This is a genomic window from Halomonas sp. KG2, assembly GCA_030440445.1.
Classification (GTDB): Bacteria; Pseudomonadota; Gammaproteobacteria; order Pseudomonadales; family Halomonadaceae; genus Vreelandella.
This window is the reverse complement of sequence record CP098528.1, coordinates 1,666,602-1,781,944: the sequence shown is the minus strand read 5'-3', so window position 1 is coordinate 1,781,944 and position 115,343 is coordinate 1,666,602. Positions and strand designations below refer to the sequence as shown.

At 54.7% G+C, this 115,343-nt stretch carries 95 protein-coding genes, 2 pseudogenes and 2 riboswitches (1 of these 99 only partly in view); of the genes and pseudogenes, 38 read left to right on the top strand and 59 right to left on the bottom strand.

Annotated elements, in window-relative coordinates; translation table 11 throughout:
* Positions 1-66 precede the first annotated feature (66 nt).
* The 5 genes from NDQ72_08185 to cbiE all read right to left on the bottom strand — a co-directional run bounded on the left by NDQ72_08185 (position 67) and on the right by cbiE (position 3,744).
* Positions 67-507 carry a YtoQ family protein gene (locus NDQ72_08185; GenBank protein ID WKD29907.1) on the bottom strand — a complete coding sequence of 147 codons (441 nt, stop codon included), beginning with the start codon at positions 505-507 and terminating at the stop codon, positions 67-69.
* A 75-nt stretch (positions 508-582) separates the two neighbouring features.
* Positions 583-1,347, bottom strand: coding sequence for a precorrin-6A synthase (deacetylating) (gene cobF, locus NDQ72_08180; protein WKD29906.1), 765 nt, complete (start codon positions 1,345-1,347; stop codon positions 583-585).
* Positions 1,344-2,147, bottom strand: a complete 804-nt coding sequence (gene cobM / locus NDQ72_08175; GenBank protein WKD29905.1) for a precorrin-4 C(11)-methyltransferase — start codon at positions 2,145-2,147, stop codon at positions 1,344-1,346. Before cobM ends, cobF begins: the two co-directional genes overlap by 4 nt.
* The gene (locus NDQ72_08170) at positions 2,144-2,539 is read right to left on the bottom strand and encodes a cobalamin biosynthesis protein (GenBank protein ID WKD29904.1); all 396 of its coding nucleotides are present in this window, start codon (positions 2,537-2,539) and stop codon (positions 2,144-2,146) included. The genes cobM and NDQ72_08170 overlap by 4 nt, the downstream gene beginning before the upstream one ends.
* Positions 2,536-3,744, bottom strand: coding sequence for a precorrin-6y C5,15-methyltransferase (decarboxylating) subunit CbiE (gene cbiE, locus NDQ72_08165; GenBank protein ID WKD29903.1), 1,209 nt, complete (start codon positions 3,742-3,744; stop codon positions 2,536-2,538). Before cbiE ends, NDQ72_08170 begins: the two co-directional genes overlap by 4 nt.
* On the opposite strand from cbiE, the gene NDQ72_08160 reads away from it, so the two are divergent.
* The gene (locus NDQ72_08160) at positions 3,743-4,480 is read left to right on the top strand and encodes a cobalt-precorrin-6A reductase (protein WKD30363.1); all 738 of its coding nucleotides are present in this window, start codon (positions 3,743-3,745) and stop codon (positions 4,478-4,480) included. The genes cbiE and NDQ72_08160 overlap by 2 nt on opposite strands.
* Before the next feature lie 12 nt (positions 4,481-4,492).
* Here NDQ72_08160 and cobJ read toward each other — a convergent pair whose 3' ends face one another.
* From cobJ to NDQ72_08115, 9 genes are all read right to left on the bottom strand, one after another.
* Positions 4,493-5,242 carry a precorrin-3B C(17)-methyltransferase gene (gene cobJ, locus NDQ72_08155; GenBank protein WKD29902.1) on the bottom strand — a complete coding sequence of 250 codons (750 nt, stop codon included), beginning with the start codon at positions 5,240-5,242 and terminating at the stop codon, positions 4,493-4,495.
* A complete protein-coding gene (gene cobI / locus NDQ72_08150) occupies positions 5,239-5,964 on the bottom strand; it encodes a precorrin-2 C(20)-methyltransferase (protein WKD29901.1) in 726 nt (241 codons plus the stop codon). Before cobI ends, cobJ begins: the two co-directional genes overlap by 4 nt.
* Positions 5,961-6,590 (bottom strand): precorrin-8X methylmutase, encoded by a 630-nt coding sequence (locus NDQ72_08145; protein WKD29900.1) that lies wholly within the window; start codon positions 6,588-6,590, stop codon positions 5,961-5,963. Before NDQ72_08145 ends, cobI begins: the two co-directional genes overlap by 4 nt.
* Positions 6,591-6,784: 194 nt before the next feature.
* Positions 6,785-7,951 (bottom strand): cobalamin biosynthesis protein CobG, encoded by a 1,167-nt coding sequence (locus tag NDQ72_08140; protein WKD29899.1) that lies wholly within the window; start codon positions 7,949-7,951, stop codon positions 6,785-6,787.
* Positions 7,929-11,768, bottom strand: coding sequence for a cobaltochelatase subunit CobN (gene cobN / locus NDQ72_08135; protein ID WKD29898.1), 3,840 nt, complete (start codon positions 11,766-11,768; stop codon positions 7,929-7,931). The genes NDQ72_08140 and cobN overlap by 23 nt, the downstream gene beginning before the upstream one ends.
* Positions 11,768-12,874 carry a cobalamin biosynthesis protein CobW gene (gene cobW / locus NDQ72_08130; GenBank protein ID WKD29897.1) on the bottom strand — a complete coding sequence of 369 codons (1,107 nt, stop codon included), beginning with the start codon at positions 12,872-12,874 and terminating at the stop codon, positions 11,768-11,770. The genes cobN and cobW overlap by 1 nt, the downstream gene beginning before the upstream one ends.
* Positions 12,861-14,231: a cobyrinate a,c-diamide synthase gene (locus NDQ72_08125; protein ID WKD29896.1), complete on the bottom strand. Its 1,371-nt coding sequence runs from the start codon at positions 14,229-14,231 to the stop codon at positions 12,861-12,863. Before NDQ72_08125 ends, cobW begins: the two co-directional genes overlap by 14 nt.
* On the bottom strand, positions 14,231-14,824 hold the full coding sequence (gene cobO / locus NDQ72_08120; GenBank protein WKD29895.1) for a cob(I)yrinic acid a,c-diamide adenosyltransferase: 594 nt from the start codon (positions 14,822-14,824) through the stop codon (positions 14,231-14,233). The genes NDQ72_08125 and cobO overlap by 1 nt, the downstream gene beginning before the upstream one ends.
* Positions 14,821-16,593, bottom strand: a complete 1,773-nt coding sequence (locus tag NDQ72_08115; GenBank protein WKD29894.1) for an AAA family ATPase — start codon at positions 16,591-16,593, stop codon at positions 14,821-14,823. The genes cobO and NDQ72_08115 overlap by 4 nt, the downstream gene beginning before the upstream one ends.
* 341 nt (positions 16,594-16,934) lie before the next feature.
* Positions 16,935-17,127, top strand: a riboswitch (cobalamin riboswitch).
* Positions 17,128-17,191: 64 nt separating this feature from the next.
* Here NDQ72_08115 and NDQ72_08110 point away from each other — a divergent pair.
* From NDQ72_08110 to NDQ72_08090, 5 genes are all read left to right on the top strand, one after another.
* Complete coding sequence (locus NDQ72_08110; GenBank protein ID WKD29893.1) at positions 17,192-18,205, top strand: ABC transporter substrate-binding protein; 1,014 nt, start codon at positions 17,192-17,194, stop codon at positions 18,203-18,205.
* 15 nt (positions 18,206-18,220) lie between these two features.
* A complete protein-coding gene (locus NDQ72_08105; GenBank protein WKD29892.1) occupies positions 18,221-19,285 on the top strand; it encodes an iron ABC transporter permease in 1,065 nt (354 codons plus the stop codon).
* Positions 19,285-20,049 (top strand): ABC transporter ATP-binding protein, encoded by a 765-nt coding sequence (locus tag NDQ72_08100; protein ID WKD29891.1) that lies wholly within the window; start codon positions 19,285-19,287, stop codon positions 20,047-20,049. The genes NDQ72_08105 and NDQ72_08100 overlap by 1 nt, the downstream gene beginning before the upstream one ends.
* 131 nt (positions 20,050-20,180) lie before the next feature.
* Entirely contained in the window at positions 20,181-21,005 is an 825-nt protein-coding gene (locus NDQ72_08095; protein ID WKD29890.1) for a helix-turn-helix transcriptional regulator, read from the top strand.
* A 56-nt stretch (positions 21,006-21,061) separates the two neighbouring features.
* Entirely contained in the window at positions 21,062-22,000 is a 939-nt protein-coding gene (locus NDQ72_08090) for a DMT family transporter (protein ID WKD29889.1), read from the top strand.
* 42 nt (positions 22,001-22,042) lie between these two features.
* On the opposite strand, the gene NDQ72_08085 is transcribed toward NDQ72_08090, so the two are convergent.
* From NDQ72_08085 to cobT, 11 genes are all read right to left on the bottom strand, one after another.
* Entirely contained in the window at positions 22,043-22,813 is a 771-nt protein-coding gene (locus NDQ72_08085; protein ID WKD29888.1) for an ABC transporter ATP-binding protein, read from the bottom strand.
* Positions 22,813-23,808, bottom strand: coding sequence for an iron ABC transporter permease (locus NDQ72_08080; protein ID WKD29887.1), 996 nt, complete (start codon positions 23,806-23,808; stop codon positions 22,813-22,815). Before NDQ72_08080 ends, NDQ72_08085 begins: the two co-directional genes overlap by 1 nt.
* Positions 23,809-24,681 (bottom strand): cobalamin-binding protein, encoded by an 873-nt coding sequence (locus NDQ72_08075; protein WKD30362.1) that lies wholly within the window; start codon positions 24,679-24,681, stop codon positions 23,809-23,811.
* A gap of 82 nt (positions 24,682-24,763) precedes the next feature.
* On the bottom strand, positions 24,764-26,566 hold the full coding sequence (locus tag NDQ72_08070) for a TonB-dependent receptor (GenBank protein WKD29886.1): 1,803 nt from the start codon (positions 26,564-26,566) through the stop codon (positions 24,764-24,766).
* Between the two features lie 138 nt (positions 26,567-26,704).
* A riboswitch (cobalamin riboswitch) is annotated at positions 26,705-26,934 on the bottom strand.
* 33 nt (positions 26,935-26,967) lie between these two features.
* A complete protein-coding gene (locus NDQ72_08065) occupies positions 26,968-27,399 on the bottom strand; it encodes a bifunctional adenosylcobinamide kinase/adenosylcobinamide-phosphate guanylyltransferase (GenBank protein WKD29885.1) in 432 nt (143 codons plus the stop codon).
* Positions 27,351-28,004, bottom strand: coding sequence for a histidine phosphatase family protein (locus NDQ72_08060; protein ID WKD29884.1), 654 nt, complete (start codon positions 28,002-28,004; stop codon positions 27,351-27,353). The genes NDQ72_08065 and NDQ72_08060 overlap by 49 nt, the downstream gene beginning before the upstream one ends.
* Positions 27,941-28,717 carry an adenosylcobinamide-GDP ribazoletransferase gene (gene cobS, locus NDQ72_08055; protein WKD29883.1) on the bottom strand — a complete coding sequence of 259 codons (777 nt, stop codon included), beginning with the start codon at positions 28,715-28,717 and terminating at the stop codon, positions 27,941-27,943. Before cobS ends, NDQ72_08060 begins: the two co-directional genes overlap by 64 nt.
* Entirely contained in the window at positions 28,714-29,247 is a 534-nt protein-coding gene (locus NDQ72_08050) for a bifunctional adenosylcobinamide kinase/adenosylcobinamide-phosphate guanylyltransferase (GenBank protein WKD29882.1), read from the bottom strand. The genes cobS and NDQ72_08050 overlap by 4 nt, the downstream gene beginning before the upstream one ends.
* Positions 29,231-30,346, bottom strand: a complete 1,116-nt coding sequence (gene cobD, locus NDQ72_08045) for a threonine-phosphate decarboxylase CobD (protein WKD29881.1) — start codon at positions 30,344-30,346, stop codon at positions 29,231-29,233. The genes NDQ72_08050 and cobD overlap by 17 nt, the downstream gene beginning before the upstream one ends.
* On the bottom strand, positions 30,343-31,350 hold the full coding sequence (cbiB, locus tag NDQ72_08040; GenBank protein ID WKD29880.1) for an adenosylcobinamide-phosphate synthase CbiB: 1,008 nt from the start codon (positions 31,348-31,350) through the stop codon (positions 30,343-30,345). Before cbiB ends, cobD begins: the two co-directional genes overlap by 4 nt.
* A gap of 11 nt (positions 31,351-31,361) precedes the next feature.
* Entirely contained in the window at positions 31,362-32,411 is a 1,050-nt protein-coding gene (cobT, locus tag NDQ72_08035; GenBank protein WKD29879.1) for a nicotinate-nucleotide--dimethylbenzimidazole phosphoribosyltransferase, read from the bottom strand.
* Between the two features lie 293 nt (positions 32,412-32,704).
* Here cobT and edd point away from each other — a divergent pair, with 293 nt between their 5' ends.
* The 4 genes from edd to NDQ72_08015 are packed head-to-tail and all read left to right on the top strand — an operon-like array spanning position 32,705 to position 37,454.
* Entirely contained in the window at positions 32,705-34,594 is a 1,890-nt protein-coding gene (gene edd, locus NDQ72_08030; protein ID WKD29878.1) for a phosphogluconate dehydratase, read from the top strand.
* On the top strand, positions 34,594-35,559 hold the full coding sequence (gene glk, locus NDQ72_08025) for a glucokinase (GenBank protein ID WKD29877.1): 966 nt from the start codon (positions 34,594-34,596) through the stop codon (positions 35,557-35,559). Before edd ends, glk begins: the two co-directional genes overlap by 1 nt.
* Positions 35,560-35,575: 16 nt before the next feature.
* The gene (locus NDQ72_08020) at positions 35,576-36,445 is read left to right on the top strand and encodes an aldo/keto reductase (GenBank protein WKD29876.1); all 870 of its coding nucleotides are present in this window, start codon (positions 35,576-35,578) and stop codon (positions 36,443-36,445) included.
* 40 nt (positions 36,446-36,485) lie between these two features.
* The gene (locus tag NDQ72_08015; protein ID WKD29875.1) at positions 36,486-37,454 is read left to right on the top strand and encodes a carbohydrate kinase; all 969 of its coding nucleotides are present in this window, start codon (positions 36,486-36,488) and stop codon (positions 37,452-37,454) included.
* A gap of 87 nt (positions 37,455-37,541) precedes the next feature.
* On the opposite strand, the gene NDQ72_08010 is transcribed toward NDQ72_08015, so the two are convergent.
* Both NDQ72_08010 and NDQ72_08005 read right to left on the bottom strand, forming a co-directional pair.
* The gene (locus NDQ72_08010; GenBank protein ID WKD29874.1) at positions 37,542-39,065 is read right to left on the bottom strand and encodes a glycoside hydrolase family 32 protein; all 1,524 of its coding nucleotides are present in this window, start codon (positions 39,063-39,065) and stop codon (positions 37,542-37,544) included.
* 235 nt (positions 39,066-39,300) lie between these two features.
* Positions 39,301-40,113: a helix-turn-helix transcriptional regulator gene (locus tag NDQ72_08005; GenBank protein ID WKD29873.1), complete on the bottom strand. Its 813-nt coding sequence runs from the start codon at positions 40,111-40,113 to the stop codon at positions 39,301-39,303.
* Positions 40,114-40,211: 98 nt separating this feature from the next.
* On the opposite strand from NDQ72_08005, the gene NDQ72_08000 reads away from it, so the two are divergent.
* Positions 40,212-41,333 (top strand): multidrug effflux MFS transporter, encoded by a 1,122-nt coding sequence (locus NDQ72_08000; GenBank protein WKD29872.1) that lies wholly within the window; start codon positions 40,212-40,214, stop codon positions 41,331-41,333.
* 127 nt (positions 41,334-41,460) lie between these two features.
* Here the strand turns inward: NDQ72_08000 and NDQ72_07995 are convergent, their stop codons facing one another.
* From NDQ72_07995 to zwf, 3 genes are read right to left on the bottom strand one after another with little or no spacing between them, the layout of a single operon-like run.
* Positions 41,461-42,123 (bottom strand): bifunctional 4-hydroxy-2-oxoglutarate aldolase/2-dehydro-3-deoxy-phosphogluconate aldolase, encoded by a 663-nt coding sequence (locus tag NDQ72_07995; GenBank protein ID WKD29871.1) that lies wholly within the window; start codon positions 42,121-42,123, stop codon positions 41,461-41,463.
* Between the two features lie 56 nt (positions 42,124-42,179).
* Positions 42,180-42,845: a 6-phosphogluconolactonase gene (pgl, locus tag NDQ72_07990; protein WKD29870.1), complete on the bottom strand. Its 666-nt coding sequence runs from the start codon at positions 42,843-42,845 to the stop codon at positions 42,180-42,182.
* 1 nt (position 42,846) lies between these two features.
* Complete coding sequence (gene zwf, locus NDQ72_07985; protein ID WKD29869.1) at positions 42,847-44,340, bottom strand: glucose-6-phosphate dehydrogenase; 1,494 nt, start codon at positions 44,338-44,340, stop codon at positions 42,847-42,849.
* A 376-nt stretch (positions 44,341-44,716) separates the two neighbouring features.
* Here zwf and malE point away from each other — a divergent pair, with 376 nt between their 5' ends.
* The 4 genes from malE to NDQ72_07965 all read left to right on the top strand — a co-directional run bounded on the left by malE (position 44,717) and on the right by NDQ72_07965 (position 50,122).
* Entirely contained in the window at positions 44,717-45,904 is a 1,188-nt protein-coding gene (gene malE / locus NDQ72_07980; protein ID WKD29868.1) for a maltose/maltodextrin ABC transporter substrate-binding protein MalE, read from the top strand.
* A gap of 60 nt (positions 45,905-45,964) precedes the next feature.
* Positions 45,965-47,533 carry a maltose ABC transporter permease MalF gene (gene malF / locus NDQ72_07975; GenBank protein WKD29867.1) on the top strand — a complete coding sequence of 523 codons (1,569 nt, stop codon included), beginning with the start codon at positions 45,965-45,967 and terminating at the stop codon, positions 47,531-47,533.
* A gap of 10 nt (positions 47,534-47,543) precedes the next feature.
* The gene (malG, locus tag NDQ72_07970) at positions 47,544-48,434 is read left to right on the top strand and encodes a maltose ABC transporter permease MalG (protein ID WKD29866.1); all 891 of its coding nucleotides are present in this window, start codon (positions 47,544-47,546) and stop codon (positions 48,432-48,434) included.
* A 200-nt stretch (positions 48,435-48,634) separates the two neighbouring features.
* Positions 48,635-50,122 carry a TrkH family potassium uptake protein gene (locus tag NDQ72_07965; protein ID WKD29865.1) on the top strand — a complete coding sequence of 496 codons (1,488 nt, stop codon included), beginning with the start codon at positions 48,635-48,637 and terminating at the stop codon, positions 50,120-50,122.
* A 16-nt stretch (positions 50,123-50,138) separates the two neighbouring features.
* Here NDQ72_07965 and NDQ72_07960 read toward each other — a convergent pair whose 3' ends face one another.
* Genes NDQ72_07960 through kdpA form a run of 5 tightly spaced genes read right to left on the bottom strand, consistent with a single transcriptional unit; the run spans position 50,139 to position 57,972 of the window.
* Positions 50,139-50,861 (bottom strand): response regulator transcription factor, encoded by a 723-nt coding sequence (locus NDQ72_07960; protein WKD29864.1) that lies wholly within the window; start codon positions 50,859-50,861, stop codon positions 50,139-50,141.
* Complete coding sequence (locus NDQ72_07955; GenBank protein WKD29863.1) at positions 50,851-53,535, bottom strand: sensor histidine kinase KdpD; 2,685 nt, start codon at positions 53,533-53,535, stop codon at positions 50,851-50,853. The genes NDQ72_07960 and NDQ72_07955 overlap by 11 nt, the downstream gene beginning before the upstream one ends.
* Before the next feature lie 4 nt (positions 53,536-53,539).
* Positions 53,540-54,223, bottom strand: coding sequence for a potassium-transporting ATPase subunit KdpC (gene kdpC, locus NDQ72_07950; protein ID WKD29862.1), 684 nt, complete (start codon positions 54,221-54,223; stop codon positions 53,540-53,542).
* Between the two features lie 10 nt (positions 54,224-54,233).
* Entirely contained in the window at positions 54,234-56,270 is a 2,037-nt protein-coding gene (gene kdpB, locus NDQ72_07945) for a potassium-transporting ATPase subunit KdpB (GenBank protein WKD29861.1), read from the bottom strand.
* A 10-nt stretch (positions 56,271-56,280) separates the two neighbouring features.
* Positions 56,281-57,972 (bottom strand): potassium-transporting ATPase subunit KdpA, encoded by a 1,692-nt coding sequence (gene kdpA, locus NDQ72_07940; protein WKD29860.1) that lies wholly within the window; start codon positions 57,970-57,972, stop codon positions 56,281-56,283.
* A gap of 296 nt (positions 57,973-58,268) precedes the next feature.
* On the opposite strand from kdpA, the gene trkA reads away from it, so the two are divergent.
* Positions 58,269-59,642, top strand: coding sequence for a Trk system potassium transporter TrkA (gene trkA, locus NDQ72_07935; GenBank protein ID WKD29859.1), 1,374 nt, complete (start codon positions 58,269-58,271; stop codon positions 59,640-59,642).
* Between the two features lie 56 nt (positions 59,643-59,698).
* Here trkA and NDQ72_07930 read toward each other — a convergent pair whose 3' ends face one another.
* The 7 genes from NDQ72_07930 to NDQ72_07900 all read right to left on the bottom strand — a co-directional run bounded on the left by NDQ72_07930 (position 59,699) and on the right by NDQ72_07900 (position 69,200).
* The gene (locus tag NDQ72_07930) at positions 59,699-60,421 is read right to left on the bottom strand and encodes an anti-sigma factor (protein ID WKD29858.1); all 723 of its coding nucleotides are present in this window, start codon (positions 60,419-60,421) and stop codon (positions 59,699-59,701) included.
* Positions 60,418-60,999: a sigma-70 family RNA polymerase sigma factor gene (locus NDQ72_07925; protein WKD29857.1), complete on the bottom strand. Its 582-nt coding sequence runs from the start codon at positions 60,997-60,999 to the stop codon at positions 60,418-60,420. The genes NDQ72_07930 and NDQ72_07925 overlap by 4 nt, the downstream gene beginning before the upstream one ends.
* A gap of 205 nt (positions 61,000-61,204) precedes the next feature.
* A complete protein-coding gene (locus tag NDQ72_07920; GenBank protein ID WKD29856.1) occupies positions 61,205-61,729 on the bottom strand; it encodes a DUF3455 domain-containing protein in 525 nt (174 codons plus the stop codon).
* 159 nt (positions 61,730-61,888) lie between these two features.
* Positions 61,889-63,004, bottom strand: a complete 1,116-nt coding sequence (gene ugpC, locus NDQ72_07915) for a sn-glycerol-3-phosphate ABC transporter ATP-binding protein UgpC (protein WKD29855.1) — start codon at positions 63,002-63,004, stop codon at positions 61,889-61,891.
* On the bottom strand, positions 62,992-64,686 hold the full coding sequence (locus NDQ72_07910; protein ID WKD29854.1) for an alpha-amylase family glycosyl hydrolase: 1,695 nt from the start codon (positions 64,684-64,686) through the stop codon (positions 62,992-62,994). Before NDQ72_07910 ends, ugpC (NDQ72_07915) begins: the two co-directional genes overlap by 13 nt.
* Before the next feature lie 152 nt (positions 64,687-64,838).
* On the bottom strand, positions 64,839-67,544 hold the full coding sequence (gene malT, locus NDQ72_07905) for an HTH-type transcriptional regulator MalT (protein ID WKD29853.1): 2,706 nt from the start codon (positions 67,542-67,544) through the stop codon (positions 64,839-64,841).
* Between the two features lie 132 nt (positions 67,545-67,676).
* On the bottom strand, positions 67,677-69,200 hold the full coding sequence (locus tag NDQ72_07900; protein ID WKD29852.1) for a carbohydrate porin: 1,524 nt from the start codon (positions 69,198-69,200) through the stop codon (positions 67,677-67,679).
* A gap of 609 nt (positions 69,201-69,809) precedes the next feature.
* Here NDQ72_07900 and NDQ72_07895 point away from each other — a divergent pair.
* The 6 genes from NDQ72_07895 to NDQ72_07870 all read left to right on the top strand — a co-directional run bounded on the left by NDQ72_07895 (position 69,810) and on the right by NDQ72_07870 (position 76,997).
* Positions 69,810-71,081 (top strand): ABC transporter substrate-binding protein, encoded by a 1,272-nt coding sequence (locus tag NDQ72_07895; protein ID WKD29851.1) that lies wholly within the window; start codon positions 69,810-69,812, stop codon positions 71,079-71,081.
* 14 nt (positions 71,082-71,095) lie between these two features.
* Positions 71,096-72,082: a sugar ABC transporter permease gene (locus NDQ72_07890; GenBank protein WKD29850.1), complete on the top strand. Its 987-nt coding sequence runs from the start codon at positions 71,096-71,098 to the stop codon at positions 72,080-72,082.
* Positions 72,082-72,924: a carbohydrate ABC transporter permease gene (locus tag NDQ72_07885; protein WKD29849.1), complete on the top strand. Its 843-nt coding sequence runs from the start codon at positions 72,082-72,084 to the stop codon at positions 72,922-72,924. The genes NDQ72_07890 and NDQ72_07885 overlap by 1 nt, the downstream gene beginning before the upstream one ends.
* Positions 72,925-72,961: 37 nt before the next feature.
* Positions 72,962-74,578, top strand: coding sequence for an alpha-glucosidase family protein (locus NDQ72_07880; protein WKD29848.1), 1,617 nt, complete (start codon positions 72,962-72,964; stop codon positions 74,576-74,578).
* 92 nt (positions 74,579-74,670) lie between these two features.
* On the top strand, positions 74,671-75,777 hold the full coding sequence (gene ugpC / locus NDQ72_07875) for a sn-glycerol-3-phosphate ABC transporter ATP-binding protein UgpC (GenBank protein ID WKD29847.1): 1,107 nt from the start codon (positions 74,671-74,673) through the stop codon (positions 75,775-75,777).
* A 170-nt stretch (positions 75,778-75,947) separates the two neighbouring features.
* Positions 75,948-76,997: a LacI family DNA-binding transcriptional regulator gene (locus tag NDQ72_07870; GenBank protein WKD29846.1), complete on the top strand. Its 1,050-nt coding sequence runs from the start codon at positions 75,948-75,950 to the stop codon at positions 76,995-76,997.
* Between the two features lie 14 nt (positions 76,998-77,011).
* Here the strand turns inward: NDQ72_07870 and gap are convergent, their stop codons facing one another.
* The gene (gene gap / locus NDQ72_07865; GenBank protein ID WKD29845.1) at positions 77,012-78,016 is read right to left on the bottom strand and encodes a type I glyceraldehyde-3-phosphate dehydrogenase; all 1,005 of its coding nucleotides are present in this window, start codon (positions 78,014-78,016) and stop codon (positions 77,012-77,014) included.
* Between the two features lie 211 nt (positions 78,017-78,227).
* Between gap and pyk the strand changes: the two genes are divergently transcribed.
* Positions 78,228-79,700 (top strand): pyruvate kinase, encoded by a 1,473-nt coding sequence (gene pyk / locus NDQ72_07860; protein ID WKD29844.1) that lies wholly within the window; start codon positions 78,228-78,230, stop codon positions 79,698-79,700.
* 43 nt (positions 79,701-79,743) lie between these two features.
* Positions 79,744-80,220, top strand: a complete 477-nt coding sequence (locus NDQ72_07855) for a methylglyoxal synthase (protein ID WKD29843.1) — start codon at positions 79,744-79,746, stop codon at positions 80,218-80,220.
* A 53-nt stretch (positions 80,221-80,273) separates the two neighbouring features.
* On the opposite strand, the gene cra is transcribed toward NDQ72_07855, so the two are convergent.
* A complete protein-coding gene (gene cra, locus NDQ72_07850) occupies positions 80,274-81,251 on the bottom strand; it encodes a catabolite repressor/activator (protein ID WKD29842.1) in 978 nt (325 codons plus the stop codon).
* A 226-nt stretch (positions 81,252-81,477) separates the two neighbouring features.
* Here cra and ptsP point away from each other — a divergent pair, with 226 nt between their 5' ends.
* The 4 genes from ptsP (at position 81,478) to pgi (ending at position 88,963) form a co-directional block, all read left to right on the top strand.
* Entirely contained in the window at positions 81,478-84,345 is a 2,868-nt protein-coding gene (ptsP, locus tag NDQ72_07845; GenBank protein ID WKD29841.1) for a phosphoenolpyruvate--protein phosphotransferase, read from the top strand.
* Positions 84,345-85,316: a 1-phosphofructokinase gene (gene pfkB / locus NDQ72_07840; protein ID WKD29840.1), complete on the top strand. Its 972-nt coding sequence runs from the start codon at positions 84,345-84,347 to the stop codon at positions 85,314-85,316. The genes ptsP and pfkB overlap by 1 nt, the downstream gene beginning before the upstream one ends.
* Positions 85,313-87,049 carry a PTS fructose-like transporter subunit IIB gene (locus tag NDQ72_07835; protein ID WKD29839.1) on the top strand — a complete coding sequence of 579 codons (1,737 nt, stop codon included), beginning with the start codon at positions 85,313-85,315 and terminating at the stop codon, positions 87,047-87,049. Before pfkB ends, NDQ72_07835 begins: the two co-directional genes overlap by 4 nt.
* A 249-nt stretch (positions 87,050-87,298) precedes the next feature.
* On the top strand, positions 87,299-88,963 hold the full coding sequence (pgi, locus tag NDQ72_07830) for a glucose-6-phosphate isomerase (GenBank protein WKD29838.1): 1,665 nt from the start codon (positions 87,299-87,301) through the stop codon (positions 88,961-88,963).
* A 126-nt stretch (positions 88,964-89,089) separates the two neighbouring features.
* Here pgi and NDQ72_07825 read toward each other — a convergent pair whose 3' ends face one another.
* The 4 genes from NDQ72_07825 to NDQ72_07810 all read right to left on the bottom strand — a co-directional run bounded on the left by NDQ72_07825 (position 89,090) and on the right by NDQ72_07810 (position 91,383).
* Entirely contained in the window at positions 89,090-89,485 is a 396-nt protein-coding gene (locus NDQ72_07825) for a GFA family protein (GenBank protein WKD29837.1), read from the bottom strand.
* Between the two features lie 57 nt (positions 89,486-89,542).
* Entirely contained in the window at positions 89,543-89,908 is a 366-nt protein-coding gene (locus NDQ72_07820) for a VOC family protein (GenBank protein ID WKD29836.1), read from the bottom strand.
* Between the two features lie 48 nt (positions 89,909-89,956).
* Positions 89,957-90,640, bottom strand: a complete 684-nt coding sequence (locus NDQ72_07815) for an HAD family phosphatase (GenBank protein ID WKD29835.1) — start codon at positions 90,638-90,640, stop codon at positions 89,957-89,959.
* Positions 90,641-90,804: 164 nt separating this feature from the next.
* Positions 90,805-91,383 (bottom strand): TetR/AcrR family transcriptional regulator, encoded by a 579-nt coding sequence (locus NDQ72_07810; GenBank protein WKD29834.1) that lies wholly within the window; start codon positions 91,381-91,383, stop codon positions 90,805-90,807.
* Between the two features lie 125 nt (positions 91,384-91,508).
* Here NDQ72_07810 and NDQ72_07805 point away from each other — a divergent pair, with 125 nt between their 5' ends.
* Positions 91,509-91,991, top strand: coding sequence for an HPP family protein (locus NDQ72_07805; GenBank protein ID WKD29833.1), 483 nt, complete (start codon positions 91,509-91,511; stop codon positions 91,989-91,991).
* Between the two features lie 205 nt (positions 91,992-92,196).
* Here NDQ72_07805 and NDQ72_07800 read toward each other — a convergent pair whose 3' ends face one another.
* Positions 92,197-93,063: a hypothetical protein gene (locus tag NDQ72_07800; GenBank protein ID WKD29832.1), complete on the bottom strand. Its 867-nt coding sequence runs from the start codon at positions 93,061-93,063 to the stop codon at positions 92,197-92,199.
* Between the two features lie 198 nt (positions 93,064-93,261).
* Here NDQ72_07800 and uraD point away from each other — a divergent pair.
* Positions 93,262-93,642, top strand: a pseudogene (gene uraD, locus NDQ72_07795) (2-oxo-4-hydroxy-4-carboxy-5-ureidoimidazoline decarboxylase).
* Between the two features lie 8 nt (positions 93,643-93,650).
* On the opposite strand, the gene NDQ72_07790 reads toward uraD, so the two are convergent.
* The gene (locus NDQ72_07790) at positions 93,651-94,643 is read right to left on the bottom strand and encodes an IS30 family transposase (protein ID WKD29831.1); all 993 of its coding nucleotides are present in this window, start codon (positions 94,641-94,643) and stop codon (positions 93,651-93,653) included.
* Between the two features lie 101 nt (positions 94,644-94,744).
* On the opposite strand from NDQ72_07790, the pseudogene NDQ72_07785 reads away from it, so the two are divergent.
* The 3 genes and pseudogenes from NDQ72_07785 to aceF all read left to right on the top strand — a co-directional run bounded on the left by NDQ72_07785 (position 94,745) and on the right by aceF (position 99,459).
* Positions 94,745-94,900, top strand: a pseudogene (locus NDQ72_07785) (OHCU decarboxylase).
* Between the two features lie 103 nt (positions 94,901-95,003).
* Positions 95,004-97,676 carry a pyruvate dehydrogenase (acetyl-transferring), homodimeric type gene (gene aceE / locus NDQ72_07780; protein WKD29830.1) on the top strand — a complete coding sequence of 891 codons (2,673 nt, stop codon included), beginning with the start codon at positions 95,004-95,006 and terminating at the stop codon, positions 97,674-97,676.
* Between the two features lie 58 nt (positions 97,677-97,734).
* Positions 97,735-99,459, top strand: a complete 1,725-nt coding sequence (gene aceF, locus NDQ72_07775; GenBank protein WKD29829.1) for a dihydrolipoyllysine-residue acetyltransferase — start codon at positions 97,735-97,737, stop codon at positions 99,457-99,459.
* Between the two features lie 139 nt (positions 99,460-99,598).
* Here aceF and NDQ72_07770 read toward each other — a convergent pair whose 3' ends face one another.
* From NDQ72_07770 to uraH, 8 genes are all read right to left on the bottom strand, one after another.
* Positions 99,599-100,330, bottom strand: coding sequence for a GntR family transcriptional regulator (locus NDQ72_07770; protein WKD29828.1), 732 nt, complete (start codon positions 100,328-100,330; stop codon positions 99,599-99,601).
* A gap of 123 nt (positions 100,331-100,453) precedes the next feature.
* A complete protein-coding gene (locus tag NDQ72_07765; protein ID WKD29827.1) occupies positions 100,454-101,776 on the bottom strand; it encodes a glycerate kinase in 1,323 nt (440 codons plus the stop codon).
* 160 nt (positions 101,777-101,936) lie between these two features.
* Positions 101,937-102,821, bottom strand: coding sequence for a 2-hydroxy-3-oxopropionate reductase (locus tag NDQ72_07760; protein WKD29826.1), 885 nt, complete (start codon positions 102,819-102,821; stop codon positions 101,937-101,939).
* Positions 102,822-102,930: 109 nt separating this feature from the next.
* The gene (gene hyi / locus NDQ72_07755; GenBank protein WKD29825.1) at positions 102,931-103,707 is read right to left on the bottom strand and encodes a hydroxypyruvate isomerase; all 777 of its coding nucleotides are present in this window, start codon (positions 103,705-103,707) and stop codon (positions 102,931-102,933) included.
* A 68-nt stretch (positions 103,708-103,775) separates the two neighbouring features.
* The gene (gene gcl, locus NDQ72_07750) at positions 103,776-105,563 is read right to left on the bottom strand and encodes a glyoxylate carboligase (protein WKD29824.1); all 1,788 of its coding nucleotides are present in this window, start codon (positions 105,561-105,563) and stop codon (positions 103,776-103,778) included.
* A 352-nt stretch (positions 105,564-105,915) separates the two neighbouring features.
* Positions 105,916-106,713: an IclR family transcriptional regulator gene (locus NDQ72_07745; GenBank protein ID WKD29823.1), complete on the bottom strand. Its 798-nt coding sequence runs from the start codon at positions 106,711-106,713 to the stop codon at positions 105,916-105,918.
* Positions 106,714-106,905: 192 nt separating this feature from the next.
* Positions 106,906-108,105, bottom strand: a complete 1,200-nt coding sequence (locus tag NDQ72_07740) for a urate hydroxylase PuuD (GenBank protein ID WKD29822.1) — start codon at positions 108,103-108,105, stop codon at positions 106,906-106,908.
* 92 nt (positions 108,106-108,197) lie between these two features.
* Positions 108,198-108,560: a hydroxyisourate hydrolase gene (gene uraH / locus NDQ72_07735; GenBank protein ID WKD29821.1), complete on the bottom strand. Its 363-nt coding sequence runs from the start codon at positions 108,558-108,560 to the stop codon at positions 108,198-108,200.
* 517 nt (positions 108,561-109,077) lie between these two features.
* Here uraH and NDQ72_07730 point away from each other — a divergent pair.
* From NDQ72_07730 to NDQ72_07710, 5 genes are all read left to right on the top strand, one after another.
* Entirely contained in the window at positions 109,078-110,532 is a 1,455-nt protein-coding gene (locus NDQ72_07730; GenBank protein WKD29820.1) for a purine permease, read from the top strand.
* A 187-nt stretch (positions 110,533-110,719) separates the two neighbouring features.
* A protein-coding gene (locus NDQ72_07725) for an IS3 family transposase (protein ID WKD29819.1) occupies positions 110,720-111,807 on the top strand; the annotation gives its coding sequence in 2 pieces (ribosomal slippage) (positions 110,720-110,972 and positions 110,972-111,807; 1,089 coding nt in all).
* A gap of 48 nt (positions 111,808-111,855) precedes the next feature.
* Positions 111,856-113,493 (top strand): methyl-accepting chemotaxis protein, encoded by a 1,638-nt coding sequence (locus NDQ72_07720; protein ID WKD29818.1) that lies wholly within the window; start codon positions 111,856-111,858, stop codon positions 113,491-113,493.
* Positions 113,494-113,561: 68 nt separating this feature from the next.
* Positions 113,562-114,638 (top strand): PA0069 family radical SAM protein, encoded by a 1,077-nt coding sequence (locus tag NDQ72_07715; protein ID WKD29817.1) that lies wholly within the window; start codon positions 113,562-113,564, stop codon positions 114,636-114,638.
* Between the two features lie 43 nt (positions 114,639-114,681).
* Entirely contained in the window at positions 114,682-114,978 is a 297-nt protein-coding gene (locus NDQ72_07710) for a winged helix-turn-helix domain-containing protein (protein WKD29816.1), read from the top strand.
* A gap of 8 nt (positions 114,979-114,986) precedes the next feature.
* Here the strand turns inward: NDQ72_07710 and NDQ72_07705 are convergent, their stop codons facing one another.
* Positions 114,987-115,343 carry the 3' end of a cation-translocating P-type ATPase gene (locus NDQ72_07705; GenBank protein WKD30361.1) on the bottom strand. 1,785 nt of this gene lie beyond the right edge of the window, so 357 of the gene's 2,142 nt are visible here — the last part of the coding sequence; the start codon falls outside the window, past its right edge; the stop codon is at positions 114,987-114,989.

Here is a 115,343-nt window from a genome sequence, read left to right as displayed (position 1 = left end):
GCGCGCTAAAGCGCCCTCCCACAACACCACTAATGCAGTGGCGGGGTTGTGGGAGGCGCAGCGTGCTTAGGCTTTGAGGACGTAACGCAGGGTTTCGACCACTTGGTCGGTGGTGGTGCACCAGGCTTGGGCTTGGGCGTCGACTTCTTTCAGCGGGTGGACGATGTCTTCGCTGTGCAGGGTGATGTAGGGCTTGGCGAGTGCGGCGCAGTAGCCTGCATCAAAAGCGGCGTTCCACTGTTTGTATTTGTCGCCGAAGCGCACAACTACCAGATCCGCTTGCTCGATCATGGTGCGGGTGCGGATGGCGTTGACCTTGGAAGACTGGTGGTCGCGCCAGAAGCCATTTTCCGGCTTGCCAAGGTGGTCGCCAGCGGCGTCACTGGCGTCGTGGTCAGTGACCGGGGCAGTGAAGACGATATCCAGGCCCGCTGCATCAGCGCCGCGCTGAATCTCTTCGCGCCAATCGGTGTGGATTTCGCCAGAAAGATAGACGTAAAAACTCATAGTCGCTCCTGATAACTTGGTTATTTAATAGGCAGGATTATTTTATGGAAAAATATTCCATATTGATACCTGGGTTTATTTTTCCGATTTTTTGGCGAGCAGGTAAATATCCATAATCCAGCCGTGGGTGTCGCGTAGTTCCGCGCGGCGTTGGATGATTTGGTCGCTGACCTCGCTTAGCCAGCCTTTGAGTAAGCACTGTTTATCCATACCCAGGTAGGCGCCCCACCAGATGTAGGTGTCCTCAAACGGCAGCGTGGTAAACGCCCCGCCGCTATCCAGCATTACGGCTACCGTTCCTGCATCGTTCGGCCAGCCGCGCTCGCGCAGGCGGCGGCCGGTGGTGATTTGTACTGGCTCGGCAAGCGCATTGAGGGGAATTTTATGTTCGGCGGTAAGCACCTGCAGGCTGGTGATGCCAGGCACGACCTCGACATCCACTTGCTTACCCGCAGCATTTAGTCGCTGGCTAATACGCAGGCTGCTGTCGTAAAGCGAGGGGTCGCCCCACACCAGCATGCCGACCCGCCCGCCATTGGGGAGATGTTTATCCATCAACTGCGCCCAAACGCTGGCAATCGCAGCGTGCCAGTCATCTACCGCACTAAGGTAATCATTATGATCATCGCGACTGGGGAGATCGAATTCGACGATCTTGGTGGTCACCGGTTCTTCTAACAGGCGCTCGCAGAGTAAGCGGCGTAGGTCGATCAAATCCGACTTGGCCTCGCCTTTGCGGGGCAGCAGAATCAGGTCGGCGCGATTGAGGGCGCGCACTGCAGCCAGGGTGACGTGATCAAGGTTGCCGGTGCCGATGCCTATTAGCGATAGCGTGATCATGAGTCGCTCTCTTGGTCTTGGTTTACCGTGGCAAAAGGCGAATCTGCCGACTGAGGGCGAAAGCGGCGGTCGTAGCCTACCGCGTAGAGGCTGCTCTCCTGGAAGTCATCGCTTTCAAGCACTGGCCCCACCAGGATCAATGCGGTGCGCTGCATGGAATCATCGATCAGCTCTTCTATAGTCGCCAGCCGCCCCCGCACCACTCGCTCATCGGGCCAGCTTGCTCGCCACACAATCGCCACCGGACACTGCGCGCCGTAGTAAGGCGTCAGGCTTTCGACTACCTGGGAAAGGTTATGGATGGAGAGATGGATAGCCAGCGTTGCCCCAGTGCGGGCGAAATTGGCAAGCGTCTCGTGACTGGGCATGGCACTGGCACGACCCGGTGTACGGGTGAGCACCACCGACTGAGCCACGCCGGGTAACGTCAGCTCCTGGCCTAGGGTTGCCGCCGCTGCCGCAAAGGATGGCACGCCGGGGGTAATGCTGTAGGGAATATTAAGCTCGCGCAGGCGACGCAGTTGCTCGCCCATGGCCGACCATACCGAGAGATCCCCCGAATGCAGCCGGGCGATATCCTGGCCTTCAGCGTGGGCGCGGCTGATTTCCTGCATAATCTCATCCAGCGAGAGCGGCGCGGTATTAATCACCCTTGCCCCCGCCGGGCAGTGTTCCAGAATCTGCTCCGGCACTAAAGAGCCCGCATACAAGCACACCGGGCAGACGGCGATTAAGTCGCGCCCGCGAAGAGTAAGCAGGTCTGGCGCGCCGGGGCCTGCGCCAATGAAGTGTACGGTCATTCGGTGGCTCCTTCTGGTACTTCTAACAACGCCAGGGCGGCAGTGGCTCGTCGATCCGCTGAAATGATCCTTGGCCCCACTAATCTCGCATTTTGGCCTGCGGCTAATAGCGCCACGGCCTCGGCAACGCTGCCTGTGCCGCGCGCCTGCAAACTGTGTGTTGAATGGGTAAGCGTTGCCACTGTTGATAGCTCGGCATCTGCTACGGCGATGACTTTGATATTACGCAGTCGGCCTAGCTCTTCTACCAACGGCAGCATGGAGTGAGCCGCCGCCAGCTTATCGATAACACCGTACTGGTCGATCAGTTGATCCAGCGCTTGGCCGAGCGATTCAAGCGTGGCTTCACTGCGAAAACCAAACCCTGCAGTTCTCAACGTCGATGGCTTCATCGAACGACCCGCCACTGAACAATCGGGTAGCTGGCTTTCCAGCCCCGTCGTGTACCGATGGGGGCGGCGTTGGCAAGCTCTAGCCGTAGCAGTTCGCCGCCTGCTTTTTGTTGCCAGTGCGCCAACAGCGCTTCAGATTCCAGAGTGACGGCATTGGCGACGATGCGCACGCCCTTGGGCAGGCGCTGCCATAAGTCGTCTAGCAGCGCTTGGGATAACCCGCCGCCGATAAATACCGCATCGGGCAGCGGCGTGTCGTTGAGAACGTCAGGCGCGCGGCCCTGTTTTACTTCTAGCCAGTCAACGCCCAGGTTGCTTGCATTGCTGCGCGCTCGCGCTGCCCGTTCAGCGTTTTGCTCAAAGCCCACCGCCTGATTATCCGTATGGGCGAGCAGCCACTCAATGGCGATGGAGCCTGAGCCGGTGCCGATATCCCACAGCCGCTCGCCGGGCATGGGGGCCAGTGCCGCTAGGGTGATGGCGCGAATGGTCTGTTTGGTAATCTGGCCGTCGTGATCAAAAAAATGATCCGGCAGGCCGGGCGTCAGAGGTAAGGCGGGGCCGTTACCAGCAACTTCCAGCCCTACCGCAACCGGGTGGGCAATGTCATCGGGCAAGCTGGCGTCGCTACGGCAATGGCGAATACGCTCGTTATCGCCGCCCAAAGATTCCAGCAGCGTTAGCTGGGTATTGCCAAAGCCAAGGCTAGTTACCAGCGCCGCCAGCTCGGTCACCGCCGCGCCGTCTCTTACCAACACTAGCAAGCGTCTACCGGCATGCAGGTAGGGCCGAACGCGCGTTAGCGGTTTGGCGTGTAAACCCAGGCAAACACAACGCTCCAATGGCCAGCCCAAACGTGCAGCCGCCAAGCTAAAGGTGGACGGGGCTGGCAGTGCCTGCCACTCGTTTACGCTGAGATGCTGCGCTAATGAGGTACCCGCCCCAAACCAGAACGGGTCGTTGGAGACCAGCATTACCACTCGGCGGCCACGCTGGTTTAGCAGCTTTGCAATGCCATCGGCAAAGGGCACTGGCCACTCAATCACCTCAGCGTTTAGCGGCGGTAAAAGGCGCAGGTGACGGCGTGCGCCGAACACTACCTCGGCACTTTCCAATGCCTGTCGGCTTGCCGCTGTCAGCCCCTGTGTGCCACCCTCTCCCCAGCCTAAAAGGGTAAGCCAGGGAGCGTTGTTAACCTCAGCCATGATCAAAATCCTAATTCTCGGCGGAACCAGCGAGGCCAGCGCCCTGGCTAGCGCTGTTGCCAAGCGTGGCATTCCCGCCATTTTTAGCTATGCAGGGCGCGTTAACACGCCTAAACCCCAGCCTCTACCCACCCGTATTGGCGGCTTTGGTGGCGTTAATGGGCTGGTCACGTTTTTAGCCCAGGAGCGCATTACCCATATTGTTGATGCCACCCACCCGTTTGCCGCACAGATGAGCAGCAACGTGTTAGCCGCAGCGGCACAGTGCGGTGTAAAGGCCACCGCTTTTACCCGGCCTGTCTGGCAGCCTGTTGCTGGCGACCAATGGCAAAGCGTGGCAAGTATTGATGAGGCCGTTAGCGCCTTAGCTGGCCCACCCCAACGGGTACTGCTTGCGATTGGGCGAATGCACCTTAGCGCCTTTGCCGCCCAGCCTCAGCACCATTATGTGCTGCGCTTGGTTGATCCGCCGACCAGCCCATTGCCACTGCCGGATATCAGCAGTGTGATTGATAGAGGCCCGTTTACCCTAGAAGGCGATCTCGCCCTACTGGAAAATCAGCGCGTCCAGCGCATTGTGTGTAAAAACGCAGGCGGCGAAGGTGCATCGTCCAAACTCAGCGCGGCAAGAAGGCTCGGCCTGCCCATTGTGATGATCGAGCGGCCAGCACTGCCGCCATGTCATGAAGTTCATCGTATCGATGACGTGTTTAGCTGGCTTAGTGACCACTATTAATCATCACAGCGTTTAATCAGCCGAACGCGGCGTGTAAACCAGCGGCACGCCACTGCGTTCAATCAAGCGGGTTTGCTGGGAACCAACGATGACCAGCGTGCGCATATCCGCCATATCCGGCGTCGCTTGCTCTAATGTGGTGACGCGAATTGCTTCTTCGGGAGTGGAAACCGCGCGGGCGAAGATTATCAATCGGTCCGGCCCGCAGGCTTCCTGCAGTACCTCTAGCGTTCGTTCAAACCCCGCTGGCCGTGCCTTGGAGCGCGGGTTGTAAAACGCCATGGCGAAGTCGGCCTCGGCAGCCAGACGCAGGCGCTTCTCAATCAGCGCCCAGGGTTTGAGGTTGTCGGATAGATTGATGCAGCAGAAGTCGTGCCCCAGCGGTGCGCCGACGCTTGCACTGGCGGCCAACATGGCAGAAATACCCGGCAGTACCTGAATATCCAGCGTGCGCCACTGGGCATCCCCCGCTTCCAAGGCTTCGAACACCGCAGCGGCCATGGCGAACACACCAGGATCGCCAGAGGAGACAACCACTACCCGGTGGCCCTCAAGCGCCAGCTGTAACGCCTGTTCCGCCCGGCGAATCTCTTCGCGGTTATCAGAGCCATGACGGACTAATCCAGCCCTGGGAGCCACGCGATTAACGTAGGGCACATAGCCGACCACATCGGTGGCTTCGAGCAGCGCAGCCGAAACCTCCGGGGTAATCATGGCGTCGGCGCCCGGCCCGAGGCCGACGATTTTCAGCCAACCGCTCATGGCCGCCTCCCGTTGCCATGAATCAGCACAATCGAGAAGTACGGCACGCTTTCGCCAACCTCGCTCAGTGGCAGCACACGCTGCTGGGTCATAGCGGCGTACTCAATCAGCCACGCCTCGCCTTCACGGCCAGCATGCGTCAGCGCTCGGCGAAGTTTGGCCAGGTTGCGGCCAATTTTCATCACCACCAGTGCATCGGTTTGGGCGATGCGCTCGGCCAGCGTCTCTTCCGGCAGCGTGGCCATCAGCACCGTCATGATGTCATCGCCCCAGGTAATTGGCTGTGCGGTAGCCGTCCAGGCCGCCGACATGCCGGTAATCCCCGGCACTACCGAGACCGGCACGCGATTCAGCAGCCGCGTGTAGAGGTGCATAAAGGAGCCATAGAAAAACGGGTCGCCTTCACAGAGCACCACGACATCGCATCCGGCCTCTGCCATCTCGATCAATTGCGCCACGCTGCGTTCGTAAAAGGCCGACAGCATTTCATTGTAACGAGGGTCATCAAACGGAATTTCCGTGGTAACCGGATACTCCATGGGTAGCTCGGTTGCGTCGGGGGCGATCAATCCTTCCACGATGGTACGCGCATGTCCGCTGCGACCCTGCTTGCGAAAATAGGCCACATGGCTGGCACCACGGATCAAGCGGTCGGCACGCACGCTCATTAGGTCTTGGCTGCCGGGTCCTAACCCCACTCCGTAAATGGTTCCTTGGGTCATTCGATACGATCCGCCATGGCGTTGATGGCCGCTACCGTGACGGCGCTACCACCCAAGCGGCCACGCACGATACAGCTGGGCAGCGCGGGGTTAGCCAACAGCGCTTCTTTGGATTCCGCCGCGCCAACAAAGCCGACCGGGCAGCCAATAATGGCCGCCGGGCGCGGGCAGTCTGGGTCTTCGAGCATATTAAGTAGATGAAACAGCGCGGTGGGCGCGTTGCCAATGGCGACCACGGCGCCTTCCAGGTGCGGCCGCCACAGTTCCAGCGCTGCCGCTGAACGGGTATTGGCCATTTCCTGGGCAAGGCCTGGAGTGCGCTCATCGTTAAGGGTGCAGATGATGTTGTTATTAGCAGGCAGCCGTTTGCGGGTAATGCCTTCGGAGACCATCCGAGCATCGCAAAGAATCGGTGCGCCCTGCTCTAACGCTGAGCGCGCACGATTGACCACATCATTCTGAAAATGGATATGCGCCGCCAGCTCCACCAGCCCGGCGGCGTGAATCATGCGTACCGCAACCGTATCTTCTTCCGCTGAAAAGCGATCAAGCTCAGCTTCATTGCGAATAATCGCAAACGACTGCCGGTAAATCGCCGGTCCGTGTGTTTCATAAACGTGAGGCACCCAAACTCTCCAAATAAACTAATTCGCAGTTACTGGTCTGCAAGGCATCCGTGCTAGGGCAGGTTTCCGCGAGGGCGCTGTGAACCCGTCCCTGGGAGCTACTTTTTCCACCCCTGGAAAAAGACCCTCGCTACAACCTGCCCTGGCACTCAGCTATCCAGCATATAAGCTACTATTTTTTAATCTCGATAAACCTAACGGCTTTCGCTGAGCTTTTTAATAACATCCAACGCCTCACTCTCAGTGACGCCTGACTTAACCGGTGCGCTATCGGCGCGACCGTTAACAATCACGTCAAAGCGCCCATCGCGGCCGGTTAGGCACAGCGCTGCTGACCGTTGGCGGGCGCAGCCTTTGGCGCACCCGGATATATGTACGCTTGTTGCTACCCAGTCACTTAGCCGTTCGGCAAGCGGCTGGGTGGCAACACTCGCCTGTTCGCAATAAGGTGCGCCGGGGCACGCGTCCAGCGCTAACCGCGGGTCGCTATTATGACGGATTAAGCCATCAACCGCGGGTAGTGTATCGCAATCTTTCAACAATAAGCGCCGCCAGGGCGTGACCTGCACAGCGCTGATCTTTACCAAAGAGCCACTTGTCTGAGAGACAGTCTCGCGCAGCGTATTAGCCGCCACCCGGCCAAAAGGCAAACCTACCACCATACCGTTGCTATGTTTGCCCAGCGCCAGCTTCTCGCCAGGGGGTGCAGGGGCAGTATCAGCGGTCGCCCAATCGGGCAGCGGCGCTGTGTGCCGCCGCATGCGCCCAGAGTCCCAGCCACCGCTGTCCACAAACCAGTGGGTCAGGCGTATTAACTGCTCAACGGCGGCTTCGGGCTCGTTCACCGCCGTGCCACACTGATAGCCATCGGCGCGTACTATCAAACCGCCGTCCACCGAGCGCTCAATACGAAAATCGGCGGCGCTATCGCACAGCACCGGGGCTTTTCCCGCATCAATCGCAATGCCGATCTTGCCAGGCATGGGCGCTAATTCGCTGCCCCGCGTTTGCAACAGGTGGGCAATGGTATGAGTGTCGTCGCCCTCTTGCCAAGCAGGTGCCAGCATCAGTTGAGGCTGGCGTTCTGCTTGCGGGTCGTCGTTCACCAACTGATGCTCAACCAGAAACGCCATCAGCGGTGGCCAGCTGGCCTCGTGCACTCCCCGCAGTTGAATATTGGCCCGGCTGGTTAGCTCGATTAAACCACTACCAAAGGTCTCAGCGGCTTCGCACAGTGCCACTACTTGCTGGCGTGAAAGCTGGCCCAGCGGTGGGCGTACACGCACTAGCAGGCCATCGCCGGTGGCCATGGGCCGCCACGCGCCGGGGCACCAGCCCTTAATGCGCGGGCTGGTGGTCATAATGCCCCGTCTCTTTGGCTTCATCCATTTCCAGCAGCAGGTCTTGTAGCGCCTGGCCATGTTCGCCGGGGGCTTGCCACATGCCTCGCTGGGCGGCTTCAAGTAAGCGTTCCGCCATCTCTTCTAAGGCTGCGGGGTTGTGCTCACGCAGGAACTGCTGATTAGCAGCGTCGAGTACCAGGGCATCACTCACCTGGGCGTACTGGTAGTCGGCGACTAGATAGGTGGTGGCATCGTAAGCAAACAGGTAGTCCACCGTAGCCGCCATTTCAAACGCACCTTTATAGCCGTGCTCGCGCATGGCATTGATCCACTTAGGATTCAACACGCGTGAGCGAATCACCCGTGCTAGCTCCTCTTTCAAGGTGCGAATCTTGGGCACCGCGGGATTGGCGTGGTCGGCGTGATAAATGGTCGGTGCTTTTCCACTTAGCGAGCGCGTGGCGTTGGCCATGCCACCCTGAAAAGCGTAATAGCTGTTGGAATCAAGAATATCGTGCTCGCGGTTATCCTGGTTCTGCATCACCGCATCCAGCCCCTGGAGCTGCTGCTCGAACGCCGCCCGCGCAGCAGTGCCGGAGGCCTTGAACTGGCCGTAGGCATAGGCACCTGTATCCAGGTAGGCCTCGGCTAAATCGTCGGCGCTGTCCCAAGAGCGGTTTTCAATCAGCCGGTTTAAGCCCGCACCATATTCGCCGGGCTTGCTGCCAAAGATACGGTAGCTTGCCTCTTGGGCGGCCATCTCGGGGCTTAGCCCTTGGTCTTCCAGTGCTTGCTGGCGAGCAAGCACCGCCTCGCGGATGGTGTTGCTGTTACCCGGCTCTTCATAACGGGCCACCGCTTGCACGGCGGCGTCAAACAGGCGGATCACATTGGGGAAAGCGTCGCGGAAGAACCCAGACACCCGCAGCGTGACATCAACCCTTGGCCGATTGAGCAGCATCGAGGGGATTACTTCAAAATCACTCACCCGCTGGGAGCCCAGCGACCATTTAGGGCGCACGCCCATTAGCGCGAAGGCCTGAGCGATATCATCACCGCCGGTGCGCATGGTGGCGGTGCCCCAAATCGAAAGCCCCAATCGGCGCGGATAGTCGCCGTTATCCTGCAGGTAGCGCTCGACAAACGCCTGGGCGGATTTTTCCCCCAGCGTCCAGGCAGCGGGCGATGGAATTGAACGGTTGTCGACGCTGAAAAAGTTGCGCCCAGTGGGCAGCGTATCCAGCCGCCCTCGGCTGGGCGCGCCACTAGGCCCGGCAGGCACAAAAGTGCCCTCAAGGCCGTCGAGCAGCGACTGAATCTCCATCTTGACGCCACGCTGCATGGCAACCCATAGCTGGTCGCGGGTATAGCGCAGCTGCTCCGCCGTATTGGGGTAATCGTGAGCCAGCTCTTCCAGGCAACCCGGGGCTAATACGTAGTCGGCCACCCAGCGCTCGGCCAGCAGTTCAAGGCGCTCGCGGGTGTCCGCGCCGGTGCGCCAAGGGGTATCGAGTAGCTCCCTTAGAACAACTGGTTTAGGCGCCTGCCAGGGTTCGTTGCCAGCGGCTAACGGATCAAAATCCAATCCTAAATCGCTCGCCAGATTGTGCAGCAACCCACGGCTGGCCACCGCTTCACCACGGGGGAGCCGTAGCAGCGCCACCAATGTCCCCGCTCGCTTCTCTTGCGGCGGCAGCGTGCCGAGTATGTGCAAGCCATGGCGAATCTGCGACTCTTTGATATCGCACAGAAACGTATCCAGCTCGTTGAGGATGTCGGCATCAGCAGTACTGTTTTCACAACCGTCCACGGCGTGCGCCAGCTCCTGGTCGATGCCGGTATCTCGCAGGTGAGCGAGGATTTGGCTGCGAATCAGCGCTTCCCGGCGCGGGTCCATATCCAGCGCTTGGTAATACTCATCACATAGAGCTTCAAGTTCGGCCATGGCTCCATAGAGTTCGGCCCGCGCTAGCGGCGGCATCAGGTGGTCGATAATGACCGCCTGACTGCGGCGCTTGGCTTGGGCACCCTCGCCGGGGTCATTAACAATAAACGGATAAAAGTGCGGCAGCGGCCCCAGGGCAATATCCGGCCAACAGTCAGCGCTCAAGGCGATACTTTTACCCGGCAGCCACTCTAAATTGCCGTGTTTGCCTACGTGGATAACCGCGTCGACTTGATAGTGCTCGCGCAGCCAGTAGTAAAACGCCAGGTAGCTGTGGGGCGGTGCCAGCTCCATATCGTGATAGGACTGGGTGACATCGTCGATAAAGTCGCGTTCCGGCTGAATACCCACAAAGGTTTCACCTAAGCGGATACCGGCGATCATCAAACGTCCTTGGCGGCATTTGGGGTCTTCGTGAGGCGCTCCCCAGCGCGTCCACACAGTTTCTTGCAGCTCGCTGGGCAAAGTTTTAAACCAAGCTAGGTAGTCATCAACGCTAATGCTCTGCCAGCAGGCGCGCTGGTCGAGGCTGCCGTGATCGTTGGTCACCGCGCCCTGAAGCTGGCGGATCAACGCATCACCATTTTCCGGCAGCTCGCTTAACGGATAACCCGCCTCTTTCAGAGCGCTGAGAATTTGCAGCGTCGACGCTGGGGTATCCAGCCCGACCCCGTTACCGATCCGGCCATCGCGATTGGGGTAGTTAGCCATGATCAGCGCGATACGCTTCTGCCCATTGGGGGTTAGCCGTAGCGAACAGATGCGCCGCGCCAGCTCGGCGACAAAGGCGGCCCGTTCTGGATGAATCACGTGGTGGGTCACCGCCAACTGGCAGCGCTGGTTGTAGTGGGCTTCGGCTTTAAACCCCACCGCCCGAGTGATAATGCGACCATCCATCTCGGGGAGCACCACCTGCATCGCCACATCGCGGCTATGCAGTCCAGCGGCCATGTCCTGCCAGTCTTCTGAGGTGCTGCTAGCAAGAATCGCCTGAAGCACCACGGGTCGCCCGACAAACAGGCTGTCGGGTAGCTTTTCACCCAGAGCATCCAGGCCGTCGGCGTTGCGATTGACCGCAAAGCTGGTGGTATTAATCACCAGCATGGCGCCGGTCTGCTCAATCAAGTGATTGATAAAATCAATGCATGGCCCCTCTTTCAAGGAGGCCACGGCAACCGCTAGCGGCTCTAGGCCTTTTTCTCTCAGTGCGGCCAGCAATCCGTCGGGTACAGCGGTATTCGCCCCCTGCAAGTGGCTGCGATAAAACAGCAGCAGGCACACCGGCCGCCCGGGTATCTGACGATCGCGCCACTCGCTAAGGCTGAACGCCTGCTGGTCTTGCGACGCATAAATCACCGCGGCCGGAATAACTTTCGGCTCCTGCCATGCCAGAGAAAGCGATAAACATTCGCTGGCGATAAAGCGCAGCAGTTGCTCGGCGTTCTCTACACCGCCTTCTCTTAAATAGCGCCACACCCGGTAAGCGCCATCAAAGGCGATGGTGGAGTCTTCTAACAGGGCATCATCCGGTGCGTCGCAACCCGGTACCAAAATCAGCTGGCGTTCGGGTTTGGCTGCCGCCCAGGCGAGCAGGCGCTCATGACCATACTGCCAGTAGGCTTTACCACCCAGCAGTGAAACGATGACCAGTTGGGCGTTTTCCAGCACCCGATCTTCGTAGAGATCATAGGCCGCCGGTTTTACCAAATTCATCCAGTTGGCTAGCCGTACCGAGGGGTACGCTTCCCCCAGGCGGTCAACCGCCTGGGCCAGCGCCGACAGATTGCTGTCGGCGGCGGAGAGTATCACGACCTCGGCGGGGCTCTGTTGCAGGTCGATAATGCCTTCATCATCGACAAAGCCCCCGGGCTTGGCGGCAAATAAGTGCATTAGCTGGCCGTCTGAACCTCTGCCTCAGTTAGCGCTTCACGCAGCGCGGCGCTATCCAGCGATTTGCCAATAATGACCAGTTGGGTCTGGCGCGTCTCGTCTTGGCTCCAAAGCCGGTCGAAGTAACCTTCCAAGCGCTCGCCCACTGCTTGAATCACTCGGCGCATGGGTTTGCCCGGAATCGCCGCAAAGCCTTTGGCACGGTAGATCTCGTGGCTTTTCAGCAGTTGCTGCAGCTTGCTGGCCAGGGCGTCGCCATCCACTTCACCCAGGGTAATCACGCAGGAATCAAAGTTATCGTGGGCGTGGTCGTGGTGCGCGCCTTCAGCGTGGTGCTTATCGTGATGATTGGTGATGCTGTCAATATGCTCTTCGCTGGCCGCACCAATGCCCATCAGTGCTTCCAACTGGGCGGTGTCGGTGGTCTGGGTCTGATCGATAAACAGCGTTTTCACTGACTTACTCACCCGGGACTGAATCACCGCTTCAACCTGCGTGCGCTCTTCAGGGCTAAGCAGGTCCGCCTTGCTGACCAGCACCAAATCCGCCGCGCTTAGCTGGTCATCCAGTAGCTCGCGCAGGCTGGGGTCGTGATCCAGGCTTTCATCAGCGCGACGCTGGGCTTCAACCTTATCCACATCGCTGGCATAACGACCGGCGGCTACCGCAGGGCCATCAATCACGGTAATAATCGCATCGACGGTGCAGTGCTGACGCACGTCGGGCCAGTTAAACGCCTGCACCAGCGGCTTGGGCAGTGCCAGGCCGCTGGTTTCGATCAGAATGTGGTCGATATCATTGCGGCGGGCAACCAGCTTTTTCATCACCGGCAGGAACTCTTCTTCCACCGTGCAGCAGATACAGCCATTGGCCAGCTCATAGATGCTGCCATCTTCCCCGTCTAGCTGCCCGCCTTCGCTACCCTCTTCACACCCCAGCGCACAGCTGCGCAAGAGGCTGGAATCAATATCCTGCTCGCCGAACTCATTAACAATCACGGCGATCCGCTTGCCGGTCACTTGGCGCAAAATATTGGCCAGCAGCGTGGTTTTGCCGCTGCCGAGAAAACCGGTGACGACTGTGGCGGGAATCTTATTCAATTGCATGGGTAAATGCCTCGCTGTGCTGCAGTTCGCAGTGCGCCGGGCTGGCGGAAAAAAGCCTCGCCACAGCGTCAGGGTTGTTGGGGAAAAACAGATGTAAGTAGGTCGCCGTTAAGCGCTTTTGACGGTAAATCGCTTCCCCCGGTGCGGGGTGGCGCTGGCGACGACCGTGAGCAATCGGCTCAGGGGTGCCTTCGGCTATAGAGCGGTGGTGCGCATGGCCGCGAACCGGGCCTTCCGGCAGCTCGGCGGTTTGCATCCCCTGGCAGCCACGCCGACCGCGCATCGCCCCCTGCCCAGGCAGCAAGCCGAGCATGGGATGGAGGATATCGTCGTAGTCGGTCAGGGTTTCCAGGCAGTACAGCAGGCCGCCACACTCAGCAAGAATGGGCTTGTCGGCGCTATAGAAAGCCTCAATGGCCGAACGCATGGCGCTGTTACCTGCCAGTTGCTGGGCATGAAGTTCCGGGTAGCCTCCCGGCAGCCACAGCGCATCGCATTCCGACAAGCGGCTATCCGTCAGCGGCGAGAAAAAGCGCAGCGTTGCGCCCATCTGCTCTAGCAGGTCGAGATTGGCCTGGTAGATAAAGCTAAAGGCGGCGTCGCGGGCTACGCCAATGGTGCGGCCTTCAAGTACCGGCTTCACGGTGGCAAGCTGCTCTTGCGGAGCGGCAAAGGTCACCGGTGGCAGTGCTGCAAGCGCTTCCAGCAGCCCTGCCGCCTCCAGCGCTCGGGCGCCCGCTTCAAAGCGTGCCTCTAAATCCTCGCGAATCTCCGCAGCTTGCACCAGCCCAAGATGGCGCTCGGGGAGCGCTAAATCAGGGTCTCGTGGCACAGCGGCCAGCAGGGGAATCGTCGCTGGCAGCGCTGATTCGATTAGCTCACGATGGCGCTGCGAGCCGCAGGCGTTGGCGACTAATCCAGCGATATAGATATCATCCCGAAAGTTGGCCAGCCCCGAAACTAGCGCCGCGGCGGTCTGCGCCATACCTTTTACATCCATGACAATTGCCATGGGAATGGCGAACAAAGCCGCCAAGTCAGCACTAGAAGGCTCGCCATCAAACAGCCCCATGGCACCTTCGACCAGAATCAAATCCGCTTCACAGGCGGCGTCATAAAAACGCTGGCGGCAGTAGGCTTCGCCTGCCATCCATAAATCTAACTGATCTACCGGTTGACCTGACGCCTGAGACAATATCTGCGGATCCAAATAATCAGGGCCGGTTTTAAACACCCGCACCACCTTGCCCTGATTACGCAGCAGCCGCGCCAAGCCCGCCGTGACGGTAGTTTTACCCTGGCCAGAAGCCGGGGCAGCTATAAACAGCGCGGGGCAGCGAGCGGTTGGCGTACTCATTAGTATTCGATCCCCGCCTGGGCTTTGACGCCGCCGCGAAACGCATGGCGCTCATCCTGAACAACGCTGATGGTATCGGCGATTTCCTGCAGCGGCGTGGCCATAGTACGCCCGGTAATAATCACGTTCTGGTGCGCCGGACGGCGTTTGAGTGCTTCCACTACTGGTTCGGGGTCGAGATAGCCGTACTTGAACATGTAGCTCATCTCATCCAGCACGATCATATGATAGGCAGGGTTCTCCAGCAGCCCTTTGGCGACCGCCCAGGCGGCTTGGGCGGCTTCGATATCCCGCTCGCGGTTCTGGGTTTCCCAGGTAAAGCCATGGCCCATGATGTGCCAATCAAGCTTGGGATGATCGCGAAAGAACAGATATTCGCCGGTTTCGCGGCGGCCTTTGATAAACTGAATGACCGCGCACTGCTGACCGTGCCCTAGTGAGCGCGCCATAGTGCCAAAGGCCGAGCTGCTTTTGCCCTTGCCGTTGCCTTTAAGCAGAATCAGCACGCCACGCTCTTCGGTGGCACGGCTAATACGCTCATCGACCACGTCTTTTTTGCGCTGCATGCGGTTTAGATGGCTAGCGTCACTCATGGGCTTTCCCCAGGTTGATGTGCAACAACAGAATGTGCGAAAACAGGATGTGCCAAAGAGGGTTTACCAAACGAGGCTGGCCAATAACGGGCGCCTAATTGCTGGGCGATGCGTACGCCCTGCCCGCGCTTAACTCTCGATTGCTCGGTATCGATCAGCAGGCAATCACCTAGCGGGGCGAGGTCGTCAACAGATTCCCGTGTGCGGCCATCGGTAATCAAATAAGTACGTACCTGTAAGCCAGGCTCGCGGCGCTGCCACTGTTGAATTAGCCGTTTGGCTTCAACAATCGCTTCCCGCAGTGGGGTGCCACCGCCGCCCTTGGCACTATCAAGCGTGCCCCGCGCGTTTTTGGGCGCTCGACGACGTGACAGTAGCGACACCACGCCACCATTACCAAACCCCAGCACCGCGACCTGCTCCCGCGCAGCGTAAGCTTGGGTAACCAGTGACTCCACCAGCCCTTTGGCTTGGCCTAACAGACGCTGCCCCAAGGTGGAGCCAGAGGTATCTAGTAGTACCAGGTGCGCTATCGCCTGCCCTGCGCGAGATTTGCGCATTTTCAATTGCTGCCAAGGCCATTGGCCACGATTGGCGATTAGCGTCGCGAACCCGTCTAGCCGCGGAGTTTCCGCCTGAGAGCGCCCGCGACCGGAGACACCTCCCTTGCCTGTGCTAGCCGCTGTATCAGCGCGTTGCGCACGCGGGGAAAAGCTATCGCTTTCGGGCAGGTTAACCGCTGGCTGGTGAATAGACGCCTGCGCCATGGGCGGCATAGCGCCCCACTGACCCTGCTCACCATTTTGGCGGGATAATCCGCCGGTGGCCGCGTTATTAGCTGACGACGAACCGCCCTCCCCATTTGAAGGCGTTTGATTAGGCGGGGAGGACGGCGGATGTTGCTCTGGCGGCTGGGTTCGACGATGTGCCAGTACCCAGGGCTCAACGGTGTCGATATCTTGCTGTTCAACGCTCGCCACGCCACGCCAGGCGGCATGAGCCTGGGCGGCTCGGTGCCAGGTAACGTCTGCCCGCAGCCCTTCAACGCCTGCGGCTTCGCAGCGTGCCGCAATGGTCTCGTACACCCAGTCTTCGCTAGTCACTGACGCTAGTGCCTGTTGGGCATGGTCAAGCTGCTGAGTCAGCGCTGCCTGCTCTACCGCAAACTGTTGTATGTAAGCCTCTGGGTCGCAGTCAAAGGCTTCGCGCTGCTGAACAATAGCAATGCGCTGTTTAACACTGACGCGGTCAGCCTGTTCAATACAGAGCCCAAAACGGTCGAGCAGCTGCGGGCGCAGCTCGCCCTCATCAGGGTTCATGGTGCCAATCAAACTAAAACGCGCCGAGTGTGAGTGGCTGATTCCATCACGCTCAACGATATTGACCCCGCTGGCGGCCACGTCGAGCAGCAGGTCAACCAGAATATCCGGCAGCAGATTAACTTCATCGACATACATCACCCCACCGTCGGCTTTGGCGAGGAGCCCTTCATGAAAAGTGGCTTGCTGCTCGGCTAGCACCTTTTGTAAATCTAGACTTCCCACGAGCCGGTCTTCACTGGCACCCAGCGGTAAGGTGACAAAGGGTGGCTTTTTGCCATTGGTGTCGTTCGGCAAAACCGCCGCCAGCGCCCGCGCCAGGGTGGATTTCGCACTGCCCCGAGGACCGCTGATCAGGACACCACCAATGCGCGGATTAATCGCATTCAGCAGCAAGGCGGTTTTCAGCGCTTCCTGGCCGACAACACCTACAAAGGGAAAGTCACTCAACCGAACCTCCCATGCAGAGCATGCCTGAAGCTTGAACTTGATTCATGATGACTTGGTAAGTAATGATAAAACCATTCATAAGGAAGCGATGAAATAAAGTGTCGCAGTATAGAGGAAGGCGCGGCTTCGAAGCCAGCTTAGTGCCCAGCATAGCCTAGAAGACAGTCCCTATTAGCACACGGTAAGACAGGCCTAATGTCGACACTAGGCCAAATTGAAATGACATTTAAGAATACACAGCCACAGAGGCTTTGTTTTGTCTTATCGTAATGAAAAAAATGGGTTTAATGTCAAATTTAGCCGAAAGATCGGGCTTTTTGTTGTTCTACCTCTACCCGCCACCTAGAATAACCGCCGTCGGTGTTCCTCACGGAACTTAATAGAGAATCCGCTGCGGCTTAGCCGCGAAACGGAACTGCCCCCGCAACTGTAGGCGGTTAGCGATGCTCAATGAGCCACTGGACGTATTGTCTGGGAAGGCGAGCTAGCCATGACCCGCCAGTCAGGAGACCTGCCGACCATGTTAATTAATCGAGCGAGACAGTTCGGCCAGATATTTTCTGGCTGTATGCATCGCTCATCATGCACGGGAGTGTACATGATGTTGAGATTGACCACGGCGGTAGCTGCCAGTGTTGTAAGCCTTGGCCAAGCGGCTTACGCCGCTACCGATTATCCCCTCACACTCACCAACTGCGGCGTAGAGATAAGTGTAGAGTCGCCCCCCGAGCAAACAGTAACGGTGGGTCAATCGGCCACAGAGATCCTTTACTCATTAGGGCTCGCTGATAGCGTAGTTGGCACCTCAGTCTGGTTTAATCCGGTCTTGCCGCAATTTACTGAGGTCAATGACCAGATCGAGCGGATCGCCAACGACGATCCCAGCTTCGAAGCGGTGGTCAACAAACGCCCTGACTTAGTTGCAGTGCAGTACGAGTGGCACGTGGGGCCTACCGGGAGCGTGGCCAGCCGAGACCAGTTTCATGAACTAGGTATCGCTACCTACATCATGCCCGCCGATTGCGATACCAAGGATAACTCTACCGGCGGCGATGGTACCCGCACCGCCGCCTTCTCGACGCAATCAATCTATAAAGGGATCACCGAGCTAGCCGAAATTTACGATGTTCAAGACGCTGGTGAATCCCTGGTGACAGACCTAAACGCCCGTGAAGAACACGCTATCAACCTAGCAAGCAGCCTTGATTTGCCGGAAGACCTGTCGGCAGTCTTTTGGTTTTCATCAACGGATCTGGGGGTGAGCCCTTTCGTTGCCGGCCAACTGGGCGCACCGGGCTATATGATGGACAAACTGGGCATTCGCAATGTCATCGAGTCTGATGAAGAGTGGCCCACCGTTGGCTGGGAAAGCATCGCCCAGGCTGACCCCGATGTGATTGTTATCGCCGCCATGGATCGTCGCCGTTTTCCTGCTGACGACATCGAAGCAAAGCGTGAGTTTCTGCACAACGACCCGGTTACCCGCGAAATGACGGCGGTTCGAAATAACCGCATCGTTGAGATGGATGCCCATGCGATGAGTGCCACTATGCGCAGCATTTACGGCCTTGAGTCACTCGCCGAAGCGCTGTCGACGATGTCTTTCAACTGAGATGGCTTTTAACACATGAGCATAGCGCTAACACGGCCGACCGCTAGACGCTTCGGGCTGCGCTGGCTTTGGGTAACGCCTCTTGTGCTGGTGGCCGCACTCATCGCGGGCACCGCCATCGGCGAGACATCAATTCCCATTGATACGATTCTCAAAGTACTCGCCAACCAGCTACTTGGCAGCGATTACCCAGTTGACCGAATCGACGAGGGTATTATCTGGAACTACCGCCTCAGCCGCGCCGTCGTTGCCGCTTGCTGTGGCACCAGCTTGGCGCTGGCGGGAGTGGTACTGCAGGCCCTGCTGCGTAATCCCCTAGCCGACCCCTATTTAATGGGCATTTCTGCTGGAGCCTCTACGGGTGCCGTTGCGGTGGCAGTTGCTGGGTTAGGCGCCGGCATGCTGTCACTCTCCTTGGGTGCCTTCGTTGGCGCCCTGCTTGCCTTTGGCATCGTAGTAATGCTTGCCCACGCGGCCAACAGCGGTGTCGGCGGTGGGCGTGGCGTTCAGGCAGCAGGGGCAATTATTCTGGCCGGGATTGCTGGCTCGCAGCTATTTAATGCACTGACGGCTTTTATCATTACCAAGTCAGCCAGTGCTGAGCAGGCGCGGGGCATTATGTTTTGGCTGATGGGCAACCTCTCCGGGGTGCGCTGGGCTGATGCTACCTTAGCGGTGCCTGCCGCGCTGTTCGGGCTAGTGGTTTGCCTATGGCACCGCCGTTCCCTGGATGCGTTTACCTTCGGGGCCGACAGCGCCGCGTCGATGGGCATTGCAGTGCGCCCGGTGCGCGGCATGCTGATTATCGCAATGGCACTGGTCACTGCGGTAATGGTTTCCATCGTAGGAGCGATTGGCTTTGTTGGCTTAGTGATTCCCCATGCGATGCGCTTTATTGTCGGCAGCCAACACACGCGCTTGATACCCGCCACCGCGCTTGCTGGCGCGGTATTTTTAATCGGTTCAGACATTCTTTCGCGCACACTGATATCTGGTCAGGTGCTTCCCATCGGGGTGATTACATCACTGATTGGCGCGCCCGCTTTTGCGCTTATTCTTGTCCGTGGCAAGAGGCATTAATGCAATTATCCGCAGAACAACTCACCTGGGCGGTACATGGCACGCCACTGGTCATTGACGTTACCCTGACTGTCGAGCCTGGCCAGACCTTTGGCCTGGTGGGCCCCAACGGCTCGGGAAAAACGTCCCTGCTGCGTCTGCTGGCCGGTTTGAACAAACCAAAATCAGGACAAGTGCGGATTAATAACCAGCCTTTGCACGCCCTCACGCAACGCTCTATCGCTCAATCTATTGCCTTAGTTGAGCAGCAGGCTGACACCACCGATAGGATTACCGTGCGCCAAGTGGTCGCGCTGGGTCGCACGCCGTTTCTTTCCGCCTTACGCGCCTGGTCAATTGAAGATGACGCCATCGTGGCTAAAGCGCTGATAGATGTTGATATGGCGCATATGGCAGATCGGCTTTGGCATACGCTCTCTGGCGGTGAGCGCCAACGCGTGCATATTGCTCGGGCATTGGCCCAACAGCCTAATATCCTGCTGCTGGATGAACCCACCAACCATCTGGATATTCGCCACCAGCTGTCGATTCTTGAACTGGTCAGGCAACTGCCGATTACGGTGATTATTTCCCTGCACGATCTTAACCAAGCCATGGAGTGCGACCGCATCGGCGTTATGGATAGCGGCCGCCTAATCGATAGTGGCCCACCCCACGACGTGCTCACCGCCAGTAGGTTACAACAGACCTTTGGTGTGCATGCCCACGTGATCGATGACCCTGTCGATGGCAAACAGGTCATGCGTTTTCGCAATGCTGTTTAGAAACGTTGGCAAGGGATAAATGACATGGGGTAGATGACATGGATAAATGACATTAGGTAAAAGCCAAGTAAAAGGTGGCGAGGCCTAAGGGTATAGTGAGGCGTTTTCTTGGTTAAGATATTGGGGCCTAAATGAGTACTGACCATCCACCAAATGCGCATCTTGCTAAATGGGAAAATGCTAGAAACCCTGTGGTGTCGATGTTTAAAGAGTACCCTGCGGGCCATCACATCCCTCCCCATCAACATCAGCGTGGACAGTTAATCTATGCCAGCACAGGTACGATGAGACTATGCACCCGCGATGAATACTGGTTATTACCTCCGTTTCGTGGCGTCTGGATGCCTCCTTACGTAGAACATGAAATGAGCGCCAGCACGCCGGTATCTTTGCGGACATTATATGTCAATGTCGAATCGTTCACCTTGAACTTGCCCTGTCATCCAGTAGGAATAGGCGTCACTGCCCTTTTACGCGAACTACTGATCAGGGCCTCCTCTTTTTCAATCACCTATCATCCAGACAGCTTCGAAGAGCGCTTATTGCGGCTAGCATTAGAAGAAATGAAGCAGGCCTTCGAGTGTGGATTAAAGCTGCCCATGGGCAGAGATAAGCGTTTGAAAAAGATCTGCGATACGTTGCTGGAAAATCCGGGGGATGTGCGCTCACTGGCAGATTGGGCGAATGAGGTCGGAGCAACGACGCGGACACTATCCCGACTATTTCGCACTGAGACAGGTATTTCTTTTATTCAATGGCGAGAGCAGGTACGCATTGTAAGTGCTATGTCGGGGTTAAGCACCGGGCAACGCGTTAGCCAAGTTGCAGAGCATCTAGGATATGCTTCACAAGGGGCGTTTACCGTGATGTTCAAACGTGTCACGGGGAAATCTCCCCGAGAGTATTTAAACGATCTGTCTTGTTCTCAAACAAAGTTGTCTCGCATGGAAGAATAGAATCCGCGTGAGATTGATATTGTTTCTCTACTTCTTGAAATAATCGGTAGAGGAATATGAAACGTTCACTAACGTCACTCACTGACCACTATTACGTTCTGATAATCGCGTCTACATTCCTGCAAGGGTCTTCTTTTGTCAGCACTAAGCTCGTTATGGAGCAGATGTCGCCTTTATGGGCAGCGTCTGCTCGCTTCCTGGTCGCAGCGGTATCTTTGTCGCCTTTTGTTTTTATCCAAATGCGCAGGCATAAACTATCTCTTAAAGAGCTTCCTTGGGTAAAACTGCTAATAATTGGTAGTTTTCAAACAGCCGGCGTCATGTCGCTACTCAACATTGGACTAACGGCGACCAGCTCTTCAATAGCGGCCATTCTTATGGCTAGTAACCCTTTACTGGTGGTTGTCTTGGCATGGTTTATTTTAGGCGAGCGCTCCTCGACGTTTGCCTTATTCGGCTTAGCCTCTGCATTTATTGGAGTGGTTATTTGTATTGGGATCGACGTTGACGGCTACCACGGAGTCGGGCGTGGGGAAGTATTGGTGATGCTAGCATCTACCTGCTGGGCCTGCTCTACCGTGTTAAGTAAGAAATTTGCCATGACGCCCTCACCTTGGATAGTCACTTTCTGGCAGATGTTGATTGGCTCCCTGCTGCTTGTGGTGATAGCGGCATGCAGCAAACAACCTTTTTCCCTGCCGACGGATGCTTACCACTGGGGAATGTTTATGTGGCTGGCAATTCCCGCATCGACTGGAGCTATCGGGCTTTGGTTTGCGGCGTTAAAGATTGGCGGCTCCGTACATACAAGCGGCTTCTTGTTTCTGTGCCCACTATTTGCCGCCCTGGTTGCATTTATATTGATCGGACAACACCCGGCATGGCATGAAGTGATTGGCGGTGTTTTGGTGGGCACAGGCCTGTTTTTGATGTCCCGCCAGCGTCAACCAAACGAGCGGCAGCAAAAACCAGAAACCCTACTTGATGCCCGCTAACGTAGCAGCGAGCGCTAACTGTTGAGCTAGCTAAGCTAGTCATCACTCCTTTATGGGCACAAATACCGGTGCCCCTTCAACCTCGACCACCGCCAGCCGCTGCTGGTAAAGGCGTTCTAATGCACTGGGCACTAGCATGCTGTCTCGCGCTCCCCAGCAAGCCTCGCCACTGGGGTAAAGCAGCAAAAGGTAGTCACACCAGCGGGCGGCTAGATTTAAATCGTGCAGGCACATCATCACCGCGCTGCCCTGGGCTGCCTGCTGGGCCATCAGCGCCATCACTGCGCTTTGGTGGTGTAGGTCAAGGTGGTTGGTGGGCTCGTCAGCCAGCCAGATGCTGGGGGCCTGAGTCAGTACCGTGGCCATCGCCACGCGCTGGCGCTCACCGCCAGAAAGCGTACTCACCAAACGGTCGCGCAGGTGCGCAACGTCTAACCGTTCAAGCGCTGCCTCGGCTTGGGCGTAGTCGGAGGCGCCCTCCATTTGCCATGGCGATAGGTAGGGGTGGCGGCCAATAAGTGCGGTTTCCAGCACGGTCGCGGGAAAGCCATCCAAGCGTTCCTGGAAGACAATTCCCAACATTTGCGCAACTTGCCGCCTGCTCAGCGTCTCAAGGGGCTGTTCCCCCAGCAGCACTTGCCCGGAGCGCGGCGCGTTCAGCCCTGCCAAGGTGTGCAGCAGCGTCGTTTTACCTGCTCCGTTGGGGCCAAGCACGCCCCATATCTGCCCTGGTTCGATGGCAATATTCAGCGCCGTGCCATCGTCTCTTCCCGGTACGTTGATGATCAGGTCTTGGGTAACCAAACGGCTCATCAGCGGCTCCGGTAAAGCAGAAAGAGGAAAGTCGGCACACCTAATAGCGCAGTAATCACTCCCACTGGCAGTTGTTCTGGAGCAATCATTGTGCGCGCCAGTGTATCGGCCAGCACCAGTAAGGTGCCCCCAGCCAGAGCACAGGCCGGTAAGATTAACCGCTGATCATTACCCAGCAATAGGCGCAGCATATGCGGCACTACCAAGCCGACAAAGCCAATGCTACCCGCCGTAGTAACAGCCGCGGCGGTTAGCAGACTGGCGACGATATAAATGCACCACTCAAGTGGCCGGACGGCAACGCCCAGCGCAGCAGCTTGCTGTGGGCCACGGGCCAGCACATTTAAGCTGCGTCCAAGAGGCATCAGTACCACGCAGGTAGCCAGTAACAGCAGCAGCGGCGGCCAAGGAGCACGCGCGTAGGAAAGATCGCCCATTAGCCAATACAGCATGCCCGGCAGCCGCTCGGCGGGGCTCAATGCTAACATCAAGGTGATCACTGCGCCCCAGCCTGCCGCAACCACTACGCCGGTTAACAGTAACCGCGAAGGGGTCCAACTACCGCTGCCGTGGGCCAAGCCGAAGACTAATAACGTCGAAAATAGCGCACCGCCAAATGCCGAACCTGAAATTGCCAATCCACCAAGACCACCTAGCATGGCAGCAAGTGCACCAATTGAGGCACCGCCGGAAAGCCCGAGTACATAAGGGTCTGCAAGAGGATTACGCAGCAGCACTTGCATCAGAGCACCCGCTACCGCCAACAATCCACCAACAGCAAAAGCCGAAAGCGCCCTTGGCAAGCGCAGCTCCAGCACCATGGTACGCGCAAGCGCATTGCCCTCGTCCTGGCCGATATAACCAAGATGACCGAGAACCACTTGCCAAATTTGCCCAGGGGAAAGCTGCGCACTACCAATACCAAGGGCGATAATCAGAGAAGCCAGTGCCACCAGCAGCAACAGGCCAAGCGGGAAGCCCAGTCGTGCTAACATTTAATCGCGCTCGCGTCTTTGTCGGGCGATATCAAGCTTCTCGCAGAGAATTTGGCTACCTTCCATCAAGCGTGGAGTAGGCCGCTGAATTAAAGAAGGCGGGACGAAAAAGAGATTATCATCGGCAATCGCCGTTACGTTTGAGTACTGCTCCCAGTGGGTCAGCCAATGGCGATTCTCTTCACCCATGCCTCCAGCAACAATCGCTTCAGGGTTCGCCGCCAGGACAGCCTCATCATCGATACGTGGCACCAGACGCGCCTGCTCACCAAACACATTTTCACCGCCACAGATCTCGATCACTTGGCCGATAAGATGTGCGTCATTGACACTCATTAACGGCTCATCCCACACTTGATAGAAGGTACGCACCGGCTCCCGGTCACGATATTGAGCGGCCAGCTCAGCCATCCTCGACCGGAAATTATCAGCGACCGCCTGACCGGCTGTTTCAGAGCCTGCCAGCTTCGCCAAACGCTCAATTGCGCTGGCCACTCCCTCAAAATTCCTAGGCTCAATATAGAACACCGGCATACCCAGCGCTTCAAGGGTTTCCAGCTGTTCAGCGGGGTTTCCGGTCACCCAACCGATCACTAAATCAGGTGCCAGCCCTACCAGGGCTTCTAAATCAATGCGCGTGTGGCTGCCAACAGACGCGACGTCTTTGGCCTCTGGTGGATAATCACTGTAACTAACCACCGCCACCACCTGATCCCCGGCGCCCGCAGCGTAGGTTAGCTCCGTCGCCCCTGGCGAAAGCGTAGCAATACGTTGAGCTGGCGTGTATAGACACACTTCACGCTCACGATCATCCACCGCGCAGCGGCTGTGGTCATCTGCCAATACGGCGCTTGCAACCACACCACTGAGCATCGATAAGCTTAGTATCAATCGACTTAACAACAGTGCGGGGCCAGTGGCCCCGCGATGTTTAAACAATGTCTGATTCGCTTTTTTATTGGCCATAGTGAACGCTTAAAAATCCTGCCCGGCCTGCGTTAATGTAGTCGGCACCATCAAACGAGCGCGTTGTAATGTAATCTTGATCCAACACGTTTTCCAACGTTACACGCGCACTCCATAGCGGGGCAAACTGCCAACCTGCACGCAGGTTAACCAGCCCGTAACCGCTGAGGCGGTCTTGGTTCTGCGCATCACGATAACGGTGGTTTTGAGCAATCCAGGAGCCACCCACCGACCAGTCGCCAAGCTCACGGTCTACGTCTAAGCGAAGGCTTTGTGAGGCACGGTTTTGCAGGCGCTTACCTGTTAGGCGGTTTTCAGGGTCGGTGTAGGTCAGCGCGGCGGCTAGCGTCCAATCGTCGAGCTCAACGCCAGCAGCCAGTTCAGCCCCACGAATACGGGTTTCAGGTACGTTAAACAACAGCCCTTGACCAGTAATCAAGTTGTCGATATCGGTTTGATAGAGTGCCATATCCCAGAACCAATGGGCGTACTGACCGCGCACACCTACCTCAATGCTTTCCGACGTTTCAGACTCTAAGTCGGGATTACCAAAGCCTGGGAAATAGAGCTGGTTGTAGGTGGGTGCGTTAAAGGCTGTACCGTAGTTAGCACGCAAGGTGTGGTGACCGTCTACGTCATAGCCCACGCCCACACTGCCGGTGACTTCTTCGCCGTAAGCTTCATTGTCATCAAAGCGTAAGCTGGCTTGCAGAGTAAAGGGTGCAAAATCGAGCAAGGCTTGGGTAAATACCGCCGCGTTGCTACGGCTAGTTTCATCGTACGCCGTAGTGCTATTAACGCGATCTTCGCTGTATTCAGCGCCTGCAATCAGCTCGTGGGCACCCGCTGTGAAGGTGTTTTCCCAGCGCGCGGTACTCACCTTGGTGTTAAACACTGAGTCACCAAAGCTATTGATGTTATCGCTTTCATCACGAGATTCGCTGAGTGTTAAACGGCTGCGCCAGTTATCGGTTATCGGCAGCTCGCCGTAGACACCCGCCACCTGCTGAACGAAGTCGTTTTCACCGCCATCGTATTCGTTATGACCACGGGCACGAAGCGCCAACACGCCCGCTTCTGCACCACTTTCAAAGGTGTGAGACACCCGCGCTAACGCCGTGGTGTTGTCATAGCCCTTATCGTCGCCATCGCGTCGAATCGGTTGACCATCCGTGGTGAAGTGGCTAGCGGCAAAGCTATAGCGGGTGCCGCCCTCTTTGCCACTAATACCGGCACTCAGGCGCTGGGTATTAAACGAACCACCACCGACAGAGACACGCGGTTGCGGCCCCTGTTCTTCACCTTGGGGGGTAAACAGCTGAATAACACCGCCAATCGCGTCGGCACCATAGAGGCTGCCACGCGGACCACGCACAATTTCGGCACGATCAAACATGCGCGGCTCCAGATGCTGCCAGGCAGCCCCACCACTAGTGGCAGAACGAAGACGAATACCGTCAATCAACAGGACATTTTGGCCGCTACCGCTGCCGCGAATAAAAACACTGCTGTTTTTGCCAAAGCTGCCGTTGGTGGAAACATCCACCCCTGGCTGGCCGCGAAACAGGTCGGTAATACTTACCGGATCTTGACGGCGTAGCGTTGCCTCATCCAGTACAGTCACCGAGGACAGGCTGTCATTAGCAGTACGCGGGGCTAGTGCGGCGGTAACAACAACGGGGTTTAATGCATTCGTAGCAGACTGCGCGTTAGATTGGGCTTGAACGGCCATGGGCAATGCGGCCATCGCAAATGCCGCCAGCGCGGCAGTAGAATGAAAACGGTAAGACATGAGGAGATCCCTTGCTCACTGTGCTCACCCGCACAGCGTATTTTTTTGACCGGGCAGAGGGATGATGGGGAGATCGGCAGCCTAAGCTGGCTATATCACCCTGAGCACGCCCTCCGCGTCTCGGCATGTTGTGGCTCTTTAGAACCATGCCTCTTAGGCCGGTCTCCGGGCTGACGAGCGAAAAGCAGATAACAACATCCTGCCTTTCCGAACGACCACCTTCCCATGCATTAGCACAGTGGCATCTTTAGCCGTTCTTATCTCGATCACCGTTGCGGGGGCAGCGCTGGATTCACGTTAGTGTTCACCAACTTCCCGTTTAACTGATGGCGGTAATCGCCACCAGCACCTGAGAGTGCGCGTAAACTAGCAACTTGTTAGGGGCTGGTCAATTGAACCGATTAGGGTTTAAGCGCCTGCACGAGCCCATGTCGTACATGCCAGACCTGCTCGGATTGGGCGGCGGCGTCTTGGCTAAACCAGCCGCTTAAATCGCGCAGGCGGCGCTGGTCTCGGGCCATAGGAACGATTCCTCGCCCTAACTCGTTCATGATGATCACCAGCGTCACGCCACGGGTTTGTGCGGCAGTGGCCAAGCTTTGCAGATCTCCCCGCCAAAGAGCGCGCGACGCATCGCTGCTCATATCCGCGTGCAGCACTGCCGCTAACCACTCAAACACACCGTGCAGAACGAACGGCACATTAGGCTGCATGATATGGGTCACTTCGTGTAAACGCTGCCCTGGAGAAAGCCGCCACCAAACAGCGCTGGGAAAGCGTGCTTTTACAACATCGCGCTTACCTGCGCAGGCACCGCCGATGAACAGCTGCATTGCCACTCTCCTTTGCCATCTTCACGTTTTAGATACGTCAGTTGCCAACGCCGTCCTTGTGCTTGGTGAACGATGCCTTCCCAAAAGCCAATGGTTTCGAAACGACGCCGCAACTCGCGTATTACCCCGCCGTGGGTAACAACCAGCACTTTTTGATAATGATGTTCGCGGGCGTGCACAGCCACCTCTTCAAGCCAAGCATTTAAACGCTCACGTAGCTGGCCAGACGATTCGCCGCCGGGAATTTGCAGCTCACCCACGCTATCAATCCAGGCGCGATAATGGGGTAAGTCTTTTAGTTCATCGTAAACTTTGCCTTCATAGTCACCAAAATCCAGCTCACGTAATCGTGGTTCTAGATACAGCGGCATACCCGGCTTTGCCGCCTGCGACCACTCAAGGGTTTGCTGACAGCGGTTTAAATCGCTTGAATAAACAGCGTCAAAACTCTCTTCCGCCAATGCGTCACGCAGTGCCAGCAGCCCCGCTTCTGCATCAGGAAATAGCAGCGGAATATCGCGCTGCCCTTGGTAGCGGCGCTCTAAATTCCAGGCGGTGATACCGTGGCGAACTGCCACCAACTCCACATTAAGACCAGTAGCCAAAGCTCTCCTCCTTCAATGGTGGCACCTACCATATCACCATTGATGCCGTTAAATAGCCGCAGCATTGCCCTTCTGGCGATTGCTACCCACACGATGATAACCAACCCCCAGACAAGCAGTGTCGGTGAAACCGCAACAACCAGCGCTAACGGTAGCAAGGCATAACCAGCATCACGGGGGCTAAGCGACTGCTGCCAGCTCCATGCGAGCCCCTTCCCGTGAGCGCAGGGAGTAAAAATCAGTAATGCGACCCCAGCCAATCGGCCTAATGCAGGCACTGCCACCAGCCACCACAGCGGCGCCTGATAAGCCACCAGTGCCCAAAGCAATACGCCCTTCCAGGCCAGCAAAAACAGCAACGCCAGGATGCCGAAACTGCCTACCTGAGCGTCCTTCATGATTTCCCAACGCCGCTCAAGGGGCTGGTTACTGCCTAACGCATCGGCAAGGTCCATTACGCCATCAAGATGTAAACCACCCGAAAGCGCTACCCATAGGCTTAGCAGTAGCAACGCAGTGATTGGCGCTGGTGACGCTATGACACTTAATAGCAGCGCGCTTAGCGCCAGCACGCTGCCAATTAATAACCCTACCAACGGATAGGCGCGAATTGCCCAGCGACGGGTGGCTGGTGTCCATGGGCAGGCAATCGGAAGCGGAATTCGGGTTAGAAACTGCAGCGCGAGTATTAGGCCGAACAGCGCATTTTTCATCGTTTCCACTCCATGGCACAGCCCGCGATGACTTCAAGCACTGAGTCAGCTTCCGCCGCTAACCAGCGGTGTAAGCACTGGATAAACTCAACGTAGCGCCAGGTAGCGGAGTGATCAGGAATCAGCTCTTCGTTGAGATCGTTCGACACAATCACCAGTGTTAGCCCCCGTGCTTGTGCATCACGCAGGCAGCGACCCAACAGCACTAGGCCTTGCTCATCACTGAATTCTTCATTTGGCTCAGCGCCAAACAACACTTGTCCTGCCCATAGGGTTAAACAATCGAGTAGCACCGCGTGGTGATCAGGCACTTGGGCAATCGCTTGGTCAATTGCCAGGGGCGCCTCTAGCGTTACCCATTGGCCTTCCCGGCGAGCTTGGTGGCGCGATACCCGGTCGACCATTTCGGCGTCATAAACATTGGCGGTGGCAATGTAATAGCAACTGGCGTCACCTGCCGCGCTGAGCACACGCTGCTCCGCTACTTGGCTTTTTCCAGAGCGAGCGCCCCCACTAACAAAGACAATCATGCAGCACCTTTAGCAACCGGTTATTTGCCGACTCGTCACGCAGTGCCAAACGTAACCAACTGCCCTCAAGCCCTTTAAAGCTGTAGGTATGCCTCGCCAGCAGTCCTTTATAAAGCATGCGTTCAAACAGGTCTGCGCTGGTCACGCCGCGCTCACGCTGTAAAATACCTGGCCGCACAAGGAAAAAGCAGCTGTGACTGGGTACCACCTCAAGCCCTAGCGCCTGCAACGCCTTGCCCAGACGTGGCTGCTCACTAGCCAGCCACTGCTGGGTGAGCCGTGCAAACTCGCCATCCTCTAACAGCGGCGCCACCAGCTCGGCAGCAAAATGGTTCACACTCCAGGGCGGTTGATGGCGGCTCATGGCGTCTACTATGTTTTCCGCAGCCAGCACGTAGCCTAGGCGCAATCCAGGCAAGGTATAAAACTTGGTCATTGAGCGTAGTAGTACTAGGTGACAGTAACGCTTAAGCAGCGGCGTCAGCGCCTCGACGCCTGTTGATAGATCGATAAATGCTTCGTCGACCACCACTTGGGTTCCGGTAGCCTGCGTATGCGCTAGCAGTGTCTCTACTGCATCGATGGGTATCAGCGTGCCAGTTGGGTTATTCGGACGACACAGAAACACCACGTCGGCGTTTGCTGCGTTCTCTAGCAAGTCGGCCATATCACAAGCGAAATGCGGCTCTCGCAATACATGCTCGGTCATTTCAATCCGGTGGGCAGAACAGGCTCTGGCATATTCACCAAAGCTGGGAGCCAATAATAAGGCTCGGCCACCGGCATGCAGCGCAGCGGTAAGAAAAATGGCCTCCGCCCCACCATTGGTTAGCAGTACTTGTGCTGGTTGAACACCATTTTGCGCCGCAATGGCCTGCCGGGCCGAAGCGTAGTCCGGCGAGGGATAGCGACTAAGCCCACCAAGCCGTGTTACCAACCAGCTTGCCAGCCACTCGGGCGGCCCAAGCGGGTTAAGGTTAGCGCTCACATCGTCAACCACATGATCGGCAGGTAGCCCAAAACGCTTCAGCAGCGCTGCGGCCTGGCCACCATGGCTTGGCCAATCAGCCACCTTGTGAACGTTGGTTTGACGACTCATAGCCATGAAATCCCCGCGCCTGCCGACCCCATTAATACGCCCGTTAATACACTCATCAACACGGCCATTAACAAGAAAAACAGCAGCCAAGCACCGTGCATTAATTTAATGGTGGCGTTGATATGCGAACACGTCAGCGTTTCCAGCGGAGTGCCAAGGGTTGCTCGATGGGAAACCACCCCCTGATAAACATTGGTGCCGCCCAACTGCACACCCAACAAGTTCGCGACCATGGCTTCTGGCCAACCCGCATTAGGGCTTGGGTGACGGGGCGCTTGGCGGCAGGTGGCCAACATGGCCCGGCGCCAATAGAGCGTTGAGGATTGCCAGCTGATTAGCCCCCCGGCAGCCCACAAGCATAGCGCGGTCAGCCTAGCGGGCAGCCAGTTAGCGATATCATCAAGCTTCGCCGAGGCATAGCCGAAGTCGCTGTAGCGTTCGTTTTGATACCCCACCATGGAATCCAGCGTGTTGATTGCTTTGTAAGCCAGCGCCAGCGGCGCACCGCCGATAAACGCGAAGAATAGCGGCGAGGTGATGCCATCCACGGTATTTTCTGCAATGGTTTCCACCGCACCACGGGTAATCTCCGCCTCATCCAGCTGCTCGGTATCACGCCCCACCACCATGGCAAGCGCCTTTCGCGCCGATACTAAATCACCGTTAGCCAGCGGCACGGCAATGGCGCGCCCCGCTTCCGCCAAGCCTTTTATGGCCAGCGTTGTCGCCAGCAACCAAAGCTCGGCGGCTAGCCCAATCCAAGGGTGCACCCAAGTCAGTAGCTCCAAACTCAGCCAAGCGAAACTAAACGTGCCCAGCACAATGATTGCGGTGAGTAAAAAGCCCAGGAGTCGACGGCGCTTGTCACTGCCCTGGTTCCAGCGCTGCTCAAGTACGCTGATGGCACGCCCAATGATGACCACTGGATGCGGCAACGAACGCGGGTCACCAACGACTAAGTCGATGACAATCGCCAGTGCAACAATAACGATCCCGCCATACATGACGCCCCCAGTCATGGCGCACTATTATCGTGAATACCCGCATCGGCAAAAGTGGCCATCTCACTAAGCATCGCGGCGGCGGCCTGCAATAAAGGAAACGCCAATGCCGCGCCACTGCCTTCTCCCAGGCGCATTCCCAAGGCTAGCAGCGGCGATGCATCAAGTGCCTCAAGAACCGCGGCATGGCCGGGCTCTTCAGAGCGATGCCCAAAAATCAAATAACCACGTACCGCCGGACATAAACGGCAGGCCGTCAGGGCGGCTACCGTAGCAATAAAGCCATCCACAATGGCCGGCAGTCGGTTTGCCGCCGTGGCCAAATAAGCTCCTGTCATGGCAGCGATCTCTAACCCGCCAAGCTTGGTTAGCACCTCCATGGGGTCTTCGGCATTGGCTTGGCGTGCCTTTAGCGCCCGCTCGATCACCGCTACTTTATGGGCCTGCTGGGCGCTGTTAATACCGGTGCCAGCGCCCACCAGCTGGGCCACTGGCTTACCGGTTAGCGCCGCCAGCATGGCGCTGCTTGCCGTGGTATTAGCAATGCCCATTTCACCAACAATAATGCATTTCGCACCCGCCTGAATGGCGCGTTCAACGGCTTCGCAGCCTACCTGTAACGCAGCCAGCGCTTCGTCACGGCTCATGGCATCTTCAAGCACCATATTGGCGGTGCCCGCGCGCACTTTGGCATCAATCACGCCAGGCATTGCCAGCGGTGCCGTAACACCAACATCCACAACCTCAATTTGGGCACCAATTTGTCTGGCAAAGACGTTGATCGCCGCCCCGCCATGAGCAAAGTTAGCCACCATTTGCGCCGTCACTTCTTGTGGAAAGGCCGATACGCCCTCTTCAGCAACCCCGTGATCAGCAGCAAAGACAATGATCGCCGGTGGCGTGATGCTTGGCTGACATTCACCCGTGATCTCACTAAGCGTAACGGCCAATGCCTCTAACTGGCCGAGGCTGCCCGGCGGCTTGGTGAGCGTATCAATATAGCGAAGCGTCAATTCGCCAGTGTGGCTATCAAGTGGCGTGACTTGGTTAACGATGGAATGCATAGCAGCTCCAGGGCAGCAATCGAATTCATTTTGCGCCAGATGGTAGCAAAAGCGCGGCTGCTATACTTGCGCTTTAAGCTGCTTCAACACGCAACAACCCCTTCCGGGGATGGATTGTCCTGTTAGCTGTAATGTTCATAAAAGCATCATCATTTACGACGATAGTTGCTATTAATCAGGGGTAATAAAACTACAAATATGGTTTTTATTGCCGTAAAGTCTCTTATATCGACACAAAAAGATGTAAAATAACTACAAACTTGACTCACCGTCTCTACCATGCAGAGGTCTCTATGCCGAGCTCAACACCCGCTACTTTAAATCCTACCGTTGCTGAGGTTACCCAACGCATTCGTGAGCGCTCTGCTGAGCGGCGTGCTCTCTATGAGCAACGCATGGCGGACCAGCATAAGCGTGGTGTGCACCGTGCAGAGCTATCCTGCGGTAACCTGGCCCACGGCTTTGCCGCCTGTAGCCCCCAAGAGAAAGACTCCCTGAAGCTAATGAATAGCGCCAACTTGGGGATCATTTCTTCTTACAACGATATGTTGTCGGCCCACCAGCCGTTTGAAACCTTCCCGGAAACCATCAAAGCCGCTGCTAGCGCCATGGGCTCAACCGCCCAGTTTGCCGGTGGTGTTCCTGCCATGTGTGATGGGGTTACCCAAGGGCAACCGGGCATGGAACTGTCGCTGTTTTCCCGCGACGTGATTGCGATGGCTGCTGCGGTTGGGCTTTCACACAACATGTTTGATGCTGCCCTTTATCTGGGCGTGTGCGACAAGATTATCCCTGGTCTGTTTATCGCAGCAGCACGCTTTGGTCACCTGCCTGCTATGTTCGTACCCGCTGGCCCAATGCCCAGCGGCCTACCGAACAAAGAGAAAGCGCGCATCCGTCAGCTATACGCAGAAGGCAAAGTGGGCCGCGAAGAGCTGCTGCAAGCGGAGTCTGACTCCTATCACAGCCCTGGCACCTGCACCTTCTACGGCACTGCCAACTCAAACCAGCTGATGATGGAAGTGATGGGGCTTCACCTGCCAGGCACCTCGTTTGTGAACCCAGGCACGGAAATGCGCGAAGCCTTGACCCGCTACGCGACCGAACAGGCTATTCGCAACACTGAACCTGGCGGCGACTACCGCCCTTTCTATAAGCAGATCGATGAACGCGCCATCGTCAACGCGGTGGTAGGTTTGTTGGCATCTGGCGGTTCAACCAACCATACGATGCATTTGATTGCCATGGCCGCTGCGTCGGGCATTACGCTGAACTGGGACGACTTCACAGATCTCTCCGCCGTAACGCCCAGCCTGATGCAGGTATACCCTAACGGCCAAGCAGACATTAACCACTTCCAGGCGGCAGGCGGCATGAGTTACCTGTTCCGCGAACTGCTGGGCGCTGGCTTGTTGCACGGCGATATCCCGACGGTGTTCGGCACCGATCTGACGGCCTACACACAAGAGCCCTTCCTGGAAAATGGCAAAGTGGTTTGGCGCGAAGGTCCAGAAAGCAGCTTAGATGAAACCGTTTTACGCCCAGTCGCTACCCCCTTTGCAGCGACTGGCGGCCTAACGGTAATGAAAGGCAACCTGGGACGCGGCGTGATCAAAGTATCCGCCGTTGCCGACGAACATCGTGTAGTAGAAGCCCCGGTGAAAATCTTCGCCGACCAGAACGAAATGAAGGCTGCGTTTGAATCCGGCGACTTAGATCGCGATGTCATCGTTGTGGTGCGCTTCCAGGGGCCAAAAGCCAATGGCATGCCGGAACTTCACAAACTGACGCCGTTCCTGGGCGTACTGCAGGACCGTGGCTTCAAAGTGGCACTGGTGACTGATGGCCGTATGTCTGGCGCGTCAGGTAAAGTGCCCGCAGCGATTCACATCAGCCCAGAAGCACTGGACGGTGGCCCGCTATCGAAACTGCGCGACGGCGACATTGTGCGCCTGGACGCCAACGCAGGTACGCTGGAAGCCAAAGTAGAGGCGGCTACCTGGGCCGATCGCGAGCGCGTAGTGGCGAATTTGGACCACTACCACGTTGGCCTAGGCCGCGAACTGTTTAGCGGCTTCCGCCACCTGGCCATGCGTGGCGAAGAAGGCGCAGGCTCGCTGGGCGGCTTTGAAGCCGACGACCTCGCTCGCCAACAGGGCCAGATTCTTCAAGAGGATGCCTAATGCGACCGGCCTTAATTGGTGATATTGGCGGTACCAATGCCCGCCTGGCGCTCGTCACGCCAGGTGAGGTGACGCCCCACGATATTATTAATCTTCCCTGCGCGGACTACCCTGGGGTTATCGACGCGATTCAGGATTACCTGGAGCGCGTGGGCGCCACGGGGGAAAATGCACCGCTGGAAGCCTGTTTGGCGTTTGCCTGCCCGGTTCACGCCGAGCGGGTCAAGATGACCAATAATCACTGGGATTTTATGAAAAGCGATGTTCAGCAGACGCTGAACCTATCGCTGTTTAAAGTGATTAATGACTTTACCGCACAGGCGCTGGGCGTTCCCCATGTGGATAGCGACAACCTAGTGGAAGTGCAAGCAGGTGTGGCTCAGTCTCACTCTACCCGCTTGGTGATTGGCCCCGGTACAGGTCTGGGCGTTGCTGGCGTTTTTCCCGGCCAACACGCCTGGATACCGCTCCCCACCGAGGGCGGCCACGTCACGTTCGCCCCCACTGACAGCACCGAGCGGGCGCTGTTGGATGTTTTTCTACAGCGCTACCAACGGGTCAGCGTAGAACGTATTTTATGCGGCCAGGGCTTACTGGAGCTGTATCAGGCCCATTGTGCTCTGAACGAGCAGACGCCTGGCTGCACGACGCCAGCCGAAGTTACTCAAGCCGCCAACCAGGGTGACCCTATCGCCACCGCCAGCCTACTGCGCTTTTTAAAAATCCTTGGCGATGTATGCGGCGACGCGACCCTAACAATGGGAGCTAGAGGCGGCGTTTATCTATGCGGCGGGATTTTACCGCGCCTACTGGAGTGGCTACCCAAATCCGAACTGCGTGATAGCTTTGCGAACAAGGGCCGGATGGGCGCGTATAACGCCGATATTCCCGTGTGGATTGTTACTCACCCGTGGACAGGGCTGCTCGGCGCCGCCGAAGCGCTGCATAACGAAGAAGTCTTTTAACTTATTAGGAATGCCCATGCCTGCTCACACCTTTGATGTGCCTTTTGTTCTCGGCATGATGCGCCTGCATGAAGCACCAGAGATGCATCAGGCGAGCTATCTCGCCGACTGGATCGAAGCCCGTATCGAGCAGGGGTTGCTCTGGTTCGACCATGCCGACATTTACGGGAACGGTGCGTGCGAGACGCTGTTTGGTCACGCGCTAAACACGCGTCCCGGACTGTCAAAACGGCTTAAGGTGGTGACCAAAGCGAGCATCGCCAACGATAACCCAGCCCACGGCTCTGGTAAGGTGAAACACTACAACGCCAGCCCGGATTATCTAAGCCGCGCCATTGACAATACACTTAACCGCCTTGGCGTCGAGCGGCTAGATCACTTTTTAATTCATCGCCCTGACTTATTAATGAACGCAGAAGCAACTGGCCGTGCCCTTGATGACGCTATCAATGCAGGCAAAATTGGCGCTGCGGGCATTTCTAACCATTTGCCAAGTCAGTGGCGTAGGCTGCAAAACGCCATGCACCACCCTTTACGTGCCAACCAAATCGAGCTTTCCATTAGCCATAATGCCCCCCTGTTTGATGGCAGCTTTGATGATCTATGTGCCGACGGCCATGCGCCGATGGCCTGGTCACCACTAGCGGGCGGCACGCTCATGCAAGGCGACGTCGGTAACGTTCTTAACCGCGTCGCCCGAGAGCAAAACGGCACCCCTAACGCGTTAGCGCTGGCTTGGCTGCGGTCACTGCCTAGTCGGCCGACTCCCGTTGTGGGCAGCGTGAAGCCTGAGCGTATTGCTGACATGCTCGACGGGCCTGAGACGCTCTCAAGAGAGACATGGTACGAGCTATTAGAGGCCGCGCGAGGCCACTGCGTCGCGTAATCCCATCATCAATTAATAATATAATGACAAGGAATGACTTATGATGCCGGTGATTGCTTTCGGTGAAGCCTTGGTTGATATGTTGTCCAGCCGCTTAGGCGATGACACTGGCCAAGAAACCTTCACGCCTTACGCGGGCGGCGCGCCTGCTAACGTCGCGGTTGCCTGTGCCCGACTTAACGTACCCAGCCAGTTTTTAGGCATGGTGGGCGACGATACGTTTGGCCACTTCCTGATTCGTGAGCTGAAAAGCCATGGTGTGGATACTCAGGGTGTGGTGTTGACCAAAGAAGCACGCACCGCGCTGGCGTTTGTTTCCCGGGATAGCAGCGGCGAGCGCACGTTTGATTTTTATCGCCCACCGGCGGCCGACCTGCTTTATCGCTTAGAGCACCTGCCCCACGGCGTGTTTGAACAACCGGCGATTGTTCACTTATGCAGCAACAGTTTGACTGACCCTGAGATTGCCGATACCACTTTAGCGATTGCCGCTATGGCAAAGCGCGCGGGCTGTTTAGTCAGCGTGGATGCCAACCTCCGCCACAATCTGTGGAGCGAAGGATCAGCCGACCTCTGGCTGGTAACCGAGCTATTGGATAGCGCCGATCTCGTTAAAGTCTCATTAGATGAGCTTGACTATCTGCGTGGTGGGCATTCTCAGGAAGCGTGGCTATCTCAGCGACTAGCCGCCGGGGTAAACGTAATTTTAATCACCGACGGCCCTAACAAGGTGGTGCTGAAAGGTGTTGGCCTTGACCACACCATCACACCACCTAAAGTGACCGCTGTTGACACCACCGCTGGCGGTGATGCATTTATTGGCGGCCTGCTGGCTGAGCTTTCACGGCACGGAATTGATGAAAACTGGTACCAGGACAGTGCCTTTCTAACCCGCGCGGTGGATATTGCCTGCCGCTGTGGTGCTCACGCAGTGACCCGCCCAGGCGCCTACGCCGCACTGCCGACCCATAGTGATATTGAAGCGCTAAGAAATACGTCACATCTGTAGCAAAAAAGGGCGTGCAACAGCACGCCCTTAATCACGCATCCCACTTAAACGCTAAATCCCACTAACGCGCTAACTACTACTGACGCGCTAACAAGTGCAAGAATCGGCTACCTTCTCTTGCGCTACCGGTGTTTTACTCGACACCACACTGCCACCGAGCAACTTTGCACTACCTTCCAATACGTACACATCAATCGAGCCTGTCGTTTGGGTTGTAAAGCTAACCTGAGTAATCGCTCGTTGTTGCGTATCACCGTTCACCAGGATCTCCAGCGAGCCATGATCACACCACCACTCTACCGTGATCGTTAAACCATCAACGCTGCCCGCTGCATGGCCACAGGCGAAATGGTCATCGAAAGCTGCTTGTCCGTTCACGCCATTACGCGTGTAGCGAAGTGCAACGTCCTCTTCTCCCGCTGCAAGCGTAAGCTGTTGATGATCTCCCTGCTGAAGCGACAGCGCCACTCGGCTGCCAGCCGTTAAGGTCAGTTCAAGCAAACCACGACTTACCGGTGGCAACGAGGTTAAGGCGCTATATTGCCCAACCCCCAGCATCGCCTGTGGCGGGATAGTATGCGGTACGGCTGTCAGCGCCTCATGGCACTCGCTGGCGATACGCTGGCAAAGCTGAATGCCGCTCGATGTCGCACGCAGGGTTAACTCCCTGGGCAGGCTCATCATTCCCCGCCAGCCGGCTTCAGGCGCATGATTGGCATACTGCCAATTATTCAGCCAAGCCACGGCTAAACGGCGCCCCGAAGTATTCGACCAGCTCTGCACGGCGTAAAAATCACGCCCTTCATCCATCATCATGACGTCATCAGGCGAGTGGTCGTTAGTAAAACACTGGCCGTCGAACTCGCCCACAAAATATTGCGTGAACGAGCCAAAGGCATTATCGGGCGTAGCCCCAATGCCAACGATTAATACCCAGCGGCTAGATAGCTGCCCATTCTTAGCACCTTCCACTGGCAGCTCGAACAAATCGGGGCACTCCCAAGGGTGCTGAGTATGCGCGCCGTGGCCTTCGCCAAACGCACTGGCAAACTGCCAGTGCAATAGGTTTTGCGAGGTATAAAAATGAATTTCCTGCCCACAGGCCAGCGCCATTACCCAACGCTGGGTAGCGGCATGCCACAACACTTTTGGGTCGCGAAAATCTTTTAATCCTGGCGCGGCAAGCACCGGGTTATGGGCGTACTGATGCCACGTCCGGCCCTTATCACGACTGTAGGCCACACACTGCGATTGCTCATAATCTTCAGGGTCATCGGAAAGCACTCGGTGGCAGGTATAAAACGCCAGCAGCCCCGGCTGACCGTCAAACAGCCCCGTCACATCATGCTCATCTACGATGGCACTACCTGAAAAACACGCCCCTTGGGCGTCTGGCATCAGTGCAATAGGCAAGTGCTCCCAGTCGCAGAGATCGGCGCTTACCGCATGCCCCCAATGCATGGGACCCCATACCGTGTCGTGGGGATGGTATTGATAAAAGAGATGATACTCCCCTTCGAAATATACAAGCCCGTTGGGGTCATTCATCCAGCCAGTAGGCGGCGTAAAATGCAGCGTTGGCCTAAGAGGAGTAAATTTGATGAGATTCAATGTAAAAAACCCTAACTTAATCGATTAAGTTGAGGCTATCACGCTTTTTTCTTCCCGGCTCTAGGTTTAGTGCGAAAGCTCGGCTAAAGGAGGATAAACAAGGGAAAAATTAACAAAAACCATCACGCTGCCTATTCCTGCACTTCCTCGATGGCACTAAATAGAGATTGAGCTAGCCGGGTCGATCTTTACGATGATTCAAAGACTCAAACGTCGACCTGGCACGAGAAGTTCTTCAAGCACTATCGACAGTGAACCTGCCAGGCTCAGCCTCCCACTGCCCGTGCATATACTTCAGTGGCGTCATCCCTGTGTGCTGACGGAAGAAATGAATAAAGGCGCTGTCCGAAGAGAACCCCAACAGATAGGCCACATCGTTAACCTGACGTTGCATTGATAACAGTTCGATAGCGGCAAGCAGACGCCATTGCTGGCGCCAGGCCTGGTAGCTCAGCCCGGTTTCACGGCAAAAAATCCGGCTAACCGTCTTAGCACTAGCACCGAACTGTCCTGCAAGCGGGATCAGAGCTGGGGGTAATTCCCCCTCAGGGCTCCAGCGTTCAACCAGCGCCTTCAAACGCGGGTGTAACGGTAGCGTCAGTTGCAGTGACTCACGCTCAGCCTGCTGCATCTCTTCTATAAACAACGCCAGCGTGTTGTGCGTATTAACATCCGTTATATCCCAAGGCCACCAGGCCATACGTTCGATCAGTGCGCGCAAAAGCTCATTCACTACGACCACTTTCACCTCCTGGCCAAGTAACTGAGACACCTCGAGGCTGAAGTAGACGGAGCGATATGACACCACATTGGTCATCATCGCCTGATGCTGAACCCCAGCAGGAATCCACGCCGCTCGAGTTGGCGGCAGCACGCATCGCTGACCATCCAGCACAATGCGCATACACCCACGAGGGGCATACAGCAGCTGCCCTTTGGCGTGACTGTGCATACCTGAATCATGGCGACCGACCTCGGCGGCAATTCCCACCACGTTGCCGACTACCAAGTCCGGGTTAAAAGACTGCTGCTGGTTGATCAGTGCCACTGTCTTATTTTCGACATATTTGGTTTGAATAACGTTATTTGAACAACACAAGACTAAGTAAGCTAGCGCCACGTTTCAAGAGACATGGAATCGTTACAATGAACCCGCTACTTTTTTTGATCCTGGCACTGATGATGTTCCCCCAGGTGGTCGAGACTATCTACAGCCCTGCACTACCGTCGATGGCGAGCTTTTTCGGCGTATCAGCCTCCACTGCGGGACTGACCCTCTCCTGCTATTTTTTAGTGTTCGCCTTTGGCGTAGTGTTCTGGGGCATGATGGCAGACAAGCTAGGTCGTCGTTCGGCAATGCTGCTTGGGCTGGGCTGCTACGCACTCGGTTCAGGCATTGCTATCTACGCTCCCGATTTTCATTGGCTACTGCTAGCCCGAGCGCTAAGCGCCTTTGGCGCAGCGACCGGCTCTGTGGTCTGCCAGACAATCTTGCGTGACCGTTGGCAGGGAGCGAAACTGGCACAGATTTTCTCTTACATGGGAATGGGTATCGCCCTTAGTCCAGTGGTCGGTCTGTTTGCTGGCGGGCAGTTGGTCAGCGTTGGTGGTCATCAGGCAGTGTTCAGCGCACTGCTTGTGCTGGCACTCCTGTTGCTTGCCATCACCGCCAAAATACTGCCAGAAACCCGCCAGGCACAGGTGCCTGTTGACCTAGTCACGCTAGGAAAACAGATGGTGAGAGACGCTGCGCTATGGCGCGATGTCATTCTGGTAGCCTGCTTTAACGTACTGCTGTTTGGCTATTATCTACAGGGCCCATTCCTATTTGATAGGCTTGGACTGAGCGCGCAGGCGTTCGGGTACAGCGGAGTAGCGCTGGCAACCGGCAGCATACTTGGCAGCTATGCCAACAAGACGCTACTCAAGAATGGCGGGAGCCCTCACCAACTTATCGCCCGAGCCTGTCAACTAGCGGTGGTCAGCGCCCTAGGCGTCTACACCCTGCAATCTTCCTTGCTATTCCTGTTACCGATGATGGGTATAACAGCAGCGTTTGCGGTGGCTATTCCCAATATCCTCAGCCGAGCACTTAAAAACTACCAGCAGCAGTTGGGCAGCGCTGGCGCCCTATTCGGCCTCGGCTACTACCTGCTAATAGGAGTAGGGCTCGGAGCCAGCAGTTGGCTAAATAATATGGGCCAGAGTGCCTTACTGTGTGCCATCACGGCACTACTCGCCACGGGTTGGGAAAGGTCGCGCCGATAACCCCCTACCTGGCACACCACAAAAAAGCCCGAGCATGGCAATATGCTCGGGCAAATGACTTACCCACACGACCCGATATCAGTGAGGCAAGTAACGAGAGTGCTCGTGTCGATTTACATCGTATTCGTTAGTGGTGAAAACGCTCAGCGGCCTGACGGGCCAGCTCGCGAATACCGTCCCAATCCTCTGCTTCAACCATGGCTTTCGGCGTTAGCCAAGAACCGCCTACACACATAACATTGGGTAGTGACAGGTAGGTTTCAGCGTTATCAACCGTGATACCGCCGGTTGGGCAAAAACGTGCTTCGGGAATCGGCGCGCCAAAGGCTTTGATAGCTTTGGCACCACCACTGGACTCAGCCGGGAAAAACTTGAAGCGGCGGTAGCCGTATTGCCAGCCTGTCATCAGCTCAGAGATCGTTGATACGCCGGGCAACATCGGCACCGGGCTCTCTACGCCATAGCGATAAAGCGCTTCAGTGGCGCCGGGTGTCACCACAAAATCCGCACCTACCTGTTCAGCTTGGCGGTATTGTGCGGGCGTTAACACGGTACCTACACCGATGCTAGCTCCCGGCAGCGCTTCTTTCATGCGTTTAATTGCTTCCAGCGCGCAGTCGGTACGCAAGGTAATTTCCAACACGCTTAAGCCACCTTCCACCAAGGCGCGACCTAGCGGTACCGCATCTTCAAGACGCTCAACGGTAATTACCGGAATGACCTCGGCTTTTAAGCAGATGCTGTCAAGCTCGGCAGTGCGCGTTGAGGGTAGCTGTTTATCGATTGTCATCAGTGAGTCTCCAAGCAGGTGTTACTGGCAAACGTTTATTGGCGAAAGCCCAGGCGTTACGGCGCCCAGTAGATCGCTAACGGGCAAGATAAAAACGCGCGAATAGGTAGCTTAAGGACATCATCACCATTCATGGCGTTTGCCAATACGCTGCGCTTATCATCGCCAGTAATATGTAAAATATGTCGATGCGCCTGATGTAGGCGATCTGCCGAGAAAGTAATACGCGGCTGCGGCTGACTAGGCGTGCGTACCGCGACAAGCGGCTCATCGGTAGAGAGCGCTAAACCTAGTTCTAGACTGTCGGGGAACAGCGACGCCGTATGGCCATCGCCGCCCATTCCCAAGATCACAACGCTGGCGGGCCAGGGCAGAGATGCCGTGCGTTTGGCAACCTCTTCAACTCCCTCTTCCGGCGTCGAGGCATCTGAGGTTAGCGGTACGAAGTTGGCGTTCGCAGCCGCTCCTTGAAGCAGGTTTTCGCGCACCAGCTTGGCATTGCTATCGCTACTTTCCTCACCCACCCAACGTTCGTCGGCCAAGGTGATATCAATGCGCTCCCAAGGCAGCGGCTTGGCTGCCAGCGCTTTAAAAAATGGCACCGGCGTAGAGCCACCCGAGACGACTAGTAGCGCGCGCTCTTGGCGATTTAAGTCTTCGGCCAATGCCTGGAAGACCGCTTCTGCCAGCTGTTGTGCTAGCGCCTGACGTGCTTCGCTCATATTAATAATCCTCGTACCAACTGCGGCCATCTTGGGTAATCATGGCGATGGAGGCGACCGGCCCCCAAGAGCCTGCCGGGTAACGGCGCGGCGGGGTTTCGCGGGCTTTCCAACCGTCGATGAGCTGGTCGCACCAACGCCAAGCGTGCTCAACTTCGTCACGGCGCACGAACAGATACTGTTGGCCTTTCATAACTTCCAGCAGCAAGCGCTCATAGGCGTCTGGGATACGTGATTTAGGGAACGCGCTGTTAAAGTCCAGGTGCAACGGGCCAGGACGCAGGCGCATGCCTTTATCCAAACCGCTGTCTTTGGTGAGCACTTGAAGCGCGATCCCTTCATCCGGCTGCAGGCGAATAATCAGCTTGTTAGACGCAATTCCCCGCTGGTCAGGGTCAAAAATATAGTGCGGCTGCTGGCGGAAGTGGATCACGATTTGGGACAGTTTTTCAGGCATACGCTTACCGGTACGCAGGTAGAACGGCACACCCGCCCAGCGCCAATTTGAAACCTCAGTTTTCATTGCCACAAAGGTTTCGGTCTGGCTTTGGGTATTCGCCCCTTCTTCTTCCAGGTAGCCCGGTACCGGCTGACCATCGTTGGTGCCCGCGGTATATTGCCCACGTACTACATCACGCCCCAGCGCTTCACCGGTAAACGGCTTTAGGGCTTTAAGCACTTTTACTTTCTCATCACGAATCGCGTCGGCATCCAGGTTGGAAGGCGGATCCATGGCAATCAAGCATAGCAATTGGAGCAAGTGGTTTTGCACCATATCGCGGAGCTGCCCAGCATCATCGAAGTAGCCCCAGCGCCCTTCAATACCGACCTTTTCTGCAACGGTAATTTCTACATGGGAAATGTGGTTCTGATTCCATTGCGTCCCGAATAACGGGTTAGCAAAGCGCAGCGCAATCAGGTTTTGTACCGTTTCTTTACCTAAATAGTGGTCAATACGGTAAATACGCGACTCAGGAAAAACGGCCCCAATTGCGTCGTTAACTTCTTCTGATGACACTAGATCGTAGCCGATGGGTTTCTCAACGATGACCCGCGTTTGCTCATCCAGGCTGCCACTCGCCTCAAGGTTGCGGCAAATATCGCCGTAGATCATGGCGCCAACGGATAAATAAACCACCATGGGGCGATCGGAGCCTTCGCGCCATTCACGTATTTGCTCAAAACCCTCAGCTTTTTTGAAATCCAGCTGGCAATAGTCAAGCCGATTTAGAAAACGCTCGAGACTCTCTTTATCTTGCTCATCTTTTTTTAGCCGCTTTTGCAGCGCGCCGCTTACTAATTGGCGGAATGCAGCGGTGTCATGCGCTTGACGTGCCAGCCCCATAATCCGCGTGCTTGCGGGCATTAAGCCCTCACGGTCAAGGTGATAAAGCGCAGGAAACAGCTTGCGCATCGCAAGATCGCCCAGCGCCCCAAACAGCGCTAAATCAATAGCGTGTTTCTGATCGCCCAGCGGGGAATGTGACTGGCTCATCTCAGCTCCTATTTATAATTAGATGATCTAATGTAGTTAGATTACCTAAAATCTATCTGATATCGGGCATTATACGCAACATTACATGTAATTTTACTACAAAAAAATAGCACTGCCTCCCCAATTACAACTTTAAACGTTATTTACGTCTCTATTTGAGCAGTGTCGACCCTGAGCAGTACCGATGCCGACACCTAACGTTATACCGCTTTATTGTTACCTTTCATTCCACTCTACGCCCCTTGGATACGCCATCGCTACGCCCCTTGAGGATGAGGTGACATTGCGCGTAATTGGCGACGCTGGCAGTGACTAAAGCGCTGCTCATCAACATGCTCGCAGCACTCTACGACAACAACAATGAGGTATTTACATTATGGCAACGTCTCGCCCAATTATGATGCCACTGCTAAGCGCCACGCTGGCTGCCAGTGCCGCCCTTCCCGCCGTTGCGTTTGAGGACGACCGCCTGACTATCTGGATGGGTGATAATAAAGGTCAAGCAGGCATTCGCGCAGTTGCCGAGCAGTTTCTTGAAGAAACCGGCATCGAAGTTGAGGTGGTATTTCCCGATAACCTTACCGACCGCTTTCAGCAAGCGGCGGGAAGTGGCCAGGGACCGGATATCGTCATTTGGGCTCACGATCGCATGGGCGAGTGGGCACAAAGCGGCTTATTGAAACAAGTCGCCCCTAGTGACGGCTTCCGCGAAGCGTTTTACGACTTTACCTGGGAAGCTGCGCTGTGGAATGGTGAAACCTACGGCTACCCGATATCGGTAGAGTCACTGGGCCTCATTTACAACAAAGCCTTGGTAGAAACACCGCCAGAAAGCTTTGCCGAACTGATGGAGCTTGACGAAATGCTCTCTCAAGACGGCAAAAAGGCCATCCTATTTGATTACAGCGAGCCGTATTACGGCTGGACCCTGCTAGCGGCCAACGGCGGCTACCCTTTCAAGCAAACCGACAGCGGCTATGACGTCAGCGATATCGGCGTTAACAACGAAGGTGCCTTTCAAGGGGCTGAACTGCTGGTTGAGTTGATCGAAAGCGATGTACTACCCCGCGGTACTGATTACAACCTGATGGACACCCGCTTTAACCAGGGCGAAGTGGCGACCATGATTAGCGGCCCATGGGCCTGGCCGAACCTGGAGCGTAGCGGAATTGACTACGGCGTCGCACTACTGCCGAAAGTGGGGGATGAACGTGCTAAACCCATGTTTGGCGTGATGACGGCAATGATTAACTCCGCCACACCCAATGATTTTCTCGCCGTGGAGTTTTTAGAAAACTACCTGCTTAGCGAAGAGGGCATGCACACATTCAACAGCGACGGCTCACTGGGAGCGGTTGCTCATATCGATTATCAGGCTGAGCTTGCTGATAACCCTAACATTGCCGCGACGCTTGAAAATGCCGAAGTCGGTATGCCCATGCCAAATATTCCTGAAATGGGTGCTTTCTGGGCAGCCATGGAGCCCGCCCTGCAAAACATCGGCAGTGGACGTCAATCGCCCCAAGAAGCGCTGGATGCCGCTGCGCGGCGTATGCGCCAGTAAGCTTTTTCTGCCCCTTCTGCCCGGTCGCCAATGCCACCGGGCAGCTTTCAGGATGTCACTATGTATACCACTAACGCCTCTCGTGGCCTTCCCCGCCACCGCTCTCGCCATCTCACCGAACGTTACACCCGCTGGGCACTGCGCTGCATCATTGCCACCTTGGTAATCGCGCTGTTATGGCTGGTAGTTGCCTTCCACCTTAACGGCCAGTGGATGTTCGCACTGCTCTTTCTAGTGCTGGGCGCCTCGCTAGGCGTGGTGTTTACTAAACGCACGTTAATGAGCCACCGGTATATTTTTCCTGCCGTGGCGGGGCTGGGCGTATTTGTTATTTTCCCGCTGCTTTACACCATCGGCATTAGCTTTAGTAATTACAGCTCCAGCAACTTGCTATCGGAAGAGCGCGTGCGCGGCCAACTAATGAGCCAAACCTATCAACAGGAAGGCAACGCGTTTGAGCTAACGCTTTACCAAGCAGGTGAGCTTGTCCGCTTATACCTGGAAAACAGTGAGGCAGACACGCCCCAGCGTTTCGTTTCGTCACCGCTCAACTTCGCCAACCATGAAACCCGCCAAATAGGCATTCAGGCAGTAGACGCTTCGCCTGCCCAAGAGCCACTGGGGATGCGCGCTATTATTCAGGCACGTGATTCTCTGCAAGGGCTTAGGCTGCTGACACCTGATGGCGCGGAGCTGCGTATGGCAGGGTTACGCCAGTTTGCTCCTATGGTAGATCGCTACGAAGCACGTGAAGACGGCTCGCTTTATGATCGCCGCGATGACCGCGTTCTTACCCCCGACCCCGCTAGCGGATTTTTTGTCGCTGATAACGGCGAAAGCATCACGCCGGGATGGCCTGTTAACGTAGGGTTTACCAACTATACGAAGATATTCACCGATCCCGACATTCGTGGTCCCTTCATGCAGATCTTTGTGTGGACCTTTGTGTTTGCCGCACTGACGGTGGTCTTCACCCTAGCCGTTGGCTTTGTCTTGGCGTCACTGTTGCAGTGGGACCAACTCAAGGGCAAAGCCGTTTATCGCACGCTGTTAATTCTGCCTTACGCCGTGCCCGCCTTTATCTCCATCCTGATATTTAAAGGCATGTTTAACCAACACTTCGGTGAAGTGAATATGATTCTGGACACGCTGTTTGGCGTTCGGCCAGAGTGGTTCACTGACCCGTGGCTGGCGCGCTCCATGCTATTGATTGTTAATACCTGGTTGGGCTACCCCTATATGTTGCTGCTGTGTATGGGGCTAATCCAAGCCATCCCCCAAGATCTCTACGAAGCCTCGGCGGTAGATGGCGGCGGCCCCATTACCAACTTGTTCAAGATTACCCTGCCACTGATTATTAAACCGCTAACACCGCTGTTAATTGCTGCCTTTGCATTTAACTTCAATAACTTTGTGCTAATTGCGCTATTAACCGGCGGCAACCCTGACATTTTGGGCGCCAGCACACCAGCAGGCACCACCGATCTCTTGGTCAGCTACACCTACCGCATTGCCTTCCAGGATGCCGGACAGAACTTTGGGCTGGCAGCCGCCATCGCAACGCTCATTTTCCTCTTGGTCGCGGGTATGTCGTTACTCAATTTGCGCCTTTCCAAGGTTAAGGTTTAGGAGGTTACTCATGGCCATGGTTCAACCCCGCTCTGTGGGTGCGCGCCGCTTGGGCGCACACCTTGCACTGATCTGCTTTGTTTCGCTGATTGTCTTCCCACTGTTGTTGGTGATTTCAATCTCATTTCGCGAGGGTAACTTTGCCTCTGGCAGCTTGATTCCCGAGAATTTCTCGTTGGAACACTGGTCGCTAGCACTGGGAATTCCCTGGGAACGCCCGGATGGCAGTATTGTTCAACCGCCTTTTCCCGTGCTGCTGTGGCTGTGGAACTCGATAAAAGTGGCGGTGGTTTCTTCGGTGCTGATTCTAATGTTAGCGACGACGAGCGCTTACGCTTTCGCACGCATGCGCTTTAAAGGCAAAGAACCGCTTTTGAAAGGCATGCTGATTTTTCAGATGTTTCCAGCCGTGCTGTCGCTCGTGGCGCTTTACGCCCTGTTTGATCGGCTGGGGCAGTTTGTTGGCTGGTTAGGCATCAATACCCACGGCGCACTGATCGTGGCATCACTGGGCGCGGTCGCGCTGCATATCTGGACCATTAAAGGCTACTTTGAGTCGATTGATGGCTCGCTGGAAGAAGCGGCGATGGTCGATGGCGCCAGCACCTGGCAGGCGTTCCGCTACATTCTGCTACCGCTGTCGATTCCTATTCTGATGGTGGTTTTCATTCTGGCTTTTGTGATGAGCATCATGGAATATCCCATGGCCTCAGTACTACTGGTGGATGAACACAAACTCACTCTGGCGGTAGGTGCCCAACAATACCTTGCTGACCACAACCAGCGCTGGGGCAACTTTGCCGCTGCTGCAGTGCTTTCCGGCCTGCCCATTACCGTTGCGTTCTTGATCTGCCAGCGCTGGATTATTGGCGGATTAACCGCTGGGGGCGTCAAAGGCTAAATTCCTGGATTTAACTCATAAGTGCAGCACTCCCGCTTCCTCGCTTGAGCACCTTGCTCGTCACCGGCCCTATTGATGGGGCCGGTTTTTTCATCACTGTATTGATTACTTGAGTATTTTTTAGAGAAATTTTACGGACTTTTTGTGATTGTCATGGTGTTATATCGCGATAAACATTAGGGCAATTTAAGAGCGGATCTATGACCACCTTTCCCAGCGGGATTTACTATCGAGACGCTTACCGCAATTGGGCACAAATATTTAAAATCATGGCAGTGTTATGGTTAGTGCTTGCCATGTTTATGACACTGCCTTGGATTGTTCTGGTGTTTGAAAAAGATCCTGACGCTCCTGCGTTCGGAATGTCGCTTCTCATTATTCTGAGCGCCACGCTGATCACTTGGTTGCTAACCCGCCGAGTATCGCTGGAGCTGAAGCCTTGGCAAATGTTTATCTTGACGGCGGGCAGTTGGACCAGCATTAGCTGTTTTGCCAGCCTTCCACTTATCTTAGGTGCGCCCCAACTTAGCGTCACGAATGCAGTCTTTGAGTCGGTCTCCGCGATCACCACTACCGGTTCGACCATTTTAACGGGGATCGAAGAGTTATCCGACGGACTAAAGCTGTGGCGAGGCTTAATGCAGTGGATGGGTGGTATCGGCATTATCGTCATGGGCATCGCTATTCTGCCGTTTCTTAAAGTAGGCGGCATGCGGCTATTCCACACTGAATCTTCGGATTGGTCCGATAAAGTAATGCCTCGTACGGGGGGTATTGCAAAAGCGACGCTAACTATCTACGTGGCGCTGACCCTACTGGCCATACTGAGCTATTGGGTCGGTGGAATGCTGCCACTAGATGCCGTGGTTCACGGGATGACATCATTGGCGACCGGTGGCTTTGCCAACTCTGACGCCTCGTTTGGTGCCTACGCGGAGCAACCGTGGTTGGTATGGATGGGTAGCCTTTTTATGCTGAGTGGTGCGCTACCCTTCGTCTTATATATTCGCTTTATTCGTACCTCCCGCAGCGCCCTGTGGAAAGACCAACAGGTGCGTGGTTTGTTAAAACTGCTGCTAGCGGCAATTTTAGTTCTTAGCACATGGCGCGTTTTACAAGGCGATGATTGGTTTGTCTCGCTCACCCACGTCACGTTTAACGTCATTTCAGTTGTGACTACCACTGGCTATGCATCCGACGACTATACGCTGTGGGGTTCATTACCCATCGTGGCGTTCTTCTATCTTACGTTTATAGGTGGCTGTAGCGGCTCTACCAGCGGTGGTATGAAAGTTTTCCGGTTCCAAATCGCTATGCTGATGCTGCGTAATCAGTTGCGCTACCTAATTCACGCGAATGGTGTTTTCACAACGCGCTATAATCAGCAGCCGGTGACCAATGATATTTCCCGTAGCGTAGTGGCCTTCTCTTTCTTCTTTTTTATCACGATTGCAGTGCTTGCCTTGAGCCTTTCAGCATTGGGACTGGACTTAGTCACTGCCCTTTCCGGTGCGGCCACTGCGGTGGCGAATGTAGGCCCGGGTCTCGGTGACACCATTGGCCCTGCAGGTAACTTTGCAACTCTACCCGATGCCGCTAAATGGCTACTGTGCATCGGTATGTTAATGGGGCGCCTGGAGATTTTAACGGTCGTGGTGCTGCTCACACCGATGTTCTGGCGACGCTAACCTTGTTAGAACCGTGCTACGTTTCAGGGCGCAGCGCGGCTTCTACCAGCAATCGATATCCGACGCCTGCTTCTGTTTGAAGCAAGGTGGGTGTTTGTGGGTCATCTCCCAGCTTCTGCCTTAGCCGGCTGATCACAATGCGCAAATAGTGCGTATCATCAACATGCGTTGGCCCCCATATCTCTTTTAACAGCTGGGTCTGGGTAACGACTCGCCCAGCGTAGCGGCACAGGCGTGCTAACACAGCGAACTCTTTGCGCGTTAAATGCACGTCTTCTTGCTGTAGTGTGACACGCCTTAGTTCCAGATCAATCGCTAACCCCTGACTGATATAATAACTTGATGTTTGCTCTCCCCGAGCTTTCTGGGCCAAGCGCAATACAGCTCTTATACGCGCGAGTAACTCTTGAATGCCAAAGGGCTTAGTAACGTAATCGTTAGCACCGTTATCCAACGAAAAGACTTTCTCTTCTTCCCGGTCACGAACAGATACCACAATGACCGGCACGGGACTGTGCTCACGTATACCCTGTAGTACTTCGTGGCCATCCATATCAGGTAAGCCTAAATCGAGCAGCACGACGTCAGGGGCTTGGGTATACACCATGGCTAACGCTTGCTCGCCATTCTCTGCTTCCAATACTGCGTAGCCCTGAGAGGCTAAACTGATACGCAGAAATCGCCGAATCTGCTGCTCATCATCAACAATTAGAATGCGACCGCTGCCTTCACTCTTCATCACCCCTCCTAATATCTGCACCTAACAGTGGCAGCGTTATAATAATCGCGGTACCTCGCCCACTTTCGCCCGTACTGGCCATAATAGTGCCGCCATGGGCGCCAATCATGCCACGACATATGGCCAAACCAAGGCCGCTGCCGTGGGCACTTCTATCGCCGTCGCCACCGCTGTAAAACATATCGAATACCTGCTCGCGCAGCTCGGGGGAAATACCAGGGCCTTGATCTTCAACAGTAATCACCAACGTTGCGGGGTCACCTTCCGCGCAGTGCGCCTTTATGCTCAATTCCCCCCCTGGAGGTGAAAAACGTTGAGCGTTATCCAAGACATTGACCAACGCTTGCTCTACCAGCGCAGGGTGGACATAAAGTAGCGGTAACGAAGGAGGCCAGGACTTGCGCACAACGACATGCTTAAGTGACTGACCCAAGCGCTTGAGCGCTGAGTTAATAACGTCGTCAAACGCTACCCAGTCTCGCTCAATTTTTAACGTACCGTGGCCTAGTCGGGTCATATCCAACAAGTTTTGTATGTATCGATTGAGCCGCTCACTTTCGGACAAAATGCCATCAAGCAGCTCACGTTGGTCGCTATCGCTTAGCTGCGGCTTGAGTTCAATCAACGAGCTGGCTGAACCAATAATAGAAGAGAGTGGTGTACGTAGGTCATGAGACACCGACGAGAGTAACGCAGAGCGCAGACGTTCATTCTCTTCGGAGACACGGGTTGTATTCAGCTCTGCCACTAGTCGGGTGCGCTCTAGCGCCATACTAAGCTGACGCACCAGCGTATCCATTAACGACTCGCGTTCGTAGGTGAGCGCTTTTTGGCTTTCCGACAGTTTAAGCGCCAGCATCCCTACTTTTTCTCCCTGCACGGTCAGGGGTATCAAGCGCCAAGCCTGTTGACTCAGGGTGTCTGTGCCTTGGCCACTGGGCTTTTGATGCTGCCAACTCCATACCGCCGCTTGCTTAGCGGCCATGTCCAGACGCACCGAATCCGGCAGCGCCTGCACAACTCGCACTTCATTCGCGCTTTCGGCGCTTTCAATAAATACCGTGGGCACCGCAAAGCACTGCACCAATGTATCAACGCCAATTTTTGCTGCACTGGCGCTGTCTGTCGCGGTTGATAGCTGTTCGGCATAACGCAACAAAAGTTGGGTCTGATCGCGGCTAGCGCGCAGTGCAATTAAACGCCGACGTCCCCTGCCCGCAAGCTGCCCAACCACCACGGCTACGAGCAAGAAGAACACTGCGGTCAGCAGTTGCCCACGCTCTACCATGGCAAAGGTTAGACGTGGCTCGGTAAAGAAGAAGTTGAACGCTAAAAAGCTCGCGATGGCACTGAACATTGCCATGGCGGTACCCGCCCAAACGGCACTAAACAGTACGGCCACTAAAAACACTAGGGGTAAGTTGGCCAGCTCAAGCCAGGGCTCTAGCATGACAGCCACCCCTAGGGATGCCATCACCGCCAAGCTAGTGGCCAGTAATTGGGGAGGATGCAGTTTCCAGCCATGCCGCCATCTATTGGCGCGTTGTTTTACGGCCCCTTGTGCCACTACAACAATATCGAATGCCTCGGCATGCGCCATCAAACGTTGAGCCAGTGGCCGTGACCATTTCCACCAGCGACGCTTCGCTTCGCGGCCTACCACAATGGTGGTCGCATTAATTGAACGTGCATAGTTGAGCACTTCGCTTAGCTGACTATGCCCTTGTAAACGTATTGAATCGCCACCCAGCCGAGTAACCAGGCTAAAAACTTGTTCAACAGCTAGTTGCTGCTCTGGGGAAACAATTCCTTTATCAACATAGACCGCTCGCCAGACCGCCAAGCGCCGCTCTGCCATCCGATGAGCCGCGCGAACCAGCGATACGTCGTCTTCACTGCCATTAATCACCACCAACAGGTGCGGTCTTACCGGCCAGGGGCCTGCCCTACCACCCGCATCCATGGCTACCTTCACATCAGCATCTACTCGCTCGGCCATGGTTTGAATTGCCAGCTCACGCAGCGCGTTGAGATTGGATTCATTAAAGTAACCTTCCATGGCAGCACGGGCTTGTTCGGGTATATAGACTTTGCCACGCCTTAAGCGCTCAAGAAGCTCGTCAGGCGTTAAATCAACAAGCGATACATCTCGGGCGCGCTCTAACAGCGCATCGGGCACCGTTTCGCGCATGCGAATCCCAGTAATCCGCGCGACATCATCATTCAAGCTTTCGAGATGCTGGACATTAACGGTTGTCCACACGTCAATACCTGCATTGAGCAGCTCTTCAATATCCTGGTAGCGGCGCGAGTGCCGACTGCCAGGGATATTACGGTGGGCAAGTTCATCTACCAATAAAATAGTGGGGCGTCGCGCCAGGGCGGCATCAATATCAAATTCATAGAAGGTTCTGCCATGGTGCTTTAAAGGCGCTAGCGGAAGCCGCTCCACCCCATCGCACAAGGCTTCGGTATCTGCGCGCCCATGCGACTCCACCACGCCAATGACAATATCTTCACCTTCCTCTGCCCGTTCACGGGCGGTGCGAAGCATGGTGTATGTCTTACCCACACCGGGTGCGGCTCCCAGAAATACACGCAAACAGCCGCGCGCCTCTCGGCGCGCGGCTTTTAGCAATGTATTGGGATCGGGTCGCTGATCCGCTGAATACATTGGTTTACTCCATGGTGTCTGAAGCCACCGGGGTGACGGGAGCTGGGGTTAATGGCGCTGCGGTGGTTGATGATACTGGAAAACGATCATCCAAACTGACATTCAGCCGCAACACATTCACCACCGGCGAGCCCAGCCAGCCTGTGTTTTCAAGTGCTTGATCAATTAGCGCCATCACAGTAGCTTCGTCGATGCCGCGTGCTTGCGCTACTCTGGCAACCTGTAGCTCAGCCGCCTCGAGGGAGATATGCGGGTCGATACCGGAGCCAGACGCGGTAATCAGATCAACAGGGATTTGATCGACACTTACGTCTTCACGTTGAGCAATGACATTTGCATCTGCCTGGGCGCGCTCGCGCAGCGATACGTTACTCGGCGCCAGATTAGATCCTGAGACGCCACCTGCGTCATTGCCCGCCGCTGATGGGCGACCAATAAAGTACTCATCGCTGACAAACGTCTGGGATACCAGGCTTGACCCGACCACCCGACCAGAGGCATCTCGAATCAAACTCCCTTGCGCTTGCTCGGGGAATAACCAGCCGCCCAGTGTTGTGGTAACCAACGGGTAAATCAGTCCCAGAAGAACGGCCATTACCACCATAAAGCGAAGTGCATTGCCCCAGGAGGCCTTTGCCTGTAGCACCTCGTCATTCGCAGCGATCTGGCGTTTCATATCTACATTCATCACGTTTCTCCTAGATAAATAACGCAATCAGCATGTCGAGAAGCTTGATGGCGGGGAATGGCAGTAGCAGCCCACCCAGTCCATAAATCAGCAGATTTCGACGCAACAACTCTGTCGCCGATGCCGCCTTTACAGACACACCGCGCAAGGCAAATGGAATCAATGCCGGAATGATCAAGGCGTTGAACAGCACTGCCGCTAGCACCGCTGTGGTCGGCGAGTGCAAATTCATAACATCGAGTACGCCTAGTGCAGGAAAACTGGCGGCAAACAGCGCTGGCAAAATAACAAAGTATTTAGCCACATCATTCGCCAGCGAGAACGTCGTCAGCGCGCCTCGGGTAACCAGCAACTGCTTGCCAATTTCTACCGCACTAATCAGCTTGCCAGGATCAGAGTCCAGATCCACCATATTGGCCGCTTCACGGGCTGCCTGGGTGCCAGAGTTCATGGCCAACCCTAGATCCGCTTGAGCAAGAGCAGGAGCATCGTTAGTACCGTCACCCACCATGGCAACCAAACGACCACTGGCCTGCTCTTCGCGAATCAACGCTAGCTTGCGCTCTGGCGTGGCTTCGGCAATGTAGTCGTCCACGCCTGCCGTCGCGGCAATAGCCGACGCCGTAATCGGGTTGTCGCCCGTGATCATTACGGTTTTGATACCCATAGCACGCAGTTCAGCAAACTTCTCCGCGATACCGCTTTTAATCACATCAGACAGCGCCACCACGCCCAAAATCTGATTACCTTCTGCCACCGCAATGGGGGTTGCGCCATCCCGTGAAATACGTGCAATGACCTGCTCGTAATCGCTGGGTATGTCACCGCCTTGAGCTTTTACCCATTCCGCAATCGCATTCGGTGCTCCCTTGCGCAGCTTTTTGCCGCCGATCAGATCAACGCCTGACAGGCGTGTTTCAGCACTGAACGCTTCAAAGACTGCACCATCGGTTTCTTGTCTAAGCTGGACATCAACGCCCTGTTCAGTGGCTAGCTCTACAATTGAGCGACCTTCCGGCGTAGGGTCTTCCAGGGACGTTAAAAAGGCCACGTCACGGACTCGCTGACGCGGAACCTGCTGGCAGGGAGCAAACTCCGTCGCACGGCGATCGCCAAGCGTTATCGTGCCGGTTTTATCCAGCAGCAAGGTGTCGATGCTGCCAGCAATCTCAACGGCTTTACCGGATTTAGCCACCAAGTTAGCCCGCATGGCGCGCTCCATACCCGCAATACCGATAGCAGGCAAGAGGCCACCAATAGTGGTGGGAATTAAACACACCAGCAGTGCCACGAGCATCACCGTGGAGGTTTCAACGCCCACAAAAGCCGCCATGGGTACCAAGGTGACGACCACGATTAAAAACACCAGCGTCAGCATTGCCAAGAGTACCGATAGCGCCAGCTCGGAAGGTGTCTTCTGACGGTTGGCGCCTTCTACCAAGGCAATCATGCGATCTAACAACGATTCGCCAGGGTTAGCGCTAACTTCAATAATCAGATAATCCGACAGCACTTTGGTACCGGCACTGACACCGCTGTTATCAGTGCCCGCTTCACGCAGTACGGGCGCAGATTCACCGGTGACAGCCGACTCATTGATCGAGGCAGCCCCTTCAACGATATCGCCATCGGCGGGAATCAGCTCCCCTGCAACCACCTTCACACGATCGCCTTTACGGAGAGAGTCGGCCGTTACATTACTCGTCGTACCATCAGCGTTCAGCTTAACCGCCTTCAGCTCTCCCTTGGTTTTACGCAGCGCCCCAGCATGGGCTTTACCACGTGACTCTGCCAACGACTCGGCACCCGTGGCGAACAGAACGGTGGCTAGCAACAACAACGCTATAGCCAACGCAAAACCGCCATTTTCTCCCTGGGCAAAAGCAATGGGTGTCAGCCCAAAGCACACTACGGTACCAATGGCGACCACGGCCATCACAGGGTTTCGCGCAAGTTGTTGAGGCGCAAGTCCTTTCACAGCCCCAGCGACGACCTGGCCAATGGGTAGCGGACGACGCGGCTGTTTAGCAAGCTCAGTATGTGACATCTCGTTTCTCCTAGAAGCCTTGCGTCACGGCTTCAGCAATCGGGCCAAGCACTAACGCCGGTAAGAAGCCCAGCAGGTTAACAATCACAATCACACCGGCGGTCAATCCCATAAATGCCGGACTATCCATCGGCAAGGTGCCGCGTCCTGCGGGTGCCGTGCGCTTCGCTGCCAGCCATCCGGCCACCGCTAATGGCACCAGCATGGGCAGGAATCGACCGACCATCAGGGTGATAACACAGGCAAGGTTCCACCACGGCGTATCATCGCCAAGCCCTTCAAAACCAGAGCCGTTATTAGCAAATGCAGAGGCAAATTCGTAAAGCACTTGGGTTAGGCCGTGGAAACCTGGATTTGAGGTTCCAGCAGCGTTAGGCATTGCTACGGTAAGCGCGGAGAGACCAAGTATGACTAACGGCTGTACCAGGATCGCTAGGGAGATCCAGCGCATTTCACGGGTTTCTAGCGGTTTGCCAAACAGCTCAGGCGCTCTACCGACCATCAATGAGCCAACAAAAGCCGCCAACATCAGATAGAGAAAGAAACCGATAAGCCCAACACCTATGCCACCAAAGGTGACGTTCACAAACATATCCATCAACACCATCATGCCGCCCATGGGGTTGAAGCTGTCGTGCATGGCGTTAACGGAGCCGTTCGATGTTTGTGTCGTCCAACTGCCCCACAAAGCGGAAAGATCGGTACCAAAACGCAGTTCTTTGCCTTCCAGATTAGCGCCGGGCTGGGAAAGCTCGACAAGCGCAGCATTCGGCATACGTTCCGAAGAAACCACAACCGAGGTGGAAATCAGCGAAAACGTCAGCATCACAGCACCAATACCGATCATTAACCGGCGTCGGCCACTAATAAGTGCGATGGCAATCAGTAATGCGAAGGGAATAATCGTCAGCGAAGCGGTTTCAATCACGTTGGCCAACGGCGTTGGGTTTTCAAGCGGAACGCTAGAGTTTGGCCCATACCAGCCACCACCATTGGTGCCTAGCTGTTTGATCGCAACCATTGATGCAACCGGCCCTAAGGGGATCGACTGCACCTCTTCCACTTGCGAATCCAGCATCTCCACCTGATGCGCCGCTTGGTAGCTAGAAGGTACTCCTTGCGAGGTCAGTAACAGCGCCACCACTGCTGCTAGCGGCAACATAACGCGCACTAACGTGCGGGTCATATCATGATAGTAATTGCCAACCCCTTTTACCGTTCCCGCAGGCCGAGCCACTAGCAAAGTACGCGCTATGGCGACTAGCACAGCGAGCCCCGTAGCGGGAGTTAAAAACTGCAGCGTTACAATGGCAAAGGTTTGGCTTAGGTGGGAAAGCTGCGCCTGGCCTGAGTAGTGCTGCTGGTTAGTGTTGGTGGCAAACGATACCGCCGTATGCAGCGCTGTATCCCACTTCATACCGGGTATGCCGTCAGGATTCAGGGGCAATAAGCCCTGACACATAAACACCAGCCATGCCAGCAGTATCAAGCCTACATGCAGTTTCAGAATAGCTAGCGCATAGACTTGCCACGTCATTACGCTTTGACTATTAACGCCTGCTAACCGGTAGATAGGCGTTTCTATCACTCTGAATAGCGTGTCGATTCGGCTTGGCTGGGTACTTAGCGCGCGGGCAATGTATATCCCTAATGGCACACCAAGTAATGCCACGATGGCATAAATGGCGATCATGTCGTTCATGGCAATCTCCTAAAAACGCTCGGGGCAAAATAGCGCGTAAAACAAGTACGCCGCTGTACCGGTCGCGATTATCAACAGTGCAATATTCATCGATGTGCCTCCTTTGATTGGCACCTTGAGCTTAGAGATTGCCTGCGTAAAAAATCGATGGCGTTTAAGGCGTTAGCCGTCAAAAAGATGTAAAAAAACAACTTTTGGCCCATTAAGAGAGCTGCCTGCCATTGCTGCACTCGACAGCTTCCCTATAGATAGGTGACTATCTTCAGTGACATGTCGCCAGAGTGATCTAACCACCGATGAAGATTATTATTTTGGGTGCCGGCCAAGTCGGTGCCACCCTGGCGGAGCACCTTGCCCGCGAAGAAAATGACATCACCGTTGTCGATACCGACGGCGCAAAACTGCGCGAGCTGCACACCAAACTGGATATTCGCACCGTGACGGGCTCGGCGTCGTATCCCATTGTGCTGCGTCAGGCGGGCTGTGAAGACGCCGATATGTTGATTGCGGTGACCAACACCGATGAAATCAATATGATCGCCTGCCAAGTCGCCCATACGCTGTTTCGCACGCCTACCAAAATTGCCCGCGTACGCTCAACCGCCTACCTCACCCGTAAGGGGTTGTTTGCCCACGAAGCGATTCCTATTGATGTATTGATCAGCCCTGAACAAGTGGTTACGGATCATGTTCGCCGCCTGATTGAGCACCCCGGTGCGCTGCAGGTGTTGGAGTTTGCCGGTGGTTTGGTGCAGTTGGTGGCGGTCAAGGCGTTCTACGGCGGCCCACTGGTGGGGCAGGATTTAGCCTTTTTAGCCAAACACATGCCCAACGTGGAAACACGCGTGGCAGCCATTTACCGCCGCAACCGGCCAATTATTCCCCGTGGCGATACGGTGATTGAAGCCGACGACGAGGTGTTTTTCCTGGCCGCACGGCGTGATATTCGCGCGGTAATGAGCGAACTACGCCGCGTTGAACGGGATTTCCGGCGGGTGGTGATTGCCGGTGGCGGCAATATCGGTGAACGCTTGGCCGAGCACTTGGAGCACAGCCACCAAGTTAAGATTATCGAGCACAGTTTAGAGCGCTGTACTGCGCTTTCCGAGCGGCTTGACCGAACGGTGGTACTCCACGGCAGCGCCACCAGCAAGCGGCTGCTGGAAGAAGAGAACATCGAAGACTGCGATATCTTTTGTGCTCTGACCAACGACGACGAGGTCAATATTATGTCGTCGCTGCTGGCCAAACGCTTGGGCGCCAAGAAGGTACTGACACTGATTAACAACGCTGCCTACGTGGACTTGGTTCAGGGGGGCGAAATCGATATCGCCATTTCACCCCAGCAAGCGACCATCGGCAGCCTGCTTACCCACGTCCGCCGGGGCGATATTGTCAACGTACACTCACTTCGCCGTGGTGCTGCGGAAGCCATCGAGGCGATCGCCCACGGTGATAAGCAGTCATCCAAAGTGGTGGGCCGGACCATTGCTGAGATCAATCTGCCTGAAGGCACCACCATTGGTGCCATTGTGCGCGGCAAAGAGGTCATCATTGGCCATGGGGATGTGATGGTAGAGAGCGGCGACCACGTCATTCTGTTCGTGATTGATAAGCGGCGCATTCGTGACGTGGAGCGGCTGTTCCAAGTGGGATTAACGTTCTTTTAAGCCACCCGGAACTCGCCTGTGATGTCGTTAGCATCCATCGTTAATAACGCTATGCGTTAAATCTCCACCGCGCGGCCAATAAACTCAATCGGACCCGTTGGTAAACCAGTGGGTGAACCGGTGTCCTCTTCTAGCGTGAGTTCAAAGAGCTGGTTATTCTCAAGCGGCGGTAACTGGTCTAAACGCAGGCGCAACGGTTGCCCTGGCTCTACTAGACCAAGTGAAACCGGCGCTTGCCAATCATCTGCCTTGGTCCAGAACTCCAGTGCTTTACCTTCGGGCACTTCAAAAGCGCCCAACGGGATCAGTTGAATCTCTTGACGGTTGGCGGCCTGTACGACCCACCCTGCTGATTGAGTTTGCGGCGCTAACAGCACCACCATATATTCCGGCGTTGTTGGTGCAGTAGAGACATTGGTCAATATCACGCCCATGGTCACCGCGGCAGCCAAACCAAGGCCGGTAGCGGCGCGCCAAAATGGCAGGCTGTGCACTAAGCGGCGTGACGTTGGTGCCGCCCTTGGAACACGTACTGATCTTTTCGATTCGGCGTGCATGCTGCGCTCTATGCGCGGCCATAAATAATCTGATGGAGTAACAGGATCAACGATCGCGGTGTAGGGGAAAAACTGCTCTTCCCAGTCAGCCACGATGGTTTGTAATTCTGGATCATTGGCCAAACGTGCCTCAAAGGCTTCTCGCTCAGCGATGGGTAACGAACCTAGCACGTACTCCCCTGCAAGTGCATACAGGTCATCGTTTTCGTTTGAACGTGTCATGACATACACTCCCGCAGGCGAAGTAAACTTCGCTTAATCCAGGCTTTGACAGTGCCTAGCGGCGCGCCAGTGTGTGCAGCAATCTCGGCATGACTTAACCCATCCACGTAGGCATGTAGCACACAGTTGCGGCGCTCGGTTTCCAATTGCTGCAAGCACTCATCCATCTGTTGGCCAGTCTGCCAGTCAAAGGCCTCCGCCGTTGTCGATAATGACTGTTGGTAGGTATCATCATCGGCTAGCTCGCCTGGGTCGTCGATATCCACCCTGATTTCTCGGTCGCGCTGGCGAATAGCGTTTAAGGCTAAGTGGCGGGCAATACTAAATATCCAGGTACGGGCAGAGCCCCGTTCGGGGTCGAAACTATCGGCTCGCTGCCAGATGTTCAGGCAAGCATCGTGGACAATGTCCTCAGCCATACCGCGGTCTTTCACAATGCGCATGACAACGCCAAGCAGTCTGGCACCCTCTTGACGATAAAGCTGATGTAGCGCCGCTTGCTCACCACGCGCGCAGCGGGCAAGTACATCAGCATAATCGAAGTCGTTAGCTATCGTAGACACGCCTATATCAGACACATGCTAGCTCCCTGGTGACACGCCGATACAGTCGCCGATACTATTCACAAATACTATCGCCAATACTGTCACTGTCATCGCCGCTCTTTTGGCTAGCATAGCGGCTAGAGACTCGCGAGACGAGCCTCTAGCCTTACTTAGATGTGTTTATTGAGAAAAACATTGCTTAGCAAAAGTGTTACTTACCACTTAGCAATAAAAGGACTTAGTTAGCTGTCCAGAAAATATAATCTGCCTGGTAGGTGACGACTGCGGTGGCACCGTCATGGCCATCATCGCAAGCCACATCGGGTGCGACACCACCTTGAGTGTTCAGGCGTTGAATGTAGCTAACGCCAGTCATTGCGCCCTCACCTTCCGCAGGATTCGCTTCAACGAGCTGCAACGGGATATTGCCATCACCATTCGCGGCAGTTGCCAACTGAGTGCCGGTCACTTTGGAGCCATCCAACGCTTCCCAAGTAGCAGGCGGTCCATAGTAGCTGCCAACTTGAGCACCATCACTGTCGTTCAGCGCCGCGTGGGGGCCTTTGAATACCCAGCCCATAGTACCGTCACCTTTAGCTTCGCACATGTAGGTAATCGCACCCACACCCACTGTTTCCAGAGCGACGGTATTGCCATCGGGCACTTGAACGTCGGCAGGCGCCATATCGGCCAGCGCAACGTGACTGAAGGATGCAATCAAGGTAGCGGCGAGTGCTGCACGCGTAAGAGGTTGGATAGTCATTTCAGTCTCCTTGGGTTTTGTATCAACCACTGCAAAGTGTGGCTGTATAGGGGATACACACGAGAAGACGTTTTGGATGCACTCTTTTTAGAAAATAATTAAGAAAAAAGCGCCTAAAAAATTTGAGGCGCTTTTTATGCATATAAATCAGTTGATTAATTATTGGCTAACACCATCCACTGCAACCTGCCGGGGACAGGCATTGCCATTCTGATCAAACAGGTGGCAATGCTGGCCTGCAAGCCCTAAACGCACCGCTTGGCCCTCTTGTAGGTGGGTCAAACCGTCTAAACGCTGGGTAAGTGGGGCATCGATGCCTGCTACCTGCCAATGCGCCAGCGTTTCGTAACCCAGCTTTTCCGCCACCATTAAGGTCGCATTCAGCGTGGCTTCTGCTTGTTCGGCTGCGACAAAATCTTCTGCCCGCAGCCCAAGCGTTGCGCTATCCCCTGCCTGAAGGTGCTTGCCATTGACCGCTACTGTCAGCGTGTCGCCGCTATGCAGGCGCACGACTGTTTGACGCTCGCCTGGGTCTACCACCGTGACGGGAAAGGTATTAATCCGTGGCGAGCCGATGAACTCGGCCACCTCAAGGGTTTTAGGGAAATGATAGAGCGAAAGCGGCGCGCCGACCTGGGCGATACGGCCACGGGAAAGCAGCACAATACGGTCCGCCAGCGTCATCGCTTCCACTTGATCGTGGGTCACGTAGATCATGGTGGCGTTCAGGCGCTTATGCAGCGCCGCAATTTGCACCCGCATATCCACCCGCAGCGCGGCATCCAGGTTAGAAAGCGGCTCATCGAACAAAAAAACCGCGGGCTCTTTTACCAAGGTACGGCCAATCGCTACCCGCTGACGCTGGCCACCTGAAAGATCTTTAGGTTTACGTTCCAGCAGTTCAGTCAAGTGCAACATGTCAGCGGCATGCTGAACGCGACGAAGAATCTCGGCTTTATCAGTGCGCGCCAGCTTTAAGCCAAAGGCCATGTTTTCCGCCACGCTCATATGCGGGTAAAGCGCATAGGATTGGAACACCATGCCGATATCCCGCTCCTGGGGCGGAATCTCATTGATCCGCTGGCCATCAAGCTGCATATCACCTTCGGTGATATCCTCCAGGCCTGCGATCATACGCAACAGGGTGGATTTTCCACAGCCAGAGGGGCCAACGAAGACCACAAACTCGCCATCTTCGATCGTAAGATCGATATCCCGAGAGATTTCCACACCATCAAAGGATTTACCAATACCGCTAAGCGTTAAACGTCCCATGGTGCATCCTCCTCGGACGGTGGGCAGCAGGCAATCGCCACGCCGTAAGGTGGTAGCCGTAGTTGCCCCTCCTGCCACTCGCCGTTTAGCCAAGCAGGCGAACCCTTCAGTGATTCAGCGCTTTTAGGCGCCATGCGAGTGACGGTTTGGTCGCTAAAATTCAGCGCAATCAGCAGACGTGAGTGTTGATAAGTACGCTCTAAACAGAGCACCTCATCATGCACGGCGTGATAGCGCACCTGCCCTTTTACTAACGCTGGCAAGGTGCGGCGAAACGCTAAAAACTCACGGTAGGCATTGAGCAACGAACCGGCATCGTTATCTTGTTGATCAACGGCGAGGCTTGCGTGCGAATCGGGCACTGGCAGCCAGGGCGTGACATCGCTAAAGCCAGCGTGTCGCGCGTCGGCTTGCCAAGGGTGTGGCGTTCGGCAACCATCGCGACCTTTATAGGTAGGCCAAAAGGTGATGCCCGCCGGGTCTACCAACTGTTCAAACGTCAGTTCGGCTTCTGGCAAGCCAAGTTCTTCACCTTGGTAAAGGCACACACTGCCCCGCTGGGTAAGCAAAAACACCATATAAAGCCGTAGCTTATCCAGTTGCCCTTCAGCCTGCCAGCGAGTGGCAAGGCGGGTGACATCGTGATTTCCTAGTGCCCAACAGGGCCAGCCGTCGCCAATCCGCGCCTCCATTTCGGTAAGTGTTTTATGCAAATAACCAGGATCGGCTTTGTCGGTCAGCAGGTTAAAGGAGTAGCACATGTGCAGGCGATTGCCGCCTTGGGAGTATTCCGCCATCACGCCCAGGGCGTCATCGTCACCAACTTCTCCGACGCTCGTCGAGCCAGGGTACTCATCGAGCAGGCCGCGCAGGCGCTCTAAAAACACCACATTTTCCGGCTGGGTTTTATCGTGCTGATGCAGCTGGTAGCCATAGGGGTTGTCCGGGCGAACACCTAAAAAGCTTTCGGTTACTGCTGCACGCGGAGGATTATCCTTGAGCTCGCCGTGGGTGCAGAAGTTCACTGCATCAAGACGGAATCCATCGACGCCCCGCTCCAGCCAAAAGCGCGCTTCTCCCAAAATGGCATCCACCACGGCGGGAGTGCGGAAATTGAGATCCGGCTGACTGGCCAGGAAGTTATGCAGATAGTACTGGCAACGGCGCGTATCCCACTGCCAGGCGCTACCACCAAACACCGACTGCCAGTTGGTCGGTGGCGCACCATCAGGCTTGGGGTCGGCCCAGACATACCAGTCTGCTTTCGGGTTATCACGACTTTTGCGGCTCTCTTCAAACCAGGCATGCTGATCAGAGGTGTGCGACATTACCTGATCAATCGTCACCTTCAGACCTCTGGCATGGGCAGCTTCAACTAGGCGATCAAAATCTTCCAGGGTGCCAAACATCGGGTCAACACCACGGTAATCACTAATATCGTAGCCGAAGTCTTTCATGGGCGAGGTAAAAAACGGCGACAGCCAAATGGCATCGACGTTTAGCGAGGCAATGTAATCAAGCTTATCGATCACCCCTTTTAAGTCACCAATCCCATCGCTCTGGCCGCCCTTTGCGTCGCTATCCATAAAGCTGCGCGGGTAAATTTGGTAAATCACTGCACCGCGCCACCAGTCAGCGCCTTGGCTGCCAACGTAGTGGGAAGTAGAAGATGCCTGCATCATTATATTGTCCTTATCATTACCTGTTGATTGGCATGATGCAGCGTTGATCAAAAGATAAAATCCTCCCCTTGAGGTAGCAGTGGGCGTAGGTATTAGGAGTAGGTGTTAGGAGTAGCCGCTACCGCCGCCCATAAGCACTGTTTACTCTCCTCTTATTCTCCTTGAATATGCGCCAATAATTGCCCCGCCAGCGCAATGGCTTCATCACGCCGCCGAATATTCTGTTTTTGATAAAGGCTGCGGATATGCGTTTTGATGGTGGTCGGCGCCACCGATAGCTGTTCCGCGATCTGCTCATTAGACAGCCCAGCATGAATCAGCCCCAAGATTTGCCACTCTCGGCGAGTGAGTGGCGACGTTCGGATAAGCTCAGGCACATCCGGCCGTGCCACAATGTTGGCAATTACTGTCTCGTCCAGCATCAAGCGGCGGGCGCTGCCAAAATCTTTTTGGCGGCCAGCTAAGGTCAATAACCGCTCCGCGCGAGCCTGTTCAAGGGGGGCTAAGCTGTTACTTGCTAATAGCGTCGACAGCAGCTCCCCCAGTGGTTTGCCTAAGCGTAAAAAGCTGCCTACCAATGCAGTGCGGGAAGCTAAACGGAGTGCCTGCTGCATATGGCTACTTGCCTGGGCGGTTTTCCCCTGATGCCAAGCCACCGCCGCTAAGCACAGCTGGTTGCGATTCGCGTCAGTCACTAACCCCAATCGCTGGGTGTGGGCTTCAAGGGCATCCAGCAGTTCGCGGGCCTCTTCATAGCGCCCCAAGAGTGTTAATGCACGGGCATGATTACGTACGTTGCACTGAGAAAAGTGATTGGTGGCATGCTCGGTAAGTGGTTCTGGCGCTTCTTGGCGCCAACGCTCAACCGCATCCATATCGTGTGTCGATTGCCACCACGCCAACAGCGTTGCATGGGCATTAGCTACCCAATCAATATGATAATCACCTTCTGAGAGAATTTTACGCAGCCTACGAATGTGGTCGGCACACTGCGCTTGGTCTCCTCGGCTCTGGGCGACTTTAGCGAGCTGAATATGGCACTGTAGCGTCCAGCGCTCACCTTGATTGTCTAACACCGCAATACCTTTCAACGCAGCCTGCTCGGCTTCGTCTAAGCGATGCCACTCCCAAAGCACCTGGCTGCGAATGCGGTACAAAAACTCCGCAACCGGTAAATGTTCAAGTTCGGCGCGCTCTAGATGCGCAAAGGCGCGCTCTTGAATATCGTAGGCGGCCTGCAAGCGTCCCTGAGCCACCAGGGTTTCAGACTGATGACAGTATGACCACAGCAGCAGCTGATGATCGCTGCGCTGACGAGCTTGGCGCTCTACTTCTCTAACGCGCTGAAGCGACTCTTCCAGATAGCCCAGAACAAAGCGTGCTTCACTAAGAATAGCGGTAGCGGTCAGTGGTGTTGACGCCAGATAGCGAGCAGGCGCCGCGAGTGCTTGCTCAGCCAGTGGCGCTGCGCGCTCAGCATCACCATGGTTAATCGCCAATTGGGCACGCAATGTGGCAAATTCAGCACTCAATGCCTGCCATTCGGGCTCATCCAGCTGCGCCTCTATCCATCCGATCACTCGTGCCGTGATATCAAACTGAAATTGCCCATGGGATACCCAGCCATAGAGCAGCGTATGCTCCGGACGCTTTGAAAGTCGCGGTTCGCCCAGCAGCGCAAAGCCTTGCGCTAATAACGCATAGGCACCACTGGCTAGTAATGCAGGGCCCTGCGCGGTCAACAAGCTGGCAACATCCTCTGGCTCCTCGGCTAAGATTGCCTGTCGTAGCGCCATGACCGGATCATTTAGCGCTAACCACGCCTGGCTTGCACGCTGGTGTAACCTTCGCTGGGTGGCTAAATCAAGCTCGTGTCGGCGGTGGCGAAGATACTCGCCAAACAGTCGCTGAAAGCGGAACCACTGGCTATGCGGGTCGGGGCGTTCAATGAATAGCCCAGCTTGCTCAAACGCTTCCAAGCGCTGAGTTAACCGCTCTCCTTCCAAAAGGCGCGCCATTAGCTCGGGCGAAAAGCGTTCTAATACTCCCAACTGAAGCATGAGCTCGCGCTCTTCAGCAGGCAGCGCGGCAGCGAGTAGTTCATCAAACCAAGCGACAAAATCAGGGTGCGCACCGCTTAAGCGCTCTACCAGCGCATCGAAACCTGCGCGCGTGGTAGTTCGCTCAACCAGCCAGTTAAGCGCTACAATCCAGCCACCGCTTCTACGCAAGGCGCGTTCAAGGCTTACTCGGGTGGGTGGAAAACTTAGCTGTTCGGCACACAAGGTGTGTGCTTCTTCGCTGTCAAAGGCCAAGCCATGAAGGTCAATCTCTTCAAGCTCCCCTCTCAATCGCAAACTCGCCAAACCAAGCGCAGGTCGCGAGCGGCTCGCCAGTGTCAAGGTCAACCAAGGCGGCTGGTGACGCAGCCAGTGAGCGACGCCCGCCAAAATATCGGGATGGGTCACGTGTTCAAATTCATCGACGACGAAACGACACGGGGATCGTTGCTCGGGCAACTCTCCCAACCAGCGCTCAAGCTGTTCGACGCAGTCAGCATTGTCAGCCATGGATGAAAGTACATAGGCGTCATCGAATAGTTTATTCAGCGCTGCCCGCCAGTAGGTTAGAAAGCGTGCTGGCTGGTTATCACGTTGATCCAATCGTAGCCAAGCGGCCTCCTGCTCCAGCGCGGGCAATCGTTCAGCCAGCAGTGTCGTTTTGCCATAACCCGAGGGCGCTGCCAGCACCAGCAGGCGGGTACGCTCATTTAAGGCGAAATGATCATTTAAACGTGGCCGGGCCACCACACTAAGCGGCAACGGCGGTGCCTTTAGCTTTTCTTGGAGTAACGACATCAGCGCCTCCCGATATCAGTGCTTTTACCTAACAAAAAGCCCGCGACACGTCGCGGGCAATCAGCATTGGAGAAACAGTTTTCGCTAGCGAGCAGCGGCTTACGCTTAGAACCTCTGCTTAGGAACCTCTGCTTAGAACCATACCTCGGTCTGTACGCCAAAGGTAAATTCACCGCCAGTGAATCCATCGCTACCTAGAGAGCTGGCACCGTAGCTATTAAGGCTCTCGTCCCAGTCGCTGTAAGTCGTGAATAGACGGATCTCAGGACGCTTCCAGAAACCACCGACTTCCGGCTTGAAAGTCGGTGCGATAGTGAACTTCATATAGTCACCATCAACCGCGTTACGGTCACTGTAACCCTGTGGATCTAAATCCATCCACTGATAGCTAGCTTCGTACTGCATTTCGAAATTCTGATTAATTTCATTGGCCAGACGCACGTTTAGCGTAGCCCAATCATAGCTGTCACCGTTAGCGAAACGATCTTCACTGGTTTCAGCCAGTATCGACGGTGCAATACGCCACGTCGGTGTAATGTAGGTCGTTCCGTATAGCGCCAGCCGCGTTGCGGTAGCATCATCCGTCAGGTCGCCGTTGCTACCCAACCCTTTAACTTCGGCCCCTAAGCCTTGGCCGTGCAGTACAGCGGCCTTAAAGTTACCTTCGCCCATGCCGAAAAAGCTGTCGCCGTGGTAAGCCACCATAGTATGCCAGCCGGTATCAGCCGCGGTTTGGCCCACGCCAATATCACGCTCATCGTTATCCGCAGCAGACATGCCGTTGACCATGACCTGCCAGTTACCGAAGTAATTATTAGAGGTCAATACGAGGTTATCCGTATCGCTATTTTCTCCATCTAAACCGGGATTTTCACGGTTGACGAGCGGATAGTCACTGAAGCTGCGGCCATAAACTGAAAGGTTACTCTTCCAGTTATCGGCTAGCTGCATATCGTATATACCGCCACCGGTACCGGCGAGAAAGACGACATCGCTATCTAGCCAATGGATATCAAAGTTATCACGGTCAAAGCGCTTACCGGCCCAAATAGAAGCGTTTTCAAACGCGCCGGTAAAGCTTGGCAAATCACTAAATTCGGCATACACCTGGCGCACGTTTAGGTTGGTATCGTCACCTACCCAATCGTTACTGGAATTAGTACCGGCAGCCAACATCGTGGTGTAACGGGCTTTTGCACCGTTATCAAACTGCATGCGGTAGTTAAGAATGGCTTCAGAGTAGGTATCCGGCTCGTTGCCCAAACGACCAACAGCACCGCCATTTCCACCCGCGGGTGTTAGATAAGGACCAGCTGGTGCGCTTTTGCCATCTTCACCAATTAGCAGGCCAGAACGCGCATAGACATTAAAGGAGAACCCCTCTTCACCGCTGGATTGGCGTTCTACACGGGCAAGGCGTTCTTCAATATCAGCATTGGTGGCGGGCGCACTTGACGATGGTGCAGCATGTCCCTGCTCAGCTAACTCCGCGCGACGTTCTGCAGCCTCCGCCCGCTGCTCAGCAGCGGCAATTCTTGCTTCTAACTGAGCAAATCGCTCTTCCAATGTTGTATTGGCGTTAGCAGCTCCACTCAGTCCAAAACTGGCAGCGGCGATGGCAATGGCGAGAGGTGTTTTGAATGTCATTTTGTGCATTGTTTTAAACCCTAATTTATTAAATCCTTGTTTTTAAAAGCCATATTATTAAAACTCATACTCTTAAAAGCTGTACCCCAAGAGCTATTCCCAAGAGCTATGCTTTAAAAAAAGCGTTTTAAAAATCGCTTTAAAAACTTGGCTTTAAATCTTTTATTTTTGAAATTTTGTTGAAAACGTAAGTTTCTGATGCTGTTGCTTTAAGACTTCCTTCGAGCCAAAGACCCCCGTCTGTCGCTTTACTGCACGGATAGCCCACGCTCATCAACACGCCCAACGACTCTCCCACTGAGTGGCGCTAAACGCTGTTCTGCGAACCGAATTCAGCAGATTATGTTGCAAAGCAACTACGTTTTATCCCGCTAGATAACGGTAGAAAGAACTTAATCGATTAAGAGGTAGTAAACCAACAAGAAATCACTAATTATCGACCAATGTCTAAACTGATCACTAGGTTAGAAAAAAGTGATGCAACAGCATTAGACAAAAGTCGCTATTGAACTTGTCACGAGGAGACGGCTAACTGGCACCTTACTTAATCGTTTAAGTAGGCACTGCAAGCGCTTTTAACACTCATTACCCATAACAACAAATGCCGAGGAACGCCCTATGAAAAAGACACTACTCACTTCTGCCATTGCTTTGGCTAGTCTCGCTAGCGCCACAGGTTCTGCCCAGGCGGCTGAGTTAACCATTTCTTGTGGAGCTGTTGGCGCGGAGCTTACCCTTTGCCAAGAAGGTGTGAGCGCCTGGGAAGAGAAGACCGGCCACAGTGTCGATGTGGTTTCAACGCCAAACTCATCCACTGAACGTTTGTCACTCTACCAACAAATTTTATCCGCCAACTCTAGCGACATTGATGTCATGCAGATTGATGTTGTCTGGCCCGGCCTACTCGCTAATCACCTGCTTGATCTAAGCGAAGTGCTGGGTGAAGACGCCGCGGCAGGCCACTTCGACACCATCGTCACGAACAACACTATCGATGGCCGCCTAGTTGCGATGCCCTGGTTTACCGACGCAGGCGTTCTGTATTACCGCGAAGACCTGCTGGAGAAACATGGCCATAACGTACCTACTACGTGGCAAGAATTGACCGACATCGCGCGTGATATCAAAGATGCCGAGCGCGCAGAAGGCAATGAGCGTATGCAGGGCTTTGTCTTCCAGGGGCGTGCTTATGAAGGACTTACCGTCAATGCCCTGGAGTGGGTATCAAGCTTCGGTGGCGGTACCGTGGTAGATCAGGATGGCGAAGTCACCATCAATAACGAAAAAGCTGCTGCAGCGCTAGATTTAGCAGCCTCATGGATTGGCGATATCTCTCCGGAAGGCGTGCTGAACTATACCGAAGAAGAAGCCCGTGGTGTCTTCCAGGGCGGTAATGCCGTATTTATGCGCAACTGGCCATACGCCTGGTCACTAGCTCAAAGCGAAGATAGCGATGTACGTGGTAGCGTCGGCGTCACCCAATTGCCCGCAGGTGGAGAAGACGGTCGAAGTGCAGCCGGCTTAGGCGGTTGGAACTTAGCAGTATCCCGCTATAGCGAACATCCCGAGCTCGCCGCTGACCTGGTCGCCTTCTTAGCCGGTGAAGAAGAGCAAAAGCGTCGTGCCATCCAAGCGTCCTACAACCCCACCATCGATGCGCTTTACCAAGATGAAGAGGTACTGGAAGCCGTGCCTTTCTTTGGCACTCTTTACGACACCTTCACCAACGCCGTTGCCCGTCCGTCAGCACCTACCGGGGATGCCTATGGCCGTGTTAGCAATGCCTTTTTCAGCACTTCCCATGATGTGCTTTCGGGCACTAAAACTGGCGCTGACGCCGTCGCTGACCTCGAAGGCGATCTACTCCGCCTGAAGCGTCGCAACTGGTAACCGCGGAGATACCTATGTCGACCTCTTCTAACAACAGCGCGCCCCTGGAGGCGCGCTCAGCCGCAGCGCCAGCGCGTCGGCATCGCGGCACTAAAGTACGCCGCCAGCGGGTCAAAGCGGCTTGGCTGTTCTTGGCTCCCATGCTGATCGCATTAACGTTGGTGGCTGGCTGGCCGTTAATGCGAACATTTTTTCTAAGCTTTACCGATGCCTCACTATCGGATCTGGGGGCGGCTAATCTAATCGGGTTTGAAAACTATCTGGTTTACGACAATGGCCGCTGGTTCGGGGTTCTTGCTGACCCAGTCTGGTGGCAATCTGTTTGGAATACTGTTTATTTTTCGGTGGTATCTGTCTCCTTAGAAGTCATTTTCGGTGTCATTGTGGCGCTGATTCTAAATGCAGAGTTTAAGGGTCGGACGATTGTTCGCGCAGCGGTGTTGATTCCGTGGGCAATCCCCACCATCGTTTCCGCCCAAATGTGGGCGTGGATGCTCAACGATCAGTTCGGCATCATCAATCACCTGCTAATGACGGTTGGGATTATCGACAATCCGATCGCCTGGACGGCGAGCGCTACTTACTCAATGTGGGCCGTCATCATGGTTGATGTCTGGAAAACAATCCCGTTTGTCGCTCTGTTGGTGTTAGCCGCCCTACAGATGTTGCCAAAAGATTGCTACGAAGCCGCAGAAGTAGACGGCATTCATCCCGTGCGTGTGTTCTTCAAAGTTACCCTGCCGCTGATTACGCCTGCTTTGATGGTGGCGGTGATTTTCCGCCTTTTAGATGCCCTGCGGGTGTTCGATGTGATCTACGTACTGACGTCTAACTCAACCAGCACGATGTCGATGTCAGTCTATGCGCGTCAGCAGTTGGTTGAGTTCCAGGATGTTGGTTACGGTAGTGCGGCCTCTACCCTGTTGTTCTTGATTATTGCCCTGGCCACCGTTGCTTACCTCTATTTAGGCCGTAACAAAATACAACTAGGAGGTGACTGATGAACCAACGTCAGTTAGCCAAAATTGCCAAGCGCGTCGGCTTTTGGGCCTTAATTGCGCTGATTATGGTATACGCCGTTTTCCCGTTTTATTACGCGGTCATTACCTCACTTAAACCTTCCAGCGAGCTCTTCCAGGTTGAACTTTGGCCCTCCAATTGGAACCTGGACAACTATGCGCAGATTTTTAGCCAGTCGAGCTTTATCCGTGCGATTTTTAACTCGGTAGTCGTAGCATTTAGCGTTGTTTTCATCGCGCTGCTACTGGGTATCACCGCCTCTTACGCGCTGGGCCGGGTTCGCTTCCGTGGCCGCTCGACCGTCATGCTGGTCATTCTTGGGGTTTCCATGTTTCCTCAGGTCGCGGTGCTCTCAGGCTTGTTTGAGGTGATTCGCGCACTAAATCTCTACAACAATCCCGCTGGCCTCATTCTGAGCTACACCATTTTCACGCTGCCCTTCACCGTCTGGGTACTTACCACTTTCATGAAAGAACTGCCCATGGAGCTGGAAGAAGCCGCCATTATGGATGGCGCTACGCCCTGGATTACGATTACTAAAGTCTTCCTACCGCTAATGTGGCCCGCCATGGCAACCACTGGCCTGCTCGCCTTTATTGCGGCGTGGAATGAGTTTCTGTTTGCCTTAACTTTCACACTCACTGATGCCCAGCGCACCGTGCCTGTTGCCATTGCCCTGCTGTCAGGTGGTAGCGCCTACGAGCTGCCTTGGGGGCCAATCATGGCCGCGTCGGTCGTCGTCACCGTGCCTCTGGTTATTTTGGTCATCATTTTCCAACGTCGCATTGTTTCAGGCTTAACTGCGGGCGCAGTTAAGGGCTAAGCGTGGGTGTTATTGACGTTTTATTAAGGATTTATTCATGCAAGACAACCTGACCTGGTGGCGCGGCGGCGTTATCTATCAAATTTACCCGCGCAGCTTCCTAGACAGTCGTGGCGACGGTATTGGTGACTTGAAAGGCATTACCGAAAAGCTCGATTACGTCGCTTCTTTGAATGTTGACGGTGTCTGGCTGTCGCCTTTCTTTACGTCTCCCATGTTGGATTTCGGTTATGACGTCAGCGACTACCGTGACGTTGATCCCATGTTTGGCACCCTGGATGATTTCAAGGCGTTGCTCGACAAGGCCCATTCACTTGGGCTGAAAGTGATGATTGATCAAGTCATCAGCCATACCTCTGAACAGCACGCTTGGTTTAAAGAGAGCCGCCAGAATCGCACCAACCCCAAAGCCGATTGGTTTGTGTGGGCAGACCCTAAGCCCGATGGCACACCCCCTAATAACTGGCTATCTATTTTTGGCGGCCCTGCCTGGACCTTTGATTCACGCCGCCAGCAGTATTATCTACACAACTTTTTGACCAGCCAGCCGGATGTCAACTTCCACAACCCGGAAGCCCGTCAGGCACAGCTGGATAATATGCGCTTCTGGCTGGATCTTGGCGTTGATGGTTTCCGCCTTGATACCGTCAACTTCTACTTCCACGACGCCGAGCTGCGTGACAACGCACCGGTGCCCAAAGGCGAATCCAAAACCTTAGGCGCACCGGAGGCTAACCCCTACACGTGGCAGCGCCATGTCTACGATATTAGTCGCCCTGAAAACGTAGACTTCTTGAAAGACTTACGCGCCTTGATGGACGAGTATCCCGGCACGACGAGCGTGGGCGAAATCGGCGATGACAATCCGCTTGAGCGTATGGCTGAGTACACCGCAGGCGGTGACAAACTGCACATGGCTTACACCTTTGACTTGCTCAATAAGCCACGCTCCGCCAGCTATATTCGTCATGTTATTGAGCGCTTTCAGCGCTTAGCGGGCGATGCCTGGCCCTGCTGGGCAACATCCAACCATGATGTTGAACGCAGCGCATCACGCTGGGGGGCTGAAGAAGATCCCATTGCTTATCCCAAAGTGATGTTGGCCATGCTGTTTTCCCTACGTGGCAGTGTCTGCCTTTATCAAGGGGAAGAGCTAGGGCTGCCAGAAGCCGACGTGCCCTTCGAGCGCATTCAAGACCCTTACGGCAAAGTGCTCTGGCCAGAGTTTAAAGGCCGAGACGGGTGCCGCACGCCGATGCCATGGACCGATGGCACCCAGGCAGGTTTCTCGGCCATTGAGCCATGGCTCCCGGTAGAAAAACGCCACCTGCCATTGGCGGTCAGCCGACAGCAAACGAACCCGGACTCAACGCTTAACGCTGTGCGCCGGATGCTGGCTTTCCGCCAAACGCACTCCGCGCTGTTCGACGGTGATTTACAGCTGATTGAGGTTGGCGAGGAGTTACTGGGCTTTATTCGTCAAAATGACCAAGAGAAAGTGCTGTGTGTCTTTAACCTGACGGGGAATGAGCTGCAAACAGCACTCCCCTTAGACGTCATCGGTGACCTGGAAGGACACGGCTTCACTACGGCACGCAAGGGCAATGTGCTGACGCTGCCCGCCTATCAAGCCGCCTTCATGCACGTTGCTTAGTCACATCAATGGCAATACTCAATAACAACATTCAATAACGATAGTCGGCCCGATACGAGGAATGCAGCATTGAGGCCGACAAGGAGCTAACCATGGCAAGTGTTACGCTTGAAAAGATCAACAAAGTATTTGGTCGCGATCACATTATTAAAGACGTTGACCTGACCATTGGCGATGGTGAATTTGTCGTCTTTGTTGGTCCCTCCGGCTGTGGCAAATCTACGCTGCTGCGCCTTATCGCGGGTCTTGAGTCGATCACCGACGGTGACTTAAACATTGGTGACACGCTGGTCAATGACCTTCCCCCACGAGAACGTGGTGTGGGCATGGTGTTCCAGTCGTATGCTCTTTACCCGCACATGACCGTTTATGACAACATGGCCTTTGGCTTGAAGCTTGCCAAAACGGACAAAGAGACGGTCCATGAACGGGTAATGAGTACCGCTAAAATTTTGCAGCTTGAAGACCTATTGCACCGCAAGCCGAAAGCACTGTCGGGCGGTCAACGCCAACGTGTTGCAATGGGCCGTGCGATGGCTCGGGAACCTCGCATTCTGCTTTTTGATGAGCCGCTTTCTAACCTGGATGCGTCGCTGCGAGTACAAATGCGCAACGAGATCGCGAGGCTGCACAATCGCCTAGGCTCTACGATGATTTATGTGACCCACGACCAAGTCGAAGCAATGACCCTGGCAGATAAAATCGTGGTGCTAAAAGGCGGCCATATCGAGCAAGTAGGTAGCCCACATGAACTTTATCAACGCCCAGCCACCAAGTTTGTCGCAGGTTTTATCGGTTCACCGACGATGAATTTTATGCCCGCGGAGCTTGCCAGCGGTTCAACAGATGGTTGCCGGGTGACTGCAAAAGGATTGGGAGAGATCACACTTCCCCAAGCCGCAGATAGCTATCGTACGGGCAGTTCGCTTACCTTAGGCATACGCCCCGAGCACCTACGTTTAGAGGCACCCAAGGGCGATAACTGCTTTGAAATTTTCAATGTCGAGTACCTGGGTAATGAGGTCTATGTCTACCTAGAACCCAAAGAGGGCGATACACTGCTTATCCACCGCAGCGAAGCCCCGAGCCAGTGGGAAGAAGGCCAAAAAGTATCCCTAGTGCCTGACATTGAGCATGTGCATCTATTTGATGAAAGCGGTGCGGCGTTGATGCTTTCTGAGACACGCTCTGCAGCTTAACGAACACTATCGACTGCGCTGTTGCTGAGTGAACAACGGCCTTTGATGCTACTACCTCTATAGCAACGGTAGTGGAAACAACGTCAAGGCCGTATTTTTGTGCGTCAGATTCAATTCATTAGCCTGCGATGTAAAATAACGCCCAAATAATTAAACAGGATAGGAAACCCGTGACTGCCCATCGTCGAATGACTCTCAAGGATCTTGCCACAGAACTCGGCGTTTCCACTGCGACAATATCAAACGCTTTCAACCGCCCCGACCAGCTTTCGCCTCTGCTACGCGATCGTATTTTAAGCGAGGCCAAACGCCTTGGGTATAACGGTCCAGATGCCAAGGCCCGCAGTCTACGCACCGGGCGTTCCAGCATTGTTGCGGTTATTCTTGCCGAAAGCCTGACCTACAGCCTCAATGATGCTGTCGCCAGTGAATTTTTATCCGGCGTCGCTGAAGTACTTGATGCTCATGGTCATACCATGCTGCTACTGCCTGGCAGAGGCCATGCCTCCCAGCCGCCCGGGTCTGCAAACATTGCCGATGGCTTTATCGTTTACGGCCTGATGCCTAATAACAAGCTTCTAAGCGAGCTGCCTGCGCAGCGGCCACTGGTGTCCGTGGATTTCGACATTGATGGCAGTCCGACTGTGCATATCGATGATCAGGATGCGAGCTACCACCTTGCCCAGCACGCCTTAAAAACGCGGCCACAGCGGCCTGCGGTGATTAATCTTCGTCTGACAAAAGAGCATTGCAACGGCCGCATCACCAACGCGCACACCCTACTGCCGGGCAGCAGCACCATCAGCCGTGCGCGCCTGGCCGGATTTCATGCTGCACTCACCGAACATGGCTTTGATGCTGAACAGATCCCACTATGGAATATCGAAGAGAACGTGTTTGATGTGTGCTCACCAGTGATCACAGAAATCCTCGACCTGCCTGCCACGCAGCGCCCGGATCTGCTGCTATGCATGTCAGACCGTATTGCGCTTACCGCGCTGACGTTGGCCGAACAGCGTGGCATTCACGTACCAGGTGAACTAAGAATTACCGGCTTTGATGGCATTGCTGAAGGGCAGTACCGGGCGCCGCGTTTAACGACTGTGCGCCAGGACAGTGCGGGCAAAGGCCGCGTGGCGGCAAAAATGATTCTAGGGCGGATACCCAAAACCCAGCAGCTACTCAAAACTGAGTTGCTGCTGGGCGACACTTGCCCATAAGGGTCAGCCAGGTGTTATTTGGCCGTTTTCTGCATGGCAAGGGCGGTATCTAACATACGGTTGGAGAAGCCCCACTCGTTGTCGTACCACGCCATGATTTTCACCAGGCGGCCATTCACACGGGTGTGATTGGCATCAAAAGTAGATGAATGCGCATCATGATTGAAATCAATAGACACCAGTGGCTGTGCGTTAACCGCTAGCACAGACGAGTTCGCCGCCGCTTGTTCAACAATTGCGTTGATCTCTTCTTTGCTGGTATCGCGGCTTGCCGTAAATGTTAAATCTACCAGGGAAACGTTGATCACCGGCACGCGTACGGCTAACCCATCAAACTTACCTGCCAGCTCCGGCAAGACCAAACCAACGGCCGCTGCTGCGCCTGTTTTGGTCGGAATCATCGAATGCGTCGCACTACGCGCGCGGTAAGGGTCGGAGTGATAAACATCCGATAGGTTCTGGTCGTTGGTGTAGGCATGAACCGTGGTCATCAAACCATTTTCAATGCCTACAGCATCGTTTAACGCTTTGGCGACAGGCGCCAAGCAGTTAGTCGTGCACGACGCATTGGAGACCACCGTATGTTCAGCCGTCAAAATATCGTCATTAACACCATATACGATAGTAGCGTCAGCATCGGGGCTGGGTGCAGAGATCAACACACGCTTAGCACCCGCTTCGATATGCTTGGCAGCGGCTTCTCGCTTAGTGAACAAGCCTGTGCACTCCATGACGAGATCAATGTTCATGGATGCCCAAGGAAGCTGGCTAGGATCACGCTCAGAAGAGATCGCGATGCGATCGCCATCCACACGAATACTTTCGGCATCATGCTCAACGGCAAAAGGAAAGTGGCCGTGAACCGTATCGTGACGCAGCAGGTGCGAGTTTAGGGAAGGATCACCCAAATCATTAATCGCAACCACTCGGACACGATCCCGGTAGCCATTTTCGTACAGCGCACGCAGTACGTTACGACCAATCCGTCCAAATCCGTTAATAGCAACTCTTATTGTCATGATGGCACCTCAATCAAGCAGTGGTAGTCGATGGCGTATCCAGTAAAAAAATTACTAAAAATACGTATTTATTTACCTTTAGGTCAATTTTTACCTATCCAAACTGCCCTTAAAGGCTAATAACATCTCAATATGTAGTAAAATTACTATATAAAGGCTATCGTAGTCCAATAATTAATCACCGCCAAGATGGTCACTAGGAGTAACGTTTATGACTCGCTCAACATCTCCCACTCCCCTTCGCCGCACCAAGATTGTCGCGACGCTTGGCCCAGCAAGCGATCGCCCTGGCGTGCTGGAAGACATGCTAAAAGCGGGCGTTGATGTCGTGCGGCTAAATTTCTCCCATGGCGCCGCAGATGACCATCGCCGCCGCTTGAAAGAGGTACGCGAGATCGCCCAGCGACTAAATCGCAGCGTTGCCGCCCTGGGTGACCTGCAAGGGCCAAAAATCCGTATATCACGCTTTGCCGAAGGTGCCGTTCACTTGGACATTGGCCAGGCCTTTGTGCTCGACATGGCGCTAGATGCCAACAGCGGCACGGCCGAGCGCGTCGGCTGTGATTACAAGTCGCTGATTGACGATGTCGCCCCTGGCGACCGGCTACTGCTGGATGATGGCCGTGTCGTGCTGGACGTCACCTCGATTATTGGTCAAGAAGTGCACACACGCGTTCACGTAGGTGGCAAGCTTTCCAATAACAAAGGCATCAACAAGCAAGGTGGTGGATTATCCGCCCCGGCGCTTACCGAAAAAGATAAAGAAGACCTAAAAACCGCGATCGATATCGGGGTGGATTACCTGGCGGTATCGTTCCCACGCAGCGCTGCTGATATGCAAGAAGCACGCGACCTGCTCGGCGAAGCAGGCAAGGAAATAGGCTTGGTTGCCAAGCTTGAGCGCGCCGAAGCGGTTGCCGATGATGAGACACTGGATGGCATTATCGAAGCCTCTGAAGCCGTGATGGTCGCGCGAGGCGACTTAGGCGTAGAAATTGGCGATGCCGCACTGATCGGCACTCAAAAACGCATCATCAAGCATGCTCGCACGCTTAACCGCGCGGTAATTACCGCCACACAAATGATGGAGTCGATGATTGAGTCGCCACTGCCCACCCGCGCGGAAGTATTCGACGTGGCTAACGCAGTGCTTGATGCCACCGACGCCGTCATGCTTTCCGCGGAAACTGCCGCGGGCGACTATCCGGTAGAAACCATTCAAGCGATGGATCGGGTATGCCTCGGTGCTGAACGCGAACGTATTGCTCAGTCATCAGGTCACCGTATCCATGAAGGCTTCGAGCGCATTGATGAAACCATTGCCCTCTCTGCCATGTATGCCGCCAACCACCTTACCGGGGTACGCGCCATAGCCTGCATGACCTCGACAGGTTATACGCCACTGATTGCCTCACGCATTCGCTCTGGCCTGCCGATTGTTGGCCTTGCACACAGCCCGATTGCCCAACGGCGCATGGCGCTTTACCGCGGCGTCGTGTCGATCCCCTTCGACACAACCCATATGGATCCTAAAGAGCTCAACCAAGAAGCCGTCAAGCTACTCCAAGCGCATGGTTTGGCACACCCTGGCGATCATGTCATTCTTACCCGCGGCGACCACATGAACGCCCACGGCGGCACTAACACCATGAAAGTGCTGGCCGTTGAAGAAGCGCAAATCTAACTGTGACCTGAAATAGCCGGAATGTTAACTGGAGAGCCATGCCATGAGCGACGCACGTCCACCCCGCCAAGCCGTTCGTACGCTGCAAGCGCGTAAACGCATTGCGCTAATTGCCCACGACGGCAAAAAAACCGAGATGCTGGAGTGGGCAACACGCTGGCAGGAAACGCTCAGCCAGCACACTCTCATTGGTACGGGGACTACCGCTGGGCGGCTCAAAAATACGCTTGGCCTAGAGGTCGAGGGGTTGATGAGCGGGCCGTTGGGCGGTGATCAGCAAATTGGTGCGCGCATTGCCGAACAACAGCTAGACGTGCTGATTTTCTTCTGGGATCCGTTTGCCCCTCAACCCCACGATCCTGATGTCAAAGCGCTGCTGCGTTTAGCCGCGCTATGGAACGTGCCGGTGGCATGCAATGCGGCGAGCGCCGACTTTTTACTGTCGTCGCCCTATCTCAGTGAACGTTACGATATGTCTATTCCGGATGCACAGGCCTGGGCTCAAGCCCGCACGGTATAGCTCTAAACAACTCAAGCTCTGAACAACTCAAGCTCTGAACGAATCAATGGGGCTTATCGGGTACGTAGGTGGCGCGCCACGACCTGCTGCCCACACTGATAGTCGCCGTTCATGGCATTCAGGGCGCAGCGCAGGGTGAGTTCAGCAATGCGATCATAATCTTGCAACGCTGAATTCACCGCTTGCGGCAGAAAATCCAGCAAACGGTGGTCGCCAAAGGTGGCCAACCGCATATTCTCTGGTAACCCGCCGCGCTCCAGAAACACGTCAAATACCCCTTCCATCAGCACATAAGACGCGGTGATCAACGCATCAGCGCCGCCCTTCTCATCCAGCAGTTGAGCGGCAAGACGGGCACCTTCGCTACGCTCGTAGTGCGTACCGCTAAGTAAAACCGGCTCGATAGAGCTATCTTGTAGCGCTGACTGAAACCCCACTCTCCGCTCGCGACTGATCGACAAGCTTGGCATCGCTTCTAACCACGCCACCCGCCGCGTGCCACCCGTAATGACCGAGCGGGTTAGCGCATATGCCGCGTCTTGATCGTTGCTAACGACACTGGCAAAACGCGTCGGCGCAAGCCCACGGTCCATGCCCACAACGCACCAACCTTCATCCACCAACTCAGCATAGAAGGTGTCATCCTCGGCCAGGCAGCTGGCGGTAATAAGCACCTCACAGCGCTGCGCGCGAAGCGCTAGCGCTAAGGCACGCTCGCTATCGGCACAGTCATCTGAGCTAGCCACCAACAGCTGATAGCCCTGCTCTCTCGCGCCACGCTCTAAGCGTTTCGCCAACCGCGCATAGCTGATATTTTCAAGGTCAGGCACGATCAAACCAATCAGCCGACTTGCCCCACGACGCAGCGCCGCTGCCTGCGGGTCAATGTGATAGCGATGCTGCCTGACTACCGCCATTACTTTCTCAATGGTGGCATTACTAATACGCCGTTGCTCGGCCTGGCCATTAATTACATAGCTCGCCGTGGTGCGCGATACGCCCGCAAGCCGGGCAATGTCGGCAAGTGTCATGCAATTCTCCCTCTGGTTGCCGATGTAGTTTATCAGCCGTTTCTCCCCACCCAGACTAAAGTCTAGAAAGACAACCCTTGTGTCTTTAAGTGAATCGATTCAGCATAGCCAACTAACCACAGATGACACGATTCATCCAGCGAAGCTCAACGCGCTACGACCAACGTTTAAGCATGATCACGCTGCAGACATTACCCCAGGCTGACAGCGTTTACAGGAGAACCCTATGTTAACTCTCGGCCCAGATGACATCTTGCTCGACCGCCATGCGGACGACTGGCAAGCTGCACTCGACATCGCCGCCAAGGCGCTAACGGATGCGGGTTTAGTTGAGGCCGAGTACCGTGATGGCCTCCATGCCCGTGAAGCGCAGTCGTCAACCTATCTTGGTAACGCGATTGCCATTCCACACGGCACGCCGGAAAGTCGCCAGCACGTAAAATATACCGGCGTGAGAGTACTGCAGTTCCCCAAAGGCATTCAGTGGCACGACGGCCAGACAGTCTATGTTTTGGTGACGATAGCCGCGCAAAATGATGAGCACCTGGATATTCTGCGCCAGCTGACCCACGTCTTAGACCGCGAAGGCGTCGCCAATCAGCTCGCCAGCGCCAGCTCGGCTGTCGAGGTAGCGCGTTTACTTTCCAAGCCGGCGCTTGAGCCGCGCCTGGATGCCGATACGCTGTGCATTAACTTCCCCGCTCGCGACCCTCAAGAACTCGCCCTGGCCGCTGCCGCTCGGCTGCGCCAAAGTGGCTGCGTTGATAACGCTTTTATTAGCGCCATCGCCAGTGCTTCCCCCCAATGGCTGGGCAAAGGATTTTGGTTGGCAAGCCACACCCAAGGGGTGACACAACCCGCACTAGGCGTTGCCACGCCAGCCGATCCTAAACTTGAGCATAGCGGCCACCCTGTCCACGCACTGTTCTGTTTAGCGGCCAGTGGCGATGCCCACCGCCCACTGCTGGAACAGCTACTAGCCATGTTGGAGAACGGCGAAAGTGACAGTTTGGTGGGCAAAAGCAGCGCACAGCTGCTGGCCACGCTGGCGGGTGAAACCGCCAACACTCAGACTCGCCGCGTGCGCGTCTTGAACCCCCATGGCCTGCACGCCCGCCCGGCAAAACAGCTGGTACAGATCGCCCGCGCACAATCAATATCGATTAACGTACGCCTTGAAGAAGGCAGTGCCTCCACGGTTTCTGCCGCCAGCCTGACCAAAGTGATTGGCTTGGGAGCACGGCGTGGTCAGTGGCTGATCCTTTCTGCCGAAGGCGACCAGGCAAGTGCCGCGCTAAGCACAGTGGCCGCCGCCGTTGAAGACGGTCTAGGTGAGAAAGTAACGCCGTTCGACGGCGGTTTTGATACCAAGTCGGTGACTAACACGAGCAAGCCAGTTGATCCGTTAGTCGTTGATGCGCCCCACGCAGGCGTCGCCGCTTCGCCGGGCTTAGCCATTGCGCCGGTGTTTGTGATTCGCCCGATGCAGTTCGACTATGCTGAACACGCCAGCGACCCCGAACATGAAATTAGTCGCCTGAAAGCGGCACTCAAAGAAGGCGCCGCTCAACTTCAAGCACTGGTGCATAACGCCCCTGGCGGCGAAGTGGCCGACATTCTCTCGATGCACGAAGAGATGCTCGACGACCCCGAGCTGCATCACGCTGCGATTGATGCGATTCGTGAAGGTCGTTCAGCGGAAGCCGGTTGGTGGAATGCTATTGAAACCGCCGCCCACGCCCAGGAAATGCTTGCCGATCGCCTATTGGCCGAGCGCGCCGCTGACCTGCGCGACGTAGGCCGCCGCGTACTAGGGGTATTGTGCGATGTCCAACTGCCAGAGCCGCCTGACCATCCGTATATTCTGGTCATGGATGACATCGGCCCTTCCGACGTTGCCCGCCTGGATACCTCACGGGTACGCGGACTGCTTACCGTGCGCGGCGGCGCCACCGCACACAGTGCTATTCTGGCTCGTGCACTGGGCATTCCCGCAGTTGTCGGTGCTGGTGAAGCCGTGATGGTACTGCATAACGGCAGCATGATGATTCTGGACGGTGAACGAGGGCGGGTTACCTCACAGCCTTCCGAAGAGCGCCTGCAGCGCGCGGAACAACAGCTTCTCGACCAGCAACAGCGCGAAGCCGATGCCTGGAAGCTACGCTTTGAGCAAGCCCAAACCCGCGATGGGCATCGAGTAGAAGTGGCAGCCAATCTTGGTAACACCGCCCACGCCGCCGATGCGGTTGAACGCGGTGCCGAAGGCGTTGGCCTGCTGCGCACCGAGTTCCTGTTTATGGCCTACTCCAGCGCACCGGACCTAGCCACCCAAATTGCCGAGTACCGTGAAGCCACCGATGCCTTGGATGGCCGTCCGCTAGTCGCGCGTACTCTGGATGTGGGTGGCGACAAGCCGCTGCCCTACTGGCCGGTTCCCCAGGAAGACAATCCTTTCCTTGGCCTACGCGGCATTCGCTTAGCGCTGACCGAGCCGGAAGTGTTGGAAACACAAATCCGCGCGCTGCTGATGGCAGCTGTCGGCCGTCCGCTACGCATCATGCTGCCGATGGTTAAGGATGTCGCTGAATTCCGCGCCGCCAACGTCATCTATGACCGCCTACTTAGCGAAATCCCACCACAGCAGCGCGCCACTGATGTGCAACTGGGCGTGATGATCGAAGTACCCTCCAGCGCACTGCTAGCACCTACGCTGGCGGCCGAGGTGGACTTCTTCTCCGTCGGCACGAACGATTTAACTCAGTACACCCTGGCCATCGACCGCGGCCATCCAGAGCTTTCTGCCCAGGCCGATGGCTTGCACCCCGCCGTGCTGCGTTTGATTCAAATGACCGTCGATGCCGCCCATGCCCACGGCAAATGGGTCGGCGTATGCGGCGAGCTTGCCTCGGACGCCATGGCCGTGCCAGTCCTGGTAGGGTTAGGCGTTGATGAGCTTTCCGTCAGTGCGCGACAAATTCCGCTAGTCAAAGCTCGCCTGCGTGAATTTGATCTTGCCGATGCAAAAGCCACTGCCCAGCTAGCGCTAAGCAAAGCCACCAGCGATGAGGTGCGTGACGCCCTGGAGGCCCGCTAATGGCCCAGGTAGTGTGCATTACACTCAACCCCGCGCTGGATTTAGCGTTCAACCTTGAAACGCTGACACTTGGCCATGTGAACCGCCCCCACAGCGCCCAGTTAGAAGCTGCGGGCAAAGGCGTTAACGTAGCACGCGTGCTGGCCAGCTTAGGCCATCAAGTAATTGTTAGCGGCTTTCTCGGCCAGGATAACGACGCACCGTTCAGCTTGGCATTCCCCCACTACGGCGTGGAAGATGCCTTTGTACGCGTACCCGGCAGTACGCGCATTAACGCCAAGCTGGCGGAACAGAGTGGCCGCGTCACTGATATTAACGGCCCCGGCATGCCGATTGAGGCTGCCCATTTAAATGCCTTACGAACGACCCTGGACGATTTGTTTCAGCGCCTCGCTCCGCCCCAAGCGGTCGTCGTTGCCGGTAGCCTTCCACCGGGTATTGATCAGCCGCTGTTTGCTGAACTACTAACCACCCTAAAAAGCTACGGCGTACCACTTTGGATAGACACCAGCGGCCCAGCACTGCTGACCGCCATTGCTGCTCAGCCTGCGGCTGTAAAACCTAACGAAACGGAACTCGCTGACTGGGCTGGCAGCGCGCTAGATTCAAATCAACAGCGCCAGATCGCCGCCGAGCGACTGCACGCCAGCGGCATCGAGCACGCCCTGATTTCCGCAGGCTCAGAGGGCGTTTTATGGGCTAGTTCACAGGGCACTTGGCAATCCACCCCACCTAGCGTAAACGCCACCAATACCGTTTGTGCGGGCGATACCTTTGTGGCTGGCATGCTCCATGGGCTGCTCAGCAACTTCGCTCCACAAGACACCCTTCGCTTCGCAACGGCACTCTCTGCCGAAGCGGTTCGCCACGTCGGCGTGGGCACCCCACACGCCGACGATTTTGACTTACTCCAACAACAGACTTTGGTACGGCGTCTTGACGACACCATCACCGAGGGAGCCACGCGATGAACCTGATTCTAATTACCGCCTGCCCCAGCGGCATGGCGACCACCTTTCTGGCCGCCAAGCGCCTTGAGCAAGCGGCCACGCGGATGGGCTGGAGCGCCCATGTGGAAATGCACGGCGAGATTGCGCCGCTGCAGGCTGCCACCGCCGAGCAAATTGCTAATGCCGATTTAATTGTAGTGGCCGCCGATCATGTTCCTGCCCCAGAACGTTTTGAAGGCAAACGACTTTTCCAGGCGCCGATTGCCAGCGCCCTACCCGACCCCAGCGCCTTTTTAACTCAAGCTAAACGTGAAGCACCGATTTACACTGCCCCTGCAACCCCTACAGCCGCCGCGGCTCCGGCGAGCAACACAGGTGGCAAGAAAATTGTCGCTGTTACCGCTTGCCCCACTGGTGTTGCCCATACCTTTATGGCCGCTGAAGCGCTAGCCGAAGCAGGCAAAGCCATGGGGCATGCCATTCGCGTGGAAACTCAAGGCTCAGTAGGCGCTCAAGATCATTTAACCGAACAAGAGATCGCCGACGCCGACGTGGTCGTACTGGCCTGCGATATCGACGTTGACCCAGCGCGGTTTGCAGGCAAGCGCATCTACCGCACCTCAACCGGCAACGCACTAAAAAAGCCACGTCCCACGCTGGAAGCCGCCCTTGTTGATGCTAGCGTAGAAAACGCTAGCAGCAGTTCGGGCAACGCCAATAAGAGTGTTAAAGAGAAAGGCGTTTATAAGCACCTACTCACCGGCGTGTCGTTCATGCTGCCTATGGTGGTAGCAGGCGGTTTGCTGATTGCGCTGTCGTTTGTCTTCGGCATTGAAGCCTTTGAGCAGGAAGGCACGCTGGCCGCTGCGCTTATGCAAATTGGCGGTGGTACCGCCTTCGCGCTAATGATTCCGGTACTGGCAGGTTACATTGCCTACTCCATCGCCGACCGCCCCGGTATTGCTCCAGGTATGATTGGCGGTATGTTGGCGGCTGACATTGGTTCCGGATTTATCGGCGGCATTTTGGCAGGCTTCCTGGCAGGCTACGTGGCCCTAGCGGTGACCCGCTACGTTAAGCTGCCCTCCAGCGTTGAATCGCTCAAGCCTATTCTGATCATCCCACTAGTGGCCAGTCTGGTCACCGGCCTAACGATGATCTATGTGATTGGCGAGCCTGTCGCTGCATTGCTGAATGCGCTGACCAGCTTCCTGGCCTCGATGGGCTCTACTAACGCAGTGCTGCTGGGCATTCTATTGGGCGCCATGATGTGCTTCGATTTGGGCGGCCCCGTCAATAAAGCAGCCTATACCTTCGGCGTGGGCTTGCTGGCTTCAGAAACCTACGGCCCAATGGCAGCCATTATGGCGGCAGGCATGGTGCCAGCGATTGGCATGGGCATTGCCAGTTTCGTAGCGCGCAATAAATTTTCTGAACCAGAACGGGAAGCAGGCAAAGCTTCATTTGTACTCGGCTTTTGCTTTATTAGCGAAGGCGCCATTCCCTTCGCGGCGAAAGACCCGTTGCGGGTTATCCCCGCGTGCATGGTGGGCGGTGCGATCACCGGTGCGCTTTCCATGCTGGTAGGCGCGAAACTAATGGCACCTCACGGGGGTATCTTTGTTCTGCTGATTCCCAACGCCATCACTCCTGCACTACTCTACCTTGGCGCGATTATCATCGGCTCGCTGGTAACCGGTTTAGGCTATGCCTTTATCAAACGCGGCGCCGCTCACGTCGCCGTTACCAGCTAAACGCTTGAACCTTAGTGCTGGGCAGGCTGCCGCCTGTCCAGCGCCTCTTTGGCGATGCACCTCCCTCCTCAACCCCACGCCATCAACGGTTTATTACTAATTTTTTAACCATAAATCGCTTAACAGTTGCTTAAATCGGGGTTTTATGTAGTATTTTTACCTAAATAGAACCATAAATAGTACAAAGCACGAGCCAGCAATATAGCGCTCGTCACTTAATAATGATCTAAAACAACAGGACCGCCTTCTATGTTTCAACTCACCCGCAGCGTTACTTGGCAGGCACTTGAACGCCTGCGCGACAAAACCGCCAACGACCGCATTCGTGATTACTTCACCAATGACCCGCAGCGCTTTGAAAAAATGAGCCTACGGGTGGGCGGCCTGTTTCTGGATTACTCCAAACATCACGTTTCTGATGAGGTACTCGCCAAACTGCTTGAGTTGGCCGACCACTCTGCCCTGGTGCAACGTCGAGCACAGATGTTCTCTGGCGATATTATCAATGTCACCGAAAATCGCCCGGTACTCCACACCGCACTGCGCAATTTAAGCGATGAACCGGTTCATGTAGACGGCAACGACGTGATGCCGGAAATCAATCGCACCCGGGAACAAATCAAGCAGTTCTCAGAAGCGGTGAGAAACGGTGAGTGGAAAGGCTATAACGGCCAGCGCATCAAAGACGTGGTCAATATTGGCATTGGCGGCTCAGACCTCGGCCCTAATATGGCCGTACGCGCGCTACTCAAATACCGCCATCCAGAGCTGCACTTCCACTTCGTTTCCAACGTCGATGGCACCCATATTCAAAAGGTGCTTTCACGGCTAGACCCGGCGACCACGCTATTTATCGTTTCCACCAAAACCTTCTCTACCCAGGAAACCCTGCTTAACGCCAAAACCGCACGGCGCTGGTTCGTGGAAAATGCCGGTGAAGATGCCGACGTAGGCGCCCACTTTATTGCCGCTTCCACTAACCGCAAAGCGGCGATGGAGTTCGGCATTCGTGAAGAGAACGTGTTCGAGTTTTGGGCCTGGGTGGGCGGTCGCTACTCCATGTGGTCATCTATCGGCCTGCCGATTGCGCTGTCGGTTGGTTTTGAAGGCTTTATCGAGCTGCTGGAAGGCGCTCATGAGATGGACCGCCACTTTATAGAAGCGCCCTTCGCGCAGAATATGCCCGTTCTGATGGCGCTGATTGGTATCTGGTACATCAATTTTATTGGCGCCGAAACCCAGGCCATCGTGCCCTATGACCAAGCCTTGAACCAACTGCCTTCTTTCCTGCAGCAGTTGGATATGGAGTCGAACGGCAAGTCAGTCGATATTTTCGGCCATCCGGTTAACTACAAAACCGGCCCGATTGTCTGGGGGCAAACCGGCTCCAACGGTCAGCACGCTTTCTTCCAGCTACTGCACCAGGGCACCCGCTACGTGCCGATTGATTTTATTGCCTCGCTGAAACCCGAGCCCGGCGTGGAAGACCACCACTTCGCCTTGCTGACCAATATGCTCGCCCAGGCCAACGCCTTTATGGAAGGCAGCCAAGGGGACAGCAAAGAGCTTAGCCAGCACGACCCCTACAGCTGCCCCGGCAACCGCCCTTCCAGCACGCTACTACTGGACGAGCTAACGCCAAAAAATCTGGGCGCGCTGATTGCCCTCTACGAGCACAAGGTGTTTGTGCAAGGCGTTATCTGGAACATCAACTCGTTTGATCAGTGGGGCGTGCAGCTTGGCAAACGCATTGCCGGTGAAATCAGCGAGCGCATCGACACCAACGCCGCCGACTTCGATACCTCAACACAAGGTCTGCTGGAGCTGGTACGCGCTCATTTTCCTGGCGACAGCAGCGCAAAGCAAAGCGCGCCAGCCAGTGCTGATAAGAAACAGGCAAGGAAGAAGCGTTAAGCGGAGAGTTGGGTAAACGTTAGAAAAATAAACGCCTTGGCTGAAAAGCCAAGGCGTTTTTGGTTTGATCTTTGATGCCAGTATCGACACTGGTTGAAGGCAATCAGAAGCCCCGAGCCGCCTAAATTAATCCGGCGCAAATTGCTCGAAGACCTGCTGTCCGGTCATTTTCTCTGTTTGGTTGCTAAACGCGTAATAGTCAGGCTTCTCATCAATGAATATTTCACTGGCGAGTTGGAACGCCTGATCCTGGAACAGGCCTGCTGGGAGAATATACTCATCGCTGGGTAGCAGGTGATAGAACAGATGCGTCCCGCAGGTTGCACAGAAGCCCCGCTCTGCCCAATCAGACGAGCGGTAAGCGGCAGGCTCAGCACCAGAGAACTCTACCGGACCACCGCAATGCACGGCGAACATCGGCCCACCCGACCAACGCCGACATAGTGAGCAATGACAAACACTGACCTGCTCGTGGTTAGGTGCAGTCACTTCGATGGAACCGCAAAGACATGTGCCCTTCATCGCAAACTCCTTTACCGTTAGCCCCCATGGCAGCCGCTATCGTGATGCCAACTAATGCTAGGCTGCTGTAGGCTCATTGAACAATATTCTGTTGGAAAACGGATCTACCACTTCAAACACTCTATCGCCCCACGGAGCTGTGGTTATTTCCGGGCGACTAAACTTGTAACCACGGGATAGGATCTCGCGGTATAAGCCTTCAAGATCATCGGTATTCACAAACGTTTTAGCGCCGGGGGAGCAATCCCCAGAGTGTTCGCTGAGGTGAAAAATCAAATCACCTCGGGATACCTGCATATAGACAGGAAAGTCTGCTTCGAAGCGATGTTCCCAATCAAGCGACATCCCCAAAAACTCAAGATAGAACGCCTTGGCTTTAGATTCATCAAAAATTCGTATAATCGGAATGGCTTGAAAATGCACTTATGCTCTCCTGACAAACAGCGCTTTACCTAACCTTAAGTGTTCGATTTAAACAGGCGCAGAGCTGCTCTCTATGCCATAGGCTTGGCGTATATACTCAACGGCTTCAGCCATGCCACTAAGCACCGCTGTCGCTGAATGAAAGTTTTGCTGTTGAGACATTTCCGTGGGTAGTGCCAAGCAGCTAATGCCAGCTCGAAAGGCGGCTTCAAGACCATGTTGTGTATCTTCAATGGCGAGACATTCATCCGCAGCAACGCCAAGCCGTTGAAGAGCCAGAAGATAGCATTCAGGTGCGGGCTTGCTGTTTCGGACATCATCGTTAGAAACAACCGTCAAGAACTTATCTTCAAACTCATTGGCTTGCAGCGTTTTTTGAACACCATTTGCACTAGCGCCTGTCACCACTGCCAGCTTCAAACCTGCACTGTGGAAGTAAGCAATCGCCTCTCGTACGCCAGGCATTAACGGGAATGCCTGGCTAGCAAGGTAGTCCTGCGTCGCGGCGTTCTTCGCTTCTATAAGTTGATCAGGGGACGCATCAATCCCAAACCTCTGCACCAAATCCACGGCATTGGCACGCGTTGGTAAGCCTGCATAGTGGGTTCTGTACTGCTGCTCGGACAATTCAACGCCATATTGGCTCAGAATAGGTACCCACATTTGAAAATGGATGTGTTCAGAACTGACGATAGTCCCATCGTGATCTAGCAAAATTGCGCGAAGTGCCACAAGACCTCCTAGAAATAGAGCGTTTAAAACCCAAGGCAAAGCTACTATCGCATGAGCTGCAAGATTGAAAATATGAAAAGCTAATTATTTTTACTTCGAGTCGGAAACTACAAGGGTGTTTACGAGTAAGCTATTCACTCACTGCCCTGAAAAAAACGAAATCACTAAGACTCCAATCTTGTTCTCAGCAACTCCTTAGCGATTGCTTTGGCTTTTACGGCAGCTTTTAAATCCCCCATCACGTGGGCCTGAACAGTCGCCCCTTCTTTTAAAGTAGCTACCGCTTCCGACAACGTAGTCACCGTCTTTTCATCAACGAATATTTGTGAAATATACCCGCTTATCAAGCCAAGCATGGCTCTTTTATGGCTAGCGCACTGTTGATGCACGGGATGATTTAAGTCACTGAATTCAGCACTGACATTGATGAAATAACAGCCATGGAAAGGATAAATTAGCGTTTCTCTCTCATTAAACCAATCATCCAACGCATCGAACAAAGCAAAAATTGCGCTTTGTCCATCAGGTGCGCCCTGGGTGCGTCCTTCAATCCAGGAAAAAAATTGCCGGTCACGATAGTCAACCGTTGCAGCGATCAGGGCTTCTTTGCTGGAAAAATGATGGTACAGCGTTTTTTTTGCCACGCCTGATTCAGCAATGATCCGGTTAATACCAATGGCATGCACCCCGTGGCGGTAAAACAGCCCAAAGGCGACCGAAACTAACCGCTCTCTTCTGTCCACAGCACAACCTCACCTTCATTTTACGAGCAGCATAATATTGACGCACAGAGACCGATCTGTCTACCATAGTCAAAAAGGGAGACAGATCGGTCTCCCCTACCTCACTTTCGCCCAAGGATGCATTTATGAGAATTTCCCTGTGTTTACCTGCTCAACAGAAAGCAGCCCTGCTCGCTGGCATTGGAGCGACTGGATGCATCACAGCACTCAGCTTTCTAAGTTCACACAGTGACGCGTTATGGCTAATGGCCCCCTTTGGCGCCACCATGGTGATACTGTTTGGATTACCCGCTAGCCCATTAGCCCAACCACGCAACGTGATTGCGGGTCACTTAATAACGGCGGCGTTAGGACTAATGGTGGCTCATTTTTTTGGCGTTCATGAATGGACGCTGGGCTTGGCAGTCGGTTTATCGATAGTCGCTATGATGCTTACCCACACCATCCACCCACCTGCAGGTGCTAATCCCCTACTGATTATGCTAGCGGGAGAACACTGGCATTTTTTGATCACTCCCGTGGCGTCTGGAGCCCTTCTAATTGTGGGATTCGGATACGTCTATCACCGGCTTATTTCAGGGCAACCGTACCCCAAACAATGGTTTTAGTAGAGAAGATGTTAACAGCACAAAACCGATGTACAGGCCATGCAAGATCGGATGCGAAATAACAGCATCTGAAACATAAAAGCACCTAGACATAAAAGAACCTAGACATAAAAGAACCTAGACATAAAAGAACCTAGACATAAAAAATACCCCTTGGCACTTTCGAGCCAAGGGGTATCGGTTACGTCAGCAGCGATGGCGGGCTTTAGAAGTGCCACTCCAAATTTAAGGTCATGGCATCGGTATCGACACCCGGTTGGCTGTGGTTTCCGAATTTGTTGCGCCAATACTCATAACCGACGCCCATCCATAAGGAGTTTTCCGCGCCCCATGCAACCTGCCCGACGTCTAGCATCAGCGAGGTGCGCATTAACTGCTCAGGCTCGGTCGCTTCCCCAAAGTAGTCGTCTCCTTTTTCGCTGTTGTAGTTATAAAACCCTTGGAATTTTAGCGGTAACGTCGCCGCTTCAAACGGCAGCCCCCAGGCCAAGTTAATTTGGTAATAGGGATCAAACGAAATGCTGTTCCGATTTCCTGGCAGCCCACAAGGTGGCAAGCCGCAGTGGTTCCACTCACGGCTATAGAACAGGCTTAGATCCACAAAGCCTCTCGGCACATCAAATTTAAATGTTGGCCCCACCACTAATTGGCGTTTACGTGGTGCAAAGCCAGTATTTTTGGTGTTTAGGTCAAACCCAAACGTCAGCGCCATGTCTTTGACGGGCCCGAAAGCGATGGGCTCATTGAACACGCCGCCTCCATGGAGTTGATGACGGTATGTCAGATAGGCTTCCGTCGCCCCTGAGTCACTGTTATTGACGGGGTCTTGGCTGCTGGATTGAAGCACGTCCAGATTTAAAAAGTTTTGGCCCAGTGAGTAACCACTAACATGGGTGAACTGGAGAATATGCTTCTCTATGTTCTCTGGGTTATTCGGCTCAGTAAACTGCGTTCCATAGCGATAACCCACAAACGTATCGCTCCATGTCGCTGCCTGGGCACCTGCCGAGATAGTGCCAAGAGAAGCGCCTATCGCCAGATACGTTGCCACTGCTCGATTGCTCTTCAACATGCAAAACCCTTTGTTGTTTGATTTTGTTTTTAGACATCTTTCTAAGCGCCCTTCTATAAGGACCTTTCTAACGCCGTTATGCCCGCTTTTCGCGGGTGCGATAGCGATTTTTTTGCGGAAACGGCACTTCTTAGAGTACATTTAGCGATATTTATTGTATACAATAAAACAGATAAACAAATACAAATGGAGAATACAATGTCGCGTATTTTAGAAGCAGCTCGCCCCAGCCGCCTTGGCTTAGACGCCTTTCTTGAGCATTACGGGGACGTTTTTGAACATTCACCCTGGGTCGCCGAAAACGCCTGGAAACAGGGGTTTACCGACCAACACGATGACCCAGATGTGCTAGCTGACTGCATGGGCAATGTGCTTAAGGGTGCTGATATTGATCAGCAAATTGCGGTCATCCGCGCTCACCCAGACCTTGCCGGGAAAGCAGCTCTCGCGGGCGAGCTAACCCAGGATTCCACTCGCGAACAGGCTGGTGCGGGGCTAGATCAGTGCTCAACCGAAGAGTTTGAACGCTTTCAACGCCTCAATCAGGCCTATCAAGATAAGTTCGGCTTCCCCTTTGTGACCTGAATTCAAGCAATAAGTGCAGCACCTGCTGTGTCCAGGGCTCCTGAGTACTCCCCCAGAAACACCTGTGCCGGTGTCCGGTAACCGAGTCGCTTTCGAGGGCGGTCGTTTAGTTTCTCGACCACCTTGCGCAGCTCGGCATCGGTGACCTGGCGGAAGTCTGTTCCCTTGGGGAAGTACTGCCGTATCAAGCCATTGGTATTCTCGTTGCTCCCACGCTGGCCAGAGCAGTAGGGATCGCAAAAGTAGGTCTTTGCGGTCACCGCCTTGCCTACGGCTATGTGGCCGGCGAACTCCGAGCCGTTGTCTAGGGTGATGGTCTTCACAGCACCCCGGCGAGGCTTCAACAGCCGGATCATGGCCGCTTGCGTCAGCTCCGCTGAGACCCTGGGCAACCTCGCCGCCAGCAGATAGCCGCTACGGCGCTCTACCAGCGTCACCAGCCCCGATTGCTTATGCCCCTGAATGACGGTGTCGCCTTCCCAGTGCCCGATGACGAGCCTGGCATCGACCTCTGCCGGGCGATGCTCAATGCCCACGCGGCTGGGGATCTTGCCAAGCCCAGCGCTCTTGGCCTGAGCCCGATGCTTGCTGCGACGCTTCGGTTGGCGGAGGTGCCGCCATAGATCGCCACCTTGCGCTCTGTCATCCCAGATCAAGGAGTAGATCCACTGGTGACTGACGCCTATGCCGGCCAACGGTGCCATGAAGCCGCTGATCTGCTCCGGACTCCACTCCTCTCGCAGCCGGTCGGCAACGGCGGTGATCAGGCTGGGCAAGCGCTTCGTCCACTTCCAGGCGGTGCGGCGGCGGTGATCACTGAGGGACTGGGCCTGCTCGGGGTCGTAGCCACCAGAAGTGGCGTTACGACGCAGCTCACGGCTGACCGTGCTGCTGTGGATTCCTAGCTCTCTGCCGATTTGACGCTGGCTCACGCCCAAGTCATAGCGGGCGTGGATCTGGTATCGTTGGGTCTGGGTCAGCTGTCGGTATCCCATGCTCTGCTTCACTTTGGTCGGTGAGCCGAGAAGGGTACCGGCGCTGACCCTCCTGCCTCCACCGTGGTGTCCAAAGTGCTGCGGTTATTCTATGAATCCAGGTGATTGCTGTTAAAGGGCTTGATCGACACGCCATCCTTTACGCGTTCGAAAAGCGCCTTGAAAACGACGCCGCTACCGAGCGTCAAACCGCTATTGAGCAAATCATCCAGATAGCGCGCTTTCGCCTGCACATGCGTGCGGCCGAGGCAGCGTAATTCTCACGCGCTTAGCGCTTGTTTTTTCCTTTCAGCCTGAGCTGTGGTGCTCGGCCCTTCAGGCTGTGAGGCTTACCTTTTATCGTCATTCGGAGAGACCTCTATGAGTCTGGAGACAAGAGAAGATCTCGATCCGCTCGAAACCACGGAGTGGCTGGAATCCCTGGAATCAGTACTGGATCGTGAGGGCGAAGATCGTGCCCGCTACCTGATGACCCGCTTGGCGGATCGCCTGCGCCGGGACGGGATGAAGGTACCCTTCTCGGTGACAACCCCGCACCGGAATACGATCCCTGTGCATCGCGAAGCACCGATGCCCGGCGATCTGTTTATGGAGCGCCGCATTCGGTCGTTGATTCGTTACAACGCCATTGCCCAGGTCATCCGTAATAACCGCGCCAACCCCGGGCTGGGCGGCCACATTGCCAGCTTTATGTCGTCGGCCACGCTGTACGATGTCGGCTTTAACCACTTCTTCCGCGCCCCCAAAGGCGACTTTGAAGGCGACCTGATTTACATCCAGGGCCATGTTGCCCCGGGTATTTACGCGCGTTCCTACCTAGAAGGCCGTTTATCAGAAGAGCAGATGGACAAATTCCGTCGCGAAGTCGACGGTGATGGCCTCTCTTCCTACCCCCACCCGTGGCTGATGCCGGACTACTGGCAGTTCCCTACGGTGTCCATGGGCCTTGGCCCGATTCAGGCCATCTATCAAGCCCACGTGATGAAGTACCTGCATCACCGTGAGCTGAAAGACATGTACGACCGTAAGATCTGGTGCTTTATGGGCGACGGCGAGTGTGATGAGCCGGAGTCCCTGGGCGCCATTTCCCTGGCCGGGCGTGAAAACCTCGATAACCTGATCTTCGTTATCAACTGCAACCTCCAGCGCTTAGACGGTCCGGTACGCGGTAACTCCCGCGTCATGGACGAGTTCGAAGGCGTGTTCCGTGGTGCCGGTTGGAACGTCATCAAGGTCGTCTGGGGGCGTCACTGGGATCCGCTGTTCGAGAAGGACAAAAAAGGCATCCTGCAAAAACGCATGGATGAAGCGGTCGACGGTGAGTACCAGAACTACAAGGCCAACGGCGGTTCGTACACCCGTGAGCACTTCTTCGGTAAGTACCCCGAAACCGAAGCGATGGTCAACGACCTGTCTGATGAAGACATCTGGAAGCTCAACCGCGGTGGCCACGACCCGTTCAAGGTCTACGCGGCCTACCACGAAGCGGTCAACCAGACCAACGGTAAGCCCACGGTCATTCTGGCGCACACCGTCAAAGGCTACGGCATGGGCAGCGGCGATGGCGAAGCCGCCAACGAGTCCCACCAGGTCAAGAGCATGGAGTACGAGGCGTTGCGTAAATTCCGCGACCGCTTCGGTATTCCGCTCACCGACGAGCAGCTCAAAGATGTGCCCTATTACAAGCCGGAAGAAGACTCTCCCGAGCTGAAATACATGCACCTGCAGCGGGAACGCTTAAACGGCTACCTGCCGAGCCGCCGCAGTGACTTTGAGGCGCTGGAGATCCCCAGCCTGGAAGACAAAACCTTTGCCTCGCAAATGGTCGGCTCCAAAGGGCGCGAAGTCTCCACCACCATGGCGTTCGTGCGCGTACTGAACGGCCTGGTGAAAGATAAGAAGCTCGGCAAACATGTCGTCCCGATTATTCCTGACGAAGCGCGTACCTTCGGTATGGAAGGCATGTTCCGTCAGCTCGGCATCTACACCTCGGAAGGTCAGAAGTATGAGCCGGTCGATAAAGGCCAGATCATGTTCTACCGCGAGGACCAGAAAGGCCAGATTCTCGAAGAAGGGATTAGTGAAGCCGGTGCCATGTCCGCATGGATTGCCGCCGCGACGTCCTACAGCAACAACAACGTCACCCTGCTGCCGTTCTACGTCTACTATTCGATGTTCGGCTTCCAGCGCATTGGTGACTTGGCCTGGGCGGCCGGTGACCTGCAAGCCCGCGGCTTTATGGTCGGCGGCACCGCCGGGCGTACCACGCTCAACGGTGAAGGCCTGCAGCACCAGGATGGCCACAGCTTGATTCAAGCCTCCACCATCCCCAACTGCCGCAGCTACGACCCGACCTACGCCCACGAAGTGGCGGTCATCCTCCAGGATGGTCTGAAGCGCATGTTCTCCGACAAAGAGAACTGCTTCTACTACCTGACGGTGATGAACGAAAACTACGAGCACCCCGCGCTTGAGAGCGTGCCCACCGACGATATCGTCAAAGGCATGTACCTGCTCAACGAAACGCAGGGCGACAAAGGCCGCGTGCAGCTGATGGGCTCCGGCACCATCCTGCGCGAAGTCGAAGCGGCTGCTGAGCTGTTGGCCAACGACTGGGGCATTGGCGCGGATATCTGGAGTGTGACCAGCTTTAACGAGCTGCGTCGCGAAGCGCTGCTGTTGGAGCGTGAAGGCTTCCTGAACCCGGATGCTGAGGCCAACAAGCCCCACGTGACGAAGTGCCTGGAAGGTCGTGACGGCCCAGTGATTGCCTCCACCGACTACATGAAGCTCTACGCCGACCAGGTGCGTGCCTGGGTACCCAGCGAGTACACCGTGCTGGGCACGGACGGCTTTGGCCGTTCCGACACCCGCGAGAAGCTGCGCTACTTCTTTGAAGTAGACCGCTACTTCGTCACCGTGGCGGCGCTACGTGCGCTGGCAGACCGCGGTGAGCTTGATCGTAAGCACGTCGGCGAGGCGCTGAAGAAATATGGCATTGACGCCAACAAGCCGAACCCGCTGACCAGCTAAACCGCTGCCCGGCGGGCAGAAGCCCGCCGGCTCGATCCGATTTGGAAGGAGCGCGACCTTGAGTAGCGAAATCATCAAAGTTCCCGATATCGGTGGCGATACCGATGTCGAAATCATCGAGATTGCGGTGTCAGAAGGCGACGTCATTGAAGCGGAAGACACCCTAATCACCCTGGAATCCGACAAAGCCAGCATGGACGTCCCGGCCCCGAAAGGCGGCAAGGTGCTCAAAGTGCTGGTCAAAGAAGGCGATAGCGTCTCCGAAGGCGACGACATCGTTGAGCTGGAGGTTGAAGGCGGCACAGACGGTGGCGAAGAGACGTCAGCCCCCGCGTCTGACAGCCAGCCCAACGACGCGCCAGCGAAAGACGCCAAACCGACGCAGGAACAAGTCCCCGCACCGGCAGCGAAAAAAGCCAGCGGCGGCAAGCAGACCGTTGACATCAAGGTGCCTGACCTGGGCGGTTCCGACAGCGTTGAAATCATTGAAGTCGCGGTCAGCGCCGGTGATGAGGTTAACGCCGAAGACACCCTGATCACCCTGGAGTCTGACAAAGCCTCCATGGACGTGCCCAGCCCGCACGGCGGTAAGATCGTTGCGCTCACGGTCAAAGAAGGCGATAGCGTCTCGGAAGGCGACGTGATCGGCCAGATGGAGATCGCTGGCGACGGCGGTGATGCATCGGCTGAAGAAGACGCACCGCAGGCCGCTAGCCAAGCCAGCAACGAGCCGCAAGCCGCTGCTGAAGAGCCGGCCGTTGAAAAACCTGTCGCTGAAGCACCAGCAAAACAAGCGCCTTCCCCTGAAGGCACTCCGAGTCCGGAAGCACAAATCGCTGATTACCAACCGCGGGATAGTAAGCTGGTACACGCAGGTCCAGCAGTACGCATGCTGGCACGTGAGCTCGGCGTAGACCTCGGTCTTGTTAAGCCTAGTGGTCCGAAAGATCGGGTGCTGAAAGAGGATGTGCAGGCTTACGTGAAGCAGGCCATTGCCAACCAGGGTAAAGCACAAACAGCGGCTGCTCCAGCGGCGAGTGGTGGTGCTGGCATTCCCGCGATACCGGAAGTCGACTTCAGTCAGTTTGGCGATGTCGAAGAGAAGCCGATGGGCCGTCTGCTCAAGATGGGCGCGACCAATCTGCACCGCAGCTGGCTCAATGTGCCTCACGTGACGCAGTTTGACGAAGCCGACATTACCGAGCTTGAAAGCTTCCGTAAGGCCATGAAAGCCGAGGCCGAAGCCCAAGGCGCTAAGCTGACACCGTTGCCGTTTATGGTCAAAGCCTGTGCCTTTGCACTGCGTAAATTCCCCCAGTTCAACGTCAGCCTGAAAGGCGACGGCGAAACACTGGTATGGAAAAACTACGTGCATATTGGGATTGCCGTGGATACGCCTGATGGCCTGATGGTGCCGGTAGTGCGCAACGCCGATAAGAAATCCTTGATTGAGATAGCCAAGGAGATGGCGGAGCTAGGCAAGAAAGCGCAAACCAAGAAACTTAAGCGTGATGAGATGACCGGTGGCTGCTTCACCATTTCGAGCCTTGGCTCGATTGGTGGAACCGCGTTCACACCGATCGTTAATGCGCCGGAAGTGGCGATCCTGGGAGTATCGAAAGCGCAGATGAAACCGGTATGGGATGGCAGTGCCTTCCAACCGCGCTTAATGATGCCGCTATCGCTCTCTTATGATCACCGGGCGATTAACGGTGCCGATGCCGCCCGCTTTACGGCCTTCCTGGCCGATGTGCTGACGGATATTCGCCGATTGCTGCTGTAATCGTCTCACAGTAAGCCAAAAGCGGCGCCCAATAGGGCGCCGCTTTTTTGAGACATCAGTTTGAAGCATTGAAATCTATTGTTAGCGAAAACCATGATCAACGAAAACCTAGGGTTAGCAAAAACCCAGGGCTAGCGAATCACGCCCTAACAGATTTACCGCCTAGAATAGTCATCAAGTCGTCGTTTTCCGGCTCTTGAGACGACAGCACCAGCAAAGACTCTAAGCTATTAAGGTGCGTGTATATCGCCTGCTTAGCCGCCTGTGCATCACCACTCGCTAAGTGTGCAAGCAAGTTGGCATGGTCTCCTTCCAAGTAGCAAGAAGACAATCCTGGACGCTTATAGAGAGCGATGACAATTGACGTTCGCAAGACGAGATCGGTCAGCATCGCGCCCAAGATACGATTAGGGGCATGCTGGGCAAGGAGATGATGAATGTTGAGGGAATGCTCAATGCGTGACGGTTCGTCACTGTTTTCAAAAGCCTGCTTTTCAAGGGCGACCTGCTTCTCTAAAGCTTTGTAAGTCGCCACATCCAGCTTACCCGCCAACAGCGAGACAATCTCACCTTCCACTAACCTACGCGCGGAAAACGTCTCTCGCGTTTCGTCAATCGAAGGCGCTCTGACGCGGGCGACCTGGTTCGGCCGTTGGTCGATGACATGTTCAGCATCAAGCCGTGTTAACGCTTTACGCACCACTGAACGGCTGACTCCAAATACATCGCCGATGGTGACTTCGGGCAGTTTTGTATTTGGTGCCAGTCGCTGCATCAGTACCGCAGACCGGATGTGTTCAACAATATCTTGATCGCTAACGCGACCTTCTTTCGTTTTGGTAAAACCTTTCTTGTGCCAGCCGAGGGTCATGGCCTAACTCTCTAATGAACCTCGACGAAACTTATCATGTTTACCCCTCGGACAACCACTCAGAACCACGCAAAACAATGCCTTAACGGGTAATCGGGTCGATATGTGGGCACAACGACAGTCTTACGACGGGTTGGGTAGAATAAGAATCGCTCGGAAATCGTTAACATTGGTTCGGGTTGGCCCCGTAACCACAAGGTCATCTAAAGCGTCAAAGAAACTGTACGCATCATTACGGGCGAGGTAATCCTGCGCAGAAAGCGTTAATGCTTTAGCCCGCTGCCAGCATTCAGGCCCAATTAACGCGCCTGCGTTATCTTCAGAGCCATCAATTCCATCGGTATCAATAGCAATCGCATAAATGCCATCACACCCTTTTAGCGTATCAAAAAGCCCCAGCAGGTACTCAACATTGCGCCCTCCTCGACCATTACCACGCACGGTAACGCTGGTTTCGCCACCTGACAGCACTAGCAGCGGACGAGTAATTTCAGACTGCAACTTGCACGCCATACGCCCTTGGGCAATGCCTAAATCTCTTGCTTCACCCTCAAGATCATCACCTAACACTCTTACCTCTAGGCCACTCTCTTCGGCACTGAGCTGGGCGGCCTTCAGTGCGTCGCGCGCGCGGGCTAGGATAGTCGATTTGTCCCGTGCAAATCCTTGGTTCCAGGTCTGAGGCGCACGATGATCGGCCATTAAATGGCGTTTCACATGCTCAGGCACCTCAATCTCATGGCGGTTTAAAATTGCCAATGCATCTAACGACGTTGTGTTATCCGGCAGCGTCGGGCCTGAGGCAATTAAGGAAGGCACGTCACCAGGAACATCCGAAATAAGTAGCGTCACCACTTGAGCAGGGTGCGCTGCAGTGGCCAACCGCCCGCCTTTAATTGCAGACAAATGGCGTCTTACGGTGTTGATTTCGCGGATCGGTGCACCGCAGCGAAGCAGCGCCTTATTCAGAGCCTGTTTGTCTGCTAACGAAATGCCGTCCGCCGGCAGGGTCATTAACGCGGAGCCGCCGCCGGAGATAAGTGCGATCACTTGATCGTCTTCACCCAGGCCTTTTACTTCATCAAGCATGCGCTTAGCGGCTTGCTCACCCAGCGCATCAGGCATTGGATGAGAGGCTTCCAGTACATCGATATAGCGACAGGCTGCCCCATGCTGATAACGGGTCACTACTACGCCTGTTAAGTCGACCTCTTCGCCTGACTCACGAGCGCGTTTTTCCCACGCCAACTCTAATGCGCGCGCCATGGCGGCGGCGGCCTTACCCGCGCCCACGACGACAGTTCGGCCTGGCGGTTTTTCAGGCAACTGGGCAGTTAATAAGCTATCAGGATGTACCGCAGCAATGGCCGTTTCGGCCAGTTGATTCAGCCACTGGCGGGTCGCCTCTTCACTGGTAAAAGGCGCCAAGCGAACAAGGGAATTCATCAAAAGACTCCTCGGGCAGGGATCAGGAAAAGGGCTCAGAAAGGAGCTTAGAAAAGAACAAAAAAACAGCGCTTGGAAAGCTCAGTAAAAAGAACTTAAGGCTTAGCAAAAAGAGCTTAATGGCAGGCCAACAGACGCTGGCCTGCCTGACAAAGGCGCGTTATTGGCCTACCTCATGGTCTGCTAGCTTCTCTAAAGCGCGCACAATACCTGCGTGATCCCAATCCTGGCCCCCGTTGGCAACACATGCTTGGAACAGCTGCTGTGCATTGGCGGTGCCTGGCAATGACAGATTTAACGTCCTGGCACCCTCTAACGCCAAGTTGAGATCTTTCTGGTGCAGACGAACGCGGAATCCAGGCTCAAAGGTGCGCTTGATCATGCGCTCGCCATGAACATCAAGGATTTTCGATTGAGCTAAACCGCCCATCAGTGATTCACGCACTTTAGCGACATCAGCACCGGCTTTAGAGGCAAATAACAACCCTTCTGCCACCGCTTCAATGGTTAGCGCAACCACAATCTGGTTGGCCACTTTACACGTCTGACCTGCACCATGACCGCCGATGTGGGTAATCGTCTTCCCAACAACGTCCAGATATGGCTTGGCTCGCTCAAACCCTTCCGTTGTTGCGCCCACCATGATGGTAAGCGCAGCGTTAATTGCACCACCTTCACCACCAGAAACCGGCGCATCGACAAACTCTCCGCCCGCATCGGTAATGCGCTTGGCAAATGCCTGAGTCTGCATCGGGGCAATGGAACTCATATCAATCACCAGAGTGCCGGGCTTCAGGCCTTCAATCACGCCTTCCTCACCAAATAACACACTTTCGACATCGGGCGTGTCGGGCACCATGGTGATAATGACGTCAGACGCTTCAGCCACCGCTTTGGGTGAAGCGACTTCACTCATGCCTTTTTCGGCAAGCGCAGCATCCAAAGTGCCGCGTTTAACAGTCACTAACGAGTGACCAGCGTCGAGCAGGTGCCCCGCCATAGGACGACCCATAATGCCTAAGCCAATAAAACCAATCTTACTCATAATTGTTCTCCATTCGCGTCTTTTAGAAACCAACCTATTGTTTCTAAATGATTTATATTTCCTGAGTTAACGACTATCTACTCACCTGCCTGTTTTAAGTCACACAGGGTTAACGCGTTTTGTCTAACCAACCTAAACCTTCTACCGTCGTGGTCTTGGGCTTGTACTCGCAGCCGATCCAGCCGTCATAGCCAAGCTGCTGCAGGTGGCTAAATAAGAAGGGATAATTGATCTCACCCGTTCCTGGCTCATGGCGCCCGGGGTTGTCCGCCAACTGCACGTGAGCGATACGTGCAAAATGCTTTTCAATAGTGGGCGCAAGATCACCCTCCATAATTTGCATGTGGTAGATGTCATACTGCAGCTTTAAGTTATCGCTGCCGACTTCGTCAAAAAGTGCCAACGCCTGCTCGGTGCGATTAAGGAAAAAGCCTGGAATGTCACGGGTATTGATAGGTTCTGCAAGCAGCAAAATGCCGGCTGCTTTGAGTTTTTCGGCCGCGTAGCGAAGGTTTTCGACCAAGGTACGGTGAGCTTCAGCATCACTAACGCCCTCAGGCTGAATACCCGCTAGGCAGTTCACCTGCTTGCACTCAAGCGTAGTGGCATAGTCGATCGCTTTATCCACACCGGCACGAAACTCTTCTACCCGGTCGGGATGACAAGCAATGCCTCGCTCGCCTGCTCCCCAATCTCCCGCAGGTAAGTTGTGCAGCACTTGGGTTAGGCCATTCGCATCCAAGCGCTGCTTGATGTCAGCTGCCGCATAGTCATAGGGAAAAAGGTACTCAACCCCTTTAAAGCCCGCCTTTGCGGCGGCCTCAAAGCGGTCAAGAAAATCGACTTCAGTGAACAGCATACTGAGATTCGCGGCAAACTTAGCCATAGTGTTCTCCTAACGTTTTAGCGTCTTAATAACGACTTCAGCGACTTGCCTGGAAGCACCTCGGTGCATTACGTCAGGCTGGCAATAGAACTCGGTGCATCGGTAAGGTTTTCAGCTAACGCTTCGAACTCATTAACCCCATCAAGGTCAGTGCCCATCGAGATATTGGTAACCCGCTCTAGAATGATTTCCACCACGACCGGCACACGGTATTGGCGCATTAGCTCACGCGCTTTTTCTAACGCAGGTGCAATCTCATCGGGTGTAGTGACACGTAGCGCTTTACAGCCAAGGCCTTCAGCAACCGACACGTGATCTACGCCGTACTCAGCGAGCGCCGCTTCTTCGTCGGTATAGTTGATGTTCTTGAACGACAGCTGGACACAGTAGTCCATGTCGAAGCCACGCTGGGCCTGGCGAATCAAACCGAGATAGGAGTTGTTCACCAGCACGTGGATATACGGCAAGTTAAACTGTGCCCCAACCGCTAGCTCTTCGACCATGAACTGGAAGTCGTAATCGCCTGACAGCGCAACCACTTCGGCATCAGGATCGGCACGGCAAACACCCAGTGCTGCAGGCACTGTCCAGCCTAGTGGCCCAGCTTGACCACAGTTAATCCAGTGACGAGGCTTGTACACATGCAGGAACTGAGCGCCGGCAATCTGCGACAAACCGATGGTGCTGATATAGCGCGCATTTTTGCCAAAAACCTTGTTCATCTCTTCGTAAACACGCTGGGGTTTCACCGGCACATTATCGAAGTGCGTTTTGCGCAGTAGCGTGCGCTTACGCTCCTGACACTCTTCCGCCCAGGCACTACGGTTTTTAAGTTGTCCGTTGGCCTTCATTTCACGCGCGACATCGATAAACAGGTCTAGGGCAAGCTTTGCGTCAGAAACGATGCCGTAGTCAGGTCCAAAAATACGACCTATTTGCGTAGGCTCGATATCAACATGAACAAACTTTCTATCTTTTGTATACGTTTCGACATTGCCGGTGTGTCGGTTAGCCCAACGATTACCAATCCCCATGACAAAGTCAGAGGCCAACATGGTCGCATTGCCGTATCGGTGCGACGTTTGCAGCCCCACCATGCCTGCCATTAACGGGTGGTCATCAGGGATCGTTCCCCACCCCATCAGCGTCGGGATCACCGGTATGCCGGTTAGCTCAGCAAATTCAACTAATTGCTCAGCAGCATCGGCATTGATGATACCGCCACCGGCCACGATCAGCGGCTTATCGGCTTCGTTGAGCAGCGTCAGTGCTTTTTCAATTTGGGCACGGGATGCTGAGGGTTTATAAGCCGGAAGTGATTCGTAGGTGTCTGGATCAAACTCGATTTCGCTCATCTGTACATCGATGGGAAGATCGATCAATACCGGCCCTGGACGGCTAGAACGCATAAGCTGGAAGGCTTTCTGGAACGCGCGCGGTACCTGGGCAGGTTCCATCACCGTGACGGACCACTTGGTCACCGGGCCAGCAATCGCCTGAATATCGACGGCCTGGAAGTCTTCTTTATGCATCTTGGAGCGAGGTGCTTGGCCAGTGATACATAGAATCGGAATTGAATCAGCACTGGCGGAATACAGGCCCGTAATCATATCCGTGCCTGCGGGGCCAGAAGTACCGATACACACACCAATGTTGCCAGCGGTTGTGCGGGTATACCCTTCCGCCATGTGTGAGGCGCCTTCCACGTGGCGTGCTAACACGTGATCTACGCCCCCCACTTTACGCATCGCAGCGTAGAAAGGGTTGATCGCAGCACCTGGCACACCAAAGGCAACATCAACACCTTCTTTTTTCAGGACGTGAATGGCGGCTTCTGCAGCTGTCATTTTAGCCATCACAACTTCTCCTCGAAGAGTGAATACATTTAGTATTCATTTTTGTATTTAATTTTGTATACGAGACAATATTCAAAGTATGCGCCATCCAACGCACTGTCAATATTTAATGGAAAATATTTCCACTAAATTCAACAGTCGCAATAAAAATCATTTAAAATCAAGTTATTAGGATATATTATGCTGAGTATAAACACGTACAAGAGAGCGCAAGTGTTACTAACGAAACGCTCTCGGTATTGGTGAAAACAGGCATGCCAATCGGACCGGTGCTTTTGCATCCAGTCCATACAGGGGTGAACATTGTGTAGATTTAATCCCGCGCGCAGCGTGCTATTGCCGTCTGCAACACCTAGCCATCGCGTTTCGCAAGGACTTGATCGTGCCCGAGCATGTCGGAGATTGTTCTCGCGGCCTCTTGCACCAGCGCTTGCAGCTTGGTTCGCTCATCTTCGGCAAATTCATGCACAGGCACCATGATACTAACGACGCCCTCCACTACCCCATCATGGTTGTAGAGCGGGTAGGCAATCGATGAAATACCAAAGTGATAGTAAGAATCTGCAATGACATAACCACGCTGACGGTCTTCCTGAACTAAGTCCCACAGCACATCACGCCGAATCGGTGCACCAAGCTCCTTATTAAGTAGTTGGTCGTCAGGATAGAGCGATTCAAACTCCTCTTTCGAGAGATCTGTCAGCAGTAGTCGCCCTAGTGACGTACAGTGCAGTGGAATTCGTGTTCCTACACTAACGCGACGAATCGTGGCGTTAGTGGCACCCACACGGGCCACATAAACGGCATCCCTTCCATCGCGAACGGCAATATGACTTGAGCAGCCGGTCTGCTCGCATAGCGACTCAATAACAGGATGGCCTACCTGCACAACATCCAATGAGGCCACATATTCAAAGCCCAGCTTTAGCACGTTAACACCCAGCGAATACAATCCAGTGACCGGGTGATGGCGTAGAAACCCCATATGCTCCAAGGTCTGTACTGCGCGATACGACGTCGACTGGGGATAACCAACGCGTTTGACGATCTCAGCAAAACTCATTTCACGATGATGACGATTGAGTTCCATTAAAATCGTCAGCCCTCGTTCAAGCGCGGGAATTAAATGCTTTTTTTCCTTTTCACTCATGGCGGGTTAACTCACTTCGTTATTTGTATTATCGAGATAACGTAAAACCCCTAACGCCTGCGCAAACCTACTACTGGCCGATTGCCATTAATGATTTAAAGCAACATTGAGCATGCGTTAAGGAACTCAGCTAATACAGCAGCTAACACCGCTAGAAAGTGCTAGCTGCTGACGTCACAACGAGCGAGCTAGTTACTCAGACCACTCTCCAATCAAAGCGCGCTCTTCATCTGTCATATTGGTCATGTTGCCAAGGGGCATGTATCCACTGGCCACGACCTGCTGAATACTCTCTTTGTGATGCAAAATTTGCTCAAGGTTATCGTAGGCAAAGCCCGCAGGAGGAGCAGAAAAACCAGGCTGTGTTGGCGACTGGGCATGGCACGCAACGCAGCGCTGCTCAATAACCGCCTGCACGTCAGTAATATCTGTCCCACTCTCTGCACCAGCATTAGCTTGTTGGTTAGCTGGCATCCCTATCCAAAACGCCACCATAATCAAGACGACACCTGCCGCAGGATAACCAGGCCGTATTTTCCCAGCGTGCATCAACACGAAATACTGACGAATTAAGGCACCCGCAAAAATCAGCAATGCCATGATGATCCATGCATAGGCGTGAGAGTATGCAAAGGAGTAGTGGTTACTGATCATTAATAAAACAACGGGTAACGTAAAGTACGTATTGTGTACCGAGCGTTGCTTACCACGTTTGCCGTCTAACGGATTTGGCGTTTCGCCAGCTTTCATCGCCTTAACAATGCGGCGCTGCCCAGGAATGATCCAGAAGAACACGTTGGCAGACATCGCTGTTGCCATAACAGCCCCGGTCAATAGAAATGCGGCACGACCTGAGAACATATGAGTACTCAGATACGCGACTACCACCATCATGATCGCAACACCAATACTTAATAGGCCATCGCGCTCCATGTTGGGGCTGATGCGTTTACACATTTCGTTATAGACCACCCACCCCAGCAGCAAGAAGGTCAGCGCCAAAACGTTGGCCTGCCAGCCGGTCATATTGGCAGCCCACTCCCAGCTACTGTTGGGATTAACCAAATAAAAGCCAGGATTAAACATGTACAAAATGATGAATAAAGCGAAGCCAGATAACCAAGTGGTATAAGCTTTCCAGAAAGACCAGTGGAGGTCATCAGGCAGCTTTTCCGGGCTGGTAGCATATTTCTGATTATGATAGAAGCCGCCGCCATGCACGGCCCACATTTCACCAAATACGCCTTTTTTACGGCAGTTTTCATCTTTGGGGGATTTCAAGCCATTATCTAGCATAACAAAGTAGATAGACTCACCAATCCAGGCAATCGCGGCAATAACGTGTAGCCAGCGAAGCATAAAATTAGAAAAATCAATTAAGTAGGACAGCATATCGGCTTCCTCGCCTCATTTGTTTGTTGTTAGTCGGCAGCATAAGGTTTTTTATCAGGGCTATTTTTATCGGGACTATTGATTAAGTCTCTTTAGCTGCCGCGATACGTGGAGTAGGCATAGGGCGATAGCAGCAATGGCACGTGATAGTGCTGTGTGGCGTCATTGACCCCGAAGCGAAGCGGTATCACATTTAAGAACGCAGGCTCGTTACTATTAGCAACTCGGCCAGCCTGACTGGCGAAGTAATCGCCTGCATGAAACGCCAACTCGTACTCCCCTTCTTGTAGCTCGTCGCCATCTAATATGGGATGGTCACAGCGGCCATCATCATTGGTGGTTACCGTTTTGAGGAAGCTGCGCTCACCGTTAACGACACGGTACAGATCAATTTTGACCCCCTCGCCTGGGCAGCCTTGCGCAGTATCTAGAACATGAGTTGTTACGTAACCCATTGGTTTCTCCGATATTTTATTAATGTAATTAGAGCCATTACCATGTCTTTTCCCTATGCATTGCTAACAATAAGCAGCTCAAGCGCGGGTGAGACACGTCACAGCCCAAAACCCAATGACTACATTTCTATATAAAAAATCGACACATTTCAAAGAATTTTTGTATACATTTTTATTAGGAAGCGTTGTTCACCCTGTCCAGCACCAAAATTTTGACGCCACCTTCGCTGCTCAGGTTTTCTTTCCTAGACGACGACCAGGCATCTCAACACAAGCCTCCCCCTGACAGAAATGTTTAAAAATAAATTAAAAATCAAAAGCTTGAACAAAAATTATGATAGATGCAGCGGTGAAACCAGCACGCTATTTTTCGTATCAAGAAGCGCTATTAGCCAAATAGATGAGCATAAACAGGGCGAAATTATTTATTTTCAGCAGATTTTTTGTGTACAGTATTAACTTTAAAAATGAACAATAATTTCAAATCATTGAATACAACAACAAAGGAGAGTCCCTCATGAGTGACGCCACATCCTCGTCGGAAGAGCGAGCGCGAATAGATGGAAAGAGCACCTCCCTCTTTGATTTTTATGGAAAACCTAAATTTCTAAAGGTACTGCCACTTTCTCTTCAGCACCTACTCGCCATGATTGCTGGCGTGATAACACCGCCTATTATCGTTGCTGGAGTCGTTGGCGCGAGCGTCGAAGAAAAGCTTTTGCTCATCCAGATAGCAGTACTGGCATCCGGTGTCTGCACCGTGTTCCATCTATACGGTGTGTGGAAATTCGGTGCGCGCTTACCTGCTATCTTTGGTGTCGGCTTTGCCTACGTACCGACGCTTGTGGCAGTTGGCGCTCAGTATGGGATTGAAGGCATACTCGGTGCCCAGTTGATTGGCGGTATGACCATGGTCGTGGTGGGCTACTTCATCCAATATATTCGCCATTTGTTCCCCCCTGTCGTGGCAGGAACAGTGGTATTGGTGATCGGTCTGTCGCTATATGACATCGCAATTCGCTATATGGCGGGCAGTGGAAACGTTAATGCCGCCAATTTTGGTGATCCAATTAATTGGATCGTCGCTGTCGTTACGTTACTCACTGTTTTAATTGCTGCCCAATTTGGTAAAGGGGTGATTAAGCTCTCAGCCATTATTGTGGGCATTGTGGTCGGCTATTTACTCTCCCTATCGCTAGGCCTAGTTAGTTTCGACAACGTCGCCAATGCATCCTGGGTAGCCGTTCCTAAACTAATGCCGTTTGAGATGGAGTTTCACACCGCGGCCATTGCTTCGATGGTCGTCATTTGTGTTATTAACTCCGTACAAACGATTGGGGATTTATCTGCCACAACCGTTGGCGGTATGAACCGTGAGCTAAAAACAAAAGAGCTTACCGGCGGCCTGCTTGGCAATGGTTTAACCACTACCGTCAGCTCTTTCTTCGGTGCCCTGCCCACGTCCACGTTCAGCCAGAATGTTGGCATCGTAGCCATGACCAAGGTAATTAGCCGATACGTACTGGCGCTGGCAGGTATTTTTATGATTCTAGCGGGTCTCAGTCCGAAATTCGGCGCAATGATCACGACGATTCCTTATCCCGTTTTAGGTGGTGCAACAATTACCGTGTTTGGCATGATTACCATGACTGGCATTCAGTTGCTGGTTAAAGATGAGATGTCTGCGCGCAATATGACCATCGTCGGCCTTTCCTTAGCACTAAGCTTAGGTATCGCTGCAGAGCCATCTGCTATTGAGCAATTTCCTGCGGTATTAAGAGATTTGATCGGTGGCGCCCCCATCGTTGTGGCCGCTATTACAGCTTTCACGCTGAATATCGTTCTACCCAAAAAATCTCTTTCAGATGAGGCTAAGGAAAGAGAAAAAATTGCTAACGAAGATAAAGACACTAAGGACGAAGCCAATAACCAAGGTGATAACCTTAGTCAACGTAGCGTTCATGCTGAATAATGATGTATTAATTAGCAACAAGAGCATCATTTAAAACATGCACGACGCTTTAGAACTGCCGCTCCCCCGGCAGTTCTATTTCTCTATGCAGAACATAATAATGAGACGAATGGAGTGGTAATCCCCCCGAAAAACCAGGGTGTTCAAAAGTAGAATTTTCCGTAAGCTAAACGCAGGGAGATTCTGCATGAAAAAATCACGTTTTTCTGACAGCCAAATACTGTCAATTCTCAAGCAAGCCGAAGGCGGCGCTCCGGTTCCAGAGCTGTGTCGTGAGCATGGCATGAGCAGTGCGACTTTCTACAAGTGGCGAGCTAAATTCGGCGGCATGGATGCGTCCATGATGGCCCGGTTGAAAGAGCTAGAGGATGAAAACCGACGGCTCAAGAAGATGTACGCTGAGGAACGATTGAAAGCGGACATCCTCAAGGAAGCCATCGAAAAAAAGTGGTGAAGCCGTCTCGACGCCGTGAGATGGCGCAGAAAGCCGTCAATGAGAAGCGCATCAGCATTCGACTGGCTTGCTGGATGTTCAGCATCAGCGAGACCTGCTATCGCTACCGGGCCAAGCTCAGCAGCGAGAATACCGAGATCGCCGACTGGCTAATCCGGTTGACCCATAACCAGCGCAATTGGGGCTTCGGCCTGTGCTTTTTGCACCTGAGAAACGTCAAAGGGTTTGGCTGGAATCACAAACGGGTTTACCGAATTTATCGGGAGCTGGAACTGAACCTGCGGATAAAACCCAAGAAACGCCTGGTTCGTGAAAAGCCGGAGCCATTGGCCGTGCCGGAAATGATCAATGACAGTTGGTCGATGGACTTCATGCACGACCAGCTCAACGATGGTCGCAGATACCGGCTGCTGAATGTGATTGATGACTTCAACCGCGAAGGCCTTTGCATCGAAGTAGACTTCTCGCTTCCGACAGAGCGTGTTATACGGTCACTGGAGCAGATCATTGAGTGGCGGGGCAAACCGCGCTCTATTCGCTGTGACAACGGCCCTGAATACATCAGCGGCAAGCTGGCGAACTGGGCGAAAAACCAAGGCATTGTGTTGGCGTTTATCCAGCCCGGCAAGCCCCAGCAGAATGCCTATATCGAACGCTACAACCGAACGGTGCGTTACGATTGGCTGGCCCAGTATCTGTTCGACAGCACCGAAGAAGTCCAAGGTTATGCTACTCGCTGGCTCTGGCACTACAATCACGAACGACCCAATATGGGACTCGGAGGAATCACTCCTCAACAGAAGTTGGCCATGATGGCCTGAGGCCTACTTTTGAAGCCCTCTAAAAATGGGGGGATTACCGAGTGACACATGCACCGCTTAAACAATCTAACAATGAGAATGAGCTGGTCACTCGTTTTATGCGCTTTTCTGACATTACTGCTGCTGCTGAGTGGTACCGGCCTCTACGCGATCAATCATAGTCAGGAAAGTATCGAGCAATTTACCAACGTCAACGTCAATCAACAATCGACACTGAACAGAACCAATTCGTCGATACAAAATGTACGTTTACAAATGGGCCGCCTGTACGAAGAGCTTCTAGAGGCGCACCCTTCTCTTACTGCCGTTGAAAGGCGCCAACGAGCGGATGAAATGCGTAATCTGCTTGAAAGTGCAGACAACGTGTTCGCTGAATTTCTTTCTTTATCATTCAACCCGTCTCATGAGCACTTCATTCGTGAAATAGAGAGTAGCTTCAATAACATGATGAGCCACCAGCTACTTCCTCAACTTGATTCGCTTTATCAAGGGGACACTGCTGACTACCAACGCCTGCGCAATAGCACCCATGATGCCTATGACACTTTTTATCAAGATGCCGTTAATTTTTTTCATACGGTAGAAGACGAAGGTAATCAGCGTTTGGATAACTTCTCTTCAGTGGTCAACTTAGCTAATTCCGCTATTGTTAGCGTATTCATTATCGCGCTAATCATTACTGCCATTGTCTACTGGGGTGTAAGCGTCAACTTAATTCGCCCAACGCAGCGCATCAACGAGCACTTTCAATATATTGCTAAAGGTGATCTTTCTAGAGAAATTGAAGTGCATGGCCGAAATGAAATCGGCATTCTCTTCAACTCGCTACGCAACATGCAAAAAGATTTGTTGGAAACGGTGGCAACCGTGCGTCATAGCAGTGAAGAGGTTTTTGCAGGCGCACGGGAAATTGCGTTAGGCAACCAAGATCTCGCCTCGCGGACCGAGCGCCAGTCCGCTTCATTAACACAAACTGCCTCCAGCATTGAAGAAATGACGGCCACCATGGAACGTAACAGTGACAACGCAGCGCAAGCTAGCCGCGTTGCTCAAGAAGCTGCGCATAATGCACAGCAAGGTGACGATGTCGTGACTCATGTGGTTAGTAAAATGCATGAGATACGTCATAGTTCGCAACAGATTACCGACATTATTGGCTTAATTGACTCAATCGCCTTTCAGACCAATATTTTGGCGCTCAATGCATCCGTTGAAGCAGCCCGAGCAGGTGAACATGGCCGAGGGTTTGCCGTGGTAGCCAGTGAAGTTCGCCTGCTGGCAACACGCAGCGCGGATGCCGCAGCAGATATCCGTCAATTGATTGCAACGTCAGTAAGCCAGATAGAAGCAGGCACTCAACAAGCGGATTTAGCCAGTGAGTCAATGGTCGCCATTATGGAATCCGTTAAGCGTGTTACCACTTTAATGGATGAGATCGCAGTCGCTAGCGAGGAGCAACGTGTTGGCATCAACGAAGTCAATAGTGCTGTTGGCGAAATGGAGCAGACGACTCAACAGAATGCCGCCATGGTGGAGCAAGCCAGCACCTCCGCCACTCAGTTAGAGCATGAAGCTGAACGGTTAACCGAGGTTGTGCTTAGGTTTAAACTCAACGCCAGCGCTGAAAACAGCCAATCACGTGCCCAGCTGGTTTCGCTAACTCACCAAGCTGTACCTTGCACATAGAACCAAACGCCATATACTGTATATATAATCATATATGGCAACTCTAGTCCGTGCAGAGGTGGCAACTCATGGCTTCTTCCCCTTCCAGCGCTACTGTATATAAAGGGCGCGGTGCGACCTACGACCCGCATAACCGCTTCGCACCAACCTGCAGCGTAGTAGAGGATGATGGCTGGTGGCATGAGGAGGCCTCTACTTCGCTTGCAACGGAGATACGCGAAGAGCCCAGCAAGAGCGCGCTTTCCTGGAACCGTTCACCGGATTTACCCTTTGACCGCTCACTCAATCCATTTCGCGGCTGCGAGCATGGCTGCATTTACTGCTACGCTCGCCCTTCCCACGCCTACTGGGATTTGTCACCGGGGCTCGATTTTGAAACTAAATTAATCGCCCGCACAGGCTTAGTTGAGCACTTAACAGACGAGCTTAGCCATCCCCATTATGTATGTCGTCCTATCAACCTTTCCGGCAACACCGACTGTTACCAGCCGCTGGAAGCGAAATACCAAACAACTCGTCGTTTATTAGAGCTGCTACTAGCATGCAGGCATCCGGTCACTCTAGTGACTAAAAGCACGCTAATACTGCGGGATTTAGACCTGCTCGCAGAAATGGCCGAGCATCGTTTAGTGCGGGTGTTTGTTAGCCTGACAAGCCTGGATGCCAACCTAAAGCGTACCTTGGAACCCCGGGCGGCCTCGCCTCAGGCGCGCTTAAAAGTGATTCGCGAACTCAACACCGCCGGCATTCCCGTGGGTACGCTGGTCTCACCGATTATTCCTGGCCTTACTGATCACGAAATTGAACGCATTCTTGAAGCGGCCAGCCGAGCAGGCGCACGCACAGCAACGTGGATGCTGCTACGCCTACCCCATGAAGTCGCACCGATGTTTGAAGCATGGCTACAAGCCCACTACCCCGAGCGAGCCGCTAAGGTAATGAGCCTGATTCGCCAATGCCGAAGCGGCCAAAACTACGATGCACAATTTGGTAAACGCTTCCGTGGTGAAGGTGTCTTTGCCGACTTAATCGCCCAACGCTTTAATCGCGCCAGCCGCCAGTGGAACATGCAGCCACGCACCGAACAGGGCCTGAACACCCACGACTTTCGACCACCACGGGCGCAAGGAGATTTATTCATTTAAGCTAAGCCTTTTGATGTAGTAGCTTCCCGCAAAAGGAAACCCAATGACCTCGCTTAGCAAGACCAAATCAAGTTTTTACCGCCGCTTGTATGTCGCGCATTTAATTGAGCAAGGCGTCGCAAACGTACCAGCGTTAATCGAGGTCACCGGTATGCCTCGTCGTACCGCGCAGGATACTATCGCCTCACTTGCGGAGCTGGATATCGAGTGCGTATTCGAGAAAGGCGAAGGTGAGCGCCATAATATTGGCCACTACCAGATACGTGACTGGGGAGCGATAGATCCTCGCTGGGTTGCTACTAATGCGGAACGGCTAAAGCAGTCTCTTGGTTACGCTTAAACACTGACTCATTGTTCCGGCTCAGACCATGCTAATCGTGCGGCGTTAAGCGTCACGCTGAGCGAGCTTATTGCCATGGCGAGTACTGCAATCAACGGTGGTATGGCCATGACCACCACCACGCCAAGTGCCAGGGTGTTATAGAGTGCCGAAAAGAAAAGATTTTGCTCCATCACTCGCCGCGTGCGTTTGGCGATGCTCAGCAATTTTACTACCCCACCAATCCCTGGTGTCATTAGCTGGGCAGATGCTCCTTCGCGGGCAGCTTCGCTGGCACTCAGTGGGGCAATGCCAGCGTCTGCTGCCGCCAAGCTTAGCGTATCGTTTAGGCCATCTCCCACAAACAGTGTTGGCGATGGTAACCC

Coding starts and splice junctions, on each gene's coding strand:
- NDQ72_07910 (WKD29854.1), bottom strand. CDS start 64,686: ATGATGCAGGCATCTTCTACTTCCCACTACGTTGGCAGCCAAGGCGCT.
- NDQ72_07920 (WKD29856.1), bottom strand. CDS start 61,729: ATGACTATCCAACCTCTTACGCGTGCAGCACTCGCCGCTACCTTGATT.
- NDQ72_07805 (WKD29833.1), top strand. CDS start 91,509: ATGAGAATTTCCCTGTGTTTACCTGCTCAACAGAAAGCAGCCCTGCTC.
- cbiE (WKD29903.1), bottom strand. CDS start 3,744: ATGGCTGAGGTTAACAACGCTCCCTGGCTTACCCTTTTAGGCTGGGGA.
- NDQ72_08100 (WKD29891.1), top strand. CDS start 19,285: ATGCAATTATCCGCAGAACAACTCACCTGGGCGGTACATGGCACGCCA.
- NDQ72_07715 (WKD29817.1), top strand. CDS start 113,562: ATGGCTTCTTCCCCTTCCAGCGCTACTGTATATAAAGGGCGCGGTGCG.
- NDQ72_08125 (WKD29896.1), bottom strand. CDS start 14,231: ATGAGTACGCCAACCGCTCGCTGCCCCGCGCTGTTTATAGCTGCCCCG.
- NDQ72_07885 (WKD29849.1), top strand. CDS start 72,082: ATGAACCAACGTCAGTTAGCCAAAATTGCCAAGCGCGTCGGCTTTTGG.
- NDQ72_07740 (WKD29822.1), bottom strand. CDS start 108,105: ATGCTGTCCTACTTAATTGATTTTTCTAATTTTATGCTTCGCTGGCTA.
- NDQ72_08050 (WKD29882.1), bottom strand. CDS start 29,247: ATGATTGTCTTTGTTAGTGGGGGCGCTCGCTCTGGAAAAAGCCAAGTA.
- glk (WKD29877.1), top strand. CDS start 34,594: ATGCGACCGGCCTTAATTGGTGATATTGGCGGTACCAATGCCCGCCTG.
- ugpC (WKD29855.1), bottom strand. CDS start 63,004: ATGGGACGTTTAACGCTTAGCGGTATTGGTAAATCCTTTGATGGTGTG.
- NDQ72_07825 (WKD29837.1), bottom strand. CDS start 89,485: ATGAAGGGCACATGTCTTTGCGGTTCCATCGAAGTGACTGCACCTAAC.
- NDQ72_08185 (WKD29907.1), bottom strand. CDS start 507: ATGAGTTTTTACGTCTATCTTTCTGGCGAAATCCACACCGATTGGCGC.
- NDQ72_07890 (WKD29850.1), top strand. CDS start 71,096: ATGTCGACCTCTTCTAACAACAGCGCGCCCCTGGAGGCGCGCTCAGCC.
- pfkB (WKD29840.1), top strand. CDS start 84,345: ATGGCCCAGGTAGTGTGCATTACACTCAACCCCGCGCTGGATTTAGCG.
- malG (WKD29866.1), top strand. CDS start 47,544: ATGGCCATGGTTCAACCCCGCTCTGTGGGTGCGCGCCGCTTGGGCGCA.
- ptsP (WKD29841.1), top strand. CDS start 81,478: ATGTTAACTCTCGGCCCAGATGACATCTTGCTCGACCGCCATGCGGAC.
- NDQ72_07895 (WKD29851.1), top strand. CDS start 69,810: ATGAAAAAGACACTACTCACTTCTGCCATTGCTTTGGCTAGTCTCGCT.
- cobI (WKD29901.1), bottom strand. CDS start 5,964: ATGACCCAAGGAACCATTTACGGAGTGGGGTTAGGACCCGGCAGCCAA.
- NDQ72_08075 (WKD30362.1), bottom strand. CDS start 24,681: ATGCTCAGTGGTGTGGTTGCAAGCGCCGTATTGGCAGATGACCACAGC.
- pgl (WKD29870.1), bottom strand. CDS start 42,845: ATGAGCGAAGCACGTCAGGCGCTAGCACAACAGCTGGCAGAAGCGGTC.
- NDQ72_08070 (WKD29886.1), bottom strand. CDS start 26,566: ATGTCTTACCGTTTTCATTCTACTGCCGCGCTGGCGGCATTTGCGATG.
- ugpC (WKD29847.1), top strand. CDS start 74,671: ATGGCAAGTGTTACGCTTGAAAAGATCAACAAAGTATTTGGTCGCGAT.
- NDQ72_08095 (WKD29890.1), top strand. CDS start 20,181: ATGAGTACTGACCATCCACCAAATGCGCATCTTGCTAAATGGGAAAAT.
- kdpB (WKD29861.1), bottom strand. CDS start 56,270: ATGTCACATACTGAGCTTGCTAAACAGCCGCGTCGTCCGCTACCCATT.
- cobW (WKD29897.1), bottom strand. CDS start 12,874: ATGCAATTGAATAAGATTCCCGCCACAGTCGTCACCGGTTTTCTCGGC.
- NDQ72_07880 (WKD29848.1), top strand. CDS start 72,962: ATGCAAGACAACCTGACCTGGTGGCGCGGCGGCGTTATCTATCAAATT.
- NDQ72_07790 (WKD29831.1), bottom strand. CDS start 94,643: ATGGGATACCGACAGCTGACCCAGACCCAACGATACCAGATCCACGCC.
- uraH (WKD29821.1), bottom strand. CDS start 108,560: ATGGGTTACGTAACAACTCATGTTCTAGATACTGCGCAAGGCTGCCCA.
- pyk (WKD29844.1), top strand. CDS start 78,228: ATGACTCGCTCAACATCTCCCACTCCCCTTCGCCGCACCAAGATTGTC.
- cobT (WKD29879.1), bottom strand. CDS start 32,411: ATGCATTCCATCGTTAACCAAGTCACGCCACTTGATAGCCACACTGGC.
- cobM (WKD29905.1), bottom strand. CDS start 2,147: ATGACCGTACACTTCATTGGCGCAGGCCCCGGCGCGCCAGACCTGCTT.
- NDQ72_07965 (WKD29865.1), top strand. CDS start 48,635: ATGACCACCTTTCCCAGCGGGATTTACTATCGAGACGCTTACCGCAAT.
- pgi (WKD29838.1), top strand. CDS start 87,299: ATGTTTCAACTCACCCGCAGCGTTACTTGGCAGGCACTTGAACGCCTG.
- malT (WKD29853.1), bottom strand. CDS start 67,544: ATGTCGTTACTCCAAGAAAAGCTAAAGGCACCGCCGTTGCCGCTTAGT.
- cobD (WKD29881.1), bottom strand. CDS start 30,346: ATGAGTCGTCAAACCAACGTTCACAAGGTGGCTGATTGGCCAAGCCAT.
- hyi (WKD29825.1), bottom strand. CDS start 103,707: ATGGCTAAGTTTGCCGCGAATCTCAGTATGCTGTTCACTGAAGTCGAT.
- NDQ72_07930 (WKD29858.1), bottom strand. CDS start 60,421: ATGACACGTTCAAACGAAAACGATGACCTGTATGCACTTGCAGGGGAG.
- cobJ (WKD29902.1), bottom strand. CDS start 5,242: ATGAGCGGTTGGCTGAAAATCGTCGGCCTCGGGCCGGGCGCCGACGCC.
- NDQ72_08105 (WKD29892.1), top strand. CDS start 18,221: ATGAGCATAGCGCTAACACGGCCGACCGCTAGACGCTTCGGGCTGCGC.
- NDQ72_07730 (WKD29820.1), top strand. CDS start 109,078: ATGAGTGACGCCACATCCTCGTCGGAAGAGCGAGCGCGAATAGATGGA.
- NDQ72_07710 (WKD29816.1), top strand. CDS start 114,682: ATGACCTCGCTTAGCAAGACCAAATCAAGTTTTTACCGCCGCTTGTAT.
- malE (WKD29868.1), top strand. CDS start 44,717: ATGGCAACGTCTCGCCCAATTATGATGCCACTGCTAAGCGCCACGCTG.
- aceE (WKD29830.1), top strand. CDS start 95,004: ATGAGTCTGGAGACAAGAGAAGATCTCGATCCGCTCGAAACCACGGAG.
- cbiB (WKD29880.1), bottom strand. CDS start 31,350: ATGTATGGCGGGATCGTTATTGTTGCACTGGCGATTGTCATCGACTTA.
- NDQ72_07800 (WKD29832.1), bottom strand. CDS start 93,063: ATGTTGAAGAGCAATCGAGCAGTGGCAACGTATCTGGCGATAGGCGCT.
- gap (WKD29845.1), bottom strand. CDS start 78,016: ATGACAATAAGAGTTGCTATTAACGGATTTGGACGGATTGGTCGTAAC.
- NDQ72_07955 (WKD29863.1), bottom strand. CDS start 53,535: ATGTATTCAGCGGATCAGCGACCCGATCCCAATACATTGCTAAAAGCC.
- NDQ72_07855 (WKD29843.1), top strand. CDS start 79,744: ATGAGCGACGCACGTCCACCCCGCCAAGCCGTTCGTACGCTGCAAGCG.
- cra (WKD29842.1), bottom strand. CDS start 81,251: ATGACACTTGCCGACATTGCCCGGCTTGCGGGCGTATCGCGCACCACG.
- cobS (WKD29883.1), bottom strand. CDS start 28,717: ATGAAAAATGCGCTGTTCGGCCTAATACTCGCGCTGCAGTTTCTAACC.
- NDQ72_07760 (WKD29826.1), bottom strand. CDS start 102,821: ATGAGTAAGATTGGTTTTATTGGCTTAGGCATTATGGGTCGTCCTATG.
- NDQ72_08160 (WKD30363.1), top strand. CDS start 3,743: ATGATCAAAATCCTAATTCTCGGCGGAACCAGCGAGGCCAGCGCCCTG.
- kdpA (WKD29860.1), bottom strand. CDS start 57,972: ATGAACGACATGATCGCCATTTATGCCATCGTGGCATTACTTGGTGTG.
- NDQ72_08110 (WKD29893.1), top strand. CDS start 17,192: ATGATGTTGAGATTGACCACGGCGGTAGCTGCCAGTGTTGTAAGCCTT.
- edd (WKD29878.1), top strand. CDS start 32,705: ATGCCGAGCTCAACACCCGCTACTTTAAATCCTACCGTTGCTGAGGTT.
- trkA (WKD29859.1), top strand. CDS start 58,269: ATGAAGATTATTATTTTGGGTGCCGGCCAAGTCGGTGCCACCCTGGCG.
- cobN (WKD29898.1), bottom strand. CDS start 11,768: ATGCACTTATTTGCCGCCAAGCCCGGGGGCTTTGTCGATGATGAAGGC.
- NDQ72_08085 (WKD29888.1), bottom strand. CDS start 22,813: ATGAGCCGTTTGGTTACCCAAGACCTGATCATCAACGTACCGGGAAGA.
- NDQ72_07995 (WKD29871.1), bottom strand. CDS start 42,123: ATGACAATCGATAAACAGCTACCCTCAACGCGCACTGCCGAGCTTGAC.
- NDQ72_08000 (WKD29872.1), top strand. CDS start 40,212: ATGAACCCGCTACTTTTTTTGATCCTGGCACTGATGATGTTCCCCCAG.
- NDQ72_07745 (WKD29823.1), bottom strand. CDS start 106,713: ATGAGTGAAAAGGAAAAAAAGCATTTAATTCCCGCGCTTGAACGAGGG.
- NDQ72_08080 (WKD29887.1), bottom strand. CDS start 23,808: ATGTTAGCACGACTGGGCTTCCCGCTTGGCCTGTTGCTGCTGGTGGCA.
- NDQ72_08015 (WKD29875.1), top strand. CDS start 36,486: ATGATGCCGGTGATTGCTTTCGGTGAAGCCTTGGTTGATATGTTGTCC.
- NDQ72_07960 (WKD29864.1), bottom strand. CDS start 50,861: ATGAAGAGTGAAGGCAGCGGTCGCATTCTAATTGTTGATGATGAGCAG.
- NDQ72_07900 (WKD29852.1), bottom strand. CDS start 69,200: ATGCACAAAATGACATTCAAAACACCTCTCGCCATTGCCATCGCCGCT.
- NDQ72_08020 (WKD29876.1), top strand. CDS start 35,576: ATGCCTGCTCACACCTTTGATGTGCCTTTTGTTCTCGGCATGATGCGC.
- zwf (WKD29869.1), bottom strand. CDS start 44,340: ATGAGCCAGTCACATTCCCCGCTGGGCGATCAGAAACACGCTATTGAT.
- NDQ72_08090 (WKD29889.1), top strand. CDS start 21,062: ATGAAACGTTCACTAACGTCACTCACTGACCACTATTACGTTCTGATA.
- NDQ72_08140 (WKD29899.1), bottom strand. CDS start 7,951: ATGACCACCAGCCCGCGCATTAAGGGCTGGTGCCCCGGCGCGTGGCGG.
- cobF (WKD29906.1), bottom strand. CDS start 1,347: ATGATCACGCTATCGCTAATAGGCATCGGCACCGGCAACCTTGATCAC.
- NDQ72_08065 (WKD29885.1), bottom strand. CDS start 27,399: ATGCAGCTGTTCATCGGCGGTGCCTGCGCAGGTAAGCGCGATGTTGTA.
- cobO (WKD29895.1), bottom strand. CDS start 14,824: ATGAGTGACGCTAGCCATCTAAACCGCATGCAGCGCAAAAAAGACGTG.
- NDQ72_07765 (WKD29827.1), bottom strand. CDS start 101,776: ATGAATTCCCTTGTTCGCTTGGCGCCTTTTACCAGTGAAGAGGCGACC.
- gcl (WKD29824.1), bottom strand. CDS start 105,563: ATGGCTAAAATGACAGCTGCAGAAGCCGCCATTCACGTCCTGAAAAAA.
- kdpC (WKD29862.1), bottom strand. CDS start 54,223: ATGAATGTAGATATGAAACGCCAGATCGCTGCGAATGACGAGGTGCTA.
- NDQ72_07770 (WKD29828.1), bottom strand. CDS start 100,330: ATGACCCTCGGCTGGCACAAGAAAGGTTTTACCAAAACGAAAGAAGGT.
- NDQ72_07720 (WKD29818.1), top strand. CDS start 111,856: ATGCACCGCTTAAACAATCTAACAATGAGAATGAGCTGGTCACTCGTT.
- malF (WKD29867.1), top strand. CDS start 45,965: ATGTATACCACTAACGCCTCTCGTGGCCTTCCCCGCCACCGCTCTCGC.
- NDQ72_08170 (WKD29904.1), bottom strand. CDS start 2,539: ATGAAGCCATCGACGTTGAGAACTGCAGGGTTTGGTTTTCGCAGTGAA.
- NDQ72_07835 (WKD29839.1), top strand. CDS start 85,313: ATGAACCTGATTCTAATTACCGCCTGCCCCAGCGGCATGGCGACCACC.